Raw genomic sequence first — 94159 nt, forward strand, 5'->3', positions numbered from 1 at the left:
TCGGGGGGGCGCGGCAAGGGGAGGGGGGCGACCGGCGCGGGCCACGCCAGACGGCCCGCCGACTGCGCGAAAAGAGCCAATTTAGCGAGGGGGCCCGCAGGCCCCCGGACAGTCCGTGGGCACCCGCTCGGCGCGTCCCTGCGGCGAAGGGTCCGGATGCAGCGTCCGGGCCCGACGCTCATACTTGACTATGTAACGTTAAGCGGTACATGAGCCTTTCCAACCCGCCGCGCTTCTCCGGTTTCGAGCCCGCCAGCCTTTGCCGTTATGGCGACCGCTTCAAGCTCACCCTGCGGAAATTCGTTGCCGACTATCCGGATTTGCCCACCGCTTCCGACGGGCCCAAGGTCCGTTCCGAGGACAAGCTCGATCAGTCCATTTCCCGCGCGCGCGCCCGCATCTTCGAGCTTGCCATCTGCAATCCGTGGGAGTTCTTCGTCACCCTCACCCTCGACCCCGCGCGCTACGACCGCCGCGATCTCCCCGCCTTTCGCCGCGACCTCTCCCAATGGATTCGCAATCAGCGCCGTCTGCATGGCTGCGACTTCCGCTACCTGCTCATCCCCGAGATGCACCGCGACGGCGCGTGGCACATGCACGGACTTGTCGCCGGTTTGCGGGAATCGGCATTTGAGTTCAACGCCAACGGCTACCTCGATTATCCGCCCTATCGCGACCGCTTCGGCTTCATCTCGCTTTCCCGCGTCCGCGTCCCCGAGGCCGTCGCGCGCTACATCACCAAGTACGTTTCCAAGGACCTTGCCGCTCGCCGCGCCGACGTCGGCGCGCATCTCTTCTACGCCTCGCGCGGCCTTTTGGGCTCCGAGCTCATTGATCGGGGCGATTTTCACCCGCCCGCCGGGCTCAAGCCCACCTTTGAAAACGATTATGTCTGGGTGCTCTGGCTCGACAGCCCGATCGAGCTTGAACACATCCCGCGCACCGGTCGCTACGAGTGCGACGTGTGAAAAAAGTCCCTACACAATTCGTGTGATGGGGTTGAGTCTACAAAATCAGGACTGTATAATGGGGGTATCGCCATGCGCACCGACTGGCTTTTCAAGGCCGAGCTTTTGCATGTACTCGCGGCGCTTACGCCGCCAAATCGCCTCGCCTGCGAGATTTCGCTCGCGACCGGGCTTCGCATCTCCGACGTGCTCGCGCTCACGCGCGATCAGGCCGTAGACGGACGCTTTTCCATCCGCGAGCAGAAGACAGGCAAGGTCCGCCGCGTCTATCTGCCCGTCGAGCTCCAGCGCCGCGCGCTGCGCGCGGCGGGGGACATCTACGTTTTTCCGCACCGCTACTCGGGCAAGCGCCACAGGACCCGGCAGGCGGTTTACAAGGACCTCAAACGCGCCGCCCGCCTCTTCCGCGTCCGCTGCAACCTCGCGCCTCACTCGCTGCGCAAGGGCTGGGCGGTCGAGCAGTACCATCGGGATGGCGATCTCAAACGTGTGCAGCACCTTTTGAACCACAACAGCGAGGCCGTTACCATGCTCTATGCCATGGCCGACGAGATCACCCGCAGGCGGACAGGAAAGAGGGAGGACAATGGGACGCAAGATCATGGTTGACCTGGAGGACCTCATGATGCTTGAATACTACGCCGAGCTTGACATGCGCGCCGAGCTCGTGGAGCTCGCGCACCGGCTGGCCGATGTGGAGTTTCGCGATGGCATCAGCTCCGCCGCGCGGCGCAACTTCCAGCTCTTCAAGGAGGGCCAGATCAGCCGCGAGGTCTACGAGGACAACAAGGCCGCGCTGGATGCTCTGCGCCGCAACGGCACGCCGCTTATCGGCCATGAGGCCGCGTCAGCGGCCTTGCAGGGCGGCGATTAGCCGCCTCTACCGGCGCGCGCCCGCAGGCGCGCAACCCTTTGGAAAGGAGGTCGCGCTACATAGTCCACGCGAGCGCCGCAAAGGCGGAGCCCGCAGCGCGGGCGGAGCCTTTGGGTGCCCCGGACTGCGCTAAATTTTTATTTAGCGAAATAACTTCCATCAAAAGAATACCACATCCCCATCGGAAAGTCAAGGTCTCCTCCGCGCATCTTCCTCCAACAGCGGCAAAATGGACCCCACATCGTAAAGCGGGCCGTCGGTCAGCTCCAGCGGCTCAACACCACGGCTATGTAAAAATTCCTTGATCCGTTCTCCGTCCGGATGCGCGCCGAGCGAGCCGGTGAACGCCAGCAGCTTCCTCCCGAGCAGACCGGAACAGCCTCCGATAAAGCCGGTGTCATAACCCGGCAGCAGAATCCGCCCGGTTTGGATCTTCAGCACGTTCAGGCCGTGCCGCTTTGCCGCTTGCACAATTGACGGGTCCTGGGTGATGATCGAGCGTTCGTCCACGGCGCAGACGGAGCATTTGGCATAGCCCTGGTTCACCGGAACCAACGTGATCCCCGCTTCCCCGCAGTAATTTGTGATTATTTTATCAATCTTATCTTTACCGCCGATGCAGACCTTCCCGACAACCGCGCAGTTGAGCGGCACGTCCCCCGGATAGTCCGGAGTGAGCGGCCCTGCGGCTTCAACGGAAAAGCCCCGTTTCCGCAGGGCCTCCAAAAGGCCTTCCCTGCCCCGCCCTGCCGCCACGGCAATACGCGCCCCGCCGAGGTGGCAGAGCTGTAAATCCGCGTGGCAGGCGACCGGCGCGGGAAGGCCGGGATATTCCGGTACCCTCAGGCAGGCGATCCCGCGCGCTTCGAGCGCGGCGATCAGCATTCCATACCGCTCCCCCACCGCGCAGAGACGCACCGGTTCCTCCGGAAGATTGCTATTCTGGACAAACCGCATGGTTCCACCGTCCCACAGGTCTTATTCGGTGCGCAGGGCGTCCACCGGGCGCAGACGCGCGGCGACTGTCGCTGGGTAGACGCCGAACACCATGCCGATGCCGACCGTAAGCGCGACGCTCACAGCGATGAGCGCCGGGTTCACCGACATGGCCACCCCGATGAGGGCGCAGCCGGCCCAGACGAGCGCAAGGCCCGCCGCCACTCCCATGATACTCCCGATCAGCGAAATCGTAAAGGCCTCGATCAGGAATTCGAGCAAGATGGTCCGGCGGGTCGCGCCGATCGATTTTTTAATGCCGATCTCGCGGGTGCGCTCGTTGACCGACACGATCATCACCGTCATGATGCCCAGGCCCGCCACCACGAGCGACACCGCCGCAATCGCCGAGAGCACGATGGTCACCACGCCGAGGAGGTTGTCAAGGGTATCCTTCTGCTTGGAGATGTTCTCCGCCTTAAAGCCGCGCTCGATGTTGTGGAACCGGTTGACCGACGCGCTGAGCTGCTCGGCCGCCGCATCGATGTCCGCCGAGTCCCGCAGGGTGACGGCGATCTGTCCGAAGGAGTCCTCCCCCGTGTACCGCTGGACGGTCGTATAGGGCAGGTACGCGAAGGAGGGGATCACGTCCCCCACCATGTTTTGCAGGATGTTGCCGCCCGACGAGGCGATCCCGACGATCTCAAGGCGCACATAGCTGCCGCCGATCATCGCGTCAAGGGATTTCCCGACGACGTTGTCCCGCTTGTAGAAGAGCTCGGCCACGTTGCTGTCGATCACGCAGACGTCCGCCGCCCCGGCGATGTCCGCTGCGTCCAGCATCCGCCCGTATTTCGGCGTGAGGGAAATCACCTGGTTTTTCCCGTCGCCCACCCCCCACAGCACCGCGTTGGCCACCAGCCCGCGCATCCGGATACTGCTGTAGCTCACGACGATCGGCGTGGCGCTCTCCACCTGCGGGCTTTTGCGGAGCAGCGCGAGGTCCTCCTCCCCCATTTTGAGGCTGGTAAACTTTTTGTCGGCGCTCACCGTGACGCTGCCGAGCCCCAGCGAATTGAGCTCGTCGGTGATCGCGCCCTTGCCGATCTCCCCGATCGAGCCGATCAACACGACCGAAGCCACGCCGATTGCGATGCTTGCGATCGTCAGGAAGCTGCGGAACCGCTTGCGCCCGAGATTGCGGATGCTACACACGAAGCTGTCAAAGAACATCCTGACGCTCCCCCCTCTGCAGGTTTACAAGGGCGCCTTCCTTCCCCGCCGCTGACGCGTCGGCAAGCAGCACGTCCGCGGGGCCGAGCCCTTCGGTCACCTCGACTCCCTCGAGCAGCTCGACCCCCGTCTGGATATCCCGCCGCACGGCGCGGGAGCCCTCCGCCAGGTAGACGTATTCCACGTTGTTTTCGTCCTGCCGCACCGCCTCATACGGCACCGTCAGCATCGTGCGCCGGGTGTCCGTGACGATCTCCGCGCGCGCGGTAAAGCCAGCCTTGAGGTCGTTATCCGGATCGTCGATCGCGATCTCCACGTCGACCACCGTCTCCTGCGCGGTACCGCCCGTCAGCTTGCGGGCCACCGGGGCGATCTTCCGCACGTGCCCCGTATATTCCCGCCCGGGAAAGCCGGTGCCCGTAATGACGGCCGGGTCCCCGACCTTCACGTCCGAAATGTACGACTCCCCCACCGTGACCATCGCAGCGAAGCTGCCGGTGTCGGAGATGGTGACGACCGGCTTCGCGGTCCGGGAGAGCACCCCGCTCTTGATGCCCACCTCGGTCACGACGCCGTCCATCGGCGCGGTGATCGTCTCGGGGACGTAGAGGTAGGGGTTCTGCTTGACCGGGACGCCTCCCGCCGCCTCATAGACCTCCTGGAGGCTGCCGAGGTCCAGCCCCGTGCCGAAGGCGGAGGATTGCAGCGCCGAATAAAGACCCGCCAGATCCGCCGTCTCCTGCGAAATCGCACCCGCCGCCATACCCGAGACGAGGCTCGAGGCGGGGATGCTCTGTTCCAGCACGCTCTTGGTGGTGTCCGCGTCGATGACGGCAAGCACCTGGTCCTGCCGCACATAGTCGCCCACCGAAACGTTCACCGCCTGCGCGATGACCGGCGTGTCGAGGTAGACCTCCCGCACGTTCTGCGCTTCGATGGTGCCGGTGGCGTTGATGCGCTTCTCATAGAGCGTCTCCCGCGGTGTGATGCACGCCACCGTCGGCACGGCGCGCAGGACAACAAGCGGCGCGGCCGCGGCCGCGCCGAACGAGCCGGCGGCCAGCAGCAGCGCGGCGATACGTTTAAAAATCAATGGCGAAACCCCCATCACGGACGAACATCCGATCCAACTTCATCAAAAATTACGAAGTTAGTGTTCGTCCGCGACGGGGGTTTTATTCTCCGCGCCCGGAGGATTTGCCGTGCTTAATCGGCGCGGAAATGGTGATACTAATGGCTGCCGCACCGCTGCGGAAACGGCGCGGCGCGCAAATGAAGAATCTGTGTTTGGAGTGTGAGTTTCATGGCAAGTCCCAAGGAACGAAAGGTGCGGCTCATCCCCTGCGACAAGGACTGTTACTACCAGCAGCAGGGCTACTGCTCGCTCGACGACATCAGCTACATCACCAGCTGCGACGGAAACGGATGCGGCTACTTTACCCGCACCGACCCCTATGCCGAACTAACGGATGACCGCGATGGCCTGTGAAAGATTCTGCACCCCGATCAGGTTGAGCCCGGGCATCCCGCGCAGGTCGATCTGCTTCACGCAGTGCTTGGGCACCACGCAGGTGGTGAACCCGAGCCGGTAGCTCTCGCTGACCCGCTGCTGGATGCTCCCCACCGCGCGCACCTCCCCCGCGAGTCCCACCTCGCCGAAGGCTGCCAGATCGTCTGGCACGCTCTTGTCGAGCAGGTTGGAGATGAGCGCCATCGCAACCGGGAGGTCCGCGGCGGGCTCGTCCAGCCTGAGTCCGCCGACCACATTGATGTACGCGTCGAGATTTCCGAAGAAATACCCGCAGCGTTTTTCCAGCACCGCGATGAGCAGCGCGGCGCGGTTGTAATCGAACCCCGCCGCCTGCCGCCGCGGATTGCCGAATCCCGTCTTGGAGACGAGCGCCTGCACCTCCGCGAGGATGGGGCGCGTCCCCTCCATCACGCAGGCCACGCAGGTCCCGGACACCCCCTTCGGGCGGCCGGAAAGCATCATCTGGGAGGGGTTCGGGACCTCCCGCAGGCCGTCCTGCGCCATCTCGAAGACGCCGATCTCGTTGGTCGAGCCGTAGCGGTTTTTGACCGCGCGCAGGATACGGAAATTCTGCTGGCGCTCCCCCTCGAAGTAGAGGACCGCGTCCACCATGTGCTCGAGCACCTTCGGCCCTGCGATCGCGCCGTCCTTGTTGACGTGCCCGACGATGAAGACGGGCACCTCCATGCTCTTGGCAATGCCGATGAGCACCTGGGTGCACTCGCGGATCTGCGTCACGCTGCCCGCCGACGAGGTGAGCGCGGCAAGGTTCATCGTCTGGATCGAGTCGATCATCACCATGTCGGGCGACAGCCGCCGCACCGTCTCGAGCACGCTTTCGATGTCGGTCGTGGCGCAGATATAGAGGTTGTCGCTCGCAACGCCCAGCCGGTTGGCGCGCAGCTTGAGCTGGCGCGCGCTCTCCTCCCCCGATACATAGAGGATTTTGAGTCCCTCGCAGAGGTACTCGCAGATTTGCAGCAGCAGCGTCGACTTGCCGATGCCCGGGTCGCCCGAGAGCAGCGTCACCGAGCCCGCGACGATCCCGCCGCCGAGCACCCGGTCGAGCTCCCCGACGCCGGTGACGTACCGCTGGCTGTCGTCCGACGAAATCTCCGAGAGCTTTTTCACCGTGCTCTCCCGCACCGCGGGCGCGCTCCCACCGGCCGAACGGGACTTCGCTGACGAGACCTGCTGGCGCACCTCCTCGGTCATCGAGTTCCACTCGCCGCAGTCGGGGCAGCGCCCGTACCACTTGGCCGACTCGTAGCCGCAGCTCTGGCAGACGTAGACGCTCTTATTTTTGGTTACAGCCATCCTTCACATTCCTTTTTATTCGAGTTCCCGGTAGACCGCCGCCTCCGCCGGGGTTTGCAGCCCCAGATATTCCGCCGTCGAGGAGAAGATCGCAAAGGCGATCTTTTTCTGATAGTCCGCGTCGATCAGCTTGTAGGCGTCGTCCGGATTGGAGAGGAACCCGCACTCGATCAGCAGCGCGGGCATCGGGGCATTATAGATGAGATAGACGCTGTCCTCGCAGGGCTTATACTGTCGGGTGTTCTCCGGCTGAAGCATCTCCACCATCCGCCGCTGGGTGATCTTCGCGAGCGCCTCGCTCTGCGGATTTTTCGGCCCGTAGAAGACCTGCGCGCCGAAATACTGAGACTGCGGGAACTTGTTCTGGTGGATGCTCAGCAGGATGCAGTTGTCGTAGCTTTTCGCAAGCTCGAGGCGGTTGTGGATGTCCGAATTCTTCCGCTTGCGGATGGTCGTGAGCGACGGGTCCTCGAGCGTCTCGTCGCTGTCCCGTGTGAGCACCGCGTCGAACCCGTTCACGGTGAAGAGGTCGTAGAGCTTGCGGGCAATCGAAAGGTTCAGATCCTTCTCGACGATCCCGTCCACGCCCGTCGCGCCCCCGTCGAAGCCGCCGTGCCCCGCGTCGATCACGATGGTGGGCAGCTCCTGTTCCTCCCCGGCAAAGACGGGCGTGACCGCCATGATCTCCGACACCGAATGTACCATTAGGGAAACCGCCGCCAGCCCGAAGAGCAGGACCGCCGCGGCAGTCGATTTTTTCCATTTCATGCGCATCCCCCCGCTCCAATCTATGCGGAGGGGACGGGGCATTATGCCGGTCAGCGGCGTTCGAGCGCTTCGATGAGGTCGGCGAGCGCGCCGTCCTCACAGCGCCCGAAGATGCCCCGGCAGAGGTAGCGCACCGCGTCGGGCGCCTCGGCCGTGGTGGCGGCAAAACCTGCCGCCGCGAGCATCCCGGCGTCGTTGTAGTAGTCCCCCATCGCGACCGTGCGCGCGGGAGGGATCCCAAGCTGGTCCATCAGCTCTATCAAGGCCGTCCCCTTTTCAGCTTCGGCGGGCAGCATTTCGACAAACGGACGGCCCGTCCGGAAGAACCGCACGTCCTTCCAGCCCTGCGCATTGCCGAATTCCTCGACCCGCGCGGTCCATTCGCAAGGCATCGCCATGACCGCCTTGAGGAAGGGGCCGCGCGCCTTTGTAAGCGCCTCTTCGAGGATCGGCATGTTTTCCCGGCCGAGATATTCGCGGACATAACCGGTCCCGGAGAGCGCGACGATCTCCCGCTCCCGCATCAGCGCGAAGCCCGCACCGGGAAATTCCCGCATCAGCGCGGACAGGTAACCGGCATAACTGTCGGGCAGTTCATGCGCGCGGAGTACCTTTTCGGCGGCGAAATCATAGATCGCGCAGCCGTTGTAGAGGATGCAGGGCGCGTTCACCGGAAGCTGCTCCACATAGGGGCGCGCCGAGGCAATCGAGCGCCCGGTGGCGACGGAAAACCTCCCGCCGGCGGCGGTAAACCGCCGCAGCGCCTCGATGTTGCGCGGCGGGATGGGCGCGGGAAAGTTCATCAGCGTCCCGTCGATGTCGCTGACGAGCAGCAGATCGGAAAGCTTTGTCAAGGATGGTCCCCCCTCAGGCTGTCGAGAAACGCGGTGTAATAAGCGGGAAGCCCGCTTGTGAACTCGAGATATTCCCCTGTGCGCGGATGGATAAAACCGATCGCGCGGGCGTGCAGGCACTGCCCGCTGAGCCGCGCGATCACCTTTTTCGGCCCGTAGACGGGGTCCCCCGCAACGGGATGGCCGATGTGCGCCATGTGCACGCGGATCTGATGGGTGCGCCCCGTCTCGAGCCGCAGCTCCAGATCGGTAAACCCGGTAAACCGCTCCCGCACCCGGTAGTGGGTCACGGCGGGGCGGGAGTTCCGCTCGGTCACGCACATCTTCTTGCGGTCGGAGGGATTCCGCCCGATCGGCGCGTCGACCGTTCCCTCCCCGGTGGAAAAGCCGCCGTAGACGACGGCGTTGTAGATGCGTGTAAAGCTGTGCGCCTTGATCTGCTCCGCGAGCAGATTGTGGGCGAAATCGTTCTTGGCGACGATCAGAAGTCCGCTCGTATCCTTGTCGATCCGGTGGACGATCCCCGGACGGATGACGCCGTTAATCGACGAGAGCCGCCCGGCGCAGTGGAAGAGCAGCGCGTTGACGAGCGTGCCGTCCCAGTTGCCCGGCGCGGGATGCACGACCATCCCCTTGGGCTTGTCGACGACCAGCAGGTCGTCATCCTCGTAGACGATGTCGATGGGGATGTCCTGCGGGACGACGTCGAGCGGCTTTGCGTCCGGCACCTCGACGGCGAGCTCCTCGCCGCCCCGCAGCCGGTAGTTTTTCGCGACCGCCTTCCCGTCCGCGAAGACGGCGCCGTCGTCACACAGCCTCTGCACGACCGAGCGGGAGAGATCCTCCGCCGCCCCGGCAATCCAGCGGTCGACCCGCTCCCCCGCGTCCGCCTCGTCGGCGGCGAAATAGCGCTTATTCAACGCTCCCGCCCTCCGGGGCTTCCGGAGCGGGCGGGACCTTTCTGTCCCTGCCCTCGAGGAAGAGCAGCCAGACCGCCAGCAGGATCGTCCCGACGACCACGCAGCAGTCGGCAAAGTTGAAGACCGGGAAGTGGAAGAGCGGCGACACGTCGAGATAGTCGACGACAAACGCCCGGAAGATCCGGTCGATCAGGTTGCCGAGCCCGCCCGCGACAATGAGCCCCACGCTCCACATGGCGAGCTTGTGGCGGATTTTTCCGCTGATGAGCAGCCATACGGCCACCGCGATGACCGCGAGGGTGACGATGGAGAGGAGCCCCACCCGCCCCTGGAAGATGCCGAACGCGGCTCCGCGGTTCTCCACATAGGTCAGTTGGAGAAGGCCGGGGATGAGCGTCACCGACGGCGCGCCGGGCAGGGCGGCCAGCACCCACAGCTTGATGAGCTGGTCGGCGAGCACGAGCAGCGCGGACACGATCAAAACAATTGCTGTCATAAAATGTCCTCCAACAGAAATTTGCGGCGCTTAAAGGAATTTAAGCGCCGCAAACTGATTTCTAACCGTGTTTAACCAACGATCCCGGCGCAGCGCGCGCAGAGCTCGGGATGCTTCGCGTCGGAACCGACCGTGCCGCTGTAAGCCCAGCAGCGCGGGCAGTGCGCCCCGTCCGCATGGGCGACGGTGACGGAAAGCCCTTCGACCGCGCCCTTGAACGAGCCTTCCCCGCCCCGTTCGAGCGAAACGGCGGAGACGATGAAGACAGGCGCGAGTTCGTCCATGACCGAGGCGAGGAAATCATAGAGCTCCCCGTCGCAGTGGAGGGACACTTTCGCCTCGAGCGACTTGCCGATCGTCTTGGCGGCGCGGGCCGCCTCGAGCGCGCCGAGCACGTCGTCGCGCACCAGGTGGATGCGGTCCCACTTCTCCATGAACGCCTCGTCGACCATGCCGTCGACCGCCCTGGGCATCTCGTTGAACATGACCGAGCCGGCGTCATAGCCGGAGTCGGCGGGCAGATAGCTCCAGATCTCCTCCGCGGTGAAGGGGATGATCGGCGCGATGAGCAGCGTGAGCCCGCGCAGGATCGTGTAGATCGTCGTCTGCGCGGCGCGGCGGTCGGCCGATTCGGCCGCCTCGACATAGAGGCGGTCCTTGATCACGTCGAGGTAGAAGTTCGACATATCGATCGTGCAGAAGTTGTGGAGCGCGTGGTAGATGATGTGGAATTCAAACCGGTCGTAGGCCCCGGCGCACTGCTTCACGAGGTCGTTGAAGCGGGAGAGCGCCCACAGGTCGAGCCCGGACAGCTTCTCCTTCGCAACGAGGTCCCGGTTGGGATCAAAGTCGGAGATGTTGCCGAGGATGAACCGCGCGGTGTTGCGGATTTTGCGGTAGACCTCGGAAAGCTGCTTTAAGATGTCCTTGGAAATGCGGATGTCCGCGTGGTAATCGGCGGAGGCGACCCACAGGCGCAGGATATCCGCGCCGTACTGGTCGGTGATCTCGCTGGGCTCCATGCCGTTGCCGAGCGACTTGGACATCTTGCGGCCCTCGCCGTCGACCACCCAGCCGTGGGTGCAGACGGTCTTGTAGGGCGCGACGCCCTGCCACGCGACCGAGGTCAGCAGCGACGACTGGAACCAGCCGCGGTACTGGTCGGTGCCCTCGAGGTAGAGGTCGACCGGCCATTCCAGGCTGGGATTGTCGTGGATGACCGAGGCATAGGACGTGCCGGAATCGAACCAGACGTCCATGATGTCGGTCTCCTTGGTGAACTCCTCGCTGCCGCAGTATTTGCACTTGGTGCCCTTGGGCAGGATGTCCTTCGCGTCGGTGGTGTACCAGGCGTCCGAACCCCCGTGCGTGCGAAAAAGCTCCGCGACGGCGGCGATGCTCGCCTCGTCGACATGGTATTTGCCGCATTTTTTGCAGTAGAAGATCGGGATCGGAACACCCCAGGTGCGCTGGCGCGAGATGCACCAGTCGCTGCGGTCGCGGACCATGTTGATCATGCGGCCGCGGCCCCACTCGGGGATGAAGTTGACCTTTTCGATCTCCTCCACCGTCTGCTCCTTGATGTCGTCGACCGAGCAGAACCACTGCTCGGTGGCGCGGTAGATGATCGGCTCCTTGCAGCGCCAGCAGTGCGGGTACTGGTGGATGATCTTCTCCATCGCGAAGAGGTTGCCGGTGGATTCCAGCTTTTGGGCGATCGCCTTGTTGGCGGCGTCGGTCGAAAGGCCCGCGAACTCGCCCGCGAGCTCGGTCAGCTTGCCGAACTTATCGACCGGCACGACGACTTCGATCTCGGGATAGTGCTGCGCGCAGACGTCGAAGTCCTCGACGCCGTGGCCGGGCGCCGTGTGGACGCAGCCTGTGCCGCTCTCGAGCGTGACGTGGTCGCCAAGGATGACCGGCGACTGCCGGTCGAGGAAGGGATGCTGGTAGGTGATATACTCGAGTTCCTCGCCCAGGCAGACGCCGAGAATCTCGTAATCCTCGATCTTGGCCGCCTTCATCGACGACTCGACCAGCTCCTTGGCCATGACGTAATATTCCCCGCCCGCCTTCACGACGCAGTACTCAAACGCCGGGCCGACGCAGATGGCCATGTTGCCGGGCAGCGTCCAGGTGGTCGTGGTCCAGATGACGATATAGGTCTTGGAGAGATCCTCCGCGCCGAGGCGCGCGAGCACGCCCTTCTTGTCGTCGACGACATTGAATTTCACATAGATCGAACGGCAGGGGTCCTCCTCGTATTCGATCTCCGCCTCGGCGAGCGCCGTTTCGCATTGAGGGCACCAGTAGACCGGCTTGAGGCCCTTATAGATATAGCCCTTGTTGGCCATCGCGCCGAAGATCTCGATCTGGCGCGCCTCGTATTCGGGCTTCAGCGTCAGGTAGGGGTTGTCGTAGTCCGCGAGGGTGCCCAGGCGCTTGAATTCCTGCTTCTGGTTCTCGACGAAACGCAACGCGAAATCGCGGCACACCTTCCGAAGTTCGACCGGGGTGATGTCGCTCGAAACGCCCAGCTCCTTAATCGCCTTGAGCTCGATGGGCAGGCCGTGGGTGTCCCAGCCGGGGGTGTAGGGGGCCTTGTATCCGGACAGGTTTTTCTGGCGAATGATGATGTCCTTGAGCACCTTGTTGAGCGCGGTCCCGAGGTGGATGTTCGCGTTCGCATACGGCGGGCCGTCGTGGAACATATAGAGCGGCTTGCCCTCGTTCTTTTCGATCATCTTGTCGTAAAGGCGCTCACGATCCCATTTTTCGACCATGCCGGGCTCCTTCTGCGGCAGCCCGGCCCTCATCGAGAAGTCGGTCTTGGGAAGGTTTAATGTTTTGCTGTAATCCTGTTCGGACATTGGGCTGTTCTCTCCTTGTTTTGTCTATTTCATCTTGACGGAAATTATTTCCTGCGCTTGTCGTCGTCGCGCTTGATGTCGAATTCCTTGCCGAATTTGAGCGGGCCGAACCGCGATTCCCGCTTGGGCGCGGGCGCCGGGTCGGATTCGTAGGCGTCCTCGCTGTATTCAAGGCGCTCCTCCGAATAGCTCAACGGGGCGTCCACCGGCAGCGGGATCGAATACTCGTCCACCGGCTCGACAGGGGGCGGCAGCTCGTCGACAGGCTCCTCAAAGGCGGGCTGCTCCGGCTGGGGCTGGGGTTCCGGCTGCGGGGCGCTCTTCTTCATCGCCGCTTCCACGATGTTCTCGTCCACGGGGATGGAACTGATGAGCTCCAGATGCTGCTTATAGACGAGCTGCAGCTTGCTCTTGAAGGTCGCGACCTCCCGCTGCAGCCGGACGAAGCCCTGCTGCTGCCGCTCGATCTCCTTCTTGGCGTTCTCCACGAGCTGCACGGCCTGCGCCTCGGCGTCCTCAAGGAGCGACTGCGCCTTGGCCTTGGCCTCCCGCACCACGCTGTCGCCCAGCTTCTGGGCGCCGAGCAGCGCCGCGCGCAGGCTCTCCTCGTCCTCCTTGTACTCCTCGAGCTTGTCCGCGAGGACCATCATCTTCTTTTCCAGGTCCCGCTTTTCCTCTATCAGTTCACCGATGTCGCTGGCAATCTGCCGCAAATAGCTGTCGACTTCCTCCGCGCGGTAGCCCCGCCCCTTGGAAAACTGCTTGTTCGCGATCTCGTTTGGATTGAGCACAGTGGAACATCCCCCTTATATCATTCATCGGAATCGTACCGGATCATACATATTTTTTGCAGAGCAGGTGCAGCCGCCCCTTTTTCGTCTCCGAAAGCACCTGCGCGACCAGATATTTCCCATAGCCGCGGACGCTCAGCACGTCCCCCTCGCAGAGCATGCGGGAGACCTCCTGTTCGGGCGCGCCGTTGAGGGACACCGCCCCCGAGCGCACCGCCTGCGCGGCCTTTTCGCGGGAGAGGTGGAGCAGCGCCGCGGCCACGCAGTCGAGCCGCAGGGCGCTCACATTGATGGGGACGTCGGCATAGCGGTACAGCGCTGGCAGCGCATCGGGAAGCCCCTCCCGAACCCTGACGCCGCAGCGTCCGACCTTGGCAAGCTCATTCAGGACGACGGGCGCGACCGCATCGGTCACGAAGCAGACGGCGAGCCCCTCCCCCATGAGGATGTCCCCCACCGCCTCCCGGCGGATCTCCAGCCCCGTGAGGGAGCCCAAAATATCCCGGTGGCCGATGGGGTCCTCCGCCCGGAAGGTGAGCGTGAGCGGGACGATCGGGAACGCCGCCTCGTCCGGCTCCTCGTAGGGGGCGAAAACGCCGAGCATCACCCGTTCCCCGCCGGGATGCCCGCCGAAAAACGAGTGATTCGGATACGCGCAGGACGCGGCCGCCCGCCGCGCCAGCGCGAGCTGGTGCATGTCCAGGAAGCCGGTGAAGCGCGTCACGTATTTTTGCTGCGCTATGGTAAACAGGTCAAGGATGTGGGCGGTGAACGCCTGGTCCTGCCTGTCCGCCGCGAAAGCCATCAGAAGAAGACGCCGTTGCTCTCGAGCTCGTCGAGCAGGTCGCCCATGATGTCGACATTGTAGGGAGTGATGATGTAGGTGCTGTTGGCGACGCGCTTGATCTGGCCGTTGTTGGCGTAGGCCACGCCCGAGAGGAAATCGATCAGCCTGCGGGAGACGTCCTTATTGGTCGACTCGAGGTTGAGCACGACGGTGCGCTTGTCGTTGAGGTGGTCCGCCACGGCGGAGGCGTCGTCAAACCGCTCGGGCTTTACGAGCACCACCTGAAGCTGGGTGGTCGCGTGGATGTTGACAACCTTGTTGCCGCGCTTCTCTCCGTGCACCGCGGGCTCCTCGCGGACGGGATCGGGGCGGGGATTGTCGTTGGAGATGAAATCCACGTCCTCGTCCTCGTAGTACTCGTCCTCCGGAATCCCGATGAAGTTCTTGAACTTATCCATAAGTCCCATAAAAACATCCCTCTCAGTTTCTCATTGATGGCCGGCATAGGCCCTGCGCCCAAACAGCGCGGTTCCAATCCGAACAAGGCTGGAGCCGTGCTTGATTGCCAACAGGTAGTCGTCCGACATCCCCATAGACAAAAAATCCATACTGATATTATCTATTTTTTTCTGCCCGATGTCAACAAATAGTTTATACAAACTGGAAAAATAACGTTCTCTTTCGAGATCGTTTTCGCAGACCGGCGGGATCGACATCAGTCCCCGCACACAAATCCCGCCAACCGAGGAAACCTCTTCCAGAAATTCCGGAAGCGCTTCGGGCGACACGCCGGATTTTGTCAGTTCGCTTCCAATATTTACTTCCACGAGGCAGTCCATCTTTTTCCCGAGCTTTGCGCACTGTTTTTCGATCTCCCGCGCGAGCGGGAGGCTGTCCAGCGACTGGATCATCGTCACCTTATCCGCGATCTGCCGCACCTTGTTGGTCTGCAAATGCCCGATGAAGTGGATCTCCACCCCGTCCTTCCGGTAGTCGTCATATTTGGAGAGCAGCTCCTGCGCGCGGTTTTCCCCGAGCAGCCGCACCCCCGCGCCGATCGCCTCGTTGACCCGCGCGGCCTCGACCGTCTTGGTCACCGCCATCAGCCGCACGTCCGCCGGGTCCCTGCCGCATTTCGCGCAGGTCTCGGCTATACGCTCGGTAATATCCCTCACCGTCGCGGCGACGGCCCCTTCGTCAGGCCGGTTTTCCGTCATAAAGCTGCGCCCCCTCGATGACCACATCGTCATATTGCTGGAGGCAGTCGGGCTCGGCCTCGGGATTGGCTTCCCGGCAGACCACGAACCCCGCCCCCTCGTAGAGCACGTCCACCGGGCGGAAGGCGAGCTTTTCGCCCCGGATGATGTAAACGCCCTTCTGGATGCCCTCGAACCGGATGGCCGAGCTGCTCACCCGCAGCCCGGAGATGGATTTGAATTTGACGTCTGCCTGCGCGGTGCGCAGGTTGACGAGCGCCTCGTTGATATAGTCGCTGCGGAAGACGACGACCGCGCCGCCCTTCTCCTGGTCCTTGTTGACGTTCCACACCACCGCCTCCACCGGGCTTGTCCCGCTGAGGTGGAAATCGAGGGTGACAAGCGCGCCCTCCCGGTATTTGGAGACATCCTCCTCCGGGACGGCGGCGGCAAAGTACCAGTTGTGGCCGAGCATCAGCTTGCCCACCCTTGTGGAATTGGTCTTGACCGGCGTGTTCATCAGCCGGGCCAGATCGTCCGGGAGCAGCTCGTCGAGGTTTTCAAGGTCCGCCTTGCCCTCGAGGCCGTCGATCGTCCGGATGAAATACCCGGGGCGCGGGGCCGTGATCGTCTCGGGCTCCTCCTTGATCTGGGAGGAGTAGTACCGCTCCTCCGATTCGAGCCGCTCGATCTCGCCGGCAAAGCTGCTCTGCTTTCCGGTCGCGACCTGCTTGGTGTTGAGCAACAGGAGCAGGTTGTCCGCCCCGCCGGAAATCTGGGAAAAGCTGTTGCCGTCCACCTGGCGGATGATGCCGCCCAGTTCGCTGAAAATCTGCCGGTTGAGCACGTCGGTGTGCGCGTAGGAGGTGGTGCCGGGGTCCTGCGCCTTTTCGAGCTGTTCCCGCTGGTGGGAGAGTTCCCGCACCATCCGCACATTTTCCGCGTCCTTCTCGCTCCGGTAGACCTCGGCGATCGCGGTGCCGTTGGAGACTTTGGTGCCGTCGCTCGTCAGGTAGGTCGCCACGCCCTTGCCGATCCAGTCGTCAAGCAGCTGTTCCTCGCGCAGGGCGATGCCCGTGATCCCGGCGGTTTCCGCGACCGTGTAGGTATACACCGTCTCGGTTTTGTACTGGGAGGTGAAATACCGCCACGCCTGATAGCCGACGTAGCTGAGCAGGAAAAGCGCGAGCAGCCCCATCACGAGCCTTTGGGTCAACGTATTTTTCATATCCGGTGTTCCGCCTGATTTCTATTCGTTCTCTTTGTCGCCCTCGACCGACTCCAGGATGCTGATCGTCTTGGAGGGAATGATCGTGGAAATCGCGTGCTTGTAGACCAGGTTCTGACGCCCCTCGCAGTCGAGGATGACAGTGAAGGAGTCGAAGCCGCGCACGACCCCCTTGAACTGGAAGCCGTTGGTCAGATAGATCGTCACGGTGATCTTCTCGCGGCGGGCCTGGTTGAGGAAAACATCCTGTAGATTCAGCTGTTTCATGGTACCTCCCCTGTTGCAGAGCAACAAAATCAGTGTTGTGTCCGTTTTCTCTTTCTGTATCGTGTCTTTGCTTTCAGAATATTATATCACAAAAGAATGCTGTTGTGAACCAGTTCGACCGCCTTTTGTGCCAGCTCCGCGGGGGAGGAAAACTCGTCCGCGCAGAGCCACCGGATGCGTCCGTCCCGCCGAAACCAGGTGAGCTGCCGCTTGGCATAGTTGCGGGTGGCCTGCTTGAGCCGCGCCACACACTCCTCAAGCGGCGCCCGCCCCTCCAGATAGGGCTGCAGCTCCTTGTAGCCGATCGCCTGGCGGGCCGTCCCGCCGTAGCGGCGGCTGACCTCCCGCGCCTCGTCGAGCAGGCCGCGTTCCATCATGAGGTCTACGCGCCGGTCGATCCGCTCGTAGAGCTTTTCGCGGTCGCGAAAGCAGATGCCGAGCATGCAGGGCTCATAGCGCGCGGGCGTGAGCCGGGAACGGCGCTGGTGCTCGCTCATCGGGATCCCCGTCACCCGGTAGACCTCCAGCGCGCGCAGCACCCGTCCGAGGTTATTGGGGTGCAGCCTTTCCGCGAGCGCGGGGTCCACCCCGCGCAGCTCTTCGAGCATCGCTTCGCCGCCGCGTTCCCGCGCCTGCGTTTTCAGTTCCTCCCGCACCTCCGGCGAGGCGGGAATCTCCCCATAGTCGAGGTTGTCGACGACCGCGCCGATGTAGAGCCCCGTCCCCCCGGCGAGGATCGGCAGCCTCCCCCGCGCGGCGATCCCGTCGATCGCCGCGTGCGCGAGCCGCGCGTAATCCGCCACCGAGAAGGCCGCGCCGTCCGGCTCGATGAAGTCGATTAAATGGTGCGGAACCCCCTTCATTTCGGCTTCGTCCGGTTTGGCGGTCGCGATGTCCATCCCGCGGTAGACCTGCATTGAATCGGCGGAGACGACTTCCCCGCCGAACCGGAGCGCCAGCTCGACGGCCAGGGCCGTCTTGCCCGACGCGGTCGGGCCCGCCACCACGACGAGCGGGAGTTTTCCATCCTGTCTTTCCATATCAGCCCAGCCTGCCAAATTTCTTTTCGATCTCGTGCCGCCGCATACGGACGGACACCGGCCGCCCGTGCGGGCAGTGGTCCGCGTCGCCGTCCTGCCGGAGCATTTCGATGAGCTCCGCGAGGCTCGGCACGGGTGTCCTGTCGTGCGCCTTGATCGCCGCGCGGCAGGCGACCGTGTGGTAGAAGTCCTCGAGCTGGCGCGGCAGCAGCTTCCCGCCCCCGCGCAGCAGCTTGTCCGCGCATTCGGAGACGATCCCCGCGATGTCCGCGTCCGCGAGGATCGGCGCGACCTCCCGCACCAGCACGAACCCGTCCCCGAAGTCCTCGACGGGGATGCCCGCGCCCGCCAGCAGCGAAGCGTTTTCCAGCACCGCCGCGTGCTCCTCCGGGGAGAGCTTCACCGAGACGGGGGTAAGCAGCATCTGCCGGTCCTCCCCGACTCCGCCCGCCACGATCCGGTTGAAAAGCAGGCGTTCGTGCGCGGCGTGCTTGTCCACGAGCACCAGCTCGTCCCCGCGCTCGAGCAGCACATAGGTGCCGAACAGTTCCCCGATCACCCGCGCGTTCTCATAGGGATCGGGCGGCGCGGCGGGTCCTTCCTCCGGGATGCCCAAAGAGGCGGCTTCCGCCGTCTCCGGCGCCGGCTCCTTGTCAAAAAAGAGGGTCACCGGCTCGGCGTGAAAGGTGAGCGCCGGCGGCGCCGTTCCCACGGCGGGCGGCGGGCTCTCCAGCGACAGCGGCGCGTCATAGTCGGAGGGCGGCGGCACGTCCGCGCCCGCGCGCACCGGCGCGGCGGGCGCGGGGCGGTAGGTGTATTCGAGCACGGAGGGGGCCCGCTCCGCCTTGAGCCGCTTTTCAAGCAGCTCCTTATATTCGCCGACGCTCAGCCGCTGCTGTGCCGGCGCGGCCTGATCCGGATTCGCCTTAAAGGGATTATACTTTACATCCTCCGCCCTGATCTCGGGCGCGAGCCTGTTCGCGCCGAGCGCCGTCTTGCAGCCGTAATAGACAAGGTCAAAGATGCTCTTTTCGTTTGCGAAGCGCACCTCGATCTTCGCGGGGTGCACGTTCACGTCGACCGTTTGGGGCGGGACCGTGAGGTTCAGCACGCAGGAGGGGTATCGCCCCACCATCAGCGTGTTGCGGTAGCTCTCCTCGAGCGCGGCCATGCAGGTTTTCGAGCGCACGAAGCGGGTGTTGATGAAGAAATTCTGAAGCCCGCGCGAGCCGCGCGCGAAGGAGGGCCTGCTGATTACCCCGTCGAGCGTGAGGCCGTTCGCCTCATAGCGGACGGGAACCGCGTTTTCGGAAAACTCCCGGCCGAGCACGCACCGCACCGCCGAGAGCACCTGCCCGTCCCCCGGCGTCTGCAGGCGCACGACGCCGTCGCGCAGGAACTTGACGGCCACTCCGGGATTGCCGAGCGCCGCCTTTTCGACGGCGGCGGCGACGCTGTTGCCCTCCGAGACGTCCTTTTTTAGGAACTTCATCCGCGCGGGGGTGTTGAAGAAGACGTCCCGGACGGTGATCGTCGTGCCGGTCGGGCAGCCCGCGTCGGAGAGCTCCCCCGGTTCGCCGCCGGAGATCGTATAGCGCGTCCCGGCGATCTCCTCCGCCGTGCGGGTGAGCAGCTCGACCCGGCACATCGCCGCGATCGAGGCGAGCGCCTCGCCGCGGAACCCCATCGTCATGATGCGGGTGAGGTCCTCCTCGTTTTTCACCTTGCTCGTCGCGTGGCGCAAAAAGGCGTTCTCCACGTCCTCCCGCGCGATGCCCGTGCCGTTGTCGGTCACGCGGATATACCGGATGCCGCCCCCCTGGATCTCGACGGTGACCTTGGTCGCCCCCGCGTCGACGGCGTTTTCCACCAGCTCCTTGACGATTGACGCGGGGCGCTCCACCACCTCGCCCGCCGCGATCAGCTCGGCGACCTGTTTGTCCAGCACGTTGATCTTTGCCACTCCGCGTCCCCCCTTTCGTCCTAATCCTTGAGCAGAGATTTCAGTTCATAGAGCTTGTTGAGCGCCTCGATCGGCGTGAGCGTGTTGACGTCCACCTGCCGAAGCGCCGCCTCGACCTCCGAGGGGATCACCGCCTCAAAGGAGATCTGCGGCCCTTCCGCGGCCGCGGCGTGCTTCTTCTTCGCGGGCGAGACCTCCTTGCCCTCCTCAAGCTGGCCGAGCACCTGCCGGGCGCGCCGGATGATCCAGTCGGGCACGCCGGCGAGCTTGCTGACCTCGATGCCGTAGCTGTCGTCCGCGCCGCCCGGCACGATCCGGCGCAGGAAGGTGAGCTCGTCCCCCCGCTTTTTGCAGGCGATGTTGTAGTTCTTGACGCCGGTCAGCTCCGATTCGAGCTCGGTCAGCTCGTGATAGTGGGTGGCGAAGAGGGTCTTGGCCCCCACGTGGCGCTTGTCCGCAATATATTCTATCACGGCGCGCGCAATGCTCATGCCGTCAAATGTCGAAGTTCCCCGCCCGATCTCATCCAAAATAAGCAGGCTCTTGGGGGTGGCCTCCTTCATGATCTGCGCGACCTCGGTCATTTCGACCATGAAGGTCGACTGCCCGGACGAGAGGTCGTCCGACGCGCCCACCCGCGTAAAGATGCCGTCCACCACGCCGATCGACGCCGACGCGGCGGGTACGAAGGAACCCATCTGCGCCATCAGCACGATGAGCGCCGTCTGACGCATGTAGGTTGATTTACCGGCCATATTGGGGCCGGTGATGATCGCGATCTGCTTGTCGGTGTTGTTGAGCGCCGTGTCGTTGGCGACGAAAGGCGCGCCGTTCATCAGCTGCTCGACGACCGGGTGCCGCCCCTCACGGATACAGATTTCATCGGAGAAGTTCACATCGGGGCGGCAGTAGCCGTTCGCCTGCGCGACCGCGGCCAGCGCGCAGTAGACGTCGAGCCGCGCCACCGCGGAGGCGGTGGCCTGCACCCGGTGCAGCTCCGCCGATACGGCCTCGCGCACCTCGTCGAAGAGCTTCGCCTCCAGATAGGTGATCCGCTCCCCGGCGGTGAGGATTTTTTCCTCGAGCTCCTTGAGCTCCTGGGTGATGTAACGCTCGCCGTTCGCAAGCGTCTGCTTACGGATATAGTCGTCGGGCACCATCGACAGGTTGGATCTCGTAACCTCTATGTAGTAGCCGAACACCCGGTTGTAGCCGATTTTGAGGTTCCGGATGCCGGTGCGCTCCTTCTCCCGCGACTCGATCTCCACAAGCACCTGCTTGGTGTTGTGCACGAGGGAGCGCAGGCCGTCCAGCTCCCCGTCGAAGCCCTCCTTGATGACGCCGCCGTCCTTGAGCGCGATGGGCGGCTCGTCGACGATCGCGCGGGAGAGGAGCCCGCAGACGTCCTCGAGCGGATCGATCCGGTCGTGGACCTCCTTCAGATAGGCGCTCGCGCAGCCGGCAAGCCGTTCCCGCAGGCCGGGCAGCGCCCGGCAGGTGAACTCGAGGGATTTGAACTCGCGCGGCGTGGCGTTGCCGTAGATGACGCGGGTCATCAGCCGCTCGAGGTCGAAGATGCCCGAAAGGGCGTCCGCGATGTCGCAGCGCAGAATCGTGTCGTCCACGAGCTCCTCCACCGCGTTGAGGCGCTTATTGATGGCGGCGGGGTTCACGAGGGGCTTGTCGAGGTAGCTGCGCAGCAGCCGCTTGCCCATCGCGGTTTTGGTCTTGTCCAGCACCCAGAGCAGCGTCCCGCGCTTTTCGCCCGTGCGCATCGTCTGGGTCAGCTCGAGGTTGCGCCGCGCGGTCAGGTCCAGCACCATGTACTGCTCGGGGTTCACATAGCCGACGTCGGTGATCCGTTCGAGCCCCTTCTGCTGCGTCTCGTAGAGGTAGGAGAGCAGCGCGCCGAGCGCGCGGACCGCGCTCTCCTTCCCCTCGAGCCCCAGTTCCTTCGGTTCCCTGGAAAAGTGCCGTTCAATGAGCGCTTCGGCCTCCCGCGGCTCGAACCGCTCGGAGTCGCACAGGTCGGCGACGCAGTGGAGCTTCTCCTTGATAAAGGAGGTGACCTCCTTCTTGTCGAGTAGCCCGTCGTTAAAGATGATTTCGCTCGGGCTGTACCGCCCGAGCTCGTTGATCAGCTCGCCCTGCGCCCCCGCCTCAAACTGGGAGACAAAGAGCTGGCCGGTCGAAATATCGGCGCAGGCCAGCCCCCAGCCGCCCGCGTCGCAGAGGATGCAGGCGATGAAATTATTCGTGTCCTCCGAGAGCATGTTGCTCTCGATGAGGGTCCCCGGCGTGACGACGCGGATGACGCTGCGCTTGACGACGCCCTTGGCGTCGGCGGGGTTTTCCATCTGCTCGCAGATGGCCACCTTGTAGCCCTTCCTGATGAGCCGCGAGATGTACGCGTCACACGCGTGGTAGGGCACGCCGCACATCGGGGCGCGCTCCTCCTGCCCGCAGTCCCGCCCCGTCAGGGTGAGCTCGAGCTCCTTCGACGCGAGGATCGCGTCGTCGTAAAACATCTCGTAGAAGTCGCCGAGCCGGAAGAAGAGGATGTGGTCCTTGTGCTGTTCCTTTACGGCGAAATACTGCTGCATCATCGGGGAGAGCTTCTGCATATCAACGTTCATCCACGCCGACCTCCGGTGGTTATTTTGTCAGTGGTTCAGTGGCAGCCGGAGCAGGAGGAGCAGCTGCCCGAGCATCCGCCGCTCTTCTGTTCGATCTGGTCGGGGTCCTCGCCGTCGAGGCTCCCGCGCAGGATCTGCATGACGAAATCGACCAGCCCGTCGACCTCGTTTTTGGCGTCGTTGTAGGCGCTCATGTTCTTGTTCGCCATGATCTGCGCATAGAGCTCCTTGACCTCGCCGTTGATCGCCGTGATCTTCTCCTGGTCCTTCTCGCTCTTGTTGATCTCCCCATTGAGATCGATCCGCTTGAGGTTGAATTTGCCGATGAGCGACTGGAGCTCCTCGTCCGAATCGTTCATCTGCTGCGCCACCATGAGGCGGAGATACCGCTCGTCCTGCTGAATCGCCTTTCCGAGCTGGCGTGCCGTTGCAATAACATCCATTGTTTTTTCCTCTGCTTTCTATTTGAAATTTTATTTATGCGTGTTCCTTGCAGGAGAGGGTCTCCACCTCCAGCTGAAAAACACAGACCGCGTTGAGCATCGCGTCGGGGAAATCCCAACCGCCCTTTCCCGTGCTGTGGAGCATGACCGCCTGCAAAGCGGCCCGCTTTTCCTCCGGGGCCTCGATGACCGAGACGCGCCCCGTCCCGACGACGCTCCGGTAGCGGGCGGAGTTCCTGCACGCGACCTCCGCCTCGATGAGCTCGTAGCCGGTATCCAGTTCGAACCCGGCCCGGGGGGACCTCAGGATGCAGTCCATCTTCCGGCCCTCTTTGGCCCCGTGAAAATAGAAGGTCCGTTTTCCCTCTTTTTCATCATAACCAAAATCGAGCGGGACGATGTAAACCTCCCCGTTGTCATAAAAACCCAGCCTGCAGCAGTGGCAGGCGCGGATGATCGCGTCGATCCGCTCCGGATCGGTCACTTCCCTGTCTTTCCTTCTCATGGTTCCTCCCCGCCTCCTGTCACGCCAGGCTTCCGAAGAGCGCCCAGTTCAGCGCGCGCTCGATCTTGACGTTCACAAACCGGCCGATCGCCTCGCGCGGGCCGGTAAATTCGACGATGTCGTTGCTTTCCGTGCGCCCGGAGAGCCAGCCCCCGCCGGAGCGGCCCTCCCCCTCGGCGAGTACCCGCACCGTGCGGCCGACCATCCCCGCCTGGATTTCCCCGCGGATTTCGCTCTCCGCGTCGAGCAGCTCGCGGAACCACCGGGATTTTTCCTCCGCGGGGACCGGGTCGTCCATCAAGGCGGCCTTCGTCCCCGTGCGGGGAGAAAAGAGGAAGGTGTAGAGGGTGTTGTAGCGCACCCGCCTCACCAGCGCGAGGGTCTCCTCAAAGTCCTCCCGCGTCTCGCCGGGAAAGCCGACGATGATGTCGCTCGAAAAGGTGACGCCGGGGATCGCCTCGCGCGCGTAGTCGATGAGTTCGAGGTAGCGCTCCGCCGTATAGCGGCGGTTCATCGCCGCGAGCACCCGGTCGCTGCCGCTCTGCACCGGCAGGTGGATGTGGCGGCAGACCTTTTCGCTCGACGCGATCGTATCGATCAGCTTTTTCGTACAGTCCTTCGGGTGGCTCGTCATGAACCGCAGCCAGAAATCCCCCTCCACGGCGTCGACACGGCCGAGCAGGTCGGAAAAGTCGACCGGCTCGGAAAGCCCCTTGCCGTAGGAGTTGACGTTCTGGCCGAGCAGGGTGATCTCCCGGTAGCCGGAGGCGGAAATCTCCCGGGCCTCCCGCAGCACGTCCTCCGGGTTTCTGCTGCGCTCCCGGCCGCGCACATAGGGCACGATGCAATAGGTGCAGAAATTGTCGCACCCGTACATGATCGGCAGGTTCGCCTTGATGGCGCCGTCCCTGCGCAGCGGCAGCCCCTCGATGATCTCCCCGTCCCCCGGCGCCACCGAAAACTGCCGCCGCTCCCCCGAAAGCCGCCGGAAGAGCAGCTCGGGCAGCGTGTGCAGCGCGTGGGTGCCGAACACGAGGTCGACGTAGGGGTAGCTCGCACGAATCCGGTCCGCGACCGCCTGCTGCTGCATCATGCAGCCGCAGAGCCCGATCAGCATGCCCGGGCGGGCGCGCTTGACCTTTTTGAGGGCGCCCACGTTGCCGAACACCCGGTCCTCGGCGTTTTCCCGGACCGCGCAGGTGTTGTAGATGACCAGATCCGCGTAACTTGGGGAATCGGTGAAGCCGTAGCCCATCTCCGCGAGCATCCCCGAGAGCTTTTCGCCGTCCGACTGGTTCTGCTGGCAGCCGAACGAATGGACGAACGCCGCCGGGGGATGGTCGTAGCGCCGCGCCAGAAGCTCCTGCACCTGCCGGGCGAACTCCCGCTGCCGCGCGATCTGTGCGGACGATGCCGCCGCCTGTTCCGTTGCCAAAACGCGTCCTCCCCGAAATCAATTTGCATACCGTATTATCATATCATTTTCGACGGTTTTTTTCAAGGGAAGGAAACAGGAAAGGAGGGATTCCGCGGAATCCCTCCTTTCTCCTGACGTACACGTTACAGCGACTCGCCGAACGCCTTGCCGAGTTCCCTCGCCCTGGCGAGGTCCTCCTCCGAAGGCACGAAGCAGACCTTGTATCCCTCGCCGAAGAGGCTCATCTTGAGCCCCGCGAGGCGGGCGGACAGGTTGGGCACCGCCTCGCCGCTCCAGCCGTAGGAGCCGAAGACGAGCACCGGCTTTTTCTTGTTGTTGACCGCGTCGACGTGGGCCAGCAGCATCCAGGCGGGCGGCACCGCGTCGCCGTTGATCGTCGGGCTGCCGAGCGCGAACGCGTCGGACGAATTGAGCAGCGCGGCCAGCCTGCCCATGTCGTGTTCGATGATGTCGAAGCAGTCGACCGCCGCGTCCGGCTTCGCCTCCAGGATGCCCCCGCGGATCGCGGAGGCGATCTTGCGGGTGTTGCCGTAGGCGGAGGTGTAGAAGACGGGCACCGTCAGGCGCTCGTCCTTCTGCGGCTGGCTCCACGCGGCGTACCGTTCCTTCGCGTACTCGAGGCGGCAGCCCTTTGTGAGGACCGGTCCGTGGCTGTTACAGCAGAGCTCCACCGGCAGGTCCTTGATCTTTTCAAGCCCCGCGAGCACATAGGGCTTGAAGGGCCCGAAAATCGCGTCGTAGTAGTTTTTGAAGGCCGCCTCGTACTTGGAGGGATAGGCCATATTGTAATCGAAGGTGTAGGGCTCGCAGTAGTGCGCGCCGAGGAAGTCGCAGGAGAAGAGCGCCTTCTCCTCCTCCACCCAGGTGAACATCGAATCGGGCCAGTGGAGGAAGGGCGCGTTGATGAAGCGCAGCGTCGCCCCGCCGATGTCGATCACGTCGCCGTCCTTGGCGGCCTGCACCGAAAGGTCGCCGCGGTTGGTGATGTTCTTCAGGTAGATGCTCCCCGCTTTGGACGCGATAATCGTCGCGTTGGGGATGTATTCGAGCAGCTGCGCGAGGCTGCCCGAGTGGTCGGGCTCGTTGTGGTTGAGCACCACGTAGTCGATCCTTTCGGGGTCGATCACCTCGCGGATGTTGGCCAGATACTGCTTGAAATAGGTCTTGTGGCACGCCTCGACCAGGACGTTCTTCCTGTCCCCCTTGATCAGGTAGGAGTTGTAGGACGTGCCGTAGTCGGTCGTCATGACAATGTCGAACACCCGCATGTTGGGGTTCAGGATTCCGACGGAGTAGATGCGGTCGGTAATTTTCACTGCTGCCATTTTGGTTTCCTCCTGTATACAAACGAGGTGACCATTTGACAGGTCAAATGGTCACGCGTCGTTCCTTATTCCGCTTCAAACTGCTCTTTGCCGACGCCGCAGAGCGGGCAGACAAAATCGGCGGGCACGTCCTCCCACTTGGTCCCGGGCGCGATGCCCTCCTCGGGATAGCCCTTCTCCTCATCATAGACGAACCCGCAGATGCTGCATACATACTTTTTCATGTCACAAAACTCCTTTATACCGGTTTTCAGCGGTTCCCGCTGTTTCTGCCACAAATATACCATATTGGTGTACTATTTGTAAAGCCCCAAACCGCACAAATTTGATAAATTTATAACATTTTTTTTAGGTATTGCCCCGTATAGGACTCCGGAACCTTGCAGATCTCCTCCGGCGTGCCGGCCGCGACGATGGTTCCGCCCGCGTCGCCCCCCTCGGGGCCGAGGTCGATGATGTAGTCGGCGGTTTTGATCACCTCTAAATTATGCTCAATTGTGATGACGGTATTCCCCGCGTCCACCAGCGTCTGCAAAACGTCGATCAGCTTGTGCACGTCGGCGGTGTGCAGGCCGGTCGTCGGCTCGTCAAGGATGTAGACGGTGCGCCCGGTCGGCCGCTTGGAAAGCTCGGTCGCGAGCTTGACCCGCTGCGCCTCGCCGCCCGAAAGGGTCGTCGCGGGCTGGCCGACCTTGACGTAGCCGAGCCCCACGTCGTAGAGGGTCTGGAGCTTGCGCGCGATCTTGGGCACGTTTTTGAAGAACGCGAGCGCCTCCTCGACGGTCATTTCGAGCACGTCGTAGATCGATTTTCCCTTGTATTTCACCTCGAGCGTCTCGCGGTTGTAGCGGCGGCCCTTGCACACCTCGCAGGGCACGTAGATGTCCGCCAGGAAGTGCATCTCGATGCGCACGATGCCGTCGCCCTCGCACGCCTCGCAGCGGCCGCCCTTGACGTTGAAGGAGAAGCGGCTGGACTTGTAGCCGCGCATCTTGGCGTCGGCCGTCTGCGCGAAGATTTCGCGGATGTCGGTGAACACGCCGGTATAGGTCGCCGGGTTGGAGCGCGGGGTGCGCCCGATCGGCGACTGGTTGATGTCGATCACCTTGTCGACGTTCTCCATACCGAGGATGTCCTCGTGCCTGCCCGGCTTGACGCGCGGATTGGTGAGCTCCCGCGTCAGGCGCTTGAAGAGCACCTCGTTGATCAGCGAGCTCTTGCCCGAACCGGAGACGCCCGTCACCACCGTGAAGATTCCGAGCGGGATCTCCACGTCGATCTCCTTGAGGTTATTTTCCGCCGCGCCGACGATTTTGAGGCTCTTCCCGTTGCCCCTGCGGCGCTCCGCGGGCACCCCGATCCGCTTGGCCCCGGAAAGGTACTGCCCGGTGATCGACCGGGGGCAGGCCTTGATCTCGTCCACCGTGCCCGCGCAGACCACCTCGCCGCCGTGGATCCCCGCGCCGGGGCCGATGTCGACGATGTAGTCGGCCGCGTACATCGTGTCCTCGTCATGCTCGACGACGATCAGCGTGTTGCCGAGGTCGCGCAGCCGCTTGAGGGTGGCGATCAGCTTGTCGTTGTCCCGCTGGTGCAGGCCGATCGACGGCTCGTCGAGAATGTAGAGCACCCCCATGAGCGACGAGCCGATCTGGGTCGCGAGCCGGATGCGCTGGCTTTCGCCGCCCGAGAGGGTCCCGGCCGAGCGCGCCAGCGTCAGGTATTCCAGGCCGACGCTGCGCAGGAATCCCAGCCGCTCGCGGATCTCCTTGACCACGAGCTCGGAGATCATCTGCTCGCGCGGGGTGAGCTCGAGATGGTCGAGAAAGTCAAGCGCGCCCACGACCGACAGCCGGCAGAACTCGCTGATGTTGAGCCCGCCGACCGTCACCGCGAGCACGGTATCGTTCAGGCGGTTGCCGTGGCAGACGGGGCACTCGACGCTGTTCATCCAGGTGGTGATCTCCTCGCGCATCCACGCGGAATTCGTCTCGCGGAAGCGGCGCTCGAGGTTGTTGACGATCCCCTCGAAATCAGTGTAGTAGGAGCCCTTCATCGACCCGCCCTCGCGGTGCATGAGGATCTTTTCCCCCTTGGTCCCGTAGAGCAGGACCTCCACCGCCTGTTTGGGCAGGTCCTTCACCGGCACGTCGAGGGAAAAGCCGTAGTGGGCGGCGAGCCCCTCGTAGTACATCTGCGCGATGCCGCCCTCGGCGTAGTACCAGCCGGAGGCGCGGATCGCGCCCTCCCGGATGGTCAGGCGCTTGTTGGGGATGACGAGCTCGGGGTCGACCTTGAGGAAGGTGCCCAAACCCGTGCACTTCTCGCAGGCGCCGTAGGGGGCGTTGAAGGAGAACATGCGCGGGGTGAGCTCCTCAATGCTGATATCGTGGTCGGGACAGGCGTAATTGGAAGAGAAGGTCATCTCTTCCCCTTCCGCGTCGACGATCGCGATGCCTCCCGTCAGCCCGATCGCCGTTTCGAGCGAATCGGCCAGGCGGGAGCGGACCCCCTCCTTGATCACGAGCCGGTCGACGACCACCTCGATCGTGTGCTTCTTGTTCTTTTCGAGCTTGATCTCCTCCGAGAGGTCGTAGAGGTTGCCGTCCACCCGCACGCGTACATAGCCCGAACGCCGCGCGGCGTCGAACTCCTTGATATGCTCCCCCTTGCGCCCGCGCACGGTGGGCGCGAGCACCTGCACCTTCGTCCCCTCGGGCAGCGAGAGCACCCGGTCGACCATCTGGTCGACCGTCTGCTGCTCGATCGGCCGGCCGCAGACGGGACAGTGCGGAACGCCGATGCGCGCGTAGAGCAGGCGCAGGTAGTCGTAAATCTCGGTAACGGTGCCGACCGTCGAACGGGGGTTCTTGGAGGTGGTCTTCTGGTCGATCGAGATCGCGGGGCTGAGCCCCTCGATGCTGTCGACGTCCGGCTTCTCCATCTGCCCCAGGAACATGCGCGCGTAGCTCGACAGGCTCTCGACATACCGCCGCTGGCCGTCCGCGTAGATGGTGTCGAACGCGAGCGAGCTCTTGCCCGAGCCGGAAAGTCCCGTAAAGACGATCAGCTTGTCACGCGGAATCTCAATGTCAATATTCTTGAGGTTGTGCTCCCGGGCACCCTTGATAACGATTTTATCCAAAGCCATAGTCTATCTTCCGTTTCCTTTATTTTGGCAGCCTGCTGGGGCGGGCGCGCTCGTCCTCCGCCCTGAGCTTTGCAATCTTGTCGCGCAGGTAGGCCGCGTGCTCGAACTCGAGGATCTTCGCCGCGTTCTTCATCTCGAGCGTCAGCTTGGAGATGAGCGCCTCCCGTTCCTTGTGGCTGAGCTTCTTTCCGCGCTTGCCCTTTTTGCCCTCGACCTCGTCCCTCGTCGAGATTTCGAGGATGTCGCGCACGTCCTTTTTGATCGTCTGCGGGGTGATGTGGTGTTCCCTGTTGTAGGCCATCTGGATTTCCCGGCGGCGGTAGGTCTCGCGGATGGCGTTCTCCATCGACTCGGTGACGCTGTCCGCGTACATGATGACCCTGCCCTTGGAATTTCGCGCCGCGCGTCCGACCGTCTGCACAAGGGAGGTCTCGCTGCGCAAAAAGCCCTCCTTGTCCGCGTCGAGGATCGCCACGAGCGACACCTCCGGGATATCGAGGCCCTCGCGCAGCAGGTTGATGCCGACCAGCACGTCGAACTCGCCCAGGCGCAGGTCGCGGATGATCTCCATCCGCTCGATCGTGTCGATGTCGTGGTGCATGTAACGGATGCGCACCCCCATGTTCTCCATGTAGGCGGTCAAATCCTCCGCCATCTTCTTGGTGAGGGTGGTGACGAGCACCCGCTCCCCCTTCTGGGCGCGCTGGTTGATCTCCGAGAGCAGGTCGTCGATCTGCCCCTCGACCGGGCGCACCTCGATCTCGGGGTCGCAGAGCCCCGTCGGACGGATGACCTGCTCGACGATCTCGGCGCTCTTCTGGCGCTCAAACTCGCCCGGCGTCGCCGATACGAAGACGACCTGGTTGAGCTTCTGGTAGAACTCGTCAAAGTTGAGCGGTCGGTTGTCGAGCGCGGACGGCAGCCGGAAGCCGTATTCGATCAGGCTCTGCTTGCGGGAGCGGTCGCCGCCGTACATGCCGCGCACCTGCGGCAGCGTGACGTGGCTCTCGTCCACGAAGAGCAGGAAATCTTTCGGGAAGTAGTCGAGCAGCGTGTAGGGCGTGCTGCCCGGCGCGCGGCCCGAAATTACGCGGGAATAGTTCTCGATCCCCTTGCAGAAGCCGATCTCCTGCATCATCTCGATGTCGTAGTTGGTGCGCTCGGCGATCCGCTGCGCCTCGATCAGCTTGCCGCGCTCCTTGAAATAAGCCACCCGCTCCTCGCTCTCGCGGCGGATCTCATCGATCGCGGCCGCCATCTTCTCGGGCGGCACGATGTAGTGGGAGGCCGGGTAGATCGCCACATGGCTGACGACGTTCTTGACCTCCCCGGTCAGCGTGTTGATCTCGGTGATGCGGTCGATCTCGTCCCCGAAGAATTCGACGCGCACGGCGGTATCCCCCGAATAGACGGGGAAGATCTCCACAACGTCGCCGCGGACCCGGAACTTGTTGCGCACGAAGTTGATGTCGTTGCGCTCGTACTGGATCTCCACCAGCTTTTTGATGAGCTCGTCCCGTTCCCTGTGCATTCCCGTGCGCAGCGAGATGACCATGCTGTGGTAGTCGATCGGGTCGCCCAGCGTGTAGATGCAGGAGACGCTCGACACGATGATCACGTCCCGCCGTTCGCCGAGCGAGGCGGTCGCCGAGTGACGGAGCTTCTCGATCTCGTCGTTGATCGCCGAATCCTTTTCGATATAGGTGTCCGTGTGGGCGATATAGGCCTCCGGCTGGTAGTAGTCGTAGTAGCTGACAAAATACTCCACAGCGTTGTGCGGGAAAAATTCCCGGAACTCGCTGCACAGCTGCGCGGCCAGCGTCTTGTTGTGCGCCAAAACAAGCGTCGGGCGGTTGACGTTTGCGATGACGTTTGCCATCGTGAACGTCTTGCCCGAGCCTGTGACGCCCAGCAGGGCCTGTTCCTTCCTGCCCGCCAGCACGCCTTCGGTCAGCTTTTCAATTGCCCGCGGCTGGTCCCCCGTCGGTTTGTAGGGGGCGACCAGCTCGAATTTTCCTTCTTCCATATACCTCCCCCGCTTTGGGCCGTCAGATCAATCGATTGACGCGTTCAAGAGAACAGATGTTCGATTCATCTAGTGTAGCTTCTTTTCCATCAAAAGTCAACAGTTTATTTTACCACAGTTTCGACATGATTTCAAATGCCCGCCGCCGAAAGATTCTGCCAGCCGCGCGGCGCGCAAAGGGCGCTTCCAAAGTGGAAGCGCCCCATCGTTATCCGTTTTCTGTTTTGTCCGCGGATTCCCGCCACCGGCCCGGCTCGTCGGACGCGCCGCCCCGGGAGAGCGCGTCCTCCATCAGCGAGATCAGTTCGAGCGTGCTGCGGAGCCGCTGGGTCTGGTCCCGGTTGAGCCAGCGCACCGTCCCCTGCCAGGTGGCGTTCTGCCGGAAGAGCACGCTGATCACAAACGTCGCCCGTTTCCCGGGCTCCTCCATGCCGATGCGGGCGAGCATCTCCTCCAAGTCCCCGCGCTGTTCCGCCGCCGGGACAGACGGCTTTTCCTCCGCCGTTTTTCCCCGTTTCTTCTTATGGAACGAGCGGATCTGCATGGAGCTCTGCGGGAACCGTTTTTCATTATAAAACTGCTCCATGCGGGTGATCAGCGCAAGCACCCCGGAAAACGTCGTAATACCGAAGGCCGGAGAGGCCAGCCGCCCGTTCAGGTCGTGGTCCTCCGTGCTGTCAACAAATACCCAAACGGAGGTTGGGCTGACCGCCCCCAGGTTTCCTGACTCCATCTGTGGTCCCTCCATCTCACAAAATTAGAATAAGCCCTAAGGCCGCTCAAAGGAAAAGAAACCGGAATCGCGCATCGAAACGTAATCCGACCCCGCAAAAATCAGGTGGTCGGCAAGACGGATTTTCGCCGCCGCCAGCGCGTCAAAGACCGCGCGCGTCGCGAGCATGTCCGCGTTGGACGGAAGCGCGAGCCCGCGCGGATGGTTGTGCGCGAGAATCACCGACACCGCATGGCTGCGCATCGCGGCCTCGAGGATGTTGCGGGTGTACATCGGCGCGGCGTTGATGCTGCCCTCCGCGATGAAATCGCCGTAGACGACGCCGCCCCGGCTGTCCATGCAGAGCAGAAAGATCATCTCGTTGTTGCGCCCGATGAACTTTGGCCGCAGGAAGGTCCCCACCTCTTCGATCGTGGCGAGGACCACTCCGTTTTCATCATAGTCATCGAGGTACCGGCGCGCGAGCCCGGGCACCAGCTTGAGCAGCGTCGCAACGTTCGCGCCGACCCCCTCCACCTGGCAGAGCTCGTCGAAATCCGCGTCCAGCACGCCGGAAAGCGATCCGAAACGCGCGAGCAGACGGTGCGCCAGCTCGTTGGTGTCCCGCTGGGGCACCGCGTAAAAGAGGAGCAGTTCAAGCACGTTGTGCGGGGCGAAGCCGTCCAGCCCCTCCTTTAAGAAGCGGTCCCTGAGCCGCTGCCTGTGTCCCTCGTGCACATTCGCCATCCGCTCTTCACCGCCCGCGTTTCCAGTATCTTAGTACATATTATAACAAAATAATTCCTGTTTGCCTAGACCCCGTCGATTTTTCCCGGCTTTCGCCGGCGGAGCTTGTGTGCTATAATAAGCGCGGGGAATCCGCTCACATCCGGTCGCCCCCGCCGCGGGCGGTTTCAACGCCGCGCGGCCATTGATTTACAGGCCCCTTCGACCATCGGGGCTGCGGAGGTTCGCCATGAGGGAATTCGTCATCAATCAAAACGACGCGGGCCAGCGCGTGGACAAGTTCGTGACCAAGGCGGTCCCGCTGCTGCCCCAGGCCCTGCTCTATAAATCCATCCGCACCAAGCGGATCAAGCTCAACGGCAAGCGGTGCGAGATCTCCACCCGTCTGTGCGAGGGAGACCGGCTTTCCCTCTACCTGAACGACGAGTTTTTCGGCGGCGCGCCCGGCGCGCCCGCCTTCCTCTCCGTCCCGCCCACGGTCGACGTCCTCTACGAGGATGAAAACATCCTCCTCGCGGACAAGCGCCCCGGCCTGCTCGTCCACGAGGACGAGGGCGGTCAGACGGACACGCTGATCAACCGCATCCTCCACTACCTCTACCAAAAGGGCGAGTACGACCCCGCCCGGGAGAACAGCTTTACGCCCGCCCTCTGCAACCGGATCGACCGCAATACGGGCGGCATCGTCATCGCGGCCAAAAACGCGCCCGCCCTGCGGGTGCTCAATGAAAAGATCAAGGCCCGCGAGCTGCAAAAGCTCTACCTCTGCGTCGTGCACGGCACGATGCCGCACCGGTCGGACACCCTCAAGGGCTTCCTCGTCAAGGACGGCGCGGCGAACACCGTCACCGTCTGCGACCATCCCGTGCCGGGCGGCCGCACCATCCTCACCCACTACCGCGTGCTCGGCGAGAACGGGCGCTTCTCCCTGCTGGAGGTCGACCTGCTGACCGGCCGCACCCACCAGATCCGCGCACACCTCGCCTCCATCGGCCATCCGCTGCTCGGCGACGCCAAGTACGGCCGCAACCGCGACAACCACGGCACCGGCTACCAGTTCCAGGCTCTCTACTCCTACAAGCTCACCTTCCGGTTCCAGGGCGGCGCGGGCCCCCTCGACTATCTGAACGGCAGGAGCTTTGAGGCGAAGAAGGTGTGGTTCCGCGACGAGTTCCTCTCCGGGAATCTCCGGTAGCACTTTTTTTGAAAAAGTGCTTGACAAATTATCTGTAATGATTATAATTACAGATAGAAGAAAATGAACCGGAAAGGATGATTATATGAATATCTTAACGATCACAGCGGACAATTTTGAGGCTGAGGTCCTGAAATCGAGCGAGCCCGTTCTCGTGGACTTCTGGGCGCCCTGGTGCGGCTACTGCCGGATGCTCGCCCCCATCTTCGACCAGCTCGCCGCGGCCTACGAGGGCAAAATCCGGTTCGCCAAGGTGAACATCGACGACGTGCCCTCGCTCGCGCAGCAGTTCTCGGTGATGACCATCCCCACCCTGCTGCTCTTCCGCGGCGGCAAGGAGAACGAACCGCTCGTCGCCGCCAAATCCAAGTTCCAGATCGAGGAGTGGCTCAAGCAGTCGGGCGCGATCTGATTCCCGGAGGCTGAAAGGCCCCGTCGGCACCGCCGGCGGGGCCTTTTTTGCGCGCATCCGTCCCCCTTGAAAAACCTTCTTGACAAACGGAACCGGCCTGCTATAATGGAATTCCATTCACAAACTCCGGAGGGCCCGCCGTACGGTGCGGCGGGCCGTCTTTCGACCACGGACGCAAACACAGCCGGGCGGGCGCGTGTCTGCGTTTTTTTGACCGTCCGGCAAATAAAAGGAGGTTTTATGGAACAATCGAAGCCTCACGGCTGGAAGCGCGGCTTCTTTACGATCGCGGCCGGGCAGACCGTCTCGCTGATCGGCAGCAGCGCCGTCCAGTTCGCGCTGATCTGGTGGCTCGCCAGCGAAAGCTCCTCCCCCATGACGATGGCGCTGGCGGGGCTCTTCGCCTTCCTGCCGCAGCTGGTGCTCGGGCCGTTCGTCGGGGTGTGGGTCGACCGCCTCAAGCGCAAGACGGTCATCATCTCCGCGGACCTCTTCATGGGCCTGGTCGCGACCGTTTTCGCGGGCGTCTTCCTGCTTGGCAGGCCGCCCTTCTGGTCGGCCTGCCTCGTGCTGGGCATCCGGGCGGTCGGGAACGTCTTCCACACCCCCGCGATCCAGGCAGCGATCCCCATGCTCGTGCCCCGGGACCAGCTCGTCCGTGCCAACGGCTGGAGCCAGTTCATGCAGTCGGGCGCCTTTATGCTCGGGCCGGTGCTCGGCGCCGCGATGTACGCCGCCTTGCCGCTTCCGGTCATCCTGCTCTCCGACCTGGCGGGCGCAGTCGCGGCGAGCGTCACGGTCGCGGTGGTGAAGATCCCCGATCCCCCGCGCGCCGGGCAGGAGCTTCCGCATTTCCTGCGGGAGATGCGGGATGGCGCGGCCGTCTTCCTGCGCGACCGCAGACTCTTCACCCTCACCCTCTGCGTGTGCGTGGGGATGATCTTCTACATGCCGCTCTCCTCCTTCTATCCGCTGATGACAAGCGATCATTTTCAGGCGACAGCCTGGCACGCAAGCCTCGTCGAGCTGCTCTACGCGGCGGGTATGATGCTCAGCGCCGCAGGCCTCGGCGCGGTAGGAACGATCAAAAACAAGTTTTCTGTCATCCACCTCGGCCTGCTCGGTTTGGCGGCAAGCACCCTGCTCTGCGGAATCCTTCCAAGCGACATGGTCTTTTTCTGGCCCTTCGCGGTCTTCTGCGCCGTCATGGGCGCCAGCGGGAACCTCTACGGCATCCCCTTCATGGCCTACATGCAGGAGTCCGTCCCCCACGAGGCGCAGGGGCGCGTCTTCTCTCTGCTGGGCAGCATGATGTCGCTGGCCATGCCGCTGGGGCTTCTGATCGCGGGGCCGGTCGCCGAACGCTTCGGCGTGCCGCTTTGGTTCTTCCTGTCGGGGATCGTGCTCTTCGCCGTCACCGGCATCAGTGCGCTGCTGACGCTGCGAAAGCCGGCGCACGGCTGAAAACACGAAAAACCCGCCTGCAAGCGTTCGCTTGCAGGCGGGTTTTTTATCGCAGCGTATGGTGTTTTTTGTAATAGCCGAGCAGGCCGCCCTCCGTGAGATATCCAACGACCTGCGGCGGAAAGGGCTCGAAGGCCACCGGATCGGAACCGTTTACCCGGATGCAGCTTTTTTCGAGGTCCACCTCCACGAGGTCCCCCTCCCGAATCTCCGCCCGGCAGATCAGCGGGAGGATTCCCATGTTGATGCCGCCTCTGTAGAAATGTCGGCTGAACGACTTTGCGATCACGCACCGAACTCCGGCGGCCTTCATTACCAGGATGATCTGCTCCCGGGAAGAGCCGCAGCCAAAATTTTCACCGGCGACCAGGATGTCCCCCGGCTGATAGACGGAGGAGAAATCGCTCCTGCACGCCTCGAAGAGATACGGCACAGCTTCCGTCTCGTTCTTTCCGCCGGCGAGGCGGCTGCCCGCGATGATCTGGTCCCCGTTCACATTGTCACCCAGCACGACCGCTTTCCCCTTCATCCCAAAACCTCCCGATCTGTGATAAATCCGCACAGCGCCGAACAGGCGGCCACCAGCGGAGAAGCGATATAAATCCGCGCATCCTTGCTCCCCATCCGTCCGTTCAGGTTTCGGTTGGTGGTCGAGACCGCCACCTCGCCGTCCCCCAGCAGGCCTCCGTGGATTCCCGCGCAGGGGCCGCAGCTCGGCGGGAAGACGGAGGCCCCCGCTGAAGTGAGCGCGTCCAGATGTCCGCCCGCCTTGAGCGCCGCCTCCACCTCCGGCGAAGCGGGATAGACCAGCAGCCGGACGCCGTCGGCCACCCGTTTCCCCCGGAGAATTTCGGCCGCGAGCGCGATATCCTCGTAGCGCCCGTTCGTGCAGGACCCGATCACGACCTGATCCACCCGAACCTTCTCCAATTCCTCCGCCGCGACCGCGTGGTCGATGCACGGAGGCACCGCCACCAGCGGCCGCATCTGCGAGACGTCGATGGTGATCCTACGGCTGTATTCCGCGTCGCCGTCCGGTTCCACCCCCGCTTCTCCGGTCACTCCGTACGCCGCGAGCCACCGCCGGGTCACCTCGTCGCACGGCATGATCGCGCCCTTTGCCCCGGCCTCGATCATCATGTTGCAAAGCGTGGCGCGGCTGTCGAAGCTGATGTCCGCCACCGCCTCGCCGCCGAACTCCATGCACTGGTAGGACGCGCCCGCCTCACCCAATATGCGCAGCAGCTCCAGCGCCAGGTCCTTGCCCAGGATTTTGCGCGGCAGCTTTCCCACAAACTCCACCCGGATGGTCGGGGGGACCTTGAACCAGCACTGGTCGCAGGCAAATATGACGGCCGCCTCCGCCGCGCCCACGCCGGTGCTGAAGGCGTTTAGCGCGCCGTAGGTGCAGGAGTGCGAATCGGTGCCCACTGCGATCCCGCCGGGCCTGACTTTACCGGATTCCAGCATCTTCTGGTGGCAGACGCCCTTGCAGACGTCCACCAACCGGATGCCGTGCTCCTTTGCGAAGCGGCGGAGAAGAAGGTGGTTATTCCCGGCTGCCGCGTTCGGACACGGGGCAAAGTGGTCCAGGACGATCAGGTGGTGCGCCGGGGATTTGACCGTCTTTGCGATCTGCGCGAAGTTTTTGACCGCCGTCGGGCCGTTGACGTCGTGAATCATGCAGGCGTCCACCTCCACAACCACGATATCTCCCGCTTTGACCGGCCTGCCCGCCTTCGCGGAAAAGATTTTTTCAACTGCAGTAGCCATTTTATACCCCCTCGCGGCGGCCGCCGCGTTCATTTTGCATATTGGTACTCCCACGCCTCGTATTCCGGCACCTTCGTCGCCTTCTGAAATTCTGGAAGCGTTGCAAGCCGGTCCAGTCTGTCCGCCGTATTCCCGTTTTCATAGAGGTGCTTCATCGTGTCCAGCGCCTGCTTTAGAAAGAGGGAGCGCAGCGTGGCCGGATAGAGCACCAGCTTGACGCCAAGCTGCCGGAAGGTCTCCTGCGAGTACCGATTCAGCTCGCTTATGTCGTTGACGTTCACCACCACCGGCCCGGAGACCTCCCGCGCCACCATCCCGACCTCCTCAAGCGTGGAGCATCCCACCACGAACACCGCGTCCGCGCCCACCTCCAGATATTTGTTGGCGCGGCGCACGGCCTCCTCCCTGCCGTAGCTCACCATGGCGTCGGTGCGCGCGATGATGCAGAAGTCCGGGTTTTCCCGCGCGTCGATCCCCGCCTTCAGCTTCCTCAGGAATTCGTCCACGGGGACGATTTCGTGCGTACCGCCGTAATAGGCGCATTTTTTGGGGCTGACCTGATCCTCGATGTGGATGCCCGCGACGCCGCCCCGTTCAAATTCGTTCACCGTGCGCATAAAGTTGAGCGGCTGGCCATAGCCGGTGTCCGCGTCCGCGATCACCGGGATGTCCACCGAGCGGGCAATCCGCGAGGAGGCGTCGACCACCTCGGTCATCGTGAGCAGGCCCATGTCCGGCAGACCGAGCGCCGAGGCGGAAACCGCGTTGCCGGAAACCAGCGCCGCCTGAAAGCCGGACGCCTTGACCGCCAGCGCGCCGATGCAGTCAAAGACGCCGGGGACAAAATAGGTTTCCCGGTCCCCCAGCATATTTTTGAGCGTCAAACGCTTATTCAAAAGCTATCCCTCCGTTTTCGTCATATCTGCGCCGCCACGCGGGCGCCCTGATGAATCGCGTCCAGCGCGACGCCCGGCCGCCCGGCGTCCCCGATCACAAAGACCCGCGTTCCGGGCAGGTGTTCCTTCGCCCACGCGCTCAGGCGGTCTTGCGGGTTGCGTCCGGCGGCAACCACGACGCCGTCGACCCCTTCCAGCGCATAGCTGTAATTCTGGCTGCAAACCCGCACCTCCGGCAGGGCGACGCGCTCCGCCTTTGTGAGAAGGTGCGCCGCTACGCCGTGCTCGGACAGGCGCTTTAAGAGGAAGCGCCGCCTGCTCTGGTTGAGCCCGTCCGCGAGCTTGTCCGTCATTTCCACGATCTCCACCCGGCGGCCGGCGGCCGCCAGATAATCCGCCGCCTCGCACCCCACAAGACCGCCGCCCAGCACTACGATATGGCTTCCCCGCAGGGGCTTTCGCCCTGACAGGAGCTCGTCCGCGGTTACGACGTTTTCCCCGTCGATCCCCGGGATGGGCGGGACGGCCGCGACGCTTCCCGTGGCCACGATCAGCACGTCCGGCCTCTCCCGCTCCAGCAGCTCGGGGGTGACCTCCGAGCCGTATTGGATGGCGATCCCGGCCTCTTCCAGCGCGGCCACGCGGAAATTCGTGATTTCGCGCATCCGTTCCTTCTGCGGGGGCAGCGCCGCCAGATTGATCAGCCCCCCGGGCTTCGATTCCCTCTCGTACACCAGAGGCCGGAATCCCCGCAGGGTAAGGTCGTAAGCGGCCTCCAGCCCCGCCGGCCCCGCTCCGGCGATCAGGATTTTCTGCGCCTTTTCCGCCTCGGTCGCCGCGGCAAAGTTGAGTGTCGTCTCAAAGCCGAGCCGGGCGTTTTGCATACAGCGGATCTTTTTATAGAGCGCCGCGTCGCGGCACCCCTGGTTGCAGCCGATGCAGCGCCTGACCGGGCCCGCGACCCGCCCCTCGTACTTCGCGATCATGTTCGGGTCCGCGAGGTTCGCCCGCGCCATGGCGACCAGGTCCGCCTTCCCGCTCCGTATGACGGCGTCCGCCTCCTCCATGTCGGTGATGCGGTTGACCGCGATGACCGGGATGGAAACCGCCGCCTTCACCCGCGCCGCGTTGTCGGCGTTAAAAAGGTCCTCCATGTCCATCGGCGCGGAAATCGCATACTCCGATTCCGGCATGCCGCAGGAGACATGAATCGCATCCGCGCCCGCTTTTTCAAGGAGCCCGGCGATTGCGGCCGTCTCCTCGATTCGCCTTCCGCCCTCCACCAGCTCGTCCCCGCTGATCCGGAAGATCAGCGGATAATCCGCGCCGGTTTCCCGTTTGATGCCTCGGACGATCTCCGCCGCGAACCGCGCGCGCCTTTCGGTCGAGCCGCCGTATTCGTCCTGGCGCCGGTTGTAAAACGGCGAGAGGAACTGCGCCACCTCGTGCGCGTGCGCGCCGTGGATTTCGACCCCGTCCACCCCCGCGCGCCGCGCGCGCGCCGCGCACGCGGCGTAGCTGTCGATCAGGCCGCGGATATACTCCGGCGTAAAATCGTTGATGTCCTCAATGGTATATCCCCTTCCGGCCTGGAATTTCGCCGGGTGGAGCTGGCAAAAGAGCTTTGCGCCATGCTCGTGCGCGACGTCGGCCAGACGTTTCCATCCGGGGATATAGCCGTTGTGGGAGAGGGCTGGGCGGCCTGGGCCCACCTTGCCGTGGGGGCTGCCGGGGATGATGAGCAGCCCCACGCCGCCCCGTGCGCGCTCCCGGACGTACTCTGTCATCACGTCGTTGATATAGCCCTCGGCGTCGCAGAAAAAGACGCACATGGAGGGGAAAACGATCCTGTTTTTGAGCTGAACCGTTCCGATCCGGATCGGCTCCAATGCATGTGTCATAGTGACTCCTTTCGTAAAGACGCGGCGGGGGCCGCAGCCGAGTGCTGCGGCCCCCGCTGGTTGCGTAAAGTTTCTAATCAGGCTGCGGCATCAAGCCTGCTGTTTTGCCTTTTTGCCCTTCATCAGCCCGAATACCACGGACGCCGCGGTGAGCAACAGCAGCACCAGCGTAATGGGGTGCACCACAAAGGTCATCAGCGAGCCCTTGGAAAGCAGCATCGCGCGGCGCAGATTGTCCTCCACCAGCTGCGCGAGCACAAAGCCTAGGACGGTCGCCACCGGGTTGAAGCCGGCCAGCTTCATCAGATAGCCGAGGAAGGAACAGACGATCAGAATCCCCACTGCGAAAATGCCTTCGTTCAGAGCAAGGGAACCCACCACCAGCAGGCAGAGGATGATCGTATTGAGGTAATGCGGCGGGATCGCGGTCACCTTCACCCACGGCTTTAAGAAAAGCCGCCCCACGATCAGCAGGCAGGGGCAGGCCAGCAGGATGCCCAGGAACACCGCGCCGAGCGCCTCCGGATTGTTCTGTGCGAGCAGCGGGCCGGGGCGCATCCCATGCATGACCATGGCCCCCAGCATGATGGCCGCCGATGTGGAGCCAGGGATGCCGAAGGAGAGCAGCGGCACGACCGCCGCGGGTACGCAGGCGTTGTTGGCGACCTCGGGCGCAATAATGGCGTCAGGTACGCCGGTGCCGAATTTGTCGCCGTCCTTGGAAATCCGGCGGCCCTCATTATACGCGATGAACGAGGCGATGGTGGGGCCCGCGCCGGGCATGACGCCGACCACGATGCCCATGATCATGCTGACGATCGCGGTCTTGATGGTCGCCAGAAACTCCTTGATCGTCACGAAGGTGTAGTCCAGCTTGCCCAGCATGGGAGACACCAGTTTTTTCTCCTGAATCTGCTGGATGATCTGGCCGAACAGCTCCGCCGCCGCCACAAAGCCGACCACGGCCGGCACGTCGCTGACGCCGTCGCCCAGCTGGATCATCCCCATCGTGAAGCGCGGCATCCCCGTAAAGTTGTCCGCGCCGATGCTGCCGAGCATGATTCCCAGGATGATGGAGATAAAGCCCTTCGCCATGTTCCCCTTCGACATGCTGATGACGGCCGAGAGTCCGAAGAGCGCGAGCGCAAAGAAGGCGGACGCGTCCAGCATCAGCGAAATTTTCACCAGAAGGCCGAGCAGGAAAACGCCCAGTATCCCGCCGAAGAAGCTGCCGAAGCAGCCGCCCGTCAGCGAATAGCCCAGCGCCTTGCCGCTGTGGCCGTTTAAGTGCATCTGCCGCCCGTCCAGCGCGGTGGGCGCGTTCGCGGGGGTGCCCGGAACGCCGACCAGAATCGCCGGGATCGAGCCGCCGTATTCCGCGCCCACGTAGACCGCGGCCAGCAGCATGAACGCCTGCACCGGCTCCAGCGCGATCGTAAAGGGCAGGATGAGCGACATGGCGAGGGAGGCGGTAACGCCCGGCAGGGCGCCCCCGAAAATCCCCCAGGCAACGCCGGCAAAGACCCAGAGAACACTCTGAATGGAAAACGCGGAGAAGATTTCTCCCCAAAGCTGCATCGTTGTCATTTATAGCTGCTCCTTTCGTACCATCAAATTAGCAGGCCGCGGGGAAGATCCGCGTTGAAAAGAACCTTGAACAGCAAATAGCACACAACGGCTATCACAGCGGAGGGGATCAGCACGCCCGTCGGTTTTCTCCAGGAAGCTCCCATCAAGCAGAAGCAGACCGCCGCAAATAAGAAGGTGGATACCGTGTAGCCAAGCAACTGGATTCCCGCGACATACAGCACCATCATGCCGATCACAAGGAGCAGGCACCGGATGTCCCTGGGGGTGAATTTTGTCGCGGAATTCGCCTCTTCGGATTTGTCCAAAATCGCTTTGACTAAAATCCACAGGCTCAGAGCGATCAGCACCACCGCCAAAAACTGAGGGAAGCCCGCCGGTCCCAGCGGCTCCGTAGTCAGCGCCTCGGGCAGGGTGGTTGCGGAGTAGAAATATATCGAGCCCAGCGCGATGAGCAGAATGCCCGATATGATATCTACGTATTTTTTCTTCTTCATGGACCATGGTCCTCCCTAACGTTGAAGTTGCGCGCCCTCCGGCGGGGCTCCGGGCGGCCCGCCGCCCGGAGCCGTCTCACGCCGGTTTTGAAAGTCAAAAGCGATTACTCGCCCGTGCCGTATTTCGCGATGATTTCCTTTACGGTCTTATCCTGCTGCTTGCAGAGCTCCAGAAACTCCTCGTGGCCCATCCAGCCGTCAAGGGAACCGGAATCCGCAAGCCACTTCTGGAAAGATTCCGACTGGGAGGATTCCGCAAAGATTTTTTCCCAATATTCGATTGCTTCATCAGGAGTCCCCTTGCGCACAAAGAGGCCGCGCCACTGGGGAAATACGAAGTCCACGTCGGATTCCGTAAGTGTCGGGATGTCGGGGAACTGCTCGACGCGCTTGTCTTCCGCGAACGCCAGCGCCCGGACCTCGCCCGCCGCGAGCTGGTCATAGACCTCGCCCAGCTGGCCGAAAACTGCGTCGACATTCTTCCCGAGCAGCGCCGTGAGCGCCTCGCCGCCGTCCGTGTAGGGGATGTAGCTGGTGCCGCAGCCCAGGGTGTCCGCCATGATCGTGGCGCACATCCAGGCCGGTCCGCCGCTGGCTTCGCCGGCGATGGTCGCGTTGCCCGCCTTATAGGCTTCAAGGAAGGAGGCGATGTCCTGGTAGGGGCTGTCCTTATGGACCACCAGCACCTGAGGCTCAAGCTGGAAACGCGCCAGCGGAACAAGGTCCTCCGTGGGATGCATGCCGTTATTCGCGTTGTAGTACCACAGGAAATTGGTGGGCGTGCCGACGATCAGCGTGTGGCCGTCGGTCTTCCCCTCTTTGACGTACGCCCAGACGTTCGAGCCCGCGCTTCCCTTTTTGTTCTGCATGAACATGTTCTGCGGGACCAGACCCTGCGTCGCCTCGATGATCGCACGCCCGATGAGGTCTCCGCCCGCGCCGACGCCGGAATGGGTGACGATCTCGACCTGCTTCGTGGGGACCCATCCCTCCGTCTCCGCGGCGCTTCCCGAGGCCGCCGGAGCGGCCTGCTGAGCCGACGGCGCGGTTTCGGCGTTCCCGCCCGCTCCACAGGCCGCCAGGCTTAGGATCATCGTCAGGCAAAGTACTACGCTGAACAGCTTTTTCATTTAAAAATCTCCTTCTCCCTTTACTCTTGTGATTGTGTGTAACGGTTGTCCGATTGAAAGCGAAAAGCGCCCGTATACAGCGGTCGTAACCGTTTTGGGTTTCAAGTCCCTCCTTTTTCGTCACGTCTTGAAAAAAAGCGCAGTTCATATTAAACTGGAGTTATCGATTCGGCTGATCAAGGAAAGGAAGTGCTAGTGTGCTGCTCAAGGAACTGAACTATATTCTGGCGATCGAAAAATACGGTACGATCACAAAGGCGGCGGAGCACCTGTACATCTCGCAGCCGGCGCTGAGTAAATACATCAAAACGCTGGAGGAGACGCTGGACACCAACCTGCTGGAGAACACCGGCCGCAGCATCATCCTGACGGACGCCGGCAAGCATTACGCGAAGGCCGCCCGCAAGATGATGGAGATCTACGAAACCATGTCGCGCAATCTTTTAAACTCCGACAACATGATCCACGGCACCCTCCGGATCGGCACCTCTTTCACCCGGAGCCCGCTGCTTCTGCCGGAAACCCTCGCGCGGTTCCGCCAGAAGTACCCCAACGTCGAGCTTCTGCTCTTCGAGGAAAACTCCTACAATCTGGAAACCCAGCTTGCGAGCGGGCTGATCGATTTCGTCATCGCCAAGGGCCCGGTAACGAATATTTATAAATTTACGGCCCTTCCCCTCTTCCGGGAAGAATTTCTGCTCGGCCTGCCCAAGGACCATCCGGTAAAGGAGCGGGCGGTCCGCTCCGGCGACGCGGCCCATCCCTGGCTGGGACTGCAAGAGGTGCTCAACGAGTGCTTCATTCTCTTGAAGCCGGGGCATCACACCCGCTTCATGGCCGACCAGTTCTTTGCGCAGTCCCAGTTTGTGCCGGCGAAAACCATTGTGACCGCCAACATCGAAACCGCTCTCCGTATGGCGGTCGCCGGTCTGGGCATCGTGTTCGTACCCAGCTTTTTCACTATCGGCAACGCCTGTCACCAGTCGAAGCTCGACTTCTATTCGGTCGGCGCGCACCCGCTACAGCGGACGTATACGGAGTTCAGCATTATGTACCGCCAGGAGACGCATCTCACGAAATACGCAAAGGAATTTATCCGGATTATGCAGGACTATTGCCGGGAGTTTTTCGCCGGAGAATAAGGCCCGGCGCTAAAGGTCTCCCGCTTCGAGCAGGCCGCAGACCGCCCGTCCCATTTGCAGCGTGGAGGCGGTCCCGCCCAAATCGGGCGTGACGGACGCCTTGTCGGAAAGCACCGCCTCCATGGCCCGCTCCATCTCGGCGGCCGCCTTTAAGGCCGACGCGTCCTGCTTGCGCCCGGCGAGCCAGTTGAGCATCATTTGCGCCGATTTGATCATCGCGAACGGATTGGCGATCCCCTTGCCGGCGATGTCCGGCGCCGAGCCGTGTGTTGCCTGCGCCATGCAGTACTGCGGGCCGGCGCACAGTCCCGCCGCCATGCCGAGCCCGCCGACGAGCCCCGCGGCCTCGTCGGAGAGAATATCCCCAAACATATTGGTGGTGATGACGACGTCGTAATCCTGCGGCCGCATCAGCATCTTCATCGCGAAGGTGTCCACCACCACCGTCTCAAACTCGATGTCCGGGTATTCCTTCGCCACATCCCGGCAGGCTTCGATGAAGAGGCCGCATCCCAGCTTGAAAACGGTGTTCTTATGGACCGCAGTCACCTTTTTGCGCCCGCCGCGCCGTCGGGCCAGTTCAAAGCCCTCCCTTGCCACCAGCGTGCTGTTCCGTCTCGTAATGACCCGCAGCGAAAGCGCCATGTCGGGCGTGGGCATACAGTCGCTGGTCCCGCGGAACATGTTGCGGTCCGGCTGGAAGCCCTCGTTGTTTTCGCGGATGATGACGAGGTCGACGTTCGGATTGATGCAGGGAATCTCCGCATAGGATTTTGCCGGGCGGATGTTCGACACCAGATCGTATTCCCGCCGCAGGATGGGGTGCGGATTGAAGCAGTTTGGCTGATCCTTGGGGTAGGCCATATGTCCGATCGGCCCCAGAATCCACCCGTCCAGCGTGTAAAGCCGTTCCCGGACCTCCGGCAGGAGGGTCGTCCCGTGCTCCAGGAAGGACGGATACCCGATCGGCAGAGGCACCCATTCGATCTGAATCTCCGGATAGCGTTTCACCGCCGTTTTCAGCACCTCGACGGCAACCGGCACGATCTCAAGCCCGATATCGTCGCCGTTTAAAATTCCGATTTTATACTCTGCCATGGCCTGTACAGCCTCCTTTTTCACTCTCCAAGCAGGGACGCGCGGGTTATTCCGCACGGCCCCGCATCACGGACGCCTCGAAATCCATATAGGACTCCAGCCCGGTGCTGTTCGCGCGCTCCTCCTGCGTGCAGAAGATATCCCCGAGGTGGTTTGTCCGCCCCTTCGCCCGCATCTCGCTCAGCACCAGCTGCATTGTGCGGATGCAGGAGCGTGTCAGAGACTGCGGGAAAAACGCGAGCTGGATTCCCATCCGTTCAAAATCCGCGACGCTGTAGTCGCCCGTCGGGCTCCCCTCGGTGATGCACACCGCCGTGGGAAATCCGAGCTGACCGATCTGAATCAGGTCGCTTTCGCTCTTTGGCGTGCTGATGAATACGCCGTCGGCCCCCCACTCCCGGTACAGCCTCGCGCGCCGGAGCGCCTCCTGCATTCCCTGTGTGTTGTCGGCGGCCGCGTCCGTTCTCGCCAAGAGAAAAAAGTTTGAATCTGTCCGCGCCTTAAGGACCGAGTCGATCCGAATTTTCATCTCCTCGACGGGGGCCACCCGCAGCCCGTCGTAATAGGCACACCGCTTGGGGAACGTCTGGTCCTCGATCATGACCCCCGCGATTCCCATCTGCTCATATTCCCGGACGGTACGCAGAATCGTGACCGGCCCGCCAAAGCCCGTATCGATGTCCACAACCATGGGAATGGAGGAAACGCACAGCATGTTTAAGAGCGTATTGCGGTATTCCCCATAGGACAAGACGCCCACGTCGGAGGTGCCGATCACTTCGCAGGACATGGAGGAGCCGCTGACAAAGACGGCCTCAAAGCCGTTGCGCTCCGCCAGTCGGATTGACAGCGGATCATATACCGCGGGACAGCAGAGCGTCTTGCCCGATTCCAGCAGTTTTCTGAACTTAAGTGCCCGATCGACTTGTATCATATCTTTTTCTCCCCATACTTTTGTAATGTCGCGATTTCCATATTTTATTTGTTGTATGAGCGCGCTTTTTGTTCATGTTTATTGTATACTCTATCTTCAACAATTAAAAATACATATTTTACATCCAATTAATAACCCAAAGTTATTGATTTTTTCAAAGTCGATTCCATTTTGCAAGCATTATAAGAAAAAAGCCGCCCTCCCGCCCCCATGGGTCGGAAAGCAGCTTTGATGGATGCCGTAGAAACAGAAAAGAACCTGTCTTTGATGATCATCAAAGACAGGTTCTTTTGGCGGAGATGGAGAGATTCGAACTCTCGAGGAGCTTTTGACCCCTACACGATTTCCAGTCGTGCGCCCTCGACCAGCTAGGCGACATCTCCAGAGTTGTCCGCGCGATTGGCACCTGATTATTATACTACGCAGATCGCAAAAAAGCAATATGTTGCCCTAAAAAATTTTGCCAATTTTTCTGCATGAAAAAACCGCCCGCCAATGCGGACGGTTTCAACCCCCTCAGGAGTCCGTTCCCATCTTAATGCGCACATATTTGTGCTCCCGCACGGTCAGCACCACAAAGACCACCCCGACGAGGATATCCATCATGGTGCCAAGGATGAGAAGATCGAGCGTGGCGATCTCCGCGCGGCTGAAGATCTTCATAAAGATCAGGTTGAAGAAGACGGCGGCCGCCGACAAGCCGTAATAGGATGCGAGCTCCTTCCTGCCGACCCGCTTCACAATGTTTTTGCAGATCAAAAAGAGCCCAAAGAGGACGACAATCCCGGTCGAGACGTACACCGCCACCGGAAGCCGTTCAATATCTGTCGTAAACACATATGCCAGCGACGCGAACTTGACCGCCGTCGCCAAAACCATCAGATAGAGCATCAGCTTTCTGAGCAAAAACTTCCCCCCGTTTCCAATCAGATTTTTGCGTAAAATTTATTGTAACCGATTCTGTCGTTTCTGTCAAGTTTTGCCCGTCTGATGCGGCTTCGCGGGGTTTACTCCACGTCGTCCAGCAGCGCGCCGACGTTCTCAAAGCTGCCCGTCAGGGAGGCCACGACCCCCTTATAGACCACGATCGGGTCGTCCAAAAACCGCTCCCTGATCCGCCCGCAGGTCTCCTCGTCGGGCAGAAGGATGGTCAATTTCAGCAGGTCGCTGCCCACGTCGGTGATCGTCAGCGTCAAAAGGTACCCGTCGTCCGCCTTTTGGACCTCCGCCTTGTTGTGCGCGCGCCGTTCCCTACGGATGAAGTAGCGGTTCGCGGCGTCCACCGCCTTTTCCCGCACGCTGAGCGGAAGCGTTTTCTCGAACGTCCCGGCGGCGCTCTCTCCCAGGTCGGTCAGGGTGTAGCACTTTTCCCCCTCGCAGCCGCCGATGGCAATGTGCCCGCTCTTGACGAGCGCGGCCGCCGCGCTCGCCGCCTCAAAATAGTTGCCGATCCCCTCGCCCACGAACAGTTCGATCAGGGCGGAAACGGGCATCGGCCGTTCGATGTGCTTAAGGACGTGGCAGATCAGGATCTTGATCTCGTAGTCGGTGGTCAGCCCGCCCGGCTCCACGCCCGCCCGGAATCCTTCGTACAAAATTTCCACCCCACAGTCGTCGATTTCCATTCCCTATGATACAATATTTCGGAGGAAAAAGCAAAACCTATTGCCTGACCCGTTTTCCACGCTTCCCGCAAAATTTACAATCCTGAAACAGCTTTTCCGCGCAAACATGTTATATTGGTGTTGAAACCGGATTTCCCATCCGTTTGAAGCGGAGGGGCGGGGAATCTCGTTGGATAGGAAAAGGAACTTTCCGGAAAAAGAGATGTGACGATGAAAAACCTTACCCCAGAAGAAAAAAAGCAATACCGAAAGCTGATCGCGGCCGCCGTGGGCTTCGTCCTGGTCATCGGGATCCTTTCCCTGCTCTGTATGCCCCTCTTCCGGCGCCTCTCCGACCCCGGCAACCAGGAACAGCTCCGCGCGTGGATCGATTCGCTCGGCTTCACCGGCTGGCTGATCCTGCTCGGCGTCCAGATCCTTCAGATCGTCATCGCCTTTATCCCCGGCGAGCCGGTCGAACTGCTCGCGGGCGCGCTCTACGGCGCCTGGGGCGGCCTCCTGACCTGCCTGCTCGGGATCGTGATCGCCTCCTCCGCCATCTTCTTCCTCGTGCGCCGGTTCGGCTACCGGCTGGTGGCGCGCATCTTCGGCGAGCAGAAGCTCAGCGAATTCAAATTCATCAACAACACCAAAAAGGTGGAAACCGTCACCTTCATCCTCTTCCTCATCCCCGGCACCCCGAAGGACATGCTCACCTATCTGGCGGGCGTCAGCAAGATCAGGCCCGCGCAGTTTTTGCTGATCTCCACCTTCGCGCGGATCCCCTCGATCATCACCTCCACCTGGATGGGCGCCTCGGTGAGCCGCGGCAACTGGGGGATGGCGATCGTCGTTTTCCTGCTGACCGCGGCGATCGGGCTGGTCGGCATCCTCTATAAACAGCGGGTCATGGACTGGCTGCACAGGCTCCACAAGGAACATTGAACTGAAAAGAGCCGGCGCTTGGCGCCGGCTCTTTTTGTTATTCCGTTTATCGGATCAGTTGCGCGCGCAGCGCAAGCTGGGTGCAGTACATGGCAAAATAGCTCGTGAGTTCGCTGCCGTACCGGACAAAGACCGGATCGTCCTCCCTGCCGCAGAGGCGCGCGAACACCCTGCCGACCGCGCCGATGTCGTCCGGCGAGGAACGCCCCGCCAGGATATAGAGGGAGAGCGCCGCCGAATCGCTGACGAGCCCGTAGGTCTCCCCGGAGACCCGCTGGAGCTCGTCATAGTAAGCGGACATCGCGGACTGCGCCACGATCGAATTGGGCGCCATGTCCTCGATCACCCGGCCGACGAGATAGGAAAAAAGCACCTTGCGCTGGGAGAGCGTCTCGGCGCTGTCGAACGCACCGATGCCGAACCAGACGATCCCCCGTTCGCCGGCGGTCAGCTCGGCGGCAAACTGGACCCCGAGCGCGCGCGCTTTCTCCATATTGCCGTTGGCTTTTTCGCGCGCGAAAGCCGCCGCCGCCCCCTCCGAGGTGTCGAAGACCTCCGAAGGATCGTCCGGCGCTATTTTGATATCGCTGTCGTCGAATCGCATGGGAAACACCCTCCCTCCTGTGAAAACGGCCGCCGCTTCCTATTCCCGCGCCTGCTCCAGCGCGAGCGCGAGCTGGTCGGGGCAGGAGGTCGCCTTCATGCCGCAGCGGATGCCGCCGAGCAGCTTCACGACCTCCTCCACCGGGCGGCCCTCCGCCAGCCGGCTCACGCCCTGCGTGTTGCCGCTGCAGCCGCCGATGAATTCCACGGATTTGACGATACCGTCTTCAACCTCTGCATGTATCATACGCGAGCAGACGCCTTTTGGTTTATAGCTGATCTTCATACCGGTCCTCCGTCAATCAAATTCTTGCGACGCCCGAGGCCCGGGCCTCGTCCGCGACCGCCTCGGCCACCCGGTCGGCGACCCGCTTGTCCAGCGCGTCGGGCAGGATGCGATCGGCCGAAAGCTCCCCGTCCGGCACCATCGAGGCGATCGCCTTCGCGGCCGCAACCTTCATCTCCTCGGTAATCTCCCGCGCCCGCACCGCGAGCGCGCCCTTGAAGATGCCGGGGAAGACGAGCACGTTGTTGATCTGGTTGGGGAAATCCGAACGGCCCGTCCCGACCACCGCCGCGCCCGCCGCTTTCGCCACGTCGGGCATGATCTCGGGAGTGGGATTGGCCATCGCGAAAACGATCGGGTCCTTTGCCATCGAGGCGACCATCTCCCCTGTCACGAGGTTCGGACGGGAAACGCCGATCATCACGTCCGCCCCCTTCAGCGCGTCCGCGAGGCTTCCCCGCAGCCCGCGGGGATTCGTGACTCTCGCCATCTCCGCCTGCGGCGGGGTGAGCCAGTCCGCGCCCTCATGGATGATCCCGCCGACGTCGCACATCACGAGCTCTCCAAAGCCCATCCGGAGCAGCAGCCTGCCCACGGAGATGCCCGCCGCGCCCGCGCCGTTTAAAACGATGCGCAGGCTCCCCATTCCGCGTCCCGTGACCCTGCAGGCGTTGAGCAGCGCCGCGCAGGCGACCACCGCGGTCCCGTGCTGGTCGTCGTGAAAGACGGGGATCTCGCACTCCTCCTTGAGCCGCCGTTCGATCTCGAAGCAGCGGGGCGCGGAGATATCCTCCAGGTTGACGCCGCCGAAGCTCTTGGAGAGGAGCTTCACCGTGTTGACGATCGTATCGGGATCCTTGCTGTCGATGCAGAGCGGGAAGGCGTCCACGTCCGCGAACGCCTTGAAGAGCGCGCATTTGCCCTCCATGACCGGCATCGCGGCCGCCGGGCCGATGTCCCCGAGCCCGAGCACCGCCGTGCCGTCGGTGATGACCGCGACGAGGTTTCCCCGCCGGGTCAGCGTGTAGGAGAGGGACTCGTCCCGCTCGATCTCGAGGCAGGGCTGGGCCACGCCGGGCGTGTAGGCCAGCGACAGGTCCTCCCGCCGCTCGATCGGCGCGCGGGAGACGACCTCGATCTTTCCCTTCCATTCATAGTGCTTTTGCAGAGCCTGTTCCTTGATGTCCATGCGTCCTCCGTGATTCCTGTTATGATCTGCTCTTTGAGAGCTTGAAAAGCCGTTCCAGCGGCTCCTGCATCGTCAGGCAGGTGCCGAGCGGGTTGGGGTGGTTGGTGTTGCCGCCGTGGAAGTCGGTGCCGCCCGTGGCGATGAGGCCGTACCGCTCGATCACCGCGTCGATCGCGGGGATATCCTTCTCCCTGACGCGCGGATGGTACCGCTCCACCCCGTCGATCACGCCCGCCCCGGCGAGCTCCTCCATCAGGTCGATCGAATCGTACTCGGACGGGTGCGCCAGCACGCAGACGCCGCCCGCGCTTTTCACCAGCTTCGCCGCCTCCCACACGTCCGGATAGGCGTGCGGGACGAAGCAGCTTCCCGTCTTTTCCGCGAGCAGCTGGCGGAAGAGGCTGCCGTAAAGGCTCTCCGCATAGCCGAGGTCGGCGAGCGCGAGCATGATGTGGACGTTATAGAGCGCCGCCGAGCCCTTGGCGCAGCGCAGGACGTGCTCCTCCGTCACCGGGAAGAGCTTCATGACCCTGCGCATGCTTTCCCGGATGGCGCGGTCCCGCCCCTCGAGGGTGTGCTTGAGCATCCCTTCGAGCCGGTCGGGCACCTTGGGCTGGTAGCAGAGCAGGTGGACCTTCCGGTCCCGGGCAAAGTCCCGCGCCGAGATCTCCACACCGCCGATCACCCCGATGCCGTAGCGCTTGCCGAGCTGCTCGGCGCGGCTGACGCCCGCCATCGTGTCGTGGTCGGTCAACGCGACAAAGTCGAGACCGGCGCGTTTGGCATAGAGGATCAGGTCATCGATGCCGAGGGAACCGTCGGAAAAGCGTGTGTGACAATGCAGGTCGCCGATCATCTTTGTCGCCTCCTGTCTTTGGAATCATTCAAATAATTGTTCTTATTATACACCGGGCCTGCCCCGCCGCGCAACTTCTATTTTGAAAATTCGGGAGGCTGTGCTATAATATCCGCAGGGCAAACCGCTTTGCGTTTTGTCCCCGCCAAAGGCGGGAAGCGCCGCATTCCCGCATGCCGCGGGGCTTTTGCCGCTTCCGGGACCGGAGGCGCCGGCTTTTGCCGGACACGCCCTTTTTCCAACATTTGAATTCGAGGAGTCCGCCATGTCCTATTTGATCGATTCGGGCATCTGGTCGTCGGTCTTCGCGGTGCCGACCGCGGTCGTAGACGACCACATCAAGATGTGCTCCCCCCTCTCGCTGAAAATCCTGCTGCTCATGCTGCGCCACTCGGGCACTCCCGTCGATGTGCAGTGGCTCTCCGAGCGGCTTTGCATCCCCGCCGGCGACATCGCCGACGCGGTCAACTACTGGGTCGGCGCGGGCATCGTCCGCGAGAGCGGCGCGGCGGCAAAACGCCTCCCCGCGCGCCCGGCCCCTGATGCGGTGACCGCGCCGGTCCTCCCCGCCCCCGCCGTAAGGGAAGAAGCTTCCGGCGAGGGGCAGCGGGTCGTCACCATCTCGGCGCGGCAGAAGATCTCACGGGCGGACATCGCCGTAATGGAGAAGGCGGACGGCGCCATTGGGGAGCTCCTGCGGGAGGCGCAAAATATCCTGGGCGCCCCGCTCACCCCCGTGGAGAGCGAAATTCTCGTCGCGCTGCACAGCTACTACGGGCTGGACACCGGCGCGGTGCTCATGCTGCTCCAGTACTGCGTGGAAAGCGGGCACCGCAGCATGAACTACCTCGAGAGGACGGCGGCCGCCTGGATGGAGCGGGGCATCTCCTCCCACGAGCAGGTCGAGCAGGAGATCGTCCGCCTCACCCGCAGCGGCGAAAACGAAAAGAAGGTCGTCAAGGCGTTCGGCATCTACAGCCGTTCCCTGACTTCGAAGGAACGCGGCTACGTTGAGCGGTGGTTCTCCCTCGGGCTGGATGAAAAGCTCATCTTCCTCGCCTGCGAACGGGCGGTGGAGAATACCGGGAAGGTCTCCTTCGCCTATGCCGACAAGATCCTCTCCTCCTGGAAGACGAAGGGGATCGCGACCGTCAAAGCTGCGGTGGAGGACCTTTCCGCAGGCTCGGCGCGCCGCGCCGCGACGCAGAACAAGTCGGCGCAGACGGGGCGCGACTCGTCGCTCGATATGGACAAGCTGCACGCCCTGCTGCACCGGCAGGCGGACGATTAGGAGGGGCCCCATATGGGATACGCAAAGGAAATTTACCAGAAGGCGCAGCGGGCGCTCGATGAATCCCGCGCCGCCGCGCAGCAGGACGCCCAGCGGCGGCGCGCCGCCCTCTATGCCGAGCTGCCGCAGCTCGGCGAGATCGAGCGGGAGCTTTCCGCGACGGGGCTTGCCGCCGCGCAGGCCGCGATCGGCGGCGGAGAGGACGCCGCAAAGCTGATCGAACGGCTGCGCGCCCGCAATCTCGCGCTCCAGGAGCGCCGCGCCGAGATCCTCCGGGACGCCGGCAGGCCGGCGGACGCGCTTGCGGTGCGCTACGCCTGCCCCGTCTGCCAGGACACCGGCTACATCGGGCAGAAGCAGTGCGCCTGCCTCCAGAAGCTGCTGCGCGAACTCGCCTGCGAGAGCCTCGGCGACACGAGCGGCATGCGCGACTGCCGTTTTGAAAACTTCGACCTCGCCTACTACCCCGTCGAACCCTGCGGGCCCTACAACGTCGTTCCCCGCCGCGCGATGGAGAAGGTGCTGTCCGCCTGCCGCGAATACGCGCGCACCTTCTCCCCCAAGAGCGAAAGCCTGCTCTTCCTGGGCGGGACGGGGCTCGGGAAGACCCACCTCTCGCTGGCGATCTCCTATGAGGTCGTCCGGAAGGGCTGCGGCGTCGTCTATACGACGGCTCCCCGCCTGCTCGACAAGCTCCAGGCGCAGCAGTTCTCCCGCAACGGCGGCGGCGATACCGACTACCAGGCGCTGGCCGGGGAGTGCGACCTGCTCGTCATCGACGACCTCGGCGCGGAGTTCTCCACGAGCTTTTCGGTCGCCGCGCTCTACAACCTCATCAATTCCCGCATCATCGGGCGCCGCCCGACCGTGATCAGCACCAACTTCGACGAACAGGTGCTCCGCGAACGGTACGGCGACCGCATCCTCTCCCGCCTGCTCTGCGCCTACCGGCCGATGCAGTTTTACGGCGAGGACATCCGGATGCTCAAACGGTACGGGTGATAACCGGAAAAAGAAAAGGGGCCGTTGGCAAATGCCAACGGCCCCTTCGCATCTCATTTTAACTGGTTTTTGAGGTAGCCCATATAGCTCGCGTAGTGGGCGAAGACAATGCCCGGCTCCTGCAGGTCGGGGCACCAGCGCTTGAGCCATTCGAGGGAGACGTAGCCTTGGTATCCGTGGTCGGACAAAATTTTCAGCGCGTCGAAAACGGGGACGTCGCCGTAGCCCATCATGCGGTAGACGAGTTTGCCGTCCTGCATCGCGGAATCCTTGACGTGCAGGTAGCGGACCCACTCCCCGATGTTCTCCCACGTTTTGGCCGGGGACTCGCCGAAGAAACGGTAGGGGTGGTGGAGGTCCCAGAGCACGCCGCCCGTCTCGAGGTCGACGTCCCGCATGAATTCGCGCATCTTGGAGGAGTCGGCGAGCTCGCCGCTCGTCTCGAGCAGCACCGCGACGCCCGTGCCCTTCGCGTAGGCGCACAGCTCGGTGTAGAGGCGCTTGACCTGCAGGATGTTCTCCCCCTCCATCGGGGCTGCGTTCGGCGTGATGATCACGCGCACATAGGGGGTCCCGAGTTTTTTGGCCAAGTCGATGTAGGCCTTCGCCTCGTCCATGCAGCGGCCGGAGTCGCCCGACAGGCCGAGGCAGGCGCCCGAGGTGAGCATCGGGATCTCCATGCCCGCCTTTTCCAGGCGCGCGCGGGTCTCGTCGAGGTGCTTCTCATTGAACGCGCGGATGGAGGGCGCGAACATCTCGTTTTCCACGCCGCGCACCTCGATGCCGTCCAGCCCCAGGTCTTTCGCGGTGGCGAAAATCTCGTCCCACGACCAGCCGGGACAACCCAAAGTCGAAAATGCAGTTTTCATCTTATCGCTCCATTCCGCCGCCAAAACGGCTGACTCATTCCCAAAAAGCCTTCCCTACTCCTCCCTCGGCTTGAGGCGCCGGGAGGAATCCGAATCCGTGCTGCTCTTGCGGGAGGTGATGACCCGCGAGGCGGACCGTTCCCGGTCGTCCCGCTCGTCCTCCGAGCTGCTGCTCTCCTCCATCACGACCTTGCGGATGTAGAGGAACACGGTGTCCTTCTCCTTGTTGAGCTGGGCGCCCGGCTCCGGCTCGGCGCGTTCGATCACGTCGGGCTCGTAGCTCTTGTCGTAGACCTCGATCACCTGGTAGTTGAGTTCCAGGTCGGTCAGCGCCATGATCGCGTCCTCGATCGGCATCCCCACCACCGCGGGCATCTCGATCAGCTCGGGGCCCTTGGAGACGTAGATGGTCACCCGGCCGCGGTTGGGCATCTTGGTGCCCTCGACCGGCTGCTGGTCGCAGACCACGCCCGGCTCGTAGACGTCGTTGAACTTTTCCTCGAACACAAGCTCGTACCGCTCGCTCAGCTGCTCATTGTTCCGAAGGGAATCGGCGTTGGTCCCCACGAAGCGGGGCACCTTGTCGTCCTCCCCCGCCTCGCCGCCCGAATAGTCGGTACCGCCCTGCATCGAATGTTCGCCGGTGCGGCTGCCCTCGCTTTCCGCGGGGGCGATCAGATCGGTGAGGTAGTTGGTCGAGAACCAGTACATCGCGCCCGCGAGCAGCGCCGTGGCGACGAACGCCGAAAAAATCAGCATCAGCACGGGATGGGAGCGTTTGCGTTTGGGGCGCTTTTCGCGCCGGTCGCCTTTTCGCGCCGGCTTGGGCTGCGCGGGCTTGCCGCCCGGAGGCGGGATCAGGTCGATGCCGCTCTGTTCAAAGCGTGCCGCCGTGCGCGGCGGCTGCTTCTCCCGCGCCTCCCGTTCGGCGGCGGCGCGGCGGATCTCCTGCCGGTAGGCGCTGTCGTCGGGCGTCTCGTAGGATTTGCGCGGCGCGGCAGTGTAGACCGCTGTGTTGGAGCCCGCGTCCGCGAGCAGCCCGGATATGTAGAGCTCGGCGGACTGGATGCGGTCCTCCACCTCGACCGCGAGGGCGCGGTTGATCGCGCTCACCACGTTTTCGGTCATCTCGCCGCTGATCATCTGGCTGTCGAGCAGGTCGTCGCCATAGACGCGGTCGAGCGCGGCGGGCGGGTTCTCCCCCGTCACCGTCCGGTAGGTGATCGCGCCCAGCGCGTAGACGTCGGTCCAGTTGCCCTGCCAGCTGTTGAGCGCGTACTGCTCGGGGGCGGCGTAGCCCTCGAAGAGCTGCGCGCCCGTCTCGCTCTTGTTGGTGCGGGCCGCCGCGATCGAAAAGCAGGTCACCCACAGGGCGCCCGACTGGTCAAGGTGGACCGTCCGCGGGGAAAGCCCCCGGTGGATAAGTCCCGCCTTGTGGAAGTTGACGACCGTGTGGAAGAGGGGCATCAGCAGCTTTTTGGCGTGTCTCCAGGGGATCTTGCCGCCGCTGCGCGCGAGGAAGGATTCCAGCGAAATCGTCTTGATATAGCGGTATACCGCATAAATCGTGTTGTTCTCATAGAGCAGGTCGGTGACGGGGAGCACCTTCTCCCCAGCGGGCAATGCCATGATCGACCGGCATAGGTCCTCAAAGTCGGACATGAGCGCCTTGTACTGCGCCTCCGAGCTGGCCAGCGGCTGCACGCTGAAGTTCTCGTGATCGCGGCGGGTGATGCAGCCGGGCGCGTACTCACGCAGCCAGACGCGCACCTCCTCCCTACGGTCGTAGCCGACGTACCAGACGCCCTCCGGGTCGTCCGCGACCATCTTTCCGACGAGATACCGCCCGCCCAGCCCGCTGCCGGGCTGCAGGTAGTTCAGGTCGGGCGACGCGTCCGCGTGATATCCGCAGACGCTGCACGTCTCCCCTTCGAAGAGAGGGGACATGCAGCCCATGCACAGGTTCAGTTCATTTACGGCCATCTGGCGGTTCACTCCTATTCGGGGTCATGGCGAAACGGACGCGCCGTCCCGCCAAGATTCGGGGCAGTCCCGGCTCAGGCGGTCTCGACCGCCGCGTCGTCCTGCAGGCCGAACTTTTCGATGCCCATCTCGCGCAGCTTGAACTTCTGGATCTTGCCGCTGGCGGTCATCGGGAACTGGTCCATAAACAGGACGTACTTCGGGACCTTGTGGCGCGCCATATTCTCGCGCACCGCGCGTTTGATCTCTTCCTCGTCGAGCCCGTCCTCCCACGCGCGCGGGATGACGCAGGCCATGATCTCCTCGCCGTACTGCTTGCTCGGCACGCCGACCACCTGCACGTCGCGCACAAGCGGGTGGGTGTAGAGGAACTCCTCTATCTCCTTGGGGTAGATGTTCTCGCCGCCGCGGATGATCATATCCTTGATGCGGCCGGTAATCTTGTAGTAGCCGTTCTCGTCGACCATCGCGAGGTCGCCCGTGTGCAGCCAGCCGTCCTCGTCGATCGCCTGGCGGGTGGCCTCCTCCATCTTGTAGTAACCGCGCATGACGTTGTAGCCCCGCGCGCAGAACTCGCCCTGCTGGTAGGGGGGCAGCGTCTCCCCCGTCTCGGGGTCGACGATCTTCGTCTCGACATGGGGCATCGCGCGGCCCACCGTCGCGACGCGCAGGTCGAGGCTGTCCTCGGTGGTGGTCATCGTGCAGGCGGGCGACGCCTCCGTCTGGCCGTATGTAATCGTGATTTCCCGCATACCCATCTTGTCCACGACAAGCTGCATCACCTTGATCGGGCAGGGCGAGCCCGCCATGATGCCGGTGCGCAGGCGCGGGAATCTATATTCGTAGAAGGTCGGATGCTCGAGCATCGCGATGAACATCGTCGGAACGCCGTGCACGGCGGTGCACTCCTCGTTCTGGAGGGCCTTGAGCACCTCGGTCGGGCGGTAGGTCTCGATGGGGACCATCGAAGTCGCGTGGGTGAGCGCCGCCATGACCGCGAGCACCAGGCCGAAGCAGTGGAAGAAGGGCACGCAGATGCAGAGCTTGTCGTCATGGGAAAACCTCATGCAGTCGCCGATGCACTTGCCGTTGTTGACGATGTTGAAGTGGGTGAGCATAACGCCCTTCGGGAAGCCGGTCGTCCCCGAGGTGTACTGCATATTGACGACCTCCTGCGGGTCGATGCTGTCGAAAACCGCGCGGAACTCCTCCTCGGGCACCGCGTCCCCCATCTGGCGCAGGTCGTCCCACGCGTACATCCCGGCGGGCGCGGGGCCCTCGCCGACATAGACGACGTCCTTGAGGAAGGGCAGCATCGGATTGTCGTACTCGCCCGCCTTAAAGTCCTTGAGGGTCGGGCAGAGCTCGTTGACGATGCCGACATAGTCCGCGTCCTTGAAGCCCTTGATCATGACGAGCGCCTTGGAATCCGACTGCCGCAGCAGGTATTCCAGCTCGAACACCTTGTAGTTGGTGTTGACGGTGACGAGCACCGCGCCGATTTTGGCGGTCGCAAAGAGGGTCAATAGCCATTCGGGCACGTTGGTCGCCCAGATCGCCACGTGGTCCCCCTTCCGGATCCCCATCGCCAAAAATCCCTTTGCGATGCGGTTGACCTCGTCGTCAAACTGCCGCCAGGTCATATTAAAGGGCCGGTCGGTATATTTGACCGCCTGGTCGTCCGGATACATCTTCGCGACCTTCTCCAGCAGCGCGCCGACCGTAATGGAAATTAATTCGCTCACTTGGCCTTCCTCCCATAGCTATCAGAGTCCGGAAACCCCTTGGATTCCCGCCGCGCGCCCGATGCCGCGCCCGAATATGGATACTCTTTATTATAAACGGCGCCGGGTATTTGTCAACAATCCGCTCACCGGCGCACACCGCGCAGGAAGCTGAGCAGGATGTAGAGCCCCGCTCCCCCGCCGACCATGCCGCCGAACTTCTCCTGCGGAGTAGCGGAGGGCCCGGCGGCGTCCCCGCCGCCGAGGTTCCGGTAGACGGCCACGCCTCCGGAGGGCTCCGGTTCCCGCCTCTCGGGACGGGCGGAGGTGTCCTCCGTTCGGGAGGCGCTTTCCCCACGCTCCCCGGCGGCACGCGGGGAGACCGCGGCGGGGCCTTCGGCCAAGGCCGCGGAAGCGGGCGCTTCCGCCCCGGCCTCCCGCCGTTCCCGCAAAAGCCGGCCGCCAGAACCGCCGCCGGAAGCGGAGCCGCCCCCGCCGCCCGCCGTGGGAAGCCGCGAGGAGGAGTCGGGGACGGAGGAGCTCTCTCCGCCCGGCACGGAGGAGGACTCCTCCGAACCGGAGCCGCCCGACGTCAGGGCATCCCCGTCAAACCGCACGCGCGCGAGCAAAAACGCACGGGTCCGGTCGGGGACCTCCTCCAGCGACCGAAAGTCCTCGAAGGCCGCCCGGACGTAGCGGGTGCCCTCCGGAAGCCGGGCCGTACAGGTCTCGCGATAGTAGCGGCCGGTGGAGAGCTCGAGCCACTGCGACTCCACCCGCGCGAGCGTGACGTCCCGCAGGGGCGTAAAGGCGGAGCCGTCCCGCGAAACGGAGAGGTTGAGCCCCCAGAAGCAGTCGTCCGAAAGCGGCCGGCCGTCCTCCCGGAGGAGCAGTCCGTAAAAGGGATCATATTGCAGGGAGAAGTTTCTGCCGTTCTCGGTCAAAAAAACGACGTCCGCCGCGCGGTCATAAAAGCAGCGCCGCGCGTTCAGCAGGGCCTCGGCGCTTTGCCCGCCGAGCGTAAACGCGTCCTTCCCGTAGGGCGTGGCGCAGGTGCTCAGGCTGGCGTAAAACGACACCTCCACCGATTCCGCGCCGCTGACCCGGTAGGTCGCCTGCGCCTCCCGCCCGCCGACGGCCAGCGCCGTCGCGTCGCCGCAGGTACCCCATCCGGAGAAGACGTCAAAATCTCCGACCGCCTCGGAGAAGCCGCCGTAGCTCCGCGTCCCGTCCGGCGCGAGGCTGTCGCAGTCGTCCACGTAGGAGGCGGCGAAAACCGGCACGGTAAGCGCAAAGGCGCAGAGGATTCCAGCCAGCCTGACAAACGCTCTTTTCCGCATCGCCGTCCGTTCCCCCTCGTCCTTTTCAATAGGTCCATCATAGCAAAAAAACGGGAAAAGCACAATCTTTTGGAAGCGGCAGCCGCCGCGCATATCTGCGGCAGCGCCCGGTGATACTATGGTCGGCAGGGTTCTGCCGGATCAAAAAACGCGCGTTTTGCGCGGGCAGCCTACCCTGTAAGGAAGGGGTTTCACACCCGTCCTTACATAAAAGTGGCGGATTCCCCCTGAAATACTGCAAAAAAAGCGGGCCGGCGTCAGCCGGCCCGCTTTTGGTTCCCTGTTCATTTTTTCTTTTTGCCGAGATAAGCGGCTTTCACGTCCTCGTTTTCGAGCAGCTCGGCGCCGGTGCCGTCCAGCGTGATATTGCCCGTCTCGAGCACATAGCCGTAGTCGGCGGCGCGCAGCGCGAGGTTCGCGTTCTGCTCGATGAGCAGGATGGTGACCCCCTGCCGGTTGATCTCCTTGATGATGTCGAAAATCCCCTGCACGATGAGGGGCGCGAGGCCGAGCGACGGCTCATCCATCATGATGAGCTTGGGGCGGCTCATGAGGGCGCGCCCGACCGCGAGCATCTGCTGCTCGCCGCCCGAGAGGGTGCCCGCGAGCTGCCAGGAGCGCTCCTTGAGCCTCGGGAAGAGGTCGTAGACCCAGTTGATATCGTCGGTCAGGTCATCCTTGCGCAGGTAGGCGCCGATCTTGATGTTTTCAAGCACCGTGAGGTCGGGAAAGACCCGCCTGCCCTCGGGGACGAGGGTAATGCCCGTGCCGACGATCTTTTCGCTCGGCAGGCCGCTGATCTGTTTGCCCAAAAACTCGATCGTGCCCCCCTTGATGGGGACCAGTCCGGCGATCGCGCGCAGGGTCGTGCTCTTGCCCGCGCCGTTCGCGCCGATGAGCGTCACGATGCTCTTCTCCGGAACAGTAAAGGATATTCCCTTGACAGCCTCGATGCCGCCGTAATTCACCTTCAGGTTGCTGATGTTAAGCATCGTCGGCCACCCCCAAATACGCGTCGATCACGCGCTGGTTGTTCTGTACCTCGTCGGGCGTGCCCGCCGCGATGAGCTTGCCGAAGTCGAGCACGTAGATGCGGTCGGAAATCTCCATGACCAGGTCCATGTGGTGCTCGATCATAAAGACGGTCAGCTTGAAGTCGTCGCGGATCTGCTTGATAAACGCGGTCAGCTCGGCGGTCTCCTGCGGGTTCATGCCCGCCGCGGGCTCGTCGAGCAGAAGCAGGCTCGGCTCGGTCGCGAGCGCGCGGGCGATCTCCAGGCGGCGCTGCTTGCCGTAGGGCAGGTTGCTCGCCGTCTCGTCCCGGAGGTCCGCAAGCTCAAGGATCTCCAAAAGGCGCATCGTCTCGGCGCGCATCGCCCGCTCCTCCTTCGCGTTGAGGCGGAAGGTCGCGGCAAAGACGCCCGCCTTGGAGCGCATATGCTTGGCGATCAGGACATTTTCAAAGACCGTCAGGTCCTTGAAAAGCCGGATGTTCTGAAACGTCCGGGCGATGCCCAGCTTTGTGATCACGTCGGGGAGCTTCACCATGACGTTCGGGAACTTGCCCGCGCTGCCGCCTTGGTAGAGCTTCTTCATATTCCCCTGCGGGTGGTTGGAGATGATCTGCTCGCCGTTGAAAAAGATCGCTCCGTTGGTCGGGGCGTAGACGCCGGTGATCATGTTGAAGGCGGTCGTCTTGCCCGCGCCGTTCGGCCCAATCAGCGCGACGATCTCCCCTTTGTCCACATACATCGACAAATCGTCGACCGCGACCACGCCGCCGAACTGCATGGTGAGGTTTTGGAGTTCCAGCACATGTCCGCTCATATCCCGTCACCCCCCGCTGCTTCGTGGGCGGGCCGCTTACGGGAGAACCAACCCTTGATCCGGCCCGGGAGACGGGCGACGCCGTCCCAGCTGAATTCACTGTTTCCCATGATGCCCCTGCGGTAGAAGAGCACGACCGCCATCAGCAGGATCGAGAAGATGACCATGCGGAAGCCGGTGCGGAAGAGGGGCACCTGCCAGCCGCCGATCGTCAGCGGCTGGTCGAAGAAGCGCAGCCACCACTCCTTGCTCGCGGTGACGAGGAAGGCGGAGAGCACGCTCCCCGAAACGCTGCCGATGCCGCCGATGACGACGATGAGCAGGATGTCGTAGGTGAGCGCGATGCTGAAGGTCTTGGCCTCGATCGAGCGCATGAACATCGCGAGCAGGCCGCCCGAAATCGCGGTGAAGAAGGAGCTGACCACAAAGGAGAGCTCCTTGTGCCGGAAGAGGCTGATGCCCATCGCCTCGGCGGCGACCTCGTCCTCGCGGATCGCCTTGAAGGCGCGGCCGTAGGAGGAGTTGATCAGCAGCACCATCAGCGCGATGGTGACCCCCGCGATGATGAAGGGGGTAAAGAGGGAGGGCAGCCCGAAGAACTTCGGGAAGGTGGGCACCTTGTTGAGCCCGTAGGAGCCGTTGGTAATTGTGTCCATCTGGGGGCTCGAAAAGATCGCGCGGATGATCTCGGAGAAGCCGAGGGTCGCGATTGCGAGGTAGTCGCTCTTGAGGCGCAGCACCGGGATGCCGATGAGCGCCGCGAAGCCGGCGGCGACCAGGCCGCCGACGATGAGCGCGAGGAAGGGATAGACCGACTGGAGCCACGAGGGGCCGGCCTCCATCCCCTCTTTGAGCGCGCGCACCCAGGGGGCCACGCCGTTCATATAGTAGACGCCGTCCAGGTTGACAACCGGGATGGTCAGGATTGCCGTGATATAGGCGCCGATCGACATGAAGCCCGCCTGGCCCAGCGAAAAGAGGCCGGTAAAGCCGTTGAGCAGGTTCATCGAAACGGCGACGATCGCCAGAATGGCGCTCTTTTGCAGGATGGAGATCAGCATCCCCTGCCCGCTCTTGTTCGCCTCAAGCCAGAACAGCAGCAAGGCGATCAGCACGAGGAGCACGAGGGAGCAGATGCGCTTTGTACCCTTTTTCATATGCGTCACACCTTATCCGTACTTTTTTCGCCGAAGAGGCCGGTCGGCCTGAACAGCAACATGACGATCAGCAGAAGGAAGGTAAACGCGTCGCTGAAGGTCGAATAGCCCATCGCGACGAGCAGCGTCTCGGCGATGCCGATCACAAAGCCGCCCACGACCGCGCCGGGGATGCTCCCGATGCCGCCGAACACCGCCGCGACAAAGCATTTGAGGCCCGGCAGGGTGCCGGAGAAGGGGGTCACCGACATACGGTCGGTGAAATAGAGGATCGAACCCACCGCGGCCAGCGCCGAACCGATCACAAAGGTGGCGCTGATGATGTTGTTGATCTTAATGCCCATCAGCTGGGAGGTCTCAAAGTCCTTGCTGACGGCGCGCATCGCCATGCCGACCTTGGTCTTTTTGATGAGCAGCATCAAAAAGATCACAAGCAGGATGGTGAGCACGGGGGTCAGGAAGGTGACCAGCGACGCGGAGAGCGCCCCGATGTGGAAAATCTTCTTCAGGAAGGGGATCTCGGGGTATCCGCGGGGAATCGCGGTGAAAAGATATGTAGCCAGGTTCTGGAGCAGGTAGGAGACGCCGATCGCGGAGATCATGATCGACATGCGCGGCGCGGTGCGCAGCGGCTTGTAGGCCACCCGCTCGATGACGACGCCCATCACGATGGTGCCGACGATCACGAGGGGGATGGCGACCTGCCAGGGGAAGCTCGCCATGGCGAAGACCATAAAATATCCCGCCATCATGAAAATATCGCCGTGGGCGAAGTTGATCAGGCGCAGGATGCCATAGACCATCGTATACCCGATGGCGATCAGCGCGTATGCGCCGCCCAGCGAGATCCCGGTCAGGCAATGCTGCAAAATGGTTGTCAGACTCATGTGCAAAAGCCCCCAAACTATAGCATGGTTCAATACCGCACAAACGGTACGCGCGCATCGGTTATGCGGCGCATGCGGGCGAGGGATGCGGGAATCAGCAGGGCGGGAGACGAGCCGTCCCCCGCCCTGCCGTTCAGAGATTCCGGATTATTCGCCGACGGAGACGGTCTTGAGGAACTTGAACTGGCCGTTCTCAACAACCTTGATGAAGGCTTTGTCCTTGTTGGCGTCGCCGTTCTCGTCGAAGGAGATGGCACCCGTCACGCCCTCGAACTCCACGCCCTTGAGCGCGTCGCGGATGGCGACGGGATCGGTGGAGCCCGCAGTCTCGATCGCCTTGACGGCCGCGAGGTAAGCGTCGTAGCCCAGCGCGGAGACGGCCGGGATGATCTCGTCCTGGCCGTTGGCCACGAGATACTCCTTGAAGCCCTTGATGAAGTCGGTGGCAACCGCGTTGGAGGTGTCGCCCTCGTCGAAGAAGGTGGACAGCGTCACGCCCTCGGCGTCGGCGCCCGCGTTCTCGATGATCGAGCCGTTCTCCCAGGTGTCGCCGGCCATGATCTTCGCGGTGATGCCCAGCTCACGGGCCTGCTTGATGATCAGCGGAGCGGTCGCGATGGAGGACGGAGCAAAGATGACGTCCGGGTTCGCGGCCTTGATGTTGGTGAGGATCGCCTTGAAGTCGGTCTGGTTGGTCTGGAACTGCTCCTCCGCAACGATGGAGTCCTCGCCGACCAGCTTGACGAACGCGTTCTTGAAGAAGTTGCCGAGACCGGAGGAATAGTCGTCGCCCAGCTGGGTGATGACCGCCGCGGTCTTGGCGCCGTCCTGCGCCGCGTAGTTCGCCATCACGGTGCCCTGGAAGGGATCGAGGAAGCAGACGCGATAGTAGAAGTCGTTGCCCAGCGTGACCTGCGGGTTGGTGCAGGAGCAGCCGATGGCCGGGACCTGCGCGTCGGAGAAGATCTCGCCCGCCGCGATCGAAACGCCCGAGCCGTAGGAGCCGAGGATGACCGAGCAGCCCGCGCTGATCAGGCTCTGCGCGGCGGTGACCGCCTCGGTCTTGTCGGACTTGTTGTCCGCCTCGACCAGTTCGATCTTATATTCCTTGTCGCCCACCTTGACGGTCGGGAACTGCTGGTTGGCATAGCGGATGCCGTAGACCTCCTGGAGGCCGCCGCCGCCGTTCTCACCCGTCTGCGGCTCGAAGACGCCGATCTTGATGACGTCGCCGCCCGCCGCGGGGGCCGCGTCGGCCGCCGGGGCCGCGTTATCGCCGGCGGGAGCCGGCGCGGGCGTGCTGTTGTCGCCGCAGCCGGCCAGAAGGGTCAGCGCCATAACGGCCGACAGGACAATCGCTAAAACTCTCTTCATAAATCTTTCCTCCCAATTTTGAAATAATTGTCGGAATTCAGCGGTAGAAATACAATTGTATTCCCACTGCATACACATCATTATATCAAAAATCCTGAAAAAAGCAATATCAGGCCATCAATTCTTTTTCTTTTTCCGAATTTGTACAGATTATCCAAAATTATTGGCTCGTACTTTGTAAACAATTCTTTAACCGGCAGACAGGGCTGGCTCCCCTACACAAAACCCACGCCGAGCCGCCCTGTCCGTTTGTGCAGGGGGCACAGCAAAAAAAACACGCGGGACACGGCAAAAGCCGCGTCCCGCGTACAAATATTTTTTCTATTCCGCGTTGATCCGTTCGAGCAGGTCGTTCCGCTCGTTCCACAGCCGGTCGGACAGGTCGACATAATAGCGGTGCGGATGCTCGAACCGCTTGACCTCGTCCCACAGGTGGGCCACCTGGTCGGCGCAGTAATTGCGGATGTCGTCGAGCTTGGGCAGCTCGTAGACGCATCTCCCCTTGTCGAACACCTGGGTGAGGATGCTCTTGGCGGTAAAGTTGCGAACCGTCTTCTTTTTCCAGGTCGCCATCGGATCGAAGATGGTGATCGGCTGGGAGTCGTCGACCGTCTCGCCGCGCACCGTCACATAGTCGGCGATCGCCTGCCCCGTTTCGCGGTTGTAGAACCGGTAGACGTCCTTGAAGCAGGGGGTCGTGATCTTTTCAATGCTCTCGCTCACCTTGATCTTGGGGACGAGCACTCCGCCGCGCTCGACCGCGGCGAGCTTGTAGACGCCGCCGAACACGGGGTCGGACTTACTTGTGATGAGGTTTTCGCCGACGCCGAAGAGGTCGACCTGCGCGCCCTGGAGCAGCAGGTCGCGGATGATGTATTCGTCGAGCGAGTTGGTCGCCATGATCTTGCAGTCGGGATAGCCCGCGTCGTCGAGCATGCGGCGCGCCTTCTTGGAGAGGTAGGCGATGTCGCCGCTGTCGATGCGCACCGCCTTGGGCCGCTTGCCCATCGGCTTGAGGATCTCGTCCGCAACGCGGATGGCGTTGGGGATGCCCGACTTGACGACGTTGTAGGTGTCCACGAGGAAAATGCAGTTGTCGGGGTAGACCTGCGCGTAGTTTTTGAAGGCGTCGTACTCGCTGTCGAACACCTGCACCCAGCTGTGGGCCATCGTGCCCACCGCGGGAATGCCGTAGTCGCGGTCGGCGATCGCGCAGGCGGTCGCCGAGCAGCCGCCGATGTAGGTCGCGCGCGCGCCCAGGATCGCCGCGTCGTAGCTCTGGGCGCGGCGGGAGCCGAATTCGGAGATCGGCCGCCCCTCGGCGGCGCGGCACATGCGGTTGGCCTTGGTTGCCACGAGCGACTGGTGGTTGATGGTGAGCAGCACCATCGTCTCGATCATCTGCGCCTGGATGATCGGGCCGCGCACCACCACGACCGGCTCGTAGGGGAACACCGGCGTGCCCTCCCTCATCGACCAGATGTCGCAGGAGAACCGGAAATTCTTCAGGTAGGCCAGGAACGCCTCGCTGAACTGCCCCTTGCCGCGCAGAAACTCGATGTCCTCCTCGGTGAATTCCAAATCCTTGATGTACTCGATCAGCTGCTCGAGCCCCGCGAATATTGCGAAACCTCCGTCGTCCGGAATCTTCCGGAAGAACATGTCGAAGACCGCCGTGCGCTCCTCGAGCCCATATTCCAGATAGCCGTTGGACATCGTAATCTCGTAGAAATCCGTCAGCATCGTCAGGTTCCGCTTCATATCAATCGGCATTGCGTGTCACCTCGTCCTTTTCTTTCAGCGCCCCTCCGGGTTGTCATCGATAGTTTACACCTTTTCGACCGATTTAGCAAATGTAATCCGCCCGGGGCGGCGGGATTTGCTTTCTGCGTGCAAAATTGTTATACTAATGAAAGACAGGGCCCATCTGCGGCCGTTACAAGTGAAGTCATCCCGCGTGGAAACTCGTTCTATCCTCAGCGGGCCCGCGATCATCCGGCAGCTGCCTGAATCCGCATCCGCAGACCACAACGCCAAAGGAACAGGAGCGTGTACCATGCGTGTTGCACTTTTTACAGAAACCTACCTCCCCCATGTCAACGGGGTCGTCACCCACGTCAAATCCCTCAAGGACGGGCTGGAACAGCTCGGGCACGAGGTCCTGATCGTCACCGCCGACGCCTCCGCGCGCCGGCACTATGTCTCCGACGGCGTCCTCCACTGCCCCGCCCACACCTCCAAGCGCTTCTACGGCTACGGCGTGGCCATGCCGCTCTCCACCACGCGGCTCAAATACGTCTATCAATTCCGTCCCGACGTCATCCATATCCACAACGAGTTCGGCATCGGGCTGTCGGGGATGATGATCGCCAAGGTGCTGCGCGTCGCGCTCGTCTACACGCTGCACACGATGTACGACGAGTACATCTATTATATCGCGCCCCAGCCGCTCGTACCGGCCGCGACGAAATTTTCCCACCAATATACCAAGCTGTTCGCGAAGCTGGCGCAGGAGGTCACCGGGCCCTCCAAAAAATGCGAGGAATACTTCCGCAAGGCGGGCGTCTATAAGCCGGTCAACGTGATCCCGAACCCCGTCGACCTCGACATGTTCGATCCCGGAAAGATCCCGGAGGAAAAGAAGAACGCCTTCCGTGAAAAATTCGGCTATCAGCACGGCGAAACGGTCGGCCTCTTCGTCGGGCGGCTCGGTCGGGAGAAGAGCGTCGACCTGCTGCTCGACTACTGGAAAAAGACCATCCGGCCGGAGGAAAACATCCGGCTGCTCGTCATCGGGGACGGCCCCTGCCGGGAGGAGCTGGAGGAACAGGCCGTCCGTCTGGGCATCACCGACATGGTCACCTTCGCGGGCAAGGTGCTCCACACGGACATGCCGCCCTATGTGGGGACGTGCGACTTCTATATCACCGCCTCCACCTCCGACACCGATTCCATCTCCATGCTCGAGGGGATGGCGATGGGCCTGCCCGTCCTGCAGATCATCGATCCGCTCAACGAGGGGCAGGTGCGCGACGGGGTCAACGGCTACATCTTCCACGACGCTAAGGACATGGCGGACAAGATCCGCATGCTCAAAACCATGCCGGCGGACAGGCTCTCCGCCCTGCGCGCCTCCGCTCGGCGCTCGGTCCAGCAGAGCGGCGCGGTCAACCTTGCGGAATACGTGCTCAAGGTCTATAACACCGCGCTGCACAAAAAGCGCCGCTCCCGCCTGATGGTGACGCCCGCCTTCCGGGTGCACCTGCGCAAACAAAACAAAGGAGACTGATCACGTGAAAAAGCAGTATGACATCGCCATCATCGGCGGCGGCATCGGCGGCCTGATGGCCGCGTGGCGCCTTTCGGAACGCGCGCCCTCCCTTTCGGTCGCGCTGTTTGAAAAGGGCAGCCCCATCGAAAAGCGCGTCTGCCCGATCATCACCAAAAAGGTGAGCACCTGTGTCAAGTGCAAATCCTGCGCCATCATGGAGGGGCTCGCGGGCGCGGGCGCCTTTTCGGACGGCAAATACGTGATCAGTACCGAATACGGCGGCTGGCTCACCGAGTTCCTCCCCGATGAGACGGTGCTCGATTACATCGAGCAGGCGGATCAGATCCTCGTCAAATTCGGCGCGACAACCGAGCGGTTCCAGCCGAGCAACGAGCTCAAGAAACGCTGCCTCGAATACGACCTGCACATGAGCCAGGCCCAGCTCAAGCACCTGGGCACCGACTCCAACTTCGAGACGATGAAAAAGCTCATTCACGCGCTCGCCGAGCGGGTGGAAATCCACACCGGCGCGGACGTGGTCGGCGTGGACCGGGAGTCCCACATCCTCACCGTCAAAACCGCGGAGGGCGAGCAGGCCGTCGAGGCCGGCAAGATCATCTTCGCCGTCGGCCGCGCGGGCAGCCGCTTCTTCTCCGCCTGGTGCGAGGAGAACGACATCCCCCTGCACAACAACCAGGTGGACGTCGGCGTGCGCGTCGAGCTGCCCTCGATGGTGTGGGAGGACTTTGCGAAGAAGATCTACGAGCCGAAAATCCGCTACCGCTCGAAGGGCTACGGCGATATCATCCGCATGTTCTGCTTCAACGACCGCGGGCAGGTCGTCACTGAGAACACCAACGGGGTCCTGACCGTCAACGGCCACGCCTACCGCGACGAGGCGCGCAAGACGCAGAACTCCAATTTCGCGCTGCTCTCGACCACCAACTTCACCCAGCCTTTCCGCGAGCCGATCGAATACGCCCGCCACGTCGCGAGCCTGGCCAACCTCATCAGCGGCGGCAGCGTGCTCGTCCAGCGGCTCGGCGACCTCGAGCTCGGCCGGCGCACCGATGAGAAACGCCTGCGTCAGGGCACCGTGCGCCCCACCCTTTCCGCCGTGCCGGGCGATTTGAGCCTCTGCATGCCTAAGCGCCAGCTCGACAACATCGTCGAGACCCTCCACGCGCTCGACCAGATCTCCCCCGGCACCGCCAACTACGACACCCTCCTCTACGGCATCGAGTGCAAATACTATTCGGCGCGCCCCAAGTGCACCGATTTCGAGATCGACGGCTGCCCCGGCATCTACGCCGTCGGCGACGGCGCGGGCTTCACCCGCTCCCTCTCGCAGGCGTCCGCCAACGGACTCTACGTCGCGGACCGCATCATCGGCAAGGAATAAACGGCATGGTCGAAAAAGAGGACCGGGCTTACGCCCGGTCCTCTTTTTCGTGTCCGGTTTCCGCCCGTCAGGGCGCCTCCCGCTTGAGGGAATCGCGGTAGAGCTTATACTCCATCGAGTCGACGAGCGCCCGGATGGAGGCGTTGATGATGTCGGTGGACACGCCGACCGTCGTCCAGGCGTTCTCCCCGTCGGACGATTCGATCAGGACGCGCACCATCGCGGCGGTCGCCTTCCCGGTGTCCATGACGCGCACCTTGTAGTCGATGAGGCGGACCCCCGCGAGGTTCGGGTAAAAGACCTCGAGCGCCTTGCGCAGCGCGCGGTCGAGCGCGTGGACCGGGCCGTCGCCTTCGTCGGCGGTGATCTCATAGCGGTCGCCCACCCGCACCTTGACCATCGCGGAGGCCATGTGCCGGTCCGCGCTGTCCTGTTCGCCGATGATCCGGAACAGCTCGAGGGCGAAGAAGGGACGGAACCTTCCCAGTTCCTTGAGCACCACCATCTCGAAGCTGGCGGTCGCCGCCTCGAACTGGTAACCCTGAAACTCCAGCTCCTTGAGCTCCCCGACCAGCGTCTCAAGCTCGGGGGAATCCTTGGTGAGCCCCGGGACGACCTCGCTGATCTTCGCGATCAGCGCGCTGCGCCCGCTCACCTCGGAAAGCAGGATCTGCCGGTGGTTCCCCACCGCGGCGGGGTCAACATGCTCAAAAGCGGAGGGGTTCTTTTTCACCCCGTCGACGTGCATCCCGCCCTTGTGGGCGAAGGCGCTCTTGCCGACATAGGGCATCGAATGGGAGAGGCGCACGTTGGAAATCTCGGAAATGATCCGCGCCGCGCCCGTCATCCGGGCGATGCAGTCGGCCGGGACGCACTGGAAGCCGAGCTTGAGCTGCAGATCCGCGATCACGGTGGAGAGGTTCGTGTTGCCGCACCGTTCCCCAAAGCCGATATAGGTCCCCTGCACATGGTCCGCGCCGGCCTTCACCGCCGCCAGGGTGTCCGCGACGGCGCAGCCGGTGTCGTCGTGGCAGTGGATGCCGATCTTTCCGGGGAAGACCTTGACCGCCTCCGCGGTGATCGCCCGGATCTCGTCGGGGAAGCACCCGCCGTTCGTATCGCAGAGGATGAGCTTGCAGGCGCCCGCGTCGGCGGCCGCCTTGAGCGCCTGCATGGCGTAGAGCGGGTTGTGCTTATACCCGTCGAAAAAATGCTCCGCGTCGAAAAAGACCCGCCTGCCCGCCTCGGCCAGATACGCCACCGTGTCGGCGATCATCCGGAGGTTTTCCTCCGGCGTGGTGCCGAGCACCTCGCGGGCCTGCCATTCGCTCGCCTTGCCGAAAACCGCGACGCAGGCCGTCCCCGTCTCAAGCAGGGCGGCGACGTTTTTGTCCTCCCCGGCCGACGAGTCCCGGCGGCGGGTCGAGCCGAACGCCACCAGCCGCGCGTGGGAAAGGCGGAGCTCGCCGGCGGCGCGGCGGAAAAACTCCTCGTCCTTCGGGTTGCTGTGGGGGTTGCCCGCCTCAATATAGTCGACCCCCGCCCGGTCGAGCGCCCGCGCGATGGCGAGCTTATCCTCGACCGAGAAGGAGACCCCCTCCCCCTGCGCGCCGTCCCGCAGGGTCGAATCGAAGATATCAATCTTTTTCATCGCTCTCCCCCAGTTTCCGCCGCAGGTCGCGGATATAGGTCTCCTGCATCCCCCGCAGGTCCATCAGCAGGTAGGACAGCAGCCAGACCGCCGGGTTTCGGACGGTGAGCCGCTCGGTAAAGACCACCTCGGTGCCGTCCTCCTCCGTTTTGGAGAACTCGCCCGTCCATTCTCCGGTGAACATCGCGTGCTCCATGTGGAAGGCGTAGAGCCGCCCCGGCTGCTTTTCAGTGATTGTAAAGACCGTCTCGCTCCCCTTTTTGGGGTATTCCACGAAGGTGACGCCGTCCGGCTTGGTATCGATATGGTTAAGATCGCTGCGCCAGGAAAAATCGGTGTTATCGGTCACGGCCTCCCAAACGGCCTCCAGCGACGAGGAAAAACGCGCGGTCATCTGGGATGTCCTCAGCTTCTTCATCTGAAAAGTCTCCTCTTTTCTTCCGCCTCCGCGCCTGCCGCAGAGCGGGCGGCGGGGCTGTCTGTCATGCGGATATTGTAGCATAAACGTCTCCAGCGCACAAGCCGCCGCTTTTTTCACTTTACAAGAGTGAAGGTTTGCGTTAAAATAAAGAGTCAGAAGAAGCCTTTGGAAGAACCGGACGGCAGCCGTCCGCCGAAACCATGGAGGAACGAAGGAATTGAAGCTACATTTTTCCAAGATGCACGGCCTCGGGAACGACTATATCTACGTCAACTGCCTCGAGCACAAGCTCAAGCACCCGGAGGAGGTGGCGCGCATCGTGAGCGACCGCCACTTCGGCGTCGGCTCCGACGGCCTCATCCTCATCTGCCCCTCCGATCGGGCGGATTTTGAGATGCGCATGTTTAACGCCGACGGCTCGGAGGGAAAGATGTGCGGCAACGCCATCCGCTGCGTCGGAAAATACGTCTATGACCGCGGGTTTACCGACCGCAAAACCTTGCAGATCGACACCAGAAGCGGCGTCAAGACGCTTGAGCTCACGCTGGAGGATGGAAAGGTGTCGACCGTGCGGGTCGATATGGGCAGGGCGTCCCTGCGCGCCAGGGATATCCCCGTCGAAACCGACTATGACGACTTTGTCAGCCAGCCGATGCTTGTGCACGGGGAGGTCTTTCTCGTCACCTGCGTCTCGATGGGAAATCCCCACGCCGTCATCTTCTGCGACGACGTGGAGGACCTGCCGCTCGAGGACATCGGCCCCCTCTTTGAAAACCACGAGAAATTCCCCGACCGCATCAACACTGAATTCATCGAGCTCGTCGACCGTCAGACTCTCAAAATGCGGGTGTGGGAGCGCGGAAGCGGCGAGACCTTCGCCTGCGGCACCGGCGCCTGCGCGGCGGTCGTCGCGGCGGTTGTCAACGGGCACTGCGACGCCGGCGACGAGGTCACCGTGCGCCTGCGCGGCGGCGAACTGAAAATCACCTGCCGGGAGGACTTTACCGTCCTGATGGAGGGCCCCGCCGCCCACGTCTTCGACGGCGTGATGGAAATCGATCTATAAAGCGACTGAAAAATGCCCGGTACGCTGACGCGCGGCGGGCATTTTTGATATCTCAACAGGAGTGATGAACGATGCCAAAGCTCAATGAACACTACCAGAACCTCAAGGAGAGTTACCTGTTTTCCGATATCGCAAAGCGGGTGAACGCCTTTACGGCGGCGCATCCCGACAAAAAGATCATCCGGATGGGAATCGGCGACGTGACCCTCCCGCTCATGCCCGAGGTCGTCTCCGCCCTGCACGGCGCGGTCGACGAGATGGCGCACGCCGCCTCCTTCCACGGGTACGGCCCCGAGCAGGGCTACGATTTCCTGCGCGGCGCCATTCAGGGCTATTACGCCGGGCACGGCGTCTCCCTCGACCCGGACGAGATTTTCGTCAGCGACGGCGCGAAGAGCGATGTCGGCAATATCACCGACCTGTTTGACGTCGGCAACGTCGTGCTCATCCCCGACCCCGTCTACCCCGTCTACGTCGACACCAACGTCATGGACGGCCGCGAGGTGCTCTACCTCAATGCCAACGCTGAAAACGGCTTTCTGCCGATGCCCAATCCCGACATCCACGCCGACCTCATCTACCTCTGCTCCCCCAACAACCCGACCGGTGCGGTCTATACCCTCGACCAGCTGAAGGCGTGGGTCGCCTACGCGCTCGAACACAAAGCGGTCATCCTCTTCGACGCGGCCTATGAGGCGTTCATCGGGGACGACAGCCTCCCCCGCAGCATCTTCGCCGTCGAGGGCGCGAAGAAATGCGCGATCGAGTTCTGCTCCCTCTCCAAAACGGCCGGCTTCACCGGCACCCGCTGCGCCTACACCGTGGTGCCCAGGGAGCTGACGATGCGCGCCCCCGACGGCGAGACGCTCTCCCTCAACCGCATGTGGCTCCGCCGGCAGACCACCAAGTTCAACGGCGTCTCCTACATCATCCAGCGCGGCGCGGCCGCCGTCTTCTCCGACGAGGGCGTGCGCCAGTCGCGCGAGATGGTCGGCTACTACAAGGCGAACGCCCGCCTCATCGCCGACACCCTTTCCGAGCTGGGCATCCGCTACTTCGGCGGCATCCACTCCCCCTACATCTGGATGGAGTGCCCGAACGGCATGAAGTCGTGGGAGTTCTTCGACTACCTGCTCGAAAACGCCGCCGTCGTCGGCACGCCGGGCGCGGGCTTCGGCGTCAACGGCGAGGGGTATTTCCGCCTCACCGGATTTTCCAGCCGGGAGCAGACCGCCGAAGCGATGGAGCGGTTCAAGACGATCCTCAAATAATCCGCCAATGCAGAAAGGGGCGCGGAACCAAAGCGGTTCCGCGCCCCTTTTTTTATGTGTTTACCGGCCGCCTTCCATTCCGTAGAGCAGGGCGTTCATGATCGCGGCGGCGACGTTGCTGCCCCCCTTGCGCCCTCGCGCGACAATGCAGGGGACACCGCTTTCGAGCAGCAGCTCCTTGGCCTCGACGACATTCACAAACCCCACCGGCACGCCGATCACCGCCGCGGGCTGTAGATTTCCATCGGAAACGAGCTCGCAGAGGCGGATGAGCGCCGTGGGGGCGTTGCCGACCGCGAAGAGGAGCGGCCCCGGCAGCGCGGAGGCCTTGTCCATCGACGCGACGGCGCGGGTCGTGCCGTTTTCCTTTGCCCCGGCGGCCACGTCCGGGTCGGACATGAAGCAGCGGACCTCCCCGCCGAACCGGGCGAGGGAGGTCTTGTTGATCCCCGCGCGCGCCATCTGCGTGTCGGTCACGACGGCCGCGCCCGCGCGCAGTGCGGCGCGCGCCGTCTCCACAACGCCGGGCGAAAAGACGAGACTTTCCGCGTAATCGAAGTCGGCGGTCGTGTGGATGACCCGCTTGACGATGGGGGCCGTCTCCTCCAAAAGCGCGATCCCCCGCCCCTCCAGCTCCGCCGAAATAATCTCGAAGCTGCGCCGCTCGATGTCGGCGGGCAGCAGATGTTCCAGTTCTCGTTTCATGGCGTCCCTCACAGTTCGATTCCCTCGCGCGCGGGAATTCCCCGGTCGAAGGGGTGTTTTCGCTTTTGGATCTCCGAGACGTAATCGGCCGCCTCGACCAGCCAGCCGGGCGGGTTGCGGCCGGTGAGGACCAGCTCGAGTTCCGCCGGCTTTCGCTCGACAAAGCTGCGCAGCAGGTCGGCGTCCACCGTCCCGGTCGAGAGCGCCCCCATGATCTCGTCGAGGACCAGCAGCCTGCAATCCCCCGCCCGCGCCGCCTCCACGGCGGAAAGCAGGAGCTTGCTGTTCTCGTCGTAGGTCTGCTGGAGCTCCCGCTCGTCCATCTGGAAGGTGAACTTGTCACCCGCCTTGCCGCGCAGAAGGGTGATTTCGGGGATTTTCGCGAGCGCGTGCAGCTCGCCGCTCTCCCTCCCCTTTAGAAACTGCGCGATCAGCACCGGCATGCCCCGTCCGGCGGCGCGCACCGCAAGCCCGATCGCGGCGGTCGTCTTGCCCTTGCCGTCCCCGCAGTAGATGTGGATGAGTCCCTCGTTCATATGCCTTCCTCCAAAATTTTGTAGACCGCGCCCATGTCGAGGCTCTCCCGCACCGCCGCCGCGAGCTTGTCGTACTGCGCCTCCCGGTAGGACTTCGCATCGACGGCCGCGATATCGGATGTGTCAAGCCCTTTTGCCTTACAGAGGCAGCACACCAGCGCGGCGGCGGTCTCGCCGCTGTCGAAGAGCCCGTGCACATAGCTGCCGCAGACATTCCCGCGCGACGCGCCGTCCGGCTTCCCTTCTCCCCGCCCGGTACGCAGCTCCATCAGCGGCGGGCAGTCCCGCTCCGTGCGGCCCATGTGGATTTCGTAGCCCTCGAACGCCGCGCCCGAAAGCCCGGAAAAAATCCCTTCCGCCCTTTCAAAGCGGCCCGTCACGCGGGTACGGGTCTTTTCTTTGGCGAACACCGTCCGGACGGGCAGCAGGCCGAGGCCGCAGAGCGTCCCGCCGTGCTCGACCCCGTCGGGGTCTGCGAGGCGCTCGCCGAGCATCTGGTAGCCGCCGCAGATGCCCAGCACCGCGCCGCCCGCCGCCGCGTGCTTTTTGACGGCGGCCTCCAGCCCGTTCTGCCGCAGCCACAGAAGGTCCTCCATCGTGTTCTTACTGCCCGGCAGGACGATGAGGTCGGGATTTCCCAGCGCGGCAGGCGACGCGGCATACCGCACCGAGACGCCGGGGATCCGCTCGAGCGGGGCGAAATCGGTGAAGTTGGCGATGCGGGGCAGGCGCACGACCGCGATGTCGACAAGCGCAGGGCCGCCGCGGCCCGTGAGCCGCTCGGAGAGGCTGTCCTCGTCGTCGATGTCAACGTCGAGCCAGGGCACCACGCCCACGACCGGCACGCCGGTGATGTCCGCGATCTGGTCGAGCCCCGGCCGCAGAATCTCCCGGTCGCCGCGGAATTTGTTGATGACGAGCCCCCGCACCATCGCGCGCTCGTCCGGTTCCAGCAGCAGGACGGTGCCCGCCAGCGAGGCGAACACCCCGCCCCGGTCGATGTCCCCCGCCAGCAGGACGGGCGCCTTGGCAAGCCGCGCCATGCCCATGTTGACGATGTCCTCCGCCTTGAGGTTGATTTCCGCCGGGCTGCCCGCGCCCTCAAGTACGATCACGTCGTATTGCGCCGCGAGCGATTCATACGCCTCCACGACCTTTGGGACGAGTTCCCGCTTCCTTTTAAAATATTCGGCGGCGCTCATGTCGCCGAGCACCTCGCCGTTCACGATCACCTGCGAACCGGTGTCGGAGGAGGGCTTGAGCAGGATGGGGTTCATGCGCACCGACGGCGCGATCCCCGCCGCCTGGGCCTGCACCACCTGCGCGCGGCCCATCTCGAGCCCCTCGTCGGTGATGAAGGAGTTGAGCGCCATGTTCTGCGATTTGAAGGGCGCGACGGAATAGCCGTCCTGCCGGAAGATCCGGCAGAGCGCGGCCGCCAGCAGGCTCTTGCCCGCGCCCGACGAGGTCCCCTGCACCATGATCGCCTTCGCCAAGCCTACGCCCCCTTCAAAATCTCCGTAAGCGCCTCGACCAGCCGCTCGTTCTGCGCGTGCGTCTTGACCGCCGCGCGGTAAAACCGCTCGTCCAGTCCCCGGAAATTGCCGCACGGACGGATGAGGATGCCGCGCTGTTCGAGCAGCGCGTCGAGGTCGCGGCAGGCGTTGCACTTGAAGAAGAGGTAGTTCGCCCGCGACCCAAGCACCCGCAGGCCGAGCTTTTGCAGCTCCCCGGCGAGGTATTTCCGCTCCGCCTTGACGACCTCCCGCACGCGGGAGACGTACTCCCCGTCCGCGAGGGCGGCGATCCCCGCCGTCTGCGCGGGCAGCGAGACGTTCCACGGCGGCTCGCAGGCGCAGACCGCCTCGATCGTCTCAGGGTTCGCGCAGAGCAGATAGCCGAGCCGCAGGCCCGCCATCGCGTAGAGCTTGGTGAACGCCCGCAGGAGGATGAGATTCCCATGCGCCGCGAGCTCTCCCTTGAGGGTGTGCGCCTCCGGCTCGTCAAGGAAGGGCACAAAGCACTCGTCGACCACAAGCGTGATCTTGCAGTCGGCGCATTTTTTGAGGATGCGGCGCAGCAGCTCCCCGTCGGCGGGCTGGCCGGTGGGGTTGTTGGGGTTGCAGAGCATCACGAGGTCGAGCGCGGGGCTCAGCTTGCCCAGGATCGTGTCGGTCAGCGCGAAGTTGTCCTTCTCGTGCAGCGGATGGAAGGCCGTCTCGCACCCCGCCGCCGCGAGGGCGTATTCGTACTCCGAAAAGGTGGGCGCGAGCGTGAGCGCGCGGCGGGGCCTTAACGCCTGCGCCACGCGGAAGATGAGGTCTGCCGCGCCGTTGCCGCAGTGGACCCACGCGGCGGGCACTCCGTCCGCCGCCGCAATCGCCGCCGTCAGGTCGCGGCAGAGCGGGTCGGGATAGCCGTCCCAGTCGCCGACCGAACCGGCAAGCGCCGCTTGGACGCTCTCCGGAAGCCCGAGCGGGCTTGTGTTGGAGGAAAAGTCGAGCGCGGACGGATGCCCGTAGGTATCGCCGCCGTGAAGCTGTCTGTCCATGTGTTCTCCTTTATAGATGGTATAAAATCAGTATTTTTACCGAGAGGAACATCCCCAGTGCCAGCAGGGAGGTCCCGTACATCAGCCGGTTGGCCCGCCGGATGTCCTCCGGCTCCACGGCGCGGCGGCTGTCGCCGATCGTGGGCTTTTTTACGGGTACGCCGCCGTAGCAGGCGTCCCCCGCGAGGCGCACCCCCAGCGCGCCGGCGCAGGCCGCCTCGGTCTGCGCGCTGTTGGGGCTCTGGTGGTTTCGGCGGTCCCGCCGCCAAATGCGCGCCGCGCCGCGCGCGTCAAGCCCGCAGAGGGCGGCGGCCGCGATCATGAGGAGCGCGGAAAGCCGCGCGGGAATCCAGTTGAGAAGGTCGTCGAGCTTCGCGGAGCAGCGTCCAAACTCCCGGTAGCGGTCGTTTTTGTAGCCGACCATCGAGTCGAGGGTGTTGACCGCCTTGTAGAGGAAGCCGAGCGGCGCGCCGCCGAGCGCGAGGAAAAAGAGCGGCGCGACGACCCCGTCGCCCGTGTTCTCCGCGACCGTCTCGACCGCCGCCTTGGCGACCCCCTCTTCGGAGAGCATGGCGGTGTCCCGCCCGACGATCATCGAGACGGCCCGCCGCGCGCCGGGCAGGTCGCCCGCCGCAAGCGCGGCGTGGACCTTCATGCTCTCGTCGCGCAGGGAGCGCGCGGCGACAAGCCAGTAGCAGAAGACCGTCTCCACCGCGAGTGCGGCCCACCGGCCCAGAAGGCGCCGCGAAAACCACAGCAGCCCCCACGCCGCGCCCGCCGAAATGAGGACGGTCAGCAGGGCGAGCAGCCGCCCCGCCGTCCGTTCGCCGCGCGGTGATTTGGGGAAACGGGCGCGCAGGAATTCTTCCAGCGCGGAGATCAGCCGCCCGATCCACCGAACGGGATGCGGGAATCCGTGCGGGTCCCCCAAGGCCGCGTCGAGCAGAAACCCCAGCCCGATGGCGATCACCCGGTCAAGCATCGGCGGCGCCCTCCCCCAGTTTCCGCACGCCGGTGAGGACCCGGCGGTCCCGCCAGAGCTCCCGCGTCGTGCACGCGGCCCAGCCGCCGAAATTTTCCGGCTGCCAGTCGTAGAAGCCGCGCGGGGAATCCGTCTCGGCAAACCGCTCCATCACCGCCATGATCGTGCCGCCGTGCACGACGAACGCCGCCGAGGAGACGCCGTCCGTAAGACAGCCATCCACGATCTCCGAAAAGGCGCGGCAGCACCGCCGCCGGAAGGCGGCGGTGTCCTCCCCGCCGGGCGGCGCGAGCGTCCCGGTGCGGTCGTCCATCCACGCGCGGTAGGCGGGATCGTTTTGAAGCTGCTCATAGCTCTTGTTTTCAAACGCGCCGAAGTCGCATTCGCGCAGGTCGGGCACCGTTACCGGCGCTACGGCGGGATAGAGGAGCGCCGCCGTCTGGCGGCAGCGGAGCAGCGGGCTCACGTAGACCCGCTCCGCCGCCGGGGCGGGGCAGCCCGGCAGGACACCGGGCGCGAGCGGCTCGTCGGTGCTCCCGATATAGCGGCGCGCGAGGTTCCCCGGGGTGGGGCCGTGACGGATGAAAATGATCTTCACGCCTCTCCCCCCTTGATGACCGCCGGAATGCCCGCATAGACGCGCAGGACGGTGCCGCTTTTCTCCGCGAGCATGCAGCAGACTCTCCCCGCCACCTCCCGCCATGCGCGGTCAAACGGGTCGAGCGGCACCACGCCGCAGCCGACCTCGTCGCTGATAAAGATCGCGTCCGGGTGCGCGTCGGCATAGCGCGCCAGAATTTCCACCGGGTCGCGCCCCGCCTCGAGCAGCCGCCGCGCCAGCAGGTGCACGTGATTGATGACGGGCGTTTCGGGCGGCGGGTTGAGCGGGCAGGTCTCCCCGTCGCACACGTCGGCGGGTGACAGCCCCTCCCGCGCGAGCAGGAGCGCGCACTTTCCCTGCGCGCGGCCTCCGATCACCAGCTTCACAGCAGCACCCCCTCAAAAAGAACGACCGCCGCGAGAATCGCCGCCTCGCACACCGTCAAAAAATACCCGGCGAGGTCGCCGGTAATCCCGCCAAAGCAGCGGTAGGCGAGCCAGCGGTAGTGCAGCAGCACCACCAGCGCCGCGAGCAGGCCCGCCGCGCCCGCCGACGGGGAAAGCGCCAGCATCGCGGCGGCGCAGAGGAGCGCCAGCGCCGCCAGCAGAACGCGCACCCGCCCCTTCGCGGCGTTTTCCGAAAAGAGGGCGGCCAGCCCGCCCGGCTTGGCGCAGCGCATCGAGACGACCGTGAGCCCGCTGAGCGACCGGGAGAGCACGAACCCCAATGCCAGCATCCCCGCCGTGCGCGGATGAAAGCGGTACTGGGTCCACAGGCCGAAGGTGAGCAGCAGGCAGAGGACGCAGGCCATCACGCCGAAGGCGCCGATGTGCGGGTCCTTCATGATCTCGAGCTTACGTTCGGCCGGGGCGTGGGAGGCGAGCGCGTCGGAGGTGTCGCAGAACCCGTCGAGGTGGATGCCGCCCGAGAGCAGGACGGGGATCGCCGTGGCGACGGCGGCGGTCAGCCCCGGCCCGACGCCAAAGAGGCGGCAGAGCCACAGCCAGCCGAATTCCGCCGCGCCGATCACGACGCCGATCAGCGGGAAGAAGCAGAAGGCGTAACGCATGTTCTCCGCTTTCCATTCGACGCGCGGAGCCGGGAGGATGGAATACATCGAAAAGGCCATCGCCAGCGAGCGCAGCAGATTCTTCATTCCGTTGTTCCTCCCTTCCAGATGAGCGGTATCCCGCAGACGACCTCCACGACCCGGTCCGCCCGCGCGGCAAGCGCCCGGTTGAGCGCGCCGAGCAGTTCGATATAGCGCCGCGTGCCGGGGTCGTAGGGCGCGCCGTCGGAAAAGACCTCGTTGGAGACGACATAGACCCGCGCGGCCCGCGCGCAGAGTTCGTCGATCCCCGCGAGCGCCGCGTCAAACGCCCCCTCCCCCGCGCCGCCGTAGAGCTCGTTGGCGGCGAGATTGCCGAGGTCCTCCAGCAGCACCGTCCGGGTCCCGGCCGGGAGCGCCAGCCCCGAAAGGCCGGCCTCCCGCTCGCAGGTGACAAATCCGCGCCCCGCGCGGGCGGCGCGGTGCTTTTCGATCCGCGCCTCGCACTCCGCGTCGTGGCGGCGCATCGTGGCGAGGTAGACGCGCGGCCCGGGGGCCGCCGCCGCGAGATGCTCGGCATATTCCGATTTTCCGCTCGCGGCCCCGCCGATGATCAGCGTCAGCACCCCGCCCACCTAACTGAGCGGCTGGTAGGCGTCGATCTCAATCTCCCGGAAGGTGCTCATCTCCCGGTAGACGGCCAGCGCCATGTCGAGAAGCGGCAGCGCCGCCACCGCGCCCGTCCCCTCGCCGAGGCACATGCCCGCCGTGATGAGCGGGCGCAGGCCAAGCGCGCCGAGCGCCAGCGCCGCCGCGGGCTCGTCGGAGAGATGGGAGGCGAGCATCGCCTTTTTCACGGCGGGGCAGATGCGCGCCGCGGCCAGCGCCGCCGCCGCCGAAATGAACCCGTCGATCAGCACGGGCACGCGGTGGACCGCGCCGCCCAGAAAGACGCCCGCCAGCCCCGCGAGATCGAAGCCGCCCACCTTGGCGAGCACGTCGACGCCGTCGTTCGGATCGGGGTGGTTGACGACGAGCGCGCGCTCGACCGTCTTGATCTTATGGGCGAGCCCCTCGCTCGTGAGTCCCGCGCCGCGCCCCGTCACCTCCTCGGCCGGAAGGCCGAGGAGCGCGGCGGTCACCGCGCTGCTCGTCGTGGTGTTGCCGATGCCCATCTCCCCCGTGGCGATGATCCGGTAGCCCTTCTGCTTCAGTTCCCCCACGAGGGAAATCCCAAAGGACAGCGCGTCGAGCGCCTGCTCCCGCGTCATCGCGGGGCCGCGGGCGATGTTGCCCGTCCCGTAGCCGAGCTTGTGGACGACGAGCCCCTCTCCCGACAGGTCGCGCGCGACGCCGATGTCCACGGGAATCACGTCGCAGCGCGCGGCGCGCGCCATCGCGCAGACGCTCGCCTCCCCGCGCGTAAAGTTCTCCGCCACGACGGCGGTCACCTCGCTGCCCGTCTGGGTCACGCCCTCGGCGACCACGCCGTTGTCGGCGCAGAAGACGGCCGCGCAGCGCCTGTCCAGCGCCACCCGCGCGCTTCCGGTGAGCGCCGCGATGCGGATGACCGCCTCCTCCAGCAGCCCGAGGCTCCCGAGCGGCTTTGCGATGCTGTCCCACCGCGCCTTTGCTTCCTGCCCGGCCCGTTCGTCGGGCGGGGTAATCTGCCTGAGTGCTTCTTCCAGATTCATCCGTCTCATCCCCTTTGGTAGTCGGCAGCCGCGCGCAGAAAGCGCTCGGCAGCCTTTGGCGCGCCCGCCAGATAGAGGTGCGGGAACCCCGCGTAGAGGGTCCTCCCCGCGTGTACGCAGTCCCAGCCGCGGGAGCTCTGCGGCTTTTGTGCCGCAAAGGCGGCGCCCGGGCCGGTGCTGTCCCAATAGTGGAATTCATGCGCGCGCAGCGTCTCTCCCGCGCCGCAGAGCAGGTTCTCCTCCCGCGCGGTGAGCGTCACATACCCAAACCGCCCGAGCCGCCCGGTCCGGAAACCCTCCGCCGCGATCACGCCCGCCATCGCATGGGCGTTCCCGTCCGCATCCTCAAGGCTCCGGTGCAGGTACAAAAAACCGCCGCACTCCGCGATGGCTGGCATCCCGCCCTCGATCGCGGCCCTGACCACGCGGCGCATCGGCCCGTTGTGGGAGAGCGTTTCCGCGTACAGCTCGGGGTATCCGCCGCCGAGCAGCAGCCCGCCTGCGCCCTCCGGCAGCGTCGCGTCCGAAAGCGGGCTGAAAAAGGTAAGCTCCGCCCCCATCTCCCGCAGCAGCGAAAGGGTATCCTCGTAGTAGAAACAGAACGCCGCGTCCCGCGCCACGGCGATCCGGGGCTTTCCCTCAACGCGGGACAGACAAGGCGGTTCATAGGAGAGCGGCGGCGCGGATTCCGCGATCTGGAGCAGCATCGGCAGGTCCGCCGTCCGTTCCAGCGCCCCGGCGAGCTCGTCCAGCTTCCGCCCGAGCTCCGCGGCCTCCCCGGCGGTCACGAGGCCGAGGTGGCGGCTTTCAAACGCGCAGCCGGGCATCGGCGGCAGGTACCCGGCGACCGGGACGCCGCATTCCCGCTCGACGAGCGCCTTTACTTCGGGGTAGCGCGCGGCGGAAAGGTGATTGAGCAGCACCGCGGCGATGTTTGCGTCGGGCCGGTAGCCTGTAAAGCCTCTGACCTGTGCGGCAACGGAGGCCGCCATCCCCCGGCAGGAGACGACGAGCAGGACGGGCGTACCGGTCGCGCGGGCGACGGCGTAGGCCGACGCGTCGGACGAAACTGCAATCCCGTCATAATAGCCCATCGCGCCCTCGATGAGGGCGATATCCGCATGCTCCGCGCCCTTCGCAAGCAGGCGGCGCGCCGTGTCCCCGTCGGAAAGAAAGAGGTCGAGATTGGCGGAATAGGCCGCGCCGACGCTCTCCCGGTGGAACATCGGGTCGATGTAGTCGGGCCCGCACTTGAACGCGGCCGCCCGTCGGCCGTGCCCGGCCAGCGCGCGCAGCAGCGCGCAGGTGACCGTCGTTTTGCCGCTGCCGCTCGCGGGCGCGGCGACCAGCAGGCGCGGAAACCGGACCGTCATTCGCTCCCTCCCGCGCTCAGGACCCACACGGGGTTCTGGGCCTGCATCATGTGGTAATGCCCGGCCTCCCGCACGCGGGAGACCGAAAGCTGCACCGCGTCGGGCGCCCGCAGGGAAAGCCGCCCGAAGCAGCCGAGCGCCTCCGTGACCGTCTCGAGCGTGACGGCGTTCACGACGATCCGCGCGCCGGGATTTTTTTCGAGCGCCGCGCCGACGATCTCCGCGAGGTTCCCCGACGAGCCGCCGACGAAGACGGCGTCGGGCGCGGGAAGCTCCCCCAGTACGCCGGGCGCGCTCCCCGCCACCGGGCGCAGGTTCCAAAGGCCGAATTTCGCGCGGTTTTGTTCGATCAGCGCGAGCGCATCCGGCTCCCGTTCGACGGCATAGACCGCGCCTTCCCTGAGCACCCGCGCGATCTCGACGCTCACCGAGCCGGTGCCGGCGCCCACGTCCCAGACAGTCATCCCCCGCCGCAGGCGCAGCTTCGCGACCGAGACGGCGCGGACCTCCTCTTTGGTCATCGGCGTCCCGCCGCGCAAAAACGCGCCGTCCGGCAGGCCATGGGCCGCCGGAAGCGGCCGCGCGTCCGGGTTCCGCACCAGCATGACGCTCAGCGGGTCGAACGCCCGTCCCGCGAGCTCCGCCGCGTTCCCGCCCGTGACGCGCTCGTCCGGGTAGGAGAGCCGTTCGCCGACCTCCACCCGCACCGCGCCGAGCCCGGCTTCCCGAAGCCGGGCGCAGAGCGCGCCGGGGCTGTTTTCGCCGCCCGTCAGCGCGAACACCTTGGGGCTGGACGCGGCGATCCCGCAGAAGTCGCAGTCGCGTCCATGCAGGCTCACGACCCGCGCGTCGTCCCACGCGGTCCCCAGCCGCGCGCAGAAATACTGCAAGCTGGAGATCCCCGGAAGAAATCGGATTTCGGCCTCCGGCAGCAGGGCCCCGAGGCTTCGCGCCGCGCTGTAAAACCCGACGTCCCCCGAGACGAGCACGCCCGCGGGGCCCTCGTGCGCGCGGACCGCCTCGGCCATCCGCGCGGGCGAGGAGGCCTCTATTTTCTGCGCGGCGCCGGGAAACGCCTCCAGCAGACGCCGCGCGCCGACGAGCACCCGGCAGCTTTTCGCCGCGTCCAGCGCCTCCCCCGTCAGCAGGGCGGGATTCCCCACGCCCATCCCGATCACGTAAACTTTCACCGCGTTCCCCTCCTCTCGCCGTTCACTCCCGATGGTCCGCCTCCGGACCGGGCAGGATCTGGTCCAGCCGCCCGGAAAGCTCCCGCGCGATCTCCCGCGCGCGCTTCTTTTCGTCCACGCCCGCCGACACGCCGACGACCACGCCGCCGCGCCGCAGCAGGGCGGGCAGATAAAAATCGCACAGCTCGGGCGAACCGGGCACGTCGGCGGGAATCCCCGCCGCGCGCGCCTCCTCGCAGATCGCCTGGTCGACGTCGGGGTTGTCGGTCGCGGCGATCACGATCCGGCATCCCGCGCAGTCCCCCTTCATGTAGGCGCGCCGCACGATCTGCACGCCGAGCGACTCGAGCTCGACGGATGGCTGCGGCGTGATCACCACAAGCCCCGGACAGAAGGGCAGCAGCGCGGCAGCGCTCGAGAGGGCGGCCGCGCCGCCCCCGAAGAGCGCGATCTTGCAGTTCGACAGCCTGGAGAAGAGCGGAAAATACGCCGCAGGTTCCGCTTCCGCGTCCGCCGGCCGCAGGGCAAAGTCGCGGGTGAGCGCCTCCACCGCGTCCTCGTAGGGCAGGCCGCTCTCCTCGCGCGGCCTGCCGATCACGACAGCCACCGCGCCCGCGTCCCGCGCCGCGCCGAGCTTTTCGGAAAAACCGCCCGCGTCGCCCGACTCCTTGGTCACCAGGATCGACGCGCCGATCTGACGCATCGTGGCCCCGTTCATCTCGCGGGAGAAGGGCCCCTGCATCGCAATGACGTTCTGCACCCGGAAGCCCAGAGCGAGGCACCGCTGCACCGATTCGACGGTCGGCAGCACCCGCGGGTAGATGCGCTCCTGGTAACCCGGCACCCGCACGAACGCGTCCAGCTCCTTGCTGCCGGTGGTGAGCAGCACCTTGCCCGTCGTGGCGGCGAGCACCTCCGCCGCGCGCTCGGCGCTCTCGACATAGACGCAGCCCTCAGGCGTGTTCGACGGCCGGGAGAGGCGCAGGTACCGGGTATCGGTCGCCGCGCAGGCGGCGCGGATATTTTCGGTCGCAAGGGCGGCATAGGGGTGGGTCGCGTCGACCACGCAGTCAAACCGCAGCGATTGAAGCAGGGAGGCCATTCCCTCCGCGTCCAGCCGCTCGGCAAAGACCTGCACCCCCTCGGGGAGCAGGGTCTTTCCATATTCGGTGGCGACCCCCGCGCAGACGTTCGTCCCCTCGCACCGGCTGAGAAACTCCACCAGCCGCCTGCCCTCGGTGGTCCCGGCAAACACAAAGAAATTAGGCATCCCGGTACCCCCTCGGCGTCACCATGCCGCCGTTCAGTTTCTTGGTCTGGGAGTTGCCGATAAACACAGTCGTGAACATATCCGCCTGCGCCTCCCGCAGCTCCCCAAGGGTCAGCACGCGGGCGGACTCCCCCGCCCGCCCCGCGTTGCGCACAAGCCCCGCGACCGTTTCGGGAGCGCGGCTGCGCAGCAGGATGTCGCACGCGCGCCGCAGGTAGCCGGCGCGGCGGCGGCTCGCCGGGTTGTAAAGGCAGATGCAGAAGTCCGCTCTGCCCGCCGCGTCGAGCCGCCGTTCAATCAACTCCCACGGGGTGAGCAGGTCGCTGAGCGAGATGACCGCAAAGTCGTGGATGAGCGGCGCGCCGAGCAGCGCCGCGCCGCTGCACGCGGCCGTCACGCCCGGCACCACCTCGATGTCGATGGGGTCGTACCCCTGCGCGAGCTCGTAGACGAGCCCCGCCATGCCGTAGACCCCGGCGTCCCCGCTCGACACCACCGCGACGGTTCTGCCCCCGCAGGCCGCCTCCAGCGCCATGCGGCAGCGCTCCACCTCCCCGCGCATCGCGGTGGCGAGGAACGCCTTTTCCGGGTAACGGGCGCGGATGAGGTCGACATAGGCCGTGTAGCCCACGATGACCTCGCTCTCTTCGAGCGCCGCGAGCGCGCGGCCGGTCATATTCTGTTCGTCGCCGGGGCCCAGCCCCACGACATAGAGCTTTTTCATCCTGTTTCCTCCCCGAACCCGCAGGTCCAGCGGTCCGCCGCGGCAGCGGCCGTCACGCCGCCCGCAGCATGTTTTTTCATGATGACGCGCCCTTCCCGCGACGCGTAAAGCGCCGCGCGTTCACAGACGTTGTCCACGCCCACCGTCCCGCGCACGAACTCCGACGGTGTGAACTCCCCCTCGAGGGCGGAAAGCGCCTCCGCGGAGGCGGCCGCGAGCGGCAGGCCGTACCTTTCGCAGAACGCCAGGATACAGGGTTCCTCCGCCTTGCGGTCGATCGTCGCGAGCTGGCGGACCGCCGCGAGCGGAATCCTGGCATCGCCGAGCGCCTCGAGGATTTCCCGCTCGAACATTTCCGCGGAAATGCCCCTGCGGCAGCCGGCCCCGACCGTCACGACGCGCGGAAAGGCGTGCAGGGTGCGCGGAAAGGGCTCCTTTGCCGCGTCGAGCGTGACGCAGATTCCCAGCGCGGCGGAGCCGTCCGCCAGCCCAGCGGGAAGCGCGCCCGCAACGGGAAAGTCGCACGCGAAGCCGACCGTCTCTCCGGCAAGCAGCGCCGCCGAAACCTCCTTGGCGAGCGCCCGCTCACCGAGATGAAGCGAACGCTCCGCCGCCCACACATCCACGGCGAAAATCCCGGCGAGGTCGGTGGCGGTGGAGACGACCGGCGTTCCGCCGGCCGCATCGGCGACCCTGGCCGCCAATGCGTTCGCTCCCCCGGCGTGCCCCGACAGCAGCGCCACGGCGTATTTTCCCCGTTCGTCGACCGCGACGACCGCCGGGTCGGTCAATTTGTCCCTGACGAAGGGCGCGACCGCACGCACCGCGATGCCGCACGCGCCGACGAACACGATGCCGCCGGCGTGGGAAAACACCCTTTCCGTCCAGTCGCGCAGGCTCCGTCCGGAGTCCCCCGCGCGCCCGAAAACCGCGACCTCGGGCGGGGGGCTCCCCGCATCCGCTAGAGCTTCCGCCAGCCGGTTCGCCAGCTCCGCGCCCCGTCCGGTAAACGCCGCGATCGCGAGCTTCATTGTTCCGCCTCCCGAAAGCCGTGGGAAAAGGCGGGGTCGTAGAGCTTTGAGCGGTCGTACTGTTCACCGAGGAACTCCCCCACCAGGATGAGCGCCGTGCGGGTGATGCCGTTTTCCCTTGCCATCGCGGGCAGATTGCCGACCGTGCCGGCCACGCATTTTTCATCCGGCCACGACGCCTTATAGACGATCGCGGCGGGCGTGTCCTCCCGGTATCCGCCCGCGAGCAGCCGCTCCCGCAGCGCGGGCAGCAGGCCCGCGCTCAAGAAGACCACCATCGTCGCGCCGTGGGCGGCGAAGGAGGCGATCTCCTCCCGTTCGGGCACCGGCGTGCGGCCCGCCATCCGGGTGATGACGACCGACTGGGAGACGCCGGGCAGCGTATATTCCACGCCGAGCGCGGCCGCCGCGCCGCTGAAGGCGCTGACCCCCGGCGTCACGTCGTAGGGGATGCCCGCTTCCTTCAGCAGGTCGATCTGCTCCCGGATCGCGCCGTAGAGCGCGGGGTCGCCCGTGTGCAGGCGCACCGTCGTCTTCCCGCCGGCCTCGGCGGCCCGCATGACCGCGAACACCTCTTCCAAAGTCATCCCGGCGCTGTCATGGATTTCACAGCCCGGCTTGACAGCCTCGAGCAGGGCGGGGTTCACAAGGGAACCCGCGTAGATTACGACATCCGCCTCGGACAGCAGCCGGTGTCCCCGCAGGGTGATCAGGTCGGGCGCGCCGCAGCCCGCCCCCACAAAATGCACCATCAGGCCGTCACTCCTTTACCACGATGATCGAAAGGTAACCCGCGTCCTCGGGCGCGCCGGCAAGCGAGCGGTAGACCCGTTCGCCGGAAAGCCCGCAACGCTCGACCATCCGGGCGTCAACGCCGCGCCCGGCGAGTAGCCGCCGCACCTCCCCGAAGTACTTTCCCGATTTCATCAGCACCTTGGTCCCCGGCAGGCCGAGCGCCTCCTCCAAGCCCTCGTAGGGCGCGGGGATGATGTGCAGGGGCTTTGCCGCGTCGGTGAGCGGCTCCCCCAGACGGGCGGCCGCCGCGCAGAAGGAGGGCACCCCGGCGATCATCTCCGCCGGAAAGCCCATTGCCTTTACACGCTCATGCAGGTAGCCGTAGGTGGAATAGACGGTCACGTCCCCGATCGTCAGGAAGGCGACGTCCCTTCCCGCGCGCAGATACGCCGCCAATGACTCCACCGCGGCGACGCGGGCGGCCTCGAGCCTGTCCGGGTCGCGCGTCATCGGCATCGAAAGCTCGACGAGCTCCTTTTTGCCAAGTTCGGGCACCGCGTTTTCCGCGATCCCGAGCGCGACCCGCTCCGCTCCGCCCGACGAGCGCGGCACCGCGATCACGCCGCAGGCGCGGATCACCTCCACCGCCCGGACGGTGATGAGCCCCGGGTCGCCCGGCCCGACGCTCACGCCGTAGAGTGTCCCGTTCATTTTGCCGCCTCCGTTTCCCTCAGCCGTTTCAGCATTTCTGCCGCTCCCCCGCTCTGCCCCAGGATTCCCCGCGCGTTGGTGTAGATCACCAGTTCCGCCGAAAGCTCCCCGGCGCGCCGTTTGACCTGCTTTTCCGCATGTTCCGTCACCGAACGCATCACCGGGGACAGAAGCCCCGCCGCGTCCAGCAGGTCGGCCGCCGCGTCGGTCGTGGCGCAGCCGAGCAACTCTCCGGTCAGCGCGGAATCCGCGCCGGCCAGCGCGGCGTGCGCCGCCAGAATCTCCATGCGCGCGTCCGCGACGCTGGAGTGCGTCTGGAAGATGCCGCCCGCGAGCTTCACGAACTTGCCGAGATGACCGACAAGCAGCACCCCCTCAAAGCCGAGGACGGCGGCGCAGTCGAGCGTCTCGCCTACGAAGTTGCTGCAGAGCACCGCTCGGGAAGCCCTCAATCCGAGCGCGTCCCGCGAGAAGTTCTCCCCGTAGCTGCCGGGGGTCACGAGCACGGGACCGCTTCCCGCCGCGCGAAGCACCTTCAGCTCGGCCCGGATCGTATCCACGAGCGCCGCCTCGCTCATCGGCTCGACAATGCCCGTCGTCCCGAGGATCGAGATCCCCCCTTCGATCCCAAGCCGCGGATTGTAGGTCCGCGCCGCGATTTCGGCCCCGCCGGGGACCGAAATCACGACCGCCGCCCCGGCGCGGCAGCCGCGCTCTTCGAGCGCGCCGCGCACTTCGTGCGCGACCATCAGCCGCGGGACGCGGTTGATGGCTGCCGCGCCCACCGGCTGCTCGAGGCCCGCGCGGGTGACCCGCCCGACCCCCTCGCCGCCGTCGACCACGATCTCCTCCCCGCCGAGGCGCACCTCGGCGCAGACGAGCGCGCCGTCGGTCGCGTCGATATCGTCGCCCGCGTCCTTGCGCACGGCGCACCGGGCAAAGCCCTGTCCCAGCACGCAGCTCTCCACCGGCAGGTCGAGCCGGACGCCCTCCGGCGTCCCGATCTCCACCCGCGCGGGGGCCTCCCCCGCCAGCAGGGCGATGGCGGCGGCCTTCGCCGCCGCCGCCGCGCAGGAACCGGTCGTAAAGCCGCACCGCAGGCGTTTCCCGCCGCTCAGCACATATCGGTCGAAGCCCACGGCGCGTCCCTCCTTTTTCGATCGGCCCGGAACATTAAAAAAACCATCCGGCGGCAGCTTGCTTTCGGATGGCACGGTCCTGCCAACTGGATGCGTTTCGTCGTTTAAATTTTAAAGGAATCCCGGCAAAAAGTCAACTGCATATACTGTACCATGGAAAGGAGCGATCCCTATGCCCACCCAGATCCCCTACGACCGGTCCAAGGCCGCCGCCTATGCCGAAAAATGGGCGTTTTCCCGCAATCCGCGCTACATCAGCTTCGACGGCATGGGCGGCGACTGTACCAGCTTCGTCTCCCAGTGCCTCTACGCGGGCACGGGCGTCATGAATTTCACCCGCGATACCGGCTGGTACTACAATTCCGCCTCCGACCGCGCCGCCGCCTGGAGCGGCGTGCCCTATCTCTACCGCTTTCTGACGGGCAACCGCTCGGTCGGGCCCTACGGCCGGGCGGCGGCGCTCGAGGAGCTGGAGCGGGGAGATCTCATCCAGCTCGGCGACGCGTCGGACAAATGGTACCACTCCCTCTTTGTGACGGAAGTCACAGGGGACGACATCCTCGTGTCCACCCACACCTTCGACGCCTACCGCCGCCCCCTCTCAAGCTATGTCTACGCGCAGGCGCGCGGCATCCATATCGAAGGGGCGCGCCGCTGGTGAGCGATTCCCCCGAATCCCGCCCCGTTTTCGCGGGGCGGGGTTCTTCTTTTTCCAAATTAGGGGTTGACAAATTGGAAATGGTATCGTATTATTGTGTTAGGTTATTAATACAATTCTATCGGGACAGGAGCTGAACACAATGACGTGGGAGCTGAAAAATGACCGCCCGATCTATGCGCAGCTGATCGAACAGATCAAGCTGCGCATTATCTCCGGATTCTACCGCCCGGGAGAACGCCTGCCCTCCGTTCGGGACATGGCCGCCGAAGCGGCCGTAAACCCCAACACGATGCAGCGGGCGCTCTCCGAGCTGGAACGGGACGGGCTGCTCTATACCCAGCGCACGAGCGGCCGGTTCATCACGGAGGATACGGGGCTGATCGAGGCGGCAAAAAAAGCCCTCGCACAGGAACAGATCGATGCCTTTTTCCAAAAAATGCGCGCGCTCGGATTCACCACGCCCCAGACGGTGGCGCTTGTGGAATCCGCTGCGGCCGAGGAGGTAAGATAAGTGGACACCATACTGGAATGCCATGGGCTCACCAAGTTCTACGGAAGCGGAGTCTGTGCGCTCAATCAAATCAACCTGAACGTCGGGCGCGGCCGGATCGTCGGCCTGCTCGGGCCCAACGGCAGCGGCAAAAGCACCTTTATGAAGCTCGCGAACGGCCTGCTGACCCCCTCCCTCGGAGATCTCTCGATCGCGGGTTTCCCGGTCGGGCCGGACACCAAGGAGGTCGTCTCCTACCTGCCGGAACGCACCTACCTCAACGACTGGATGAAGGTCCGCGACCTGATCGCCTTCTTCCGGGATTTCTACACAAATTTCAACGAGGCCAAGGCATATGACATGCTCAGCCGCCTGAACATCAACCCCAACGACCGGCTCAAGACGATGTCCAAGGGCACCAAGGAGAAGGTCCAGCTGATCCTCGTCATGAGCCGGGAGGCCCAGCTCTACCTGCTCGACGAGCCGATCGGCGGCGTCGACCCCGCGGCGCGCGACTACATCCTGAACACCATCCTGGGCAACTACAATGAAAACGCGACGATCATCATCTCCACCCACCTCATCACCGATATCGAGCAGGTGCTGGAGGACGTCATTTTCATCAGCCGCGGCGAGATCATCATGGTTTCCTCGGTCGATCAGATCCGCGAGGAAAAGGGCATGTCGGTCGACGCGCTCTTCCGGGAGGTATTCAGATGCTGAAAAAACTGCTCAAATACGAAATCCGCGCCACCGCGCGGCTCTTCCTGCCGGTGTTCGGCGCGATCCTGCTCCTTGCGATCCTCAACAACATCTTTTTCAACTTCAACGACATCCCCGACTTCGCGGCCGTGCTGACCATGATGCTCTACGTCATCCTCATCATCGCGCTCTTCGTGCTCGTCTATGTCGTCATGATCCAGCGGTTCTACAAGAACCTCCTGCGCGACGAGGGCTACCTCATGTTCACCCTGCCCGTCCGGACCTGGCAGCTGATCGCCAGCAAGCTGATCGTCTCGATCATGTGGCTGGTCATCTGCACCTTCGTCACCGTCCTGTCGGTCTTCATCATGGCGTTCAGCCTGGATCTGCTTCGGGAGATCCCCGAGTTCCTCCGCCAGTTGTCCGATTTCCTGGCGCACTATGTCGGCATCAGCGAGGTCACCCTCTTCTTCGAGTTCGTCTTCCTGATGCTCATCGGCACGATCGGCAGCGTGCTCATGATCTACGCCGCCATCTCGATCGGCCATCTCGTCGGCAAGCACCGGGTGCTCACCGCCTTCGGCGCCTATATCGGGCTGAGCATCGTCGAGCAGATCATCACCAACCTCTATTTTTCCCTGGTTGGGCGCATCTACGACCACACGATCCCCTACGGCAGCTACGGGGCCTACCAGTTCGGCTACGGGGCCTACGATTTCGCGCGGGAATTCGTCGGCGCGATGCATATGATCGTGATCCCGACCCTCATCATCACGGTCATCTTCTCGGTCGTCTACTTTATCCTGACCAACTACATCCTCTCCCACAGGCTCAACCTCGAATGATCTCCCCCTCTCACAAGAAGCGGCGCCACCGGGGGTTTGGGGGCGGCTGGTATTTTGGCGCCCACACCCCGCCAGCAATAACGCCCCCCAAACCCTAAAAA

General features: G+C 63.9%; 91 protein-coding genes and 1 tRNA gene. 19 read left to right on the top strand and 73 right to left on the bottom strand.

The genetic code is table 11. The features are described 5' to 3' along the window. The first annotated feature begins 209 nt into the window (after window positions 1-209). The 3 genes from RCI06_RS00005 to RCI06_RS00015 all read left to right on the top strand — a co-directional run bounded on the left by RCI06_RS00005 (window position 210) and on the right by RCI06_RS00015 (window position 1842). On the top strand, window positions 210-968 hold the full coding sequence (locus RCI06_RS00005; protein WP_306573499.1) for a hypothetical protein: 759 nt from the start codon (window positions 210-212) through the stop codon (window positions 966-968). 72 nt (window positions 969-1040) lie between these two features. Then, a complete protein-coding gene (locus RCI06_RS00010; RefSeq protein WP_306573501.1) occupies window positions 1041-1577 on the top strand; it encodes a tyrosine-type recombinase/integrase in 537 nt (178 codons plus the stop codon). Continuing rightward, window positions 1570-1842, top strand: coding sequence for a hypothetical protein (locus RCI06_RS00015; RefSeq protein ID WP_306573503.1), 273 nt, complete (start codon window positions 1570-1572; stop codon window positions 1840-1842). The genes RCI06_RS00010 and RCI06_RS00015 overlap by 8 nt, the downstream gene beginning before the upstream one ends. A 189-nt stretch (window positions 1843-2031) precedes the next feature. Here the strand turns inward: RCI06_RS00015 and RCI06_RS00020 are convergent, their stop codons facing one another. The 3 genes from RCI06_RS00020 to RCI06_RS00030 are packed head-to-tail and all read right to left on the bottom strand — an operon-like array spanning window position 2032 to window position 5104. Then, on the bottom strand, window positions 2032-2799 hold the full coding sequence (locus RCI06_RS00020; RefSeq protein ID WP_306573505.1) for a DUF6873 family GME fold protein: 768 nt from the start codon (window positions 2797-2799) through the stop codon (window positions 2032-2034). 21 nt (window positions 2800-2820) lie between these two features. Further along, window positions 2821-4011, bottom strand: coding sequence for an ABC transporter permease (locus RCI06_RS00025; protein WP_306573506.1), 1191 nt, complete (start codon window positions 4009-4011; stop codon window positions 2821-2823). Next, complete coding sequence (locus RCI06_RS00030) at window positions 4001-5104, bottom strand: efflux RND transporter periplasmic adaptor subunit (RefSeq protein WP_306573507.1); 1104 nt, start codon at window positions 5102-5104, stop codon at window positions 4001-4003. Before RCI06_RS00030 ends, RCI06_RS00025 begins: the two co-directional genes overlap by 11 nt. A 210-nt stretch (window positions 5105-5314) precedes the next feature. Between RCI06_RS00030 and RCI06_RS00035 the strand changes: the two genes are divergently transcribed. Then, window positions 5315-5500 (top strand): hypothetical protein, encoded by a 186-nt coding sequence (locus RCI06_RS00035; protein WP_101550639.1) that lies wholly within the window; start codon window positions 5315-5317, stop codon window positions 5498-5500. On the opposite strand, the gene radA is transcribed toward RCI06_RS00035, so the two are convergent. From radA to RCI06_RS00155, 24 genes are all read right to left on the bottom strand, one after another. Beyond that, a complete protein-coding gene (gene radA / locus RCI06_RS00040) occupies window positions 5474-6859 on the bottom strand; it encodes a DNA repair protein RadA (RefSeq protein ID WP_101550636.1) in 1386 nt (461 codons plus the stop codon). The genes RCI06_RS00035 and radA overlap by 27 nt on opposite strands. A gap of 15 nt (window positions 6860-6874) precedes the next feature. Beyond that, window positions 6875-7627 carry an N-acetylmuramoyl-L-alanine amidase gene (locus RCI06_RS00045; RefSeq protein ID WP_306573511.1) on the bottom strand — a complete coding sequence of 251 codons (753 nt, stop codon included), beginning with the start codon at window positions 7625-7627 and terminating at the stop codon, window positions 6875-6877. Window positions 7628-7677: 50 nt separating this feature from the next. After that, on the bottom strand, window positions 7678-8481 hold the full coding sequence (locus RCI06_RS00050) for an HAD-IIB family hydrolase (RefSeq protein ID WP_306573513.1): 804 nt from the start codon (window positions 8479-8481) through the stop codon (window positions 7678-7680). After that, window positions 8478-9401, bottom strand: a complete 924-nt coding sequence (locus RCI06_RS00055) for an RluA family pseudouridine synthase (protein ID WP_101550630.1) — start codon at window positions 9399-9401, stop codon at window positions 8478-8480. Before RCI06_RS00055 ends, RCI06_RS00050 begins: the two co-directional genes overlap by 4 nt. Beyond that, on the bottom strand, window positions 9394-9897 hold the full coding sequence (gene lspA, locus RCI06_RS00060; protein WP_306573516.1) for a signal peptidase II: 504 nt from the start codon (window positions 9895-9897) through the stop codon (window positions 9394-9396). Before lspA ends, RCI06_RS00055 begins: the two co-directional genes overlap by 8 nt. A gap of 71 nt (window positions 9898-9968) precedes the next feature. Next, window positions 9969-12767, bottom strand: coding sequence for an isoleucine--tRNA ligase (gene ileS, locus RCI06_RS00065; protein WP_276871680.1), 2799 nt, complete (start codon window positions 12765-12767; stop codon window positions 9969-9971). A gap of 44 nt (window positions 12768-12811) precedes the next feature. Continuing rightward, window positions 12812-13558, bottom strand: a complete 747-nt coding sequence (locus tag RCI06_RS00070; protein ID WP_121585605.1) for a DivIVA domain-containing protein — start codon at window positions 13556-13558, stop codon at window positions 12812-12814. A 43-nt stretch (window positions 13559-13601) separates the two neighbouring features. Beyond that, complete coding sequence (locus tag RCI06_RS00075; RefSeq protein ID WP_101550623.1) at window positions 13602-14363, bottom strand: RNA-binding protein; 762 nt, start codon at window positions 14361-14363, stop codon at window positions 13602-13604. Further along, complete coding sequence (locus tag RCI06_RS00080; RefSeq protein WP_101550622.1) at window positions 14363-14812, bottom strand: cell division protein SepF; 450 nt, start codon at window positions 14810-14812, stop codon at window positions 14363-14365. Before RCI06_RS00080 ends, RCI06_RS00075 begins: the two co-directional genes overlap by 1 nt. A gap of 21 nt (window positions 14813-14833) precedes the next feature. Continuing rightward, window positions 14834-15562: a YggS family pyridoxal phosphate-dependent enzyme gene (locus RCI06_RS00085; protein ID WP_121585603.1), complete on the bottom strand. Its 729-nt coding sequence runs from the start codon at window positions 15560-15562 to the stop codon at window positions 14834-14836. Continuing rightward, a complete protein-coding gene (locus RCI06_RS00090) occupies window positions 15543-16769 on the bottom strand; it encodes an HlyD family efflux transporter periplasmic adaptor subunit (RefSeq protein WP_101550620.1) in 1227 nt (408 codons plus the stop codon). Before RCI06_RS00090 ends, RCI06_RS00085 begins: the two co-directional genes overlap by 20 nt. Window positions 16770-16790: 21 nt before the next feature. Continuing rightward, window positions 16791-17036, bottom strand: a complete 246-nt coding sequence (gene hfq, locus RCI06_RS00095; RefSeq protein WP_101550618.1) for an RNA chaperone Hfq — start codon at window positions 17034-17036, stop codon at window positions 16791-16793. An 86-nt stretch (window positions 17037-17122) separates the two neighbouring features. Continuing rightward, window positions 17123-18076, bottom strand: a complete 954-nt coding sequence (miaA, locus tag RCI06_RS00100) for a tRNA (adenosine(37)-N6)-dimethylallyltransferase MiaA (RefSeq protein WP_306573519.1) — start codon at window positions 18074-18076, stop codon at window positions 17123-17125. A 1-nt stretch (window position 18077) separates the two neighbouring features. Next, window positions 18078-20039, bottom strand: a complete 1962-nt coding sequence (gene mutL, locus RCI06_RS00105; RefSeq protein WP_306573521.1) for a DNA mismatch repair endonuclease MutL — start codon at window positions 20037-20039, stop codon at window positions 18078-18080. A gap of 20 nt (window positions 20040-20059) precedes the next feature. Continuing rightward, on the bottom strand, window positions 20060-22663 hold the full coding sequence (gene mutS, locus RCI06_RS00110) for a DNA mismatch repair protein MutS (RefSeq protein ID WP_306573698.1): 2604 nt from the start codon (window positions 22661-22663) through the stop codon (window positions 20060-20062). 47 nt (window positions 22664-22710) lie between these two features. Then, window positions 22711-23118: a YlbF family regulator gene (locus RCI06_RS00115; RefSeq protein WP_101550612.1), complete on the bottom strand. Its 408-nt coding sequence runs from the start codon at window positions 23116-23118 to the stop codon at window positions 22711-22713. A gap of 34 nt (window positions 23119-23152) precedes the next feature. Continuing rightward, a complete protein-coding gene (locus RCI06_RS00120; RefSeq protein ID WP_101550610.1) occupies window positions 23153-23623 on the bottom strand; it encodes a pyridoxamine 5'-phosphate oxidase family protein in 471 nt (156 codons plus the stop codon). Window positions 23624-23642: 19 nt separating this feature from the next. After that, entirely contained in the window at window positions 23643-25058 is a 1416-nt protein-coding gene (miaB, locus tag RCI06_RS00125) for a tRNA (N6-isopentenyl adenosine(37)-C2)-methylthiotransferase MiaB (protein ID WP_306573523.1), read from the bottom strand. Between the two features lie 125 nt (window positions 25059-25183). Further along, the gene (locus tag RCI06_RS00130; RefSeq protein ID WP_306573525.1) at window positions 25184-26386 is read right to left on the bottom strand and encodes an FprA family A-type flavoprotein; all 1203 of its coding nucleotides are present in this window, start codon (window positions 26384-26386) and stop codon (window positions 25184-25186) included. Between the two features lie 65 nt (window positions 26387-26451). Then, window positions 26452-26610 (bottom strand): rubredoxin, encoded by a 159-nt coding sequence (gene rd, locus RCI06_RS00135; RefSeq protein WP_101550606.1) that lies wholly within the window; start codon window positions 26608-26610, stop codon window positions 26452-26454. A 110-nt stretch (window positions 26611-26720) separates the two neighbouring features. After that, window positions 26721-29537, bottom strand: coding sequence for an excinuclease ABC subunit UvrA (uvrA, locus tag RCI06_RS00140; protein ID WP_276872520.1), 2817 nt, complete (start codon window positions 29535-29537; stop codon window positions 26721-26723). 19 nt (window positions 29538-29556) lie between these two features. Continuing rightward, window positions 29557-31563, bottom strand: coding sequence for an excinuclease ABC subunit UvrB (uvrB, locus tag RCI06_RS00145; RefSeq protein ID WP_306573528.1), 2007 nt, complete (start codon window positions 31561-31563; stop codon window positions 29557-29559). A gap of 208 nt (window positions 31564-31771) precedes the next feature. Next, window positions 31772-32296, bottom strand: coding sequence for a hypothetical protein (locus RCI06_RS00150; RefSeq protein ID WP_306573529.1), 525 nt, complete (start codon window positions 32294-32296; stop codon window positions 31772-31774). 36 nt (window positions 32297-32332) lie between these two features. Then, a complete protein-coding gene (locus RCI06_RS00155) occupies window positions 32333-33022 on the bottom strand; it encodes a RadC family protein (protein ID WP_306573530.1) in 690 nt (229 codons plus the stop codon). Between the two features lie 229 nt (window positions 33023-33251). Here RCI06_RS00155 and RCI06_RS00160 point away from each other — a divergent pair, with 229 nt between their 5' ends. The 3 genes from RCI06_RS00160 to RCI06_RS00170 all read left to right on the top strand — a co-directional run bounded on the left by RCI06_RS00160 (window position 33252) and on the right by RCI06_RS00170 (window position 36093). Beyond that, window positions 33252-34217 (top strand): RluA family pseudouridine synthase, encoded by a 966-nt coding sequence (locus RCI06_RS00160; protein ID WP_101550597.1) that lies wholly within the window; start codon window positions 33252-33254, stop codon window positions 34215-34217. Window positions 34218-34302: 85 nt separating this feature from the next. Next, window positions 34303-34629 (top strand): thioredoxin, encoded by a 327-nt coding sequence (gene trxA / locus RCI06_RS00165; RefSeq protein WP_101550595.1) that lies wholly within the window; start codon window positions 34303-34305, stop codon window positions 34627-34629. A gap of 240 nt (window positions 34630-34869) precedes the next feature. Next, window positions 34870-36093, top strand: a complete 1224-nt coding sequence (locus RCI06_RS00170) for an MFS transporter (RefSeq protein ID WP_306573532.1) — start codon at window positions 34870-34872, stop codon at window positions 36091-36093. A gap of 46 nt (window positions 36094-36139) precedes the next feature. Here the strand turns inward: RCI06_RS00170 and RCI06_RS00175 are convergent, their stop codons facing one another. From RCI06_RS00175 to RCI06_RS00205, 7 genes are all read right to left on the bottom strand, one after another. Next, a complete protein-coding gene (locus tag RCI06_RS00175; RefSeq protein WP_276873209.1) occupies window positions 36140-36622 on the bottom strand; it encodes a 3-isopropylmalate dehydratase in 483 nt (160 codons plus the stop codon). Then, window positions 36619-37866: an aconitase/3-isopropylmalate dehydratase large subunit family protein gene (locus RCI06_RS00180; protein ID WP_306573534.1), complete on the bottom strand. Its 1248-nt coding sequence runs from the start codon at window positions 37864-37866 to the stop codon at window positions 36619-36621. The genes RCI06_RS00175 and RCI06_RS00180 overlap by 4 nt, the downstream gene beginning before the upstream one ends. Window positions 37867-37895: 29 nt before the next feature. Continuing rightward, window positions 37896-38762: an oxaloacetate decarboxylase gene (locus tag RCI06_RS00185; protein ID WP_306573536.1), complete on the bottom strand. Its 867-nt coding sequence runs from the start codon at window positions 38760-38762 to the stop codon at window positions 37896-37898. A 20-nt stretch (window positions 38763-38782) separates the two neighbouring features. Then, the gene (locus RCI06_RS00190; protein WP_306573538.1) at window positions 38783-40663 is read right to left on the bottom strand and encodes an NAD(P)/FAD-dependent oxidoreductase; all 1881 of its coding nucleotides are present in this window, start codon (window positions 40661-40663) and stop codon (window positions 38783-38785) included. Window positions 40664-40753: 90 nt separating this feature from the next. Next, the gene (locus tag RCI06_RS00195) at window positions 40754-42250 is read right to left on the bottom strand and encodes a tripartite tricarboxylate transporter permease (RefSeq protein WP_101550586.1); all 1497 of its coding nucleotides are present in this window, start codon (window positions 42248-42250) and stop codon (window positions 40754-40756) included. 23 nt (window positions 42251-42273) lie between these two features. Beyond that, window positions 42274-42747, bottom strand: coding sequence for a tripartite tricarboxylate transporter TctB family protein (locus tag RCI06_RS00200; RefSeq protein WP_101550584.1), 474 nt, complete (start codon window positions 42745-42747; stop codon window positions 42274-42276). A 104-nt stretch (window positions 42748-42851) separates the two neighbouring features. Then, window positions 42852-43877, bottom strand: coding sequence for a tripartite tricarboxylate transporter substrate binding protein (locus RCI06_RS00205; protein WP_101550582.1), 1026 nt, complete (start codon window positions 43875-43877; stop codon window positions 42852-42854). A gap of 197 nt (window positions 43878-44074) precedes the next feature. Between RCI06_RS00205 and RCI06_RS00210 the strand changes: the two genes are divergently transcribed. After that, window positions 44075-45019 (top strand): LysR family transcriptional regulator, encoded by a 945-nt coding sequence (locus RCI06_RS00210; protein WP_101550580.1) that lies wholly within the window; start codon window positions 44075-44077, stop codon window positions 45017-45019. Window positions 45020-45028: 9 nt separating this feature from the next. Here the strand turns inward: RCI06_RS00210 and RCI06_RS00215 are convergent, their stop codons facing one another. The 5 genes from RCI06_RS00215 to RCI06_RS00235 all read right to left on the bottom strand — a co-directional run bounded on the left by RCI06_RS00215 (window position 45029) and on the right by RCI06_RS00235 (window position 48646). Next, window positions 45029-46117 carry an isocitrate/isopropylmalate dehydrogenase family protein gene (locus RCI06_RS00215; RefSeq protein ID WP_276873222.1) on the bottom strand — a complete coding sequence of 363 codons (1089 nt, stop codon included), beginning with the start codon at window positions 46115-46117 and terminating at the stop codon, window positions 45029-45031. A 46-nt stretch (window positions 46118-46163) separates the two neighbouring features. Next, window positions 46164-47051: an oxaloacetate decarboxylase gene (locus RCI06_RS00220; protein WP_306573540.1), complete on the bottom strand. Its 888-nt coding sequence runs from the start codon at window positions 47049-47051 to the stop codon at window positions 46164-46166. A gap of 291 nt (window positions 47052-47342) precedes the next feature. Continuing rightward, window positions 47343-47434 (bottom strand) — tRNA-Ser (locus RCI06_RS00225). Between the two features lie 133 nt (window positions 47435-47567). Next, window positions 47568-47957, bottom strand: a complete 390-nt coding sequence (locus tag RCI06_RS00230; RefSeq protein WP_101550573.1) for a hypothetical protein — start codon at window positions 47955-47957, stop codon at window positions 47568-47570. 101 nt (window positions 47958-48058) lie between these two features. Continuing rightward, window positions 48059-48646 (bottom strand): DUF4364 family protein, encoded by a 588-nt coding sequence (locus RCI06_RS00235; protein WP_158595505.1) that lies wholly within the window; start codon window positions 48644-48646, stop codon window positions 48059-48061. 240 nt (window positions 48647-48886) lie between these two features. Between RCI06_RS00235 and RCI06_RS00240 the strand changes: the two genes are divergently transcribed. After that, window positions 48887-49600, top strand: a complete 714-nt coding sequence (locus RCI06_RS00240) for a TVP38/TMEM64 family protein (RefSeq protein WP_101550569.1) — start codon at window positions 48887-48889, stop codon at window positions 49598-49600. Window positions 49601-49646: 46 nt separating this feature from the next. Here the strand turns inward: RCI06_RS00240 and RCI06_RS00245 are convergent, their stop codons facing one another. Genes RCI06_RS00245 through RCI06_RS00260 form a run of 4 tightly spaced genes read right to left on the bottom strand, consistent with a single transcriptional unit; the run spans window position 49647 to window position 52534 of the window. Further along, complete coding sequence (locus RCI06_RS00245; RefSeq protein ID WP_306573542.1) at window positions 49647-50204, bottom strand: hypothetical protein; 558 nt, start codon at window positions 50202-50204, stop codon at window positions 49647-49649. 39 nt (window positions 50205-50243) lie between these two features. Beyond that, window positions 50244-50489, bottom strand: a complete 246-nt coding sequence (locus RCI06_RS00250; RefSeq protein WP_101550565.1) for a TIGR03905 family TSCPD domain-containing protein — start codon at window positions 50487-50489, stop codon at window positions 50244-50246. Between the two features lie 16 nt (window positions 50490-50505). Next, window positions 50506-51678: an NADP-dependent malic enzyme gene (locus tag RCI06_RS00255; RefSeq protein ID WP_306573545.1), complete on the bottom strand. Its 1173-nt coding sequence runs from the start codon at window positions 51676-51678 to the stop codon at window positions 50506-50508. A 19-nt stretch (window positions 51679-51697) separates the two neighbouring features. Then, entirely contained in the window at window positions 51698-52534 is an 837-nt protein-coding gene (locus RCI06_RS00260; RefSeq protein WP_101550561.1) for a PHP domain-containing protein, read from the bottom strand. A 265-nt stretch (window positions 52535-52799) separates the two neighbouring features. Between RCI06_RS00260 and RCI06_RS00265 the strand changes: the two genes are divergently transcribed. Together RCI06_RS00265 and RCI06_RS00270 are read left to right on the top strand one after the other, a co-directional pair. Further along, window positions 52800-53825 (top strand): DnaD domain protein, encoded by a 1026-nt coding sequence (locus RCI06_RS00265; protein WP_302822491.1) that lies wholly within the window; start codon window positions 52800-52802, stop codon window positions 53823-53825. A gap of 12 nt (window positions 53826-53837) precedes the next feature. Continuing rightward, window positions 53838-54827, top strand: coding sequence for an ATP-binding protein (locus tag RCI06_RS00270; RefSeq protein WP_302550160.1), 990 nt, complete (start codon window positions 53838-53840; stop codon window positions 54825-54827). A gap of 53 nt (window positions 54828-54880) precedes the next feature. On the opposite strand, the gene RCI06_RS00275 is transcribed toward RCI06_RS00270, so the two are convergent. From RCI06_RS00275 to RCI06_RS00320, 10 genes are all read right to left on the bottom strand, one after another. After that, on the bottom strand, window positions 54881-55696 hold the full coding sequence (locus tag RCI06_RS00275; RefSeq protein WP_302822492.1) for a sugar phosphate isomerase/epimerase: 816 nt from the start codon (window positions 55694-55696) through the stop codon (window positions 54881-54883). Window positions 55697-55750: 54 nt separating this feature from the next. Continuing rightward, window positions 55751-57679 carry a PASTA domain-containing protein gene (locus RCI06_RS00280; RefSeq protein ID WP_302822493.1) on the bottom strand — a complete coding sequence of 643 codons (1929 nt, stop codon included), beginning with the start codon at window positions 57677-57679 and terminating at the stop codon, window positions 55751-55753. Between the two features lie 74 nt (window positions 57680-57753). Then, window positions 57754-59424 (bottom strand): AMP-binding protein, encoded by a 1671-nt coding sequence (locus RCI06_RS00285; protein WP_306573547.1) that lies wholly within the window; start codon window positions 59422-59424, stop codon window positions 57754-57756. A 125-nt stretch (window positions 59425-59549) separates the two neighbouring features. Further along, window positions 59550-60743, bottom strand: a complete 1194-nt coding sequence (locus RCI06_RS00290) for a hypothetical protein (protein ID WP_306573549.1) — start codon at window positions 60741-60743, stop codon at window positions 59550-59552. A 284-nt stretch (window positions 60744-61027) separates the two neighbouring features. After that, window positions 61028-61735, bottom strand: coding sequence for an ABC transporter ATP-binding protein (locus tag RCI06_RS00295; RefSeq protein ID WP_101550548.1), 708 nt, complete (start codon window positions 61733-61735; stop codon window positions 61028-61030). Beyond that, on the bottom strand, window positions 61728-62570 hold the full coding sequence (locus tag RCI06_RS00300; protein WP_101550546.1) for an ABC transporter ATP-binding protein: 843 nt from the start codon (window positions 62568-62570) through the stop codon (window positions 61728-61730). Before RCI06_RS00300 ends, RCI06_RS00295 begins: the two co-directional genes overlap by 8 nt. Next, complete coding sequence (locus RCI06_RS00305; protein WP_101550544.1) at window positions 62567-63727, bottom strand: branched-chain amino acid ABC transporter permease; 1161 nt, start codon at window positions 63725-63727, stop codon at window positions 62567-62569. The genes RCI06_RS00300 and RCI06_RS00305 overlap by 4 nt, the downstream gene beginning before the upstream one ends. Window positions 63728-63732: 5 nt before the next feature. Beyond that, entirely contained in the window at window positions 63733-64614 is an 882-nt protein-coding gene (locus RCI06_RS00310) for a branched-chain amino acid ABC transporter permease (protein ID WP_306573552.1), read from the bottom strand. A gap of 147 nt (window positions 64615-64761) precedes the next feature. After that, window positions 64762-65988: an ABC transporter substrate-binding protein gene (locus RCI06_RS00315; RefSeq protein WP_101550540.1), complete on the bottom strand. Its 1227-nt coding sequence runs from the start codon at window positions 65986-65988 to the stop codon at window positions 64762-64764. Window positions 65989-66309: 321 nt separating this feature from the next. Continuing rightward, window positions 66310-67761, bottom strand: a complete 1452-nt coding sequence (locus tag RCI06_RS00320) for a nicotinate phosphoribosyltransferase (RefSeq protein WP_172439206.1) — start codon at window positions 67759-67761, stop codon at window positions 66310-66312. 283 nt (window positions 67762-68044) lie between these two features. On the opposite strand from RCI06_RS00320, the gene RCI06_RS00325 reads away from it, so the two are divergent. Continuing rightward, window positions 68045-69277 carry a glycosyltransferase gene (locus RCI06_RS00325; protein WP_306573554.1) on the top strand — a complete coding sequence of 411 codons (1233 nt, stop codon included), beginning with the start codon at window positions 68045-68047 and terminating at the stop codon, window positions 69275-69277. Between the two features lie 4 nt (window positions 69278-69281). Continuing rightward, a complete protein-coding gene (locus RCI06_RS00330; protein ID WP_101550536.1) occupies window positions 69282-70661 on the top strand; it encodes an NAD(P)/FAD-dependent oxidoreductase in 1380 nt (459 codons plus the stop codon). A gap of 67 nt (window positions 70662-70728) precedes the next feature. On the opposite strand, the gene cimA is transcribed toward RCI06_RS00330, so the two are convergent. After that, on the bottom strand, window positions 70729-72312 hold the full coding sequence (gene cimA / locus RCI06_RS00335; RefSeq protein WP_306573556.1) for a citramalate synthase: 1584 nt from the start codon (window positions 72310-72312) through the stop codon (window positions 70729-70731). Next, a complete protein-coding gene (locus RCI06_RS00340) occupies window positions 72299-72730 on the bottom strand; it encodes a hypothetical protein (protein ID WP_306573559.1) in 432 nt (143 codons plus the stop codon). The genes cimA and RCI06_RS00340 overlap by 14 nt, the downstream gene beginning before the upstream one ends. A gap of 241 nt (window positions 72731-72971) precedes the next feature. Between RCI06_RS00340 and dapF the strand changes: the two genes are divergently transcribed. After that, window positions 72972-73799: a diaminopimelate epimerase gene (gene dapF / locus RCI06_RS00345; RefSeq protein ID WP_243107393.1), complete on the top strand. Its 828-nt coding sequence runs from the start codon at window positions 72972-72974 to the stop codon at window positions 73797-73799. Between the two features lie 71 nt (window positions 73800-73870). Next, window positions 73871-75070, top strand: coding sequence for an LL-diaminopimelate aminotransferase (locus RCI06_RS00350; RefSeq protein ID WP_306573560.1), 1200 nt, complete (start codon window positions 73871-73873; stop codon window positions 75068-75070). A gap of 60 nt (window positions 75071-75130) precedes the next feature. On the opposite strand, the gene RCI06_RS00355 is transcribed toward RCI06_RS00350, so the two are convergent. Genes RCI06_RS00355 through cbiD form a run of 18 tightly spaced genes read right to left on the bottom strand, consistent with a single transcriptional unit; the run spans window position 75131 to window position 91360 of the window. After that, the gene (locus RCI06_RS00355; RefSeq protein ID WP_306573562.1) at window positions 75131-75775 is read right to left on the bottom strand and encodes a precorrin-8X methylmutase; all 645 of its coding nucleotides are present in this window, start codon (window positions 75773-75775) and stop codon (window positions 75131-75133) included. 8 nt (window positions 75776-75783) lie between these two features. After that, complete coding sequence (locus RCI06_RS00360; RefSeq protein ID WP_306573564.1) at window positions 75784-76311, bottom strand: cob(I)yrinic acid a,c-diamide adenosyltransferase; 528 nt, start codon at window positions 76309-76311, stop codon at window positions 75784-75786. Further along, window positions 76308-77807 carry a cobyric acid synthase gene (locus tag RCI06_RS00365; RefSeq protein ID WP_306573566.1) on the bottom strand — a complete coding sequence of 500 codons (1500 nt, stop codon included), beginning with the start codon at window positions 77805-77807 and terminating at the stop codon, window positions 76308-76310. The genes RCI06_RS00360 and RCI06_RS00365 overlap by 4 nt, the downstream gene beginning before the upstream one ends. Window positions 77808-77809: 2 nt before the next feature. After that, window positions 77810-78862, bottom strand: a complete 1053-nt coding sequence (locus RCI06_RS00370) for a histidinol-phosphate transaminase (RefSeq protein WP_101550520.1) — start codon at window positions 78860-78862, stop codon at window positions 77810-77812. A gap of 10 nt (window positions 78863-78872) precedes the next feature. Beyond that, window positions 78873-79844, bottom strand: coding sequence for an adenosylcobinamide-phosphate synthase CbiB (gene cbiB / locus RCI06_RS00375; RefSeq protein ID WP_306573567.1), 972 nt, complete (start codon window positions 79842-79844; stop codon window positions 78873-78875). Then, window positions 79837-80442, bottom strand: a complete 606-nt coding sequence (locus RCI06_RS00380) for a histidine phosphatase family protein (protein WP_306573568.1) — start codon at window positions 80440-80442, stop codon at window positions 79837-79839. Before RCI06_RS00380 ends, cbiB begins: the two co-directional genes overlap by 8 nt. Next, a complete protein-coding gene (locus tag RCI06_RS00385) occupies window positions 80439-80831 on the bottom strand; it encodes a bifunctional adenosylcobinamide kinase/adenosylcobinamide-phosphate guanylyltransferase (RefSeq protein ID WP_306573570.1) in 393 nt (130 codons plus the stop codon). Before RCI06_RS00385 ends, RCI06_RS00380 begins: the two co-directional genes overlap by 4 nt. Further along, the gene (locus tag RCI06_RS00390; protein WP_306573571.1) at window positions 80828-81601 is read right to left on the bottom strand and encodes an adenosylcobinamide-GDP ribazoletransferase; all 774 of its coding nucleotides are present in this window, start codon (window positions 81599-81601) and stop codon (window positions 80828-80830) included. Before RCI06_RS00390 ends, RCI06_RS00385 begins: the two co-directional genes overlap by 4 nt. Further along, a complete protein-coding gene (locus RCI06_RS00395) occupies window positions 81598-82119 on the bottom strand; it encodes a bifunctional adenosylcobinamide kinase/adenosylcobinamide-phosphate guanylyltransferase (RefSeq protein ID WP_306573572.1) in 522 nt (173 codons plus the stop codon). The genes RCI06_RS00390 and RCI06_RS00395 overlap by 4 nt, the downstream gene beginning before the upstream one ends. 9 nt (window positions 82120-82128) lie before the next feature. Further along, window positions 82129-83187: a nicotinate-nucleotide--dimethylbenzimidazole phosphoribosyltransferase gene (gene cobT, locus RCI06_RS00400; protein ID WP_306573573.1), complete on the bottom strand. Its 1059-nt coding sequence runs from the start codon at window positions 83185-83187 to the stop codon at window positions 82129-82131. A gap of 5 nt (window positions 83188-83192) precedes the next feature. Further along, complete coding sequence (locus tag RCI06_RS00405; RefSeq protein WP_306573574.1) at window positions 83193-84560, bottom strand: cobyrinate a,c-diamide synthase; 1368 nt, start codon at window positions 84558-84560, stop codon at window positions 83193-83195. Further along, entirely contained in the window at window positions 84557-85750 is a 1194-nt protein-coding gene (gene cbiE / locus RCI06_RS00410) for a precorrin-6y C5,15-methyltransferase (decarboxylating) subunit CbiE (RefSeq protein WP_306573575.1), read from the bottom strand. The genes RCI06_RS00405 and cbiE overlap by 4 nt, the downstream gene beginning before the upstream one ends. A gap of 22 nt (window positions 85751-85772) precedes the next feature. Next, window positions 85773-87020 (bottom strand): precorrin-6A reductase, encoded by a 1248-nt coding sequence (gene cobK / locus RCI06_RS00415; RefSeq protein ID WP_306573576.1) that lies wholly within the window; start codon window positions 87018-87020, stop codon window positions 85773-85775. Further along, the gene (gene cobJ, locus RCI06_RS00420; protein ID WP_306573577.1) at window positions 87013-87744 is read right to left on the bottom strand and encodes a precorrin-3B C(17)-methyltransferase; all 732 of its coding nucleotides are present in this window, start codon (window positions 87742-87744) and stop codon (window positions 87013-87015) included. The genes cobK and cobJ overlap by 8 nt, the downstream gene beginning before the upstream one ends. After that, on the bottom strand, window positions 87741-88775 hold the full coding sequence (locus RCI06_RS00425) for a cobalt-precorrin 5A hydrolase (protein WP_306573579.1): 1035 nt from the start codon (window positions 88773-88775) through the stop codon (window positions 87741-87743). The genes cobJ and RCI06_RS00425 overlap by 4 nt, the downstream gene beginning before the upstream one ends. After that, window positions 88772-89527, bottom strand: a complete 756-nt coding sequence (cobM, locus tag RCI06_RS00430) for a precorrin-4 C(11)-methyltransferase (protein ID WP_306573581.1) — start codon at window positions 89525-89527, stop codon at window positions 88772-88774. Before cobM ends, RCI06_RS00425 begins: the two co-directional genes overlap by 4 nt. 7 nt (window positions 89528-89534) lie before the next feature. Further along, window positions 89535-90221 carry a precorrin-2 C(20)-methyltransferase gene (cobI, locus tag RCI06_RS00435; RefSeq protein WP_306573582.1) on the bottom strand — a complete coding sequence of 229 codons (687 nt, stop codon included), beginning with the start codon at window positions 90219-90221 and terminating at the stop codon, window positions 89535-89537. Continuing rightward, window positions 90218-91360 carry a cobalt-precorrin-5B (C(1))-methyltransferase CbiD gene (cbiD, locus tag RCI06_RS00440; RefSeq protein WP_306573583.1) on the bottom strand — a complete coding sequence of 381 codons (1143 nt, stop codon included), beginning with the start codon at window positions 91358-91360 and terminating at the stop codon, window positions 90218-90220. The genes cobI and cbiD overlap by 4 nt, the downstream gene beginning before the upstream one ends. 172 nt (window positions 91361-91532) lie before the next feature. Between cbiD and RCI06_RS00445 the strand changes: the two genes are divergently transcribed. The 4 genes from RCI06_RS00445 to RCI06_RS00460 all read left to right on the top strand — a co-directional run bounded on the left by RCI06_RS00445 (window position 91533) and on the right by RCI06_RS00460 (window position 94058). Further along, window positions 91533-92021, top strand: a complete 489-nt coding sequence (locus tag RCI06_RS00445; RefSeq protein WP_101550493.1) for an amidase domain-containing protein — start codon at window positions 91533-91535, stop codon at window positions 92019-92021. Between the two features lie 139 nt (window positions 92022-92160). Continuing rightward, window positions 92161-92532, top strand: coding sequence for a GntR family transcriptional regulator (locus RCI06_RS00450; RefSeq protein ID WP_101550491.1), 372 nt, complete (start codon window positions 92161-92163; stop codon window positions 92530-92532). Beyond that, window positions 92533-93234, top strand: coding sequence for an ABC transporter ATP-binding protein (locus RCI06_RS00455; RefSeq protein ID WP_121585550.1), 702 nt, complete (start codon window positions 92533-92535; stop codon window positions 93232-93234). It begins immediately after the preceding gene. Next, a complete protein-coding gene (locus RCI06_RS00460) occupies window positions 93228-94058 on the top strand; it encodes a hypothetical protein (RefSeq protein ID WP_302822546.1) in 831 nt (276 codons plus the stop codon). Before RCI06_RS00455 ends, RCI06_RS00460 begins: the two co-directional genes overlap by 7 nt. Window positions 94059-94159: the final 101 nt, after the last annotated feature.

Origin of the sequence: Anaerotruncus massiliensis (ex Togo et al. 2026), from assembly GCF_030825285.1 — a bacterium.
Lineage (GTDB): Bacteria > Bacillota > Clostridia > Oscillospirales > Ruminococcaceae > Anaerotruncus > Anaerotruncus massiliensis.

Bases quoted from the DNA above. Each gene is read 5' to 3' on its own strand.
- RCI06_RS00005 (WP_306573499.1), top strand. From the start codon at position 210: ATGAGCCTTTCCAACCCGCCGCGCTTCTCCGGTTTCGAGCCCGCCAGC.
- RCI06_RS00010 (WP_306573501.1), top strand. From the start codon at position 1,041: ATGCGCACCGACTGGCTTTTCAAGGCCGAGCTTTTGCATGTACTCGCG.
- RCI06_RS00015 (WP_306573503.1), top strand. From the start codon at position 1,570: ATGGTTGACCTGGAGGACCTCATGATGCTTGAATACTACGCCGAGCTT.
- RCI06_RS00020 (WP_306573505.1), bottom strand. From the start codon at position 2,799: ATGCGGTTTGTCCAGAATAGCAATCTTCCGGAGGAACCGGTGCGTCTC.
- RCI06_RS00025 (WP_306573506.1), bottom strand. From the start codon at position 4,011: ATGTTCTTTGACAGCTTCGTGTGTAGCATCCGCAATCTCGGGCGCAAG.
- RCI06_RS00035 (WP_101550639.1), top strand. From the start codon at position 5,315: ATGGCAAGTCCCAAGGAACGAAAGGTGCGGCTCATCCCCTGCGACAAG.
- radA (WP_101550636.1), bottom strand. From the start codon at position 6,859: ATGGCTGTAACCAAAAATAAGAGCGTCTACGTCTGCCAGAGCTGCGGC.
- RCI06_RS00045 (WP_306573511.1), bottom strand. From the start codon at position 7,627: ATGAAATGGAAAAAATCGACTGCCGCGGCGGTCCTGCTCTTCGGGCTG.
- lspA (WP_306573516.1), bottom strand. From the start codon at position 9,897: ATGACAGCAATTGTTTTGATCGTGTCCGCGCTGCTCGTGCTCGCCGAC.
- ileS (WP_276871680.1), bottom strand. From the start codon at position 12,767: ATGTCCGAACAGGATTACAGCAAAACATTAAACCTTCCCAAGACCGAC.
- RCI06_RS00075 (WP_101550623.1), bottom strand. From the start codon at position 14,363: ATGGCTTTCGCGGCGGACAGGCAGGACCAGGCGTTCACCGCCCACATC.
- RCI06_RS00080 (WP_101550622.1), bottom strand. From the start codon at position 14,812: ATGGGACTTATGGATAAGTTCAAGAACTTCATCGGGATTCCGGAGGAC.
- RCI06_RS00085 (WP_121585603.1), bottom strand. From the start codon at position 15,562: ATGACGGAAAACCGGCCTGACGAAGGGGCCGTCGCCGCGACGGTGAGG.
- RCI06_RS00090 (WP_101550620.1), bottom strand. From the start codon at position 16,769: ATGAAAAATACGTTGACCCAAAGGCTCGTGATGGGGCTGCTCGCGCTT.
- hfq (WP_101550618.1), bottom strand. From the start codon at position 17,036: ATGAAACAGCTGAATCTACAGGATGTTTTCCTCAACCAGGCCCGCCGC.
- miaA (WP_306573519.1), bottom strand. From the start codon at position 18,076: ATGGAAAGACAGGATGGAAAACTCCCGCTCGTCGTGGTGGCGGGCCCG.
- mutS (WP_306573698.1), bottom strand. From the start codon at position 22,663: ATGCAGAAGCTCTCCCCGATGATGCAGCAGTATTTCGCCGTAAAGGAA.
- RCI06_RS00115 (WP_101550612.1), bottom strand. From the start codon at position 23,118: ATGGATGTTATTGCAACGGCACGCCAGCTCGGAAAGGCGATTCAGCAG.
- RCI06_RS00120 (WP_101550610.1), bottom strand. From the start codon at position 23,623: ATGAGAAGGAAAGACAGGGAAGTGACCGATCCGGAGCGGATCGACGCG.
- RCI06_RS00130 (WP_306573525.1), bottom strand. From the start codon at position 26,386: ATGGCAGCAGTGAAAATTACCGACCGCATCTACTCCGTCGGAATCCTG.
- rd (WP_101550606.1), bottom strand. From the start codon at position 26,610: ATGAAAAAGTATGTATGCAGCATCTGCGGGTTCGTCTATGATGAGGAG.
- uvrA (WP_276872520.1), bottom strand. From the start codon at position 29,537: ATGGCTTTGGATAAAATCGTTATCAAGGGTGCCCGGGAGCACAACCTC.
- uvrB (WP_306573528.1), bottom strand. From the start codon at position 31,563: ATGGAAGAAGGAAAATTCGAGCTGGTCGCCCCCTACAAACCGACGGGG.
- RCI06_RS00150 (WP_306573529.1), bottom strand. From the start codon at position 32,296: ATGGAGTCAGGAAACCTGGGGGCGGTCAGCCCAACCTCCGTTTGGGTA.
- RCI06_RS00155 (WP_306573530.1), bottom strand. From the start codon at position 33,022: ATGGCGAATGTGCACGAGGGACACAGGCAGCGGCTCAGGGACCGCTTC.
- RCI06_RS00160 (WP_101550597.1), top strand. From the start codon at position 33,252: ATGAGGGAATTCGTCATCAATCAAAACGACGCGGGCCAGCGCGTGGAC.
- trxA (WP_101550595.1), top strand. From the start codon at position 34,303: ATGAATATCTTAACGATCACAGCGGACAATTTTGAGGCTGAGGTCCTG.
- RCI06_RS00170 (WP_306573532.1), top strand. From the start codon at position 34,870: ATGGAACAATCGAAGCCTCACGGCTGGAAGCGCGGCTTCTTTACGATC.
- RCI06_RS00175 (WP_276873209.1), bottom strand. From the start codon at position 36,622: ATGAAGGGGAAAGCGGTCGTGCTGGGTGACAATGTGAACGGGGACCAG.
- RCI06_RS00180 (WP_306573534.1), bottom strand. From the start codon at position 37,866: ATGGCTACTGCAGTTGAAAAAATCTTTTCCGCGAAGGCGGGCAGGCCG.
- RCI06_RS00190 (WP_306573538.1), bottom strand. From the start codon at position 40,663: ATGACACATGCATTGGAGCCGATCCGGATCGGAACGGTTCAGCTCAAA.
- RCI06_RS00195 (WP_101550586.1), bottom strand. From the start codon at position 42,250: ATGACAACGATGCAGCTTTGGGGAGAAATCTTCTCCGCGTTTTCCATT.
- RCI06_RS00200 (WP_101550584.1), bottom strand. From the start codon at position 42,747: ATGAAGAAGAAAAAATACGTAGATATCATATCGGGCATTCTGCTCATC.
- RCI06_RS00205 (WP_101550582.1), bottom strand. From the start codon at position 43,877: ATGAAAAAGCTGTTCAGCGTAGTACTTTGCCTGACGATGATCCTAAGC.
- RCI06_RS00215 (WP_276873222.1), bottom strand. From the start codon at position 46,117: ATGGCAGAGTATAAAATCGGAATTTTAAACGGCGACGATATCGGGCTT.
- RCI06_RS00220 (WP_306573540.1), bottom strand. From the start codon at position 47,051: ATGATACAAGTCGATCGGGCACTTAAGTTCAGAAAACTGCTGGAATCG.
- RCI06_RS00240 (WP_101550569.1), top strand. From the start codon at position 48,887: ATGAAAAACCTTACCCCAGAAGAAAAAAAGCAATACCGAAAGCTGATC.
- RCI06_RS00245 (WP_306573542.1), bottom strand. From the start codon at position 50,204: ATGCGATTCGACGACAGCGATATCAAAATAGCGCCGGACGATCCTTCG.
- RCI06_RS00250 (WP_101550565.1), bottom strand. From the start codon at position 50,489: ATGAAGATCAGCTATAAACCAAAAGGCGTCTGCTCGCGTATGATACAT.
- RCI06_RS00255 (WP_306573545.1), bottom strand. From the start codon at position 51,678: ATGGACATCAAGGAACAGGCTCTGCAAAAGCACTATGAATGGAAGGGA.
- RCI06_RS00260 (WP_101550561.1), bottom strand. From the start codon at position 52,534: ATGATCGGCGACCTGCATTGTCACACACGCTTTTCCGACGGTTCCCTC.
- RCI06_RS00265 (WP_302822491.1), top strand. From the start codon at position 52,800: ATGTCCTATTTGATCGATTCGGGCATCTGGTCGTCGGTCTTCGCGGTG.
- RCI06_RS00270 (WP_302550160.1), top strand. From the start codon at position 53,838: ATGGGATACGCAAAGGAAATTTACCAGAAGGCGCAGCGGGCGCTCGAT.
- RCI06_RS00275 (WP_302822492.1), bottom strand. From the start codon at position 55,696: ATGAAAACTGCATTTTCGACTTTGGGTTGTCCCGGCTGGTCGTGGGAC.
- RCI06_RS00280 (WP_302822493.1), bottom strand. From the start codon at position 57,679: ATGGCCGTAAATGAACTGAACCTGTGCATGGGCTGCATGTCCCCTCTC.
- RCI06_RS00290 (WP_306573549.1), bottom strand. From the start codon at position 60,743: ATGCGGAAAAGAGCGTTTGTCAGGCTGGCTGGAATCCTCTGCGCCTTT.
- RCI06_RS00295 (WP_101550548.1), bottom strand. From the start codon at position 61,735: ATGCTTAACATCAGCAACCTGAAGGTGAATTACGGCGGCATCGAGGCT.
- RCI06_RS00300 (WP_101550546.1), bottom strand. From the start codon at position 62,570: ATGAGCGGACATGTGCTGGAACTCCAAAACCTCACCATGCAGTTCGGC.
- RCI06_RS00305 (WP_101550544.1), bottom strand. From the start codon at position 63,727: ATGAAAAAGGGTACAAAGCGCATCTGCTCCCTCGTGCTCCTCGTGCTG.
- RCI06_RS00310 (WP_306573552.1), bottom strand. From the start codon at position 64,614: ATGAGTCTGACAACCATTTTGCAGCATTGCCTGACCGGGATCTCGCTG.
- RCI06_RS00315 (WP_101550540.1), bottom strand. From the start codon at position 65,988: ATGAAGAGAGTTTTAGCGATTGTCCTGTCGGCCGTTATGGCGCTGACC.
- RCI06_RS00320 (WP_172439206.1), bottom strand. From the start codon at position 67,761: ATGCCGATTGATATGAAGCGGAACCTGACGATGCTGACGGATTTCTAC.
- RCI06_RS00325 (WP_306573554.1), top strand. From the start codon at position 68,045: ATGCGTGTTGCACTTTTTACAGAAACCTACCTCCCCCATGTCAACGGG.
- cimA (WP_306573556.1), bottom strand. From the start codon at position 72,312: ATGAAAAAGATTGATATCTTCGATTCGACCCTGCGGGACGGCGCGCAG.
- RCI06_RS00340 (WP_306573559.1), bottom strand. From the start codon at position 72,730: ATGAAGAAGCTGAGGACATCCCAGATGACCGCGCGTTTTTCCTCGTCG.
- dapF (WP_243107393.1), top strand. From the start codon at position 72,972: ATGCACGGCCTCGGGAACGACTATATCTACGTCAACTGCCTCGAGCAC.
- RCI06_RS00350 (WP_306573560.1), top strand. From the start codon at position 73,871: ATGCCAAAGCTCAATGAACACTACCAGAACCTCAAGGAGAGTTACCTG.
- RCI06_RS00355 (WP_306573562.1), bottom strand. From the start codon at position 75,775: ATGAAACGAGAACTGGAACATCTGCTGCCCGCCGACATCGAGCGGCGC.
- RCI06_RS00360 (WP_306573564.1), bottom strand. From the start codon at position 76,311: ATGAACGAGGGACTCATCCACATCTACTGCGGGGACGGCAAGGGCAAG.
- RCI06_RS00370 (WP_101550520.1), bottom strand. From the start codon at position 78,862: ATGGACAGACAGCTTCACGGCGGCGATACCTACGGGCATCCGTCCGCG.
- cbiB (WP_306573567.1), bottom strand. From the start codon at position 79,844: ATGCTTGACCGGGTGATCGCCATCGGGCTGGGGTTTCTGCTCGACGCG.
- RCI06_RS00390 (WP_306573571.1), bottom strand. From the start codon at position 81,601: ATGAAGAATCTGCTGCGCTCGCTGGCGATGGCCTTTTCGATGTATTCC.
- cobT (WP_306573573.1), bottom strand. From the start codon at position 83,187: ATGAATCTGGAAGAAGCACTCAGGCAGATTACCCCGCCCGACGAACGG.
- RCI06_RS00405 (WP_306573574.1), bottom strand. From the start codon at position 84,560: ATGACGGTCCGGTTTCCGCGCCTGCTGGTCGCCGCGCCCGCGAGCGGC.
- cobK (WP_306573576.1), bottom strand. From the start codon at position 87,020: ATGCCTAATTTCTTTGTGTTTGCCGGGACCACCGAGGGCAGGCGGCTG.
- cobJ (WP_306573577.1), bottom strand. From the start codon at position 87,744: ATGAAAAAGCTCTATGTCGTGGGGCTGGGCCCCGGCGACGAACAGAAT.
- RCI06_RS00425 (WP_306573579.1), bottom strand. From the start codon at position 88,775: ATGAAGCTCGCGATCGCGGCGTTTACCGGACGGGGCGCGGAGCTGGCG.
- cobM (WP_306573581.1), bottom strand. From the start codon at position 89,527: ATGGTGCATTTTGTGGGGGCGGGCTGCGGCGCGCCCGACCTGATCACC.
- cobI (WP_306573582.1), bottom strand. From the start codon at position 90,221: ATGAACGGGACACTCTACGGCGTGAGCGTCGGGCCGGGCGACCCGGGG.
- RCI06_RS00445 (WP_101550493.1), top strand. From the start codon at position 91,533: ATGCCCACCCAGATCCCCTACGACCGGTCCAAGGCCGCCGCCTATGCC.
- RCI06_RS00450 (WP_101550491.1), top strand. From the start codon at position 92,161: ATGACGTGGGAGCTGAAAAATGACCGCCCGATCTATGCGCAGCTGATC.
- RCI06_RS00460 (WP_302822546.1), top strand. From the start codon at position 93,228: ATGCTGAAAAAACTGCTCAAATACGAAATCCGCGCCACCGCGCGGCTC.